The following is a 115,343-nucleotide window of genomic DNA, read 5'->3' as shown; positions in this document are numbered from 1 at the left end:
ATATGATAATAGACTCTATTTATATACCGCTACCGTAAGACCTAAGTTATGGGAGTTAAAACAACGAGTTGGTTATAGTATTTGGCAAGATAAAACGGTGCCGGATATTATTGCAACGGTATTGAATAATGCAAATATTCCCTTTGAAAATCAGCTCATTGAAAAATATCGCACATGGGAATATTGCGCTAAACATAATGAAACTGATTTCGATTTTATTCATCGTCTAATGGAACATGAAGGGATTTATTATTATTTCAAACACGATATGGGAAGCCATACCCTGATTTTGGTAGATACACCACAATCACATGAACCCATGCTGGGATATAAAAACATTAAATATATCAATGCACATCGATCACTAAAAGAACACCTTATTGAACATATCTATAATTGGAATGTCTGTAGCGTTACCATACCAAATAGCTATAGTCTTGATGACTACGATTTCCGCAAACCGAGAGCCAAACTATATACCGCCGCTCAGACTCCAGCCAGTTCCATTGATGACACAGAGATATTCATTTGGCCCGGGCGCTATGTGAAAAGTGAGCAAGGACAGTTTTATGCTCGAGTACGTCAGCAAGCTTCCGAAGCAAAAAGCGAATTGATTGACGGAAAAGGAAATGTATTAGGCATGGCTCCAGGCCATATATTCACCCTATTGCTACCCAATAATATTAAAGGCGATGACCACGGTGACTACTTAATTACAGGCGCACACTACTCTTTCTACGAAACGTCTTACAACTCTAGCTTTATTGATGATTTGGTTGACGACTTATTTGATAACAACCAAGATAAAAATCTCGTTCAATTTGATGCTATTCCTGCCAATACCCCTTGGAAACCTTCGGCGGTAACGCCATGGCCAAAAGTAATGGGGCTTGAAACTGCTGTCGTCACCGGCCCCAAAGATAAGCATATATGGACTGATAAATACGGCCGGATAAAGGTGAAATTCCGATGGGATAAAGACGACAAAAAAGATGATACCCGCTCTTGCTGGATACGCGTAGCAACCCCTTGGGCCGGCTGGCGGTATGGCAGCGTATGTATTCCCCGCGTGGGTGAAGAGGTGATTATCAGTTTTGTCAATGGTGACCCTGATAAACCCTTAGTCATCGGCAGTACTTACAACAATGAAAATATGCCGCCTTGGGAGCTACCGAAACATGAAACCCGTGTTGGCATTATGTCAAACACGAAAGGTGGAAAACATGATCAGGCAAACTATCTCTTTTTAGATGATGAACCTGATAAAGAATTATTTGATCTGCATGCAGAACGGGACATGAATATCTCGGTGGAAAAAGACAAAAAAGTCACTATTGATGGGGATCGTACCACTGAGATAAAAAAACAACAAAAGGATACCGTGCAAGGCAACGCTAATTTCTCTTATAAAACAAACCATGAAACCACCATTGATGGCAAAGACACCTTAACTGTCAAAGATGGTCAGCAAGAAACCATCAAGGGTGGGCGGAAAACAACAATCAATGGAGGAGATACGTACAAACTTACAGGGAATTTAAATGCAAAAATTGATGGAAATTGGGTACAGAACATTACAGGTGTGACAACGATCTCAAGCCCTAGTCTCATCACAATAAAAAGCGATAGCGCTGTAGTCATTGATAGTCCAACTTCTTTATTTTCAACCAAAGTTCTCTCTTGCTCCATAGTGGCATTCAGTATAGACAATGTCGCATCATCACTCTCCACTACGGGTCTTAGTATAAATAGAGTAGGTGTCAATTCCTCGCTCACAGGGGTTTCTTTCGGTCTGACGGGAATGTCCCTGAATAAAACAGGAATAGAACTTGATCAAGCGAACCTAAAATTAGAGCAAGCACAAATTATGATAAAAAAATCAGCTACCAATATCTTAAACAGCATCTTACATATCATCAGCTAATAAATACACCTATCAGGATTTCAATGAAAATCATTAAACCTTCGCGTTTAAGTGTACTTTATCGGCCTTATCGCTGGCTGCAAAAAAATCACCTTGGGATCTCTGTGATGGCACTGGCTGATATGGGTTCGGCTCCACGCTTACGTCCGGAAGCAGAGCTTTGGCAGCTTGCAGAAAATGAATTGAAAACCTGTAATGGCGTTATCGATCTCGCTATGCCTAAATATTGTGCTGAATTTTTGGCTACAGGATATGCCTATACTCACCATCAGGCAGATAAATCCGCCTGTACTGCCCGTATTCAGGTTGGGCAGTTGGCAAAAACGTTGGCCGCTTTCGGTGATCGTTATTGGATTGATGATACACCCTCAAAGCCCCAACCTTTTGACCAAATGCGATTGGATTGGAGCCGGGCTTTTGGTGGCGAAGGCTATGAAGAAAACCCCCACGGTGTCGGGGTCAATCCCGAAAGTCTGGAAAATGGGTTGAACATTCATCGCTTGCCGAATATTGAAACACTGCACAATCGGTTGATGTCACAACGTCGATTGACATCACCGCAGGAAATTCCCATTCCGGCCAGTTTTTGTCCCTTGGATTTCATATGGCCACGTCGTTTTACCCGCATAGGTAAAAAATACGATAAGGAGTGGTTAGAAAACGAATTTCCCGGTTTTTCCCGTGATATTGACTGGCGGTTATTTAATGCAGCTCCAGAGGATCAATGGTGGGAAGACAGTACCACCCTACCAGAACAGGCCGAATGGCGAATTTGGAATATGCATCCAGAAAAACCGATGCAGGAAGGCATCTTACCCTCATGGAATGCCCGTTGCTTTATCAGACGGTTGCGTCTTGATGAAGAGATTTTTGAAGAAATCATTATGCGTAAAACAACAGTGTGGTTCTTCCCCCATTTAGAACAAATGATCCTAATCTGGCATGGAAGCACACAAATAAATGAAGATGATGCCAAAGATGTTTTACAAATGGTTTCAGCATTGGAACTCAATGATAATCCCCGTCCAGAAAGCCATTATCTGCGTGTTCTTGACCAGCGCATGGATAAAGAAAAAGGCGTACTATACACTTTTCGGGAAAAAGACCTCATTCCTGAAGAAATGATTGGCCCTTGGTTAGACACCGAACTTCCAGAAAGTAACTCGCCATTACAGAAAAATCTGCAAAACCGTGAAAAACGCCTGCGTGAACAACAACAGGAACGTTTGGCTGAGTATGGTCAAGATATCAATACGTTGATCCCACATGAAACTGAATCACCCGCTACGCCAAAACTCGAAAAACTCGATGAACTCCCCGAATTTGTCGAAAACATTGAGCAGGAAGCCGATCAGAAACGTACTGAGGCCGAATTGAAACAAGCGGAGATAATTAACAAGGCTAAAGAACAAGGGATTGATGTTGAAAAATCAGACACGGTAGCTCAGGTCAGAGGGCCAGAAAATTTGCATCGAATACGAGACACATTGCATCAGCAGCAAATGAAACTCAATGATAAAGACCTCGCTCAGATGGAACAATCAATACACACAATGTATTTATCGTCAGTACAGGAACAAGCTCCTGCTCTGCGCTTAACAGGCAACCTGTCACAAATTATCCGAAAACGAGTACAAGGAATCATGCGGCAAGGAGGGAATTTCAGTGGCATGGATTTTACCGGCGCTGACTTATCAGGCCTGGATCTACGTGGAGCCAACTTCTCCCGAACGCTATTGGAAAGCGCTTGTTTAAATCATTGCCAACTCGATGATGCAAACTTCAGTGAAGCCATGCTGGCCAGAACAGAAATTTGCCACACTTCATTACGGGCGGCCAAATTAGATAATGCCAGTCTGGCACTGGCTAAATGTGAGCAAAGTGATTTTTCCAACGCAAGCTTTAAGGATACACAGCTGCAAGAAACGCGGTTTAATCATTGTTGCTTTGACAATGTCATATTCACAGACCTGTTCCTGCAAAAAATCTTTATTACACATTGCCATTTCCAATATTCACAATGGAAAGAGTGCACGTTTATCGAACTTGAGCTTCCTACACTCAACTTCAATCACGCCAATTTGCATAAAATCACATTTATAAAATGCAAACTAAAACAAGCGAGTTTTAATCATACAACATTAGAAAGTTGTACATGGGTAGAAACTGAGGCAAATGAAATACGATTTCGTTCCGCCAATCTGTTGACCTGCGCATTTACCATGAACAGTAAGCTTAATCAGGCAGATTTCAGCCATGCCACCTTGACCGAATGTAATTTGCGTCAAATGCCTCTGGTTAAGGCAATATTCTACGCAACCACTTTAAATAACAGTGACCTTAGTGAAGCCAACTGCCAATCAGCTAATATGCAGTATCTGAATGCGATAAAAAGCACATTTACCCGGGCTGATTTTCGCGGTGCCATATTGAACAATGCTAACCTGATGAATACGCTTATGCAGAAATGCAGCTTCACCGGCACAGAATTACAGGGAACCAATCTATTCCGTACTGATATGTCCCAATCAATTACCGACGATTCAACCTCAATAACGCATTCTTATACTAAACGCACCAAAACTTTACCCAAACGGGATAAGAAAGTGATATGACTTTACTAACAGCAGATGAATTAGTCGATAAAATCAAACACGGTGAAATTATTGAAAATATTAACTTACAAAACATGTCACTATCTGGACGTGATTTATCTGGCGGGATCTTTAAAGAAGTCAACTTTTCAGGAACCAATTTTTCTCATACTTCGCTAAAAGAATCTATTTTTACTGAATGCCAGATAGAAGATGCTATTTTCGACTCGGCCCTATTTGAGCAAAGCGTTTTTGAAAAATGCAATCTGGTTCGCACAAGATTTAATAAAATAACACTATTAGATCATATATTTAGCCAATGTGATTTAAAAAAAACGCAGTTTACGGCAACAAAACAAAATAATACTCAATTTTTATCCTGTTCACTACAATCGGCCAATTTCAATCAGAGTCATCTTGATCGTGTCATATTTACTGATTCGTCACTAGAACACACTAAATTAAATCATTGCTACTTTTCTCTGGTCACTTTTTTTCGTCAAGATTTACGGGAAACAGACTTTTCTGCCAGTGAATTTATCAAAGCCGTTTTTTTTGAATGTGATTTGCGTGGACAAAATTATCAAAAACAAAAATTTAAAACATGCCAATTCACAGATAGTCAGCTTCAGACCGTAAATTTTAATCATGCAATATTAACTAACTGCAATTTTAAAGGCACTATTTTACAAGATGCCTTGCTATCGAATGTTAATGCAACACAGGCGTTATTTACCGAAGCCGATTTAACTCGCGCTTGTTGCAAAAACAGTCTGTTTGAACAAGCGATTTTTATCGGTGCATGCCTTGATTCTGCTGATTTTCGACACAGTAAGTTCCCAATGGCAATAATGCACAAATTGCATGCAGTGAATGCACAATTTACAGGCTGTGATATGCCTTATGCCGACCTTTCCTATTCCAATATCAATAACAGTGATTTTCGGGCCGCTCACTTTATGAGAACGCTCTTTCATCGTACTCAACAGATCGGAACATTATTTTCTGGCCACCAAGGAATCTTGGAAAATGACCCTGAGCTATTTGCCGCTGAAGAGTGGAATACGCAACATAATAAGCGCTAGAGCCTAATAGAATCGGCTCTTGATCCGGAGAATAAAAATGACAACACCTTCTTATGCGTTTTCCTCATATAGCCTTACCACCGAGCCATTACAACAAATGACCGGCCAGATCGTGAGTATTCTTCAGGACGGCAGTTTTATGGTGGAGGAAAGCAAAAACAACCGTGGTTGGCATTGCCGACGGGCTGCCAGTTGCCTATTGACCCCAGACATGGGAGATACTGTATTAATTACGCAAATTGATGGCCATCTCTGGATTTTAGCCATACTAGAACGACCAGATCAGCAACATCCCGCTGAAATAAATGTCTCCGGCGATCTGACTATCACTTCCTCAGGCAACTTAAGCATGAACAGCAATGGATTGAATATCACAGCTAACAATGGCAACTGCCATATCAGTGAAATGCAATACAGTGGGGAATCACTATCTGCGTGGGTTTCAATAACGCGTTTGGTTGGCAATCAGTTTGAATCGCTCTGGCAAACAGTCACCCAACTCAGTAACCGCCTATTTCGCCATACAAAGCAAACAGAACAGGTTCATGCCGGACAGCTGGATATGAAAGCCGAAAACTACGCCCGATTGCACGCCCAACATACTATCGTATCTGCAAAATCCATCACTAAAATCGATTCTGAACAAATTCATATCGGCTAAGGAGAAGATGATGTTTGCCAATACTCAAGGGGGGGGAATGGATCTGGCCACACCGGATACATGTCTGACCCCAATGTTCACACCGGTGCCAGTGGTTTATCCCAATATGGCACAAGGCACCACTGCCATTACCAATGCCCTCAATATCCTGTTTATGGGCTGCCCAGCTCATAATTTGGCAACAATTATTCCCATGACTACGGGAGATAATCCAGGCGTCAATCTTGGCGTGGCTTCGGGCACTGTCATGGGACCATCCCATCACATAATGGGAGCCAACTCTGTCTTGATAAAAGGTTCACCCGCAACCCGACTATCGAGTACGACTATGCAGAATTCGACTAATGCCCCGGGTTCCCGCATCGTACCCAGTCAAACAAAAGTTCTTATCAGTGCTGCCTAACATTTTTGACCTCTCGACAAACAAATTAAGTTCAATCGGGTGGTGGATGAAGAAAATATTGCTGTCAATATCAAAACCTTTGCTGGCTGTTCTTCTGCTGACTATTCCTATAGGAACCATGACTGGTTGTTCATCAACGCCAAAATTACCGCCCTATAAATTAATCTTCAATTCTGTATCTGGAGTGAATGATTCAGCTCCATTGAAAATACACGTCATTTTATTGAAATCGAATGAAGAATTTATGTCTGCTGATTTCTTTTCTCTACAAAATAAAGCACAAGATACATTAGGCGACAAATTGGTTAATGAAGATAGATTTTTTATACGCCCTTCTCAGCATACACATTGCTTGGTGGAAAAAAATCTCCCGGAGGCCAACTATATCGGAATTATTGCTGAATACAGACAATTGGACGGTAAAAAATGGCGTATTTCATTTCCCGTTCCCATACCTGAAAAGCCTTCTTTTTACGAATTCTGGCGTTCTTCTCCTGACGAACTGAATGTGTGCGTTAAGGCCACCAATAATGGCTTAAGTCTCATCAAAGAATGTCACTTAAGTTGCGTAGCTGGAGCTGAAAAAAATAATGAATAGAGCAGAAAAAGTTATCTGGACAGAAGGCATGTTTTTACGCCCTCACCACTTCCAGCAAGCTGAAAACTATTTTGAAGCTTATATTCGTGATTGGGGAATATCTCAAAAACCTTACTATTGGGGATTTTTGACGCTTGAATTGGATCAAGAACTTCTGAATCAAGGTAAAGTCAGGCTTTCCTTAGCCAGCGGGATTTTTCCTGACGGAACACCATTTAGTTTCGATGCTGCTCATACACCTACTCCATTACAGGTCACTGAAAATCAAACAAATGCGAATATTGTATTAGCTTTACCGACTTTCCAGAGGGGAAAAGAAGAAGTGATTTTCAGTGAGCAACAAGACTCGCTGGCTCGTTTTGTCAGCTTTGAGGAAAACGTTGATGACTTTAATGCCATGTCAGTTGGCAATGCCACAGTACAATTTGGCAAAATGCGTTTGCGTCTCATGCGGGAATCGGATTTAACACCAGAATGGACGGCATTAAGCATCGCACATGTCGTGAATAAAACAAACGACAATAAACTCCATCTTGACTCACTCTTTATTCCGTCCTTACTCAATTGTCATGCAAGCCCGCAACTAGTCGGTTTTATCAATGATATACAGGGCTTGCTGGAACAACGCCGTCAACAAATAAGCCAGCGTTTGTTACAGATAGGGCGATACAATGATTCTGAAATTATGGATTTTCTCCTGCTGTCACTTCTGAATCGCTATAGCGGTCAAGTGAACCATATCCAGAATTTGTCATTAGTGCATCCGGAACGATTATTCAGCGAATGGCTGCAATTTGCTACCGAATTGGCGACGTTTTCCCCAAAGCGTGTACCAGAAGAGAACTTGCCTCTCTATAAACATGACAATCTGGCTCAATGTTTCAAGCAACTCATGTTCCAACTGCGTCAAGGATTATCAATCATTCTGGAAGAACAGGCGATTCAGGTGCCATTAACGGAATATTCTCATGGCTTGAACATCGCTACATTACCCGATTCCAATATGATACACGCATTCAGCTTTGTTCTGGCAGTCCACGCTAACCTTGCGAATGATGTCTTGATGAGCAATTTTCCTGCCCAGATGAAAATAGCCCCCGTTGGCCGTATCCGTGAATTAGTTCAATTGCAGTTACCCGGTATTCCACTGCGGGCAATGCCGTCTGTTCCCAGACAAATTCCCTGGCATTCAGGCTATGTTTATTTCGAATTGGAAAAAGAAGGTGATTTGTGGAAACAAATGGAGGAATCCAGTGGTTTTGCATTACATCTGGCAGGTGAATTCCCGGGTTTAAACATCGAGTTTTGGGCTATCCGTAATCAGAATAAATCGAGGGGATGAAACCGATGATACAAGACAAGCAGATAGCTGAACCCAAAATACTCTCTGGTGAGGCCAATCATAATCCCTTAGTTTCTGCTGCCAATCCGTTGCTGAATACCATCCCTCAAATCCGGCATTCTATTGTTCATCCTGACCCATCAGGTTTACGGCAGCAGTTGATCAACGAAATCCGGCGTTTTGAAGTCGCATGCCAACATGCCAATTTATCTTATGAAGTGATAATTGGAGCACGCTATTGTTTGTGTACTGCATTAGATGAAGCAGCGGCCCTGACTCCTTGGGGACTCCGCAGTGTGTGGTCTGCAAGCGGATTGCTCGTTACGTTTCACAATGAAACATGGGGGGGAGAAAAATTCTTCCAACTATTGGCTAAATTATCACAAAACCCAAGAGAGCACTTATTTCTATTAGAGCTGATTAACTTCTGTCTCCAACTTGGATTTGAAGGACGCTATCGTGTTATGGATAACGGACGCTCACAGCTAGAGACGGTAAAACAACGTCTGTTTCAGTTAATACGTTCGATCCGTGGTAATTACCCTGTCGAGTTGTCATCAAAAATACAAGCCATCACAATGCCGATTAAATCGTGGCAATTTTCCTTACCGATATGGGCCGTTACAGCGGTATTCGTTTTTTTAGTATGTCTTTTGTATATCGGCTTGAATTGGCGATTGAGTGGCTTAATCAATCCTGTTTTGGCAACAATCTACCAGACTAATATGCCAAATATGGTGGTCAATGATCGCGTATATCCTGTGGTGCCTCCGACTCTAAATCTGCAAAGTATGCTGATAAAGGATACAACCGAGGGCTTATTAAGTGTGACCGATATGACGGATAGAAGTGTGGTTACGTTAAAAGGAGATGTTTTATTCACAACCGGCGCCACTAAGATCAACAGCCGTTATTTGGCTGTCATCAGGGATGTCGCAGAAGCACTGAATCATTTCAATGGTGAAATTCTGGTCACCGGGTATACCGATAATATCTCCATTAGCAGCCGACGGTTTCCGTCTAACTATGCATTATCCTTTGCCAGAGCCAAGTCAGTACAACAAGAACTTCAACGTTATCTTGCTCAGCCAGAACGTGTCAAAACAGAAGGAAAAGGGGCCAATAACCCTTTAGTACCAAATGACACCCCAAGTAATCGGGCCAAAAACAGACGAGTTGAAATCGCACTGTTAGTTTCTCCTGTAAATCAAACGAGGCAAGGAAACTAAAACATTATGAATGTACTCCTTTCTATCATTACTAGTCGATTAATGTGGAGTTTTCTCGGAACAACAGCAATTTCTGCCATTATTTGGTTTATTGGGCCCAATATTTCTGTCGGTAACACCGTACCTTTTGAATCACAAACGATACGCATAGTAACCATTGTTTCTCTGTTCCTACTCTGGATCGCAAGCAAGGTGATCCCCCGACTATACCGCGCATGGATCAATAAAAAAGTGGTCAGTCAACTGAATATCAATCGGGATGAGAAAGAAGAAAAGAAACAAAATGAGCGTCATATCACATTAGCAGAGCGCTTTGCTGATGCAGTAAAGTTATTGAAGAAATTCTATTTTTCTGGTTTGTACAGCAAACGTAAGCCACGCTGGACAAACTTTTTCAATCGCCAATATATATATCAATTACCTTGGTATCTCATTATCGGTGCCCCCAAGTCAGGTAAAACAACAGCATTGGCAAATTCAGGTCAACACTTTCCATTAGCGGATTATCTTAGAACATCCACTTCATACAGTATGCAGGGAATGGATAATTGTAACTGGTGGTTTACCAACAAAGCCGTTTTACTCGATACCTCCGGGCGCTATATCACGCAGGATAGTTTATATGAAAAACAAAATGCCGATGAATGGAAAAGTTTCATCAAACTGCTGAAAAAGTACCGTACCCGCCAGCCTCTCAATGGGATCATTATTGCTATCAGTGTGGAAGATTTACTGAACCCATCAACCGAAGAGCAGGATCAACAAGCTTATATGCTACGTAGACGCTTAGCGGAACTACATGAACAACTCAAAATACGGATACCTATTTACATCATCATCACCAAGACCGACTTGTTAAAAGGATTTACCGCTTATTTTACCCATTTCGACAAAACATCTCGTGAACAAATTTTGGGGTTTAACTTTCCGTGGAACCAAGAGCTTGATTGTAATCTGAATAAAATCCTTGACCACCAATATGACCAGTTACAGCAGCGACTGGATGCTGAGTTACCCTATATTCTCTTAAACGGGCACAATTCACGGCAATGTGCCGAAAGTTATCTGTTTCCACAAGAGTTTGCAGCCCTACGCCTGCGGATAGCACAATATCTTGAAATTGTATTCGCAAAATCAGGATTCGAAATCCCCTGTTACCCACGCGGGCTATATTTCACCAGTGGAATACAAGAAGGGACTCCCTTCGACAAGGTTATGGAGAAATTTAACCATAACTTTCAATTACCCACAGATAACGATAGTGATTTAATGTCATGGGAAACTGATAAAGGGATTATGTCCCCACCTCCTACTGACAGCCAAACTTATTTCCTGAAAAATTTACTGGAAAACATATTTCAGGAAGCAGGACTAGCCAGCCATGATCGTTGGTGGATATACCGTAAGAGTCTGTTGAATGGCCTAGGATACATCGTGTTGGCGGCGATACTGATAGCAACGCTGGATTTATTTTTAATAAGCTATAACAACAACAAAAATTACCTGATAGAAGTACAGGCTAAAATTTCGTCTATTGTGCAGCAACGAGCTGAATTAAAGAAAAACACCGATGATATTTATAGCCGACTTCCTATTTTGAATAATCTGGCCAATTTAGCTAAAAGCCAGAGCTTTTCTTTAGATGATCCGCCCCTGTCTTATCGCATGGGCCTGTACTCTGGTCAGCAAGTCAGTGATGCCAGCCGGACCATGTATCTAAGAGCGCTGCAAACATTACTGCTGCCGCCGATCACCAAGCTAATCACCAGCCAAATGCAGAGTGATAACGGTGATGATATAGAGACAACCTACGACACACTCAAAGCGTATCAAATGTTATATCAGCCCAGATATTATGATGGTAAGTTTCTGCATAGCTGGTTAATGCAGTATCTGAAAACAAATTCAGGTGTCGATACAACTCAAACACAGTTGCAACAAATTGATGATCATCTCAGTCAATTATTAGATAACCACGTTGTCGCATCGCCTTTTATTCGTGATGACTATCTGGTCGAGCAAAAACAGGCGTTAATCAGTAAAATGTCTCCTGCACAACGTGCCTACAACCACTTAAAGCATACTTTGCTCGATGATCCTAATTTAACTCCGGTAAGTTTAGACTCACTTGCCGGACCCGAAGCTGGATTGGCTTTCTCACGCATCAGCGGAGCACCGATAACCAAAGGCATACCGGGAATGTTCACGCCTGCAGGTTATCAAAAAGGGATCAACAAAGATCTCAATACCTCTCTTGCCACTTTGTACTCGCAGGATAACTGGGTACTTGGTGCATATGCGAAAAAACAGACAATTCAAGAAATCGAATCTTTTGTCAGGCAGTTTTATATTAACGACTATCTCTATCAGTGGGATAAATTTATCGCTGATATTCGTTTGAATAATATCGATAATTTGGAACAACGCATCGACACAGCCCGTTTACTGTCTTCTCCGGTTTCACCTATCCGTAACCTTCTGGTTAATATCAGTAATAATGTCACGCTAAGTAAAAGTGACGACAAAACCGCTCAACTCAAGAGTATCGTGAAAAGCAAATCAGATAAATTAACAAAATTAGTGCCCAAACAAATATTGTCGGATAATGATCAACCGGCACCAGAACAATTGCTGGAAGAACATTTTTCACAAATCACTGCATTGGCACAGAATCCGGACGGAAAAAGTAAAACGATACCTTTTGATGAAACGTTGAAAAAAATTGGTGAGTTATATCAGTATTTGGTTTCAGTACAGAACGCCATCAATACCAGTATGCCTTTTCCTCCCAATAAAATTATCACACAGCTACAAGCAGACTCAGAACGCCTGCCGATGCCATTCAGAAGTATGATTTCCTCACTGGCGATTGGAGCCAGCAGTGACACGCAGCTCGAAGATATGAAAAGTGTCGCTAAACAATTCAATGCTGAAATCGGCAATTTTTGCCGGCAATCAATTGCCAATCGCTATCCGTTGATGTCTAAAGCGCGTAATGACATCAAACCAGATGACATGGCACGGATGTTTGCCCCAGAAAAAGGACTAATGGACAGCTTCTTCCAGAAAAATTTAGTGGGTAAAGTCCAGACTACCCGGCCGAAATGGCGATTTATGCCTGGTGTAAATGGCAAGTCTTTGCCGGGAGGAGAAACATTGCTCAAACCTTTCCGGCAGGCTCAGATTATCCGCGATACATTATTCGTCAGCGGAACCCCCACTCCATTATTCCGGGTGATGGTTAGCCCCATCAGCATGGATAACAATGTGTTAAGCATGACCCTAGATGTCGATGGACAGATATTGCAATATAGTCACGGTCCACAACTTTCACAACTCATCAGTTGGCCAGGTCCTGCGGGAACCAATCAGGTTCGCATTCAACTGAACTTAGGTGATGGCACAACAGTGAGTTTATCGACATCCGGCTTCTGGGCACTGAACCGATTGCTGGATCAAGCCAAGCGGACTTGGCGGAGCAAAACAGAAAATTCAACTTATGCTGATGATATGGGAATACGGACAATGTTCACTATCCGGGGTCATATGGTCTTGCTGGAATTTACTCCGACCAGTGTTTTCAATCCTTTTCAACTCCCGGCTTTTTCCTGCCCAACCCTAAAGGGCTTTCAAACCGTATAATCAATCACCTCAATATGAGCTGAATATGGACTGAAAATACCATGAATATTGATACCCTACTCACTCCGATCAGTGCAGAATCTCCCTGTGGGGAAAACCTCGAATACGATGATGAGTTTCTGGCACTAGAGCGAATCTTAATCGAAAAACCAGAACAGCAGTTTGGCGATATCCTCATTCCTGCTACCGCTCCCAATTGGGTAGCAGTGGAAAAAAACGCCATCCATCTGTTAACTCGTTCCAAAGATCTACGCATCATCATAGCGCTTATGCAGGCATGGCTAAATATACGGGGATTATGTGGTTATGCCGATGGCCTGAATTTGCTCCGCCAGACTCTGGAACGTTACTGGGAAGAGGTGTGGCCAAGACTCGAATTTGATGATGAATATGACCCCCTATTTCGCCTGAACACATTAGCAGCCATTGAAGATGGTTCTCCTTGTACAACAAAAGCTCAGGCCGCCATTATCCTGAAAAGTGTCTCGCAGGAGGTGTCATTACAGGAAGCCTGTTCGCTCCTGAATGGCACAATAACAGAAATCAAAGGTTATATCGGTGGACGCAACAGATTATTAAATGAATTGAAACAACAGTCCGATAGCCCGGAGATTATAGCAATCACAACGGCTCGCGATCACCTTATCGCGTTGACTGAAATTACTCATCACAATTTACCTGACAACTACGCACCAGAACTACCAAAATTCTTAAAACAATTGGATACAATCATTGAGCATTGTCCCGTACATAAACCAAAAGCAGATCTGCAGGAAGAGTCTGCCAATATAGAAACACTTGAACCTACATTGTTGCTAAAACATCAAGCTCCTACGGAACAAACAAATTTACCATCATCAACTACAGAAATTTCAGAGAGGATCCCCCCCTCTTCCTGGTACGAATATAAAGTCAATAACCGTGATGAAGCACGCATTTTATTAGAAAAAGCGAAAACTTATTTTCTTCAGCATGAACCCAGCCATCCGGCTCCGATGATGATTGACCGTATTCTGCGGCTGATTGACCGTGATTTTATGAATATCATCTACGACCTTGTGCCAGAAGGATTAAATCAGCTCGACATCATTTTTGGTCACCAAAACAACTCTAACAACCCAGACAATTCTGAATTTAACAGGGATTAATTGTTCCTTGTTTTAATCCGCTTGTTTATTTGCCCACATCTCTATTCCCAATATATTTCGAGCTGTTGCTTGAAAAATAAAGGAGATATTCATTTACCTATCTAGCCAGTAATGGAGAATTTACCATGAAATCCAGCGGACAAAAGTTTATAGCCCGGAATCGTGCACCTCGCGTACAAATTGAATACGATGTCGAGACTTACGGCTCAGAAAAAATGGTTCAATTACCTTTTGTCATGGGCGTTATAGCTGATTTGGCAGGAAAACCAGTAGAAGCCTTACCTGACGTCAATGATCGCAAATTTCTGGAAATCGACGTTGATAACTTTGATGAGCGAATGAACTCAATAAAGCCCCGGATAGCCTTTCAGGTTGAAAATACCTTAATCAATGAAGGTCAAATGAGTATCGATTTAACCTTTGAAAACATGGATGATTTTCAACCCGATGCCATAGCCAGAAAGGTAGAACCCTTGGCCAAATTGATGGAAGCACGTATCCAACTGGCAAATCTGCTCTCTTATATGGATGGTAAAAATGGCGCAGAACAATTGATTTCCGAAATACTACAAAACCCCGCCCTTCTGAAATCATTAGCGGAAGCTCCAAATCCTGAAGATCGTGCTTCAGACGAAAGCACTGAAGATAAGGAGTAATTGATGAGCAACACTGAACAAGAAAATCAGCTTCAGCAAACACAAGCACCGAAAGAATATACCCCTGATGAACTGGGACTATTGCTGAATAAGGAATTTCGTCCGCAAAGTGATGATACTCGCAGTGCTGTTGAAAATGCCGTGAAAACACTGGCACAACAAGCATTAGAAAATACTGTCACTATCTCTGGCGATACCTACCGTACCATTCAATCATTGATTGCTGAAATTGATAACAAGATAACACAACAGATGAATCACATTCTGCACCATAAAGACTTCCAAACGTTGGAAGGGAGTTGGCGTGGTCTGCATTATCTGATCAATAATACCGAAACCGATGAAATGCTGAAAATCCGTGTGATGTGTCTTTCCAAAAAAGAATTGAGCAACACACTAAAACGTTTCAAAGGAGTCAGTTGGGATCAAAGCCCGATTTTCAAAAAGATCTATGAAGCGGAATATGGTCAATTTGGTGGTGAACCGTTTGGTTGTCTGGTTGGAGATTACTATTTTGACCATACGGCACCGGATGTTGCACTTTTGCAACAGATGTCGCAAATCAGTGCAGCCGCACACTGCCCATTTATTGCAGGTGCTGCGCCAAGTGTGATGCAAATGGAATCCTGGCAGGAATTGGCCAACCCCAGAGATCTCACAAAGATTTTCCAGAATACAGAGTATGCACCTTGGCGCAGTCTACGCGAATCAGAAGACATACGTTACATCGGGTTAGCACTACCGCGTTTTCTCTCCCGTTTACCTTATGGTGCTCTTACAAACCCTGTCGATAATTTCAATTTTGAGGAGAATACCGAAGGCCCAACCCACAACAACTACACTTGGTCTAATTCCGCTTATGCTATGGCCGTCAATATTAACCGCTCATTTAAACTCTATGGCTGGTGTACTTCTATCCGTGGTGTGGAATCGGGTGGGATCGTGGAAAACCTGCCTTGCTACACGTTCCCCTCTGATGATGGCGGAGTAGATATGAAATGCCCCACTGAAATTGCCATCAGCGACCGTCGTGAAGCCGAATTGGCAAAAAATGGGTTTATTCCGTTATTACATCGCAAAAACACCGATATGGCGGCCTTTATTGGTGCCCAATCATTGCAAAAACCTGCGGAGTATTACGATCCGGATGCCACCGCGAATGCTAACCTTGCCGCCCGGCTGCCCTATTTATTTGCCTGTTGCCGTTTTGCTCACTACCTAAAGTGTATCGTGCGTGACAAGGTTGGTAGCTTTCAGGAACGTGCTGATATGGAGCGTTGGCTTAATGATTGGATCATCAATTATGTTGACGGTGATCCGGTCAACTCATCACAGGCAACCAAAGCGAGAAAGCCGTTAGCCGCAGCAGAAGTTCAGGTCGAAGATGTAGAAGGCAATCCCGGGTATTATCAAGCTAAATTTTTCCTGCGTCCTCATTATCAGCTGGAAGGTTTGACCGTTTCTCTGCGCTTGGTTTCAAAACTACCATCATTAAAAGGAGCTTAACTTAACACCAAAATCATATTTTCTAAAAAATCACATCGCTAATCTTCAAATAGCAATCTCCACATAGCAATACACGCATATCCCTATACCTAACGCCATCCAATATGCATATTGGATTCAATTGTTTTATATAACGCTATTAAGGTGGAAAATTATGTCTACTGCAGGAATTGATGCATATATTAATTTTTCTGATATTAAAGGCGAGTCCGGTGATGAGTCGTATAAAGATTGGACCGCGGTGAAATCGTTCTCACTCTCAGCCATTAACCAAATTAATCGTGATAATCAAGGTACAGGATTAGGTGCCGGTATAGTCCAGATTTCTGGTCTATCTCTGGATCTCCTGTTTGACAAATCCGCGATAACCTTACGCCAATATATCGTCAAAGGAACACACATTAAGAGCGCGACACTTAATGTGCGTCGGCAAGGTGGTTCACAACAGTCCTGGTATTCATTAGCTTTGACAAATGCTCTGATCGCCGAGTCCACACTGACATTCGGAAATGGCAGCTTCTATTCCACAATTGTTGTTGCCTTTCAAAAACATAAAGAAAGTTATTTTTCTCAAGAGTATGGTACCGGCGCTAAAGGTGCTGAAATCAGCTATGAGTGGGATTCTTACACAAATAAAGGCGGTTGATACACACAAATAACCCACATCAGTATCCTCCCTATTCAGGGAGGATACTTGATTAATAATAGGTATTCATGATGATGCGATTCGCCATTGTTAAAAACTCTGGTACAAGACAGCCACCGCAACTGAATTATGATTTTTCGCCTCCCGGTGGCACTATCGGCCGCAGTACAGATAATAACTGGGTTTTACCCGATGAAAATCAGGTTATTGCCCGGTTGCAGGTTATTGTGTCTATAACTGCTGATGGAGAATGTCGGATTAACAATCAGGGTTCTGCATCTGAAGTTTTGCTGAATATGATTCCGTTGGCACCCGACCGTCAAGTTGACATCCGTGATGGTGATATACTGAATATTGGTGATTATCAAATTCAAGTCATTGATGTCAAAAATAGTTCGCAGCAACAAACAATTTCGCAACAACAGCCAAACACGAGTGAATCGGCAATTCCCAGCGAAGTTTGGAACGATCTTGAGCGGGTTTTCGCAGCACCTGATATCTCATCATCTCCAGAACAACATCAGACAGCACAAGAACTGAGCAATAATAATCCTCTGGTAAAAGGTCATCAGCATAAGGAGCGAAATCCGATTGATCCACTCGCTCAAATAGAGGCAACTACCTCTCTAGAAGCCCTGCAATCACAAGTAACAGACCCCATCACTATGTTCAATTCAGATACGACTTTCCAACAGAAAGGTATATTGGATGATCATACACCCACAACGCTATTGCAGCATGATGAACAACATAGCTTTCAAGATGATGGCAAAAAGGAAGCCGATCCATTGGAATTGTTTTCCGACAAAAACATTAAGACTACACAGCAGACCAAAAATGATGATTTATTGAGCCAGATGTTGGATAACGCCGTACCACTGAACCCAGTGAGTGATACCATAATAGAAGAGATCCGACAGGAAACAGTGAATACACGGGTGAGCTCCTCCATAGAGGACGTCAGGAAAAAAGAAAATGATATCTTCCCCGTCTTTGCCCCTGCTAATTCAGAAAATGAATATTTTGCTGATCAGTCACACATTAATCACCAAGCTAATCGCCCCACTTATAGCAATAATAATGGTAATGGCACTGATGAACATCTTGCGGTTGATCCGGGAACCAAACACCCTCATGCCTTTTTCAATCATCAAACCGAGAAGGAAAAATTGGAAGGAAAACTACTGGCGGCCTTACTGGATGGCATGGGGCTAAAAGATATTCATAGGCTGCAATTTGATGAACAAAATATCTATCAGATAGGCTTATTAATCCGCCAATTAACTCAGGGGATCGTCATACTCAACGCCGCACATTCTCAACTGAAACGCGAAGCAAATATAGATATACCCCAGATCCTAAATGGCACCAATAATCCATTTAAAATTTTACCCTCTGGTCAGTCTGTTTTAGCACTGATGTTGGGTGGTCATATACCCGGATTCATGTCACCTGAGCAGGCAACCCGCGACATCTTGACCGAATTACAGGCACATCAATTGGGCATGATTGCGGGAGTTCGAGCCATTGCGACAGATATATTACAATTATTCCATCCTACTTTTCTTGAACAGAAAGCGCGGGAGGAAGGTTATTTTTCGCGTTTATCTTTATTATCAACGAATAAAACCTCAATGTGGGATTACCTCACCAGGTATTACCAAAAAACAGCCCATGAATTTGAGCAACACTCTGCCCTGTTTGGCGAAAACTTCCGACAAGCCTATGAAGCAGAAGTTAATCGGTATAAAAAATCTCAAAATTGAACAAAAAAATTTCACTTACCTCAGCAATATTTTTATTTCTTCCCTTCACTATCATGACAATCAGTAGGTAACCCATGAACAATAATATACCTTTACTGCATAGCGGTTATCATAGTCGAAGTCACGCTACCCGCATCACAGCCAGAGACAGAATGCTGCCTTCTTTACTGGATAGGCTCACAGATAATGAACCTGATAAGAAACAAGAGGCAGTCAACAACTACATGCTATCTCACAGTGCATTACGACAAAGTGTTCTGAGGGATTTACAGTGGTTACTCAATAACATCAATGGAGAATCTGAGCAAAATTTTGCACCATTCCCGGAAATTCGCCGTTCTGTTTATAACTTTGGATTGTCTCCCTTGGCGGGTAAATGCATGTCTGACATTGAATGGGAAGATATCCAACATAAAATCATTGCGGCTATTCACATATTCGAACCACGTATTATTCATGATGAACTTGAAGTGAGTTGTGTTTCCACTACCCATTCGTTGACTGAGTACAACACTTTATCTTTAGAAATAAAGGGATTTTTGTGGTGCGTTCCATGGCCACTTGAATTCCTGTTTCACAGCGATATCGATCTGGAAAACGGTTATTTCACCATAAGAGAAGCCGGATAAAGTTGAGATTAAAGAAGACATAAGAGGGGCTATGGATAATAAACTGCTTGAGTATTATAACCGTGAATTAGTGTATTTACGTGAAATGGGAAAAGAGTTTGCCGAACGCTATCCTAAAGTCGCTAATCGCTTGGGAATGCACGGTATTGATGTTGTCGACCCCTATGTTGAACGCCTTATGGAAGGCTTTGCTTTCCTGACTTCCCGCATTCAATTAAAAATGGATGCTGAATTTCCACGTTTTTCCGAGCAATTACTGGAGATGTTATACCCTAATTATCTGTCTCCGACACCATCAATGGCGATCGTCGAACTCCAGCCGGATACCAGCAAGGGCGATATCAGCCACGGTTTTTTAGTACCACGTGGCACAACCATGCACAGTCAGACGTTAAAAAAAGAGGGTATCACTTTCCATTATACAACAACGCAAGATGTGACCTTACAACCCTTGCACCTGCGACACATTGAACTTGGCCGAATCCCCGCAAATATTCCACTGATGACATTAGACTTACATCATTATGGTGCCGTCAGTGCTCTGCGCATTCGTCTTAAATGCGAGGGAAAGTTCTTCCTCAATGAACTGAATCTCAACAAACTGATATTTTTCCTTTCAGGGCCGGATATTCAATCCCAACAATTGTTGGAACTGATTATGGACCATTCGGTTGGCATAGTATGCCAGACTCTTGGTGATGTCCCCCAATATCAGATCTTGCCCGATATCTCCCCTCATCATGAGGGATTTGATGATAATCAGGCATTATTACCTAACGATCCACGTAATTTCAGTGGCTATCGACAACTCCAAGAATATTTTGCTTTTCCGGCTCGTTTTCAATTCTTCAGTATCAGTGGCATGGGTTCTCTACTAAAACAGACCAAAGAAGAGAATGAATTTGAACTGATCCTGCTTTTGGATAAAGCCGATACTGATCTAGAACGGTTGGTGGATAAGTCTTACTTAGCCTTAAATAGTACCCCCGTAATTAATTTGTTCCCTAAAGTGACCGAGCGTGTCACTGTGGAAGAAAGTACCAATGAATACCATTTGGTTGTCGATAATATTCACCCGTTGAATTACGAAATTTTTTCGGTACAACGTCTGCACGGCGCAGATATCAAACGCAAAGAAACGCAAATATTCAGGCCATTCTGGTCAACTTTCAGTGATGATAAGGGCAATTACGGCGCTTACTTTTCTTTGCGGCGTGAGCCCCGTATTTTATCTGAATATGCCCACCATTACGGAACCCGCAGCAGTTATATCGGCACTGAGACGTTTATTTCGATTGTTGATGAACAACATTCCCCCTGGCCGAATGAACTCAAATTCCTGACCGCTGATGTTATGTGTACCAACCGTGATTTATCTGCGGTGCTACGCCAACAAGATCTCGACAACTTTGTCATGTTGGATTCCATCCCCATTAACCAGATTGTATTTCTCAAACGACCAACCATTCCTCGCCCGGCTTTAACTCAGGGTTCAGCCTCGTGGAAATTAATTAGCCAACTTCAACTTAATTATTTGAATTTCATGGATAAAGATGACGAACAAGGCACTCAGGCATTACGGCAATTGCTGAGTTTATATGCCAACCTTGCAGAACCTGCCGTGATTCGTCAGATTAATGGCATTCGTCATTGTTCATTAAAAACGATTTATCGACGGGTTCCTGAACCCGGCCCGATTGTTTTCGCCCGTGGTGTCAGCATCAGGTTAGAAGTGAATGAACAGGAGTTTGCGGGAACCAGCCCTTGGCTATTGGGTAGCGTACTGGAAAAACTCTTCTCACATCTGGTCACCATGAATTCTTTCACTGAAATGACACTGTACAGCCAGCAGCGGGGCAATATCGGTTTTTGGCCTGCCCGCATGGGAAACAATAAATTGATCTAAAAAAAAATGAGTATGACGCAAAAAATATCTATTTCAGAAAAATCTATTTCAAAAACAGCTATTGCCATCCTTCGTACATGTCGTTTGCCCGATGATTTTTGGCAGAAACTCACGCAAGCACCATGGCAATTCGATTTATTTCAGACCTTACGCCGTATAGATGCCCAATCCGGGGCAGATTATAAGCTTGGCTCTGCCCCATTGCCGAAACACGAACTCTTGCGGCTAGGACAAACACCTTCCCTGATTTTCGCACCATCCACTATTTCTGAATTCAAACAGCGGGAAAATTCAAAACTGTATGACATGTTGATTTATAGTTTTGGTTTGTTCGGCCCCAATGGGCCATTGCCGCTACATATAACCGAATATGCCTATGCACGACAATATAATCATCAAGACCCTACCCTGAGTGCATTTACTAATTTATTTCATCATCGGCTAACACTGTTGTTTTATCGGGCTTGGGCTGATACCAAACCCACCATATCACTCGACCGTCAGGATAACCAACGCTTTTGCCATTATCTCTCCTGTCTGGTCGGCATGGGATTACCTGCCCAACAAAATCCAGACACGATTAGTGACCACGCTCGTTATTCACTCTCTGGCCATTTATCCCGCCAAGGACATAGCGCAGAAGGGTTGGAAAAAATACTGTTTTGTTATTTCAATATCCCGCTAAAAATTATGCAAAATATTTCTCAGTGGCTAAAAATCGAAGTCCGGGATCAGGCGCAATTAAAAGCAGGACGCAATATACCCCGCTTGGGGCAATCTGCCTTTTTGGGCATTGCACTATACGATATTCAACATAAATTTCGCATTGAATTGGGGCCGTTAAGAATAGCTGAATATAAGATGTTCTTACCGGGTAGGTCTAAATCACAACAGTTGCGTGAATGGGTTAGTCAATATTTAGGGATTGAATATGCGTGGGACGTCCGATTAATTCTCCATCAGTCAGATGTAAAAGGAATTCATCTATCAGAACCAACAAAGTTAGGACTAAACAGTTGGCTTGGCAAAATTGAACAACCAAGCCATAGAGGGGATTTAATCTATACCCCAGAGAGTTAGTCTCTTCTTAGACAGCCCACCACAAACACAATCACTGTCAACGAACGTATCGCGGATTATACTCTATGTCAGAAATCAGTCGTTCCGCACTCTTTGGTAAACTCAATCGTATTTTGTTCACCTCGTTGGAAAGTGCCACAACCTTTTGTAAGTTACGCAGTAACCCTTATGTCGAATTAGTTCATTGGCTGCATCAGCTCATGCAGCAGCAAAACAGTGATCTACAGCAAATTATCCGCTATTTTACATTGGACGAATCGACTCTAACTAAAGATATTCTTGCCGCACTAGATTGCCTGCCACGTGGTGCCAGTGCTATCTCAGATCTTTCAGAGCATATTGATAATGCTGTAGAGCGAGCTTGGATATACGGATCACTAAAATTTGGTGTCGATGAAATCCGTAGTGCACATCTAGTGATAGGCATCCTGAAAACCTTCAATTTACGCAATGCGTTCAAATCCATTTCCCCCCAGTTTAACCTCATTAATGCGGATACTCTGCTCGATAATCTCAATGAGATATGCAGCGATAGCGATGAGGCTCAAGTGACAACGTCACAGTCTGCGACAAATTCAGCCCTACAACAATCCGCTTTACATCAGTCCGCCTTACACCAATACGGACAAGAACTGACTGCCCGTGCCCGCAATGGTGAAATTGATTCTGTCTCTGGGCGTGATGAAGAAATTCGTCAAATTGTTGATATTCTCATGCGCCGCCGTCAAAACAATCCATTACTGGCGGGTGAAGCAGGCGTCGGTAAAACTGCAGTCATTGAAGGGCTGGCATTGAGGATTGTGGCCGGAGAGGTTCCCCCACCTTTGCGCAATGTCCGGCTTTGGTTGTTGGACATAGGCATGTTACAGGCCGGTGCAGGCGTCAAAGGTGAATTTGAATCTCGTTTACGCAAAGTGATTGATGAAGTGCAATCCAGCCCAATCCCGATCATTCTGTTCATTGATGAAATCCACACCTTGATTGGCGCCGGTGGACAGCAAGGAACCGGAGATGCTGCTAATCTGTTAAAACCTGCGTTGGCGCGCGGTCAATTACGTACTCTTGGTGCCACTACTTGGTCTGAATACAAGAAGTATATTGAAAAAGATCCTGCCCTAACCCGCCGTTTTCAAGTTGTTCAGGTTCATGAGCCTGATGAAACCAAGGCACTACTCATGCTACGCAGTCTGGTTAATGCACTGGAACACCACCACCATGTGCTTGTGCTGGATGAAGCAGTTGAAGCGGCTGTACGTCTTTCTCATCGCTATATCCCTGCTCGCCAATTACCGGACAAGGCGGTAGCCTTGCTGGATACGGCTTGTGCCAGAGTCGCGGTCAGCCAGCATGCAGAACCACCACAACTGGAAAATTGTCGTCACCACATAGATGCATTAAATATTGAACTGGAGATTAACGAACGGGAATCCAAGGTAGGCATTGGTGATAAACAACGTTCAGAAGCCATTCTCAGCGAAATATCAACGCTGGAAGAACAGAGAATTCAGTTGCAAGAACGTTGGGAACAAGAGCTTTTTTTGATCGATAAAATCATTAAACTGCGAACCCAATTGCACGAAGAGCAATATGATGATGCCGAAGAAACTCACACCGAATTGTCAGAGTTACAACAACAACTGAAAGCCTTACAAGGAGAGGCCCCCCTTATCTTTGCTGCCGTAGACAGCAATGTTGTGTCTTCGGTTGTTTCCGATTGGACGGGCATCCCTCTCAACCGCATGGTAAAAGATGAAATAGATGCAGTGTTACAGTTAGCTGACACACTCAGTCAACGGGTCATCGGTCAGTATCATGGATTAGAATTGATCGCAAAACGGGTACGCACTTCCCGCGCTAAACTGGATGATCCCAATAAGCCCGTCGGGGTTTTCATGTTGTGTGGCCCGTCTGGCGTGGGTAAAACGGAAACTGCTCTCGCTCTCGCAGAGACTCTATATGGCGGGGAGCAAAACCTGATCACTATCAATATGAGTGAATTTCAAGAAGCACACACGGTATCCACCTTGAAAGGCGCGCCACCTGGCTATGTTGGCTATGGTGAAGGAGGAGTACTGACTGAAGCTGTCCGACGCCGTCCCTACAGCGTGGTGTTGTTGGATGAAATAGAAAAAGCCCACTCAGATGTCCATGAAATTTTCTTTCAAGTCTTCGACAAAGGCTGGATGGAAGATGGTGAAGGACGCCATATTGATTTTCGGAATACTATTATCATCCTGACATCCAATGTGGGTGCCGAATTGGTCAGTTCACTCTGTATGCAACAGGGCACTCTCCCTGAGCCTGAAAAACTCAGCAGCGCATTGCGCAAACCATTATTGAATGTGTTTCCTGCGGCCTTGTTAGGGCGATTGCAGATCGTTCCTTACTATCCATTGAGTGATGAAGTGATGACAAATATCGTGCTTCTGCAATTACGGAGAATTCAGAAACGCTTATTAGAGAATCATGATATTACAGCTTCATTCGATGATGACATGGTGCAACATATAGTCAGTAGATGTACAGAACTTGAATCTGGTGGGCGCATGGTCGATGCTATCCTGACAAATACTCTGCTGCCGCAAATCAGCCAACAATTGCTTTTTGCCAGTACCCGTGATGAGCAATACCATCAGCTAAAGGTATCCCTTGCGCAAGGAGAATTCCAATTCGAATTTACAACCAAATTTAATAAACCAGCCAAAAGCGTACTATTTTAAGTGTTACTATCTTAAGTAGTACGCTTTTTTTGAGCGATGATTATATGTTATTAACCAAGACGAGCTTCTGTTAAATCATCGATCATAGTGCTCTGCATACTGTGCCAGATAATTCCACTCTCTTTACCATAATTACGTACACAATCCATGATCTTGTCATAGGATTGTTCCCGACATAGTGAACCCAATTGCTGATAGAAATTCAATGCCAATTTACGTGCTTCAGGACTGGAGAAATAGTAGCGGCCAACGCGGGTATACAACCCTCTTAATCCATTGATAATCAAGCCATAGATTGGGTTTCCTGATGCAAAAGCCAAACCACGGAAAATATCATAATCCACAGAGCTAAAAGACTCGGCTGAATCTTGCACCTTTTCTTTTTCCGCCAGAACTTCCAGTGATTTTTCAGGATTGTGTCTGAAAGCAGTACGAATAAAGATGGCTGCAATATTCGTTCGCACTGCCAATAAGTTATCAATTAACTGGGGAACACGGTCATGATCAAGACGAGCCAGCGTTTCCAGAATATTAAGACCGGATGTTTCCCAGAAGTTATTGACCTTTGTTGGTTTACCATGTTGAATAGTTAACCAGCCATCACGGGCAAGGCGCTGCAACACTTCACGCAAAGTCGTACGGGTGACACCGATCAATTCAGATAATTCACGTTCTGCTGGCAGTATGGAACCGGGTGGAAAGCGATTATTCCAAATACTTTCAATGATATACTCTTCCGCGAAACTCGCAGGACTTTGAGCCTTAATTACCATAATTTTAATTATTCCAAAGCAGTTTTCTTGGCTAATAATAGCTGCTGATCATACCAGAATGTGCTTGTCCGATATAGTTACATGGTAAATAAACCACGAAAGAGTGAAAGGGCTCATAAAAAATGCAATCATTCTCAGATTAATTATGTGCTTACCCTTAAATTACTATCGTGTTGAGCGTACTATGGCTGTCTAGATTTGTTCCACATATCTACAAAGAGGAATATTAATAATAATGGAAATCAGTATCCGACGTGCAGTGGCGAAAAACTTTCTCGGCAATTCGCCGGATTGGTACAAATTGGCTATCATTGTTTTTCTTATCATCAATCCATTGGTCTACTTCTTTGTCAGCCCTTTTGTTGCTGGCTGGATGCTCGTTATTGAGTTTATCTTCACACTGGCAATGGCATTAAAATGTTATCCTTTGCAACCCGGCGGATTACTCGCCATTGAAGCCGCCATTATCGGGATGACTTCACCAAAACAAATAGGCCATGAAATTGCTAACAACTTGGAAGTCATCTTACTTCTGATTTTCATGGTTGCAGGCATTTATTTCATGAAACAGTTGCTGTTGTTTGTTTTCACTAAACTACTGTTAAACATTCGTTCCAAAAAAATGCTGGCTCTGGCGTTCTGTCTGGCAAGTGCTTTTTTATCCGCATTCTTAGATGCCCTGACTGTGATTGCAGTGGTAATCAGTGTTTCGGTAGGATTTTACGCCATCTATCACCAATTCGTTTCTCAGAATGGTAGTTCTGACCTGAATGATGACAAATACATCGATAGTGAAGATAAAAAACAGACACTGGAACAATTTCGGGCATTTTTGCGCAGCTTGATGATGCACGCAGGTGTCGGTACGGCTCTGGGCGGCGTAATGACCATGGTGGGAGAGCCACAAAACCTGATTATTGCTAAGCACGTTGGCTGGGACTTCATCACTTTCTTCATTCGTATGTCACCAGTCACCCTTCCTGTATTTGTTTGCGGCCTGATAGTTTGTTTGCTGGTCGAACATTTTAAACTGTTCGGTTATGGTGCTGAATTGCCTGAGCGTGTTCGTTCTGTTTTGGAAAATTACGCTCAAAAAACCAGTGAAGAACGCACCCGTCAGGAAAAAGCCCAACTTGTTGTTCAGGCATTGATCGGTATTTGGCTGATTGCTGCGTTGGCCTTTCATTTGGCCGAAGTGGGTTTGATTGGCCTATCCGTAATTATTCTGGCCACTGCATTTTGTGGCATCACCGAAGAACATGCATTGGGTAAAGCATTTGAAGAAGCCCTTCCATTCACTGCACTGTTAACCGTATTTTTCTCTGTGGTTGCCGTGATTGTTGACCAACAACTGTTTACGCCATTTATTCAATTCGTTTTGCAATCATCGCCGGCTTCTCAGCTTTCTTTATTCTACCTGTTTAATGGCTTGCTCTCTGCTGTCTCTGATAATGTATTCGTCGGCACAGTGTACATTAATGAAGCAATGACAGCCTTGAAAAGCGGTCTTATTTCACAACAACAGTATGAGTTTTTGGCCGTTGCCATCAACACAGGAACCAACTTGCCATCGGTAGCAACACCAAACGGACAGGCTGCTTTTTTGTTCCTGCTGACATCAGCCCTGTCCCCGCTAATCCGCCTTTCTTATGGCCGGATGGTGATAATGGCATTGCCTTATACCATTGTAATGACACTCGTGGGTTTGTTATGTGTCGAATTTTGGCTTGTGCCAACCACTGAGTTTTTGGTTAAACTCGGTTTAATCGTTCCGTTGTAATTGTTAAAACAACGTTATTGTTGTACCCAGCCGGATAGTATGTACCTATACTATCCGGCATTTTTTTGGCGTTATACTAAAAAATCGCATAGTTTACGTTAATTATATTTTTTTATGGCCGACGAAACGGCACAATAAGCCAATTGTTTATATTGAAAAGATGGGAATAAATGCAAATGTTTCAGTCTATAAAACAGAGTTCTCAAGGGCGAGGTGCATGGTTATTAATGTTATTAACCGCTCTTATCCTAGAAGCAACGGCACTCTATTTTCAACATGTGATGAAGTTACAACCTTGTGTGATGTGCATTTATGAGCGTGTTGCCCTGTTTGGTATTTTAGGAGCTGCACTTCTGGGTACCATTGCGCCTAAAACACCCTTGCGATGGCTGGCGATCCTGCTATGGATTTACAGCGCAGGGAAAGGATTACAACTGGCATGGGATCATACCATGATACAGTTATACCCTTCGCCATTTCAGACCTGTGATTTCTTTGTCCGCTTTCCATCTTGGTTGCCGTTAGATGAATACCTGCCTTCAGTATTCCGGGCGCTTGGTGATTGTTCGATGAAACAATGGTCATTTTTGGCTTTAGACATGCCACAGTGGCTGATTGGCATTTTTGCCGCTTATCTGGTGGTAGGCGTGCTGGTACTGATGAGTCAGGTTTTTCGGATTCGAAATAAGTACTAAAGGCACCCAGAATAAAAACAGCCCTTTTTATTGATTGAGACAATTTTCAGGGCTGTTTGATTTGATCTGTATTTTTAAATGTTTGTAATATCAATAAACATAGATTCATCAATGTTAGTTGATGATACTACTGCTTCAGTAAAGGCATATTCTTCTCTTTGACCCTCACGAGACAGCGGCAAATTGACAAAGTCGAAAAGCGTTGTATCTGCTAATTGGCTTGGACTCACATTCTGAAGGGATTTGAAAATACTGTCCACTCTACCCGGTGATTTTTTATCCCAATCGGCTAACATAGATTTGATCGCCTGCCGCTGTAGATTTTCCTGAGAGCCACATAGATTACAGGGGATGATTGGAAATTCTTTGTATTCCGCGTAATCGATAAGATCTTTTTCTCGGCAATAGGTCAACGGCCTGATGACTACGTTGCGTCCATCATCAGATCGTAATTTTGGCGGCATCGCTTTCATTCGTGCGCCATGGAACATATTAAGAAACAGAGTTTCAACAATGTCATCCAGATGATGTCCAAGCGCAATTTTTGTTGCACCAATTTTTTCAGCAAAAGAATAAAGTGTTCCACGGCGAAGCCTTGAACATAATCCACAGGTGGTTTTACCCTCCGGTACCTTTTCTTTCACCACTGAATACGTGTCTTTGTCGACGATATAGTATGGAATATCGAGGCTTTCAAAATATTGGGGTAAAATGTGCTCAGGAAAACCAGGCTGTTTCTGGTCAAGGTTCACTGCGACGACTTTGAACTGTATTGGCGCAACCTTTTGCAGATTCAATAGGATATCCAACATCGCAAATGAATCTTTACCGCCACTGATACATGCCATTACAACATCATTTTCTTCAATCATATTGTAATCAATAATGGCATTACCAACATTCCTTCTCAGGCGTTTCTGGAGCTTGTTGAATTCAAGTGTCTCTCTTCTCGTATCTTTTTGATTCATCGCGACTTCTCACATTGTCGATTATATCGACGATAGATTTCCTATATGGATTCTTTGCGGGGACAGGATTATACGGATTTTTCTTTTTGTTTGAAACAAGTCTGCAAATAACAGGTTGCAACCCGGTATAGGATGGTGTCCTGAGTGGTTGTTTATACACCGCCGCCCCCCGGATTTGCCTTGGCTGGAGTTGCTGGTAGACGAACCACTATAGCGCAAAAATCGCCCAGCACATTGGACGTCGAAATAAAAAACAGCCGATGCTAATGTTAGCATCGGCATAATCATGGTCAATTATTCTGTATGAAGCTCAATATGAGAAAAACTACAATTATGGAGCACAACGTTCATCGCTCAACGTTGCATTCACCTGCGACAGTTATAGTGCCTCAATTGTAAGGCTTAGTTATTGATATATCTCAAACTCAACGGCACTATTTTGCTATAGCCATTTTTTCTTACAGTAATTTACTTTTCTTACAGCCATTTGGTTCGCCTCAGCCACCACGCGAAAATACCGATCAATATAGATAGCAACAAGCTGAACAAACCGAACCCAAACGAGTATTCATTACCCGGTATTCCCCCCAAATTGACGCCAAATAACCCGGTCAGGAACGAGCTTGGCAAGAATATCATTGCCATCAGAGACATAATATAAGTACGACGATTCATGGCATCAGCCATCATGGACGTAATTTCATCCGCAAGGACTGCGGTGCGGGCGATGCAGCCATCAAGATCATCCAACCCTCTCCCCAAACGATCAGCAATTTCCTGCATTAAACGACGCTCTTCATCGCTCATCCAGGGTAACCGTTCACTAGCCAGCCGGATGAAAACATCACGCTGTGGTGACATGTACCGACGCAGGACAATTAACTGTTTACGCAGCAATACCAGTTCCCCACGACCGGGAACTTTCTGCTCCAAAATATCGTCCTCAAGTTCAATCAAGTTATCATGCAACTCTTCAATAAAGTCATTCACTTCATCAGTAATGGCATCCGCTATTTCAGTCAGCCAATGGCCGGTGCTTTTAGCACCAATGCCGTTATGTAAATCTGCCTGAACTTGGTCGATAGAATGAATTTTCCGGTGGCGACTGGAGATAATGATTTTGTCATTAATATAGATGCGGAACGAAACCAAGTGATCAGGGCGTGCATTGTCATTACGGTTCACTGACCTTAAGGTAATCAAAGTGCTTTCACCGGTACGCAATACCTTTGGACGAATACTTTCCCCCAATAACCCCTCCTTTATAGGAGATGATAATAAAGGGGTATTCATTATCCATTGATAGCTGTCCTGATTTTTATAATCAAGATGTTGCCAAAATGGCTGCTTTATTGTGGCCGATGAATCGTCTTCAAATACCGTAAGACCGCCCTCACCATTCAACTGGCAGGCATAAATTGCATTTGAGCCTTTAAATACCGCGCCATAGATCGTTTCCACATCCACTCCTTTTTTGTACTTGGTTTAATGCTTCTTGATGATATACATGGTATGGCTATAGGCAACATCTTCAGGATTGGTGATCGGGTATCCTTTTAGCCACGGTTTAATCAATCGGCCATTGGTATATTGATAAATCGGGACAATCGGTGCTTGCTCAGCAATCATTTTTTCTGCCTGATTGTAATCGCGATTTCTGGCTACCTCATCAGTTTCAAGACTGGCAGATTTGAGTAGCGCGTCATAGTCAGTATTGTAGAATTTCGCAATATTGCCGCTGTGTGTAGAGGCCAAAAGGGACAGAAAACTTGATGGTTCGTTATAGTCTCCCGTCCAAGATGCTCTCACTACATCGAAATTACCGGTATTACGGTTATCAACGTAAGTTTTCCATTCCTGATTGACTAATTTGACTTCCACGCCCAATTTCTTTTTCCACTCTGAGCTGATGGCAATGGCTATTCTCTGATTGTTTTCCAAGCTATTATAAAGAAAAGATATTTTAAGCGGATGTCTCGGTCCATATCCGGCTTCTTTCAATAGTGCTCTCGCTTGATCATCCAACTCTTGTTGAGTCAGGGTTTCCTGTCTGCTTCTCTCCGGTTGGAATCCTGCTGTCACATCAGGAGTAAAATGCCATGCAGGTTTTTCTCCTGTTCCGACTATTTTTTCCGCAATCAATCTCTTATCTATCGTCATAGAAAGCGCTTGTCTAATCCGAATATCATTCGTGGGTGCCCGCTGTGTATTGAAAGCATAGTAGTATGTTCCTAATTGATCCGGTGTGAAGACTTGCCCCGGCAGATCCCGCAACAATTTCTGGTACATGTTTTTAGGGAAAGATTCCGTAATATCCACATCTCCGGCTAAGTAACGCTTGGTTGCATGAGACTCCTGATTAATGGGCATAAAGGTCACTTTTTTCAGTACCGTATTTTTGTGATCCCAATAATACGGATTTGGCGTCAGGATAATCTTTTCGTTCACCACGCGCCCCGAGAGCATAAATGCCCCATTACCAATCAAATACCCCACTCGGGTCCACTCGTTACCGTATTTTTCAACACTCATTTTGTTGACCGGATAAAGGCTAAAGTTGGTTGTCATACTGGGGAAATAAGGGACAGGCCGATTCAGGGTCACTTTCAATGTATAAGGATCGATGGCTTTCACACCCAATTCTTCTGGTGGTAATTTTCCATCAATAATTTCCTGGGCATTCTGAATGCCTGATAAAGCCGCAAACCACGAAAAAGAGGAAGCATTTGCAGGATTAACTAATCTCTGCCAGCTATAAACAAAATCAGATGCTGTGACGCTGTCACCATTAGACCAACGAGCATCCTGACGTAGTGTAAAAATCCATGTTTTGTTATCTGTCGTCTTCCAATCAATAGCAACCCCCGGAGTGGCCTGACCGTGGGCATCTTGATTAACCAAACCCTCAAACAAATCACGCAGTACTTGTGCCTCTGTTAAACCGAAAGATTTTATCGGGTCTAGTGATGCAGGTTCATCTTTCAACTGGCGAACCAATTCCTGATGGGGATCGAGTTGAGTTTCAACAGGAACATGAGCGGCGGAAGCGGAAAAAGAAAGAGAAAGTCCGGTCATCAACAGTACAGAGGGAAGTAGCGTAAAACTATGCATAAATTTTGCCTTATCAGTCTAATTATTATCTTAAAAATAAATTATATACCCAATAGATTCCAAGTTGCAGTGCGGTAGCTAGAGAGCGAACCCTCAGTCACATAACTGACGATATAACTGAAACTAACTATATAACTAAAATGAGTGAGTACAGCTAACACAGCGATAATTGGAAAAATGAAGGATATAAGACATTGTTTAATAAAGTAAGTTAGAGTATTTAATTAATATTACATCTATTTTTGTGGGCAAGATCGCACTATTCCTTTACACTGACAGCGCAGCTTTACTTTATAGAAGGATAAAATCATGACACAAACAGTCAAGTTTCAAGGTAGCGATATCACCGTCAACGGCGATTTTCCACAAGCAGGCCAGACAGCAAAAGAGTTCACGCTAGTCGCTAAAGATCTCGCTGATGTAACACTGAGCCAATACGTAGGGAAACGTAAAATACTGAATATCTTTCCAAGCATTGATACCGGTGTTTGTGCCACATCTGTCCGTACATTCAATCAACTCGCCAGTGAGCTGAACAACACCGTTGTATTGTGTATTTCAGCAGATTTGCCTTTTGCACAGTCTCGTTTCTGTGGTTCTGAAGGGTTGTCTAATGTTGTGACTCTTTCTACGCTCCGTGGTGGAGAATTTCATAAAGATTATGGCGTAGCAATAAACGAAGGCCCATTGGGTGGATTGACCGCACGCGCTGTTGTTATTCTGGACGAAAATAACCACGTTGTTTATAGCCAGCTGGTCGATGAAATCACCAATGAACCTGACTATGACAGTGCTTTATCTGCACTCAAATAATTTTTTAAAATTAAAAAGATAATACTGTTTTTGCTTTTCTATCCAGCAAACTAATTGTTTTATAAAATTATTTTCTGGCGACAATGAGTTAATCTTTGTCGTCAGATCCTGCTTCTTCCCTCCTCATCCCAAAATTCATCCCTATTAATTTGATCTCTTTAAATATTTAACAATTACTGCTTTAAGCATTTTTGTGACATGGATTTTGTTTTCACAAAAAAAATATCACTTATTTTATAATTAGAATGTAGGATAATTGCACTTATAAATATTTTAATGCGATTAATAACTATAGTCATCAAATGACTCCATTAAGAGACTTAGTAGCTGGCCCTTCTTTGGTAAGGTTCGTGCGGTAGCTTTCAATAAAAAGGAGCTCCAAATGGAAAGAACCATTATTGCACATTCTTCATTAGGCGATGATGCTCTGCTTTTTAAGTCATTAAAAGGAGAGGAAAAACTCTCAACCATTTATAGTTTTGAAGTCGAACTTTTCAGTAAAAAGAAAGATATTGATGTCAAAGAATTAAGAAACAAACTGATATCAATCGAGATAAAAAATTCAATAAATACAGCGGAAGAACCACGTTATCTCAGTGGACTTATTCGTGAAGCGATCATTTGTGATTATTATGATACTTATTTCTATTTGTATAAAGTTATCATTCAGCCAGCTTTATACATTCTAACCCTCAACAAAGATTTCAAAATCTGGCAAAAAAAAACGGTTCCAGAAATTATTAAAGATGTTCTGGATAAACATAAAGTAAAGTTTAAGAATGAACTAAACTCAAAATATCAGCCATTAGAATACTGCACACAATATAAAGAAACTGACTTCGATTTTTTGAGTCGCATTATGGAACGTGAAGGAATTTATTACTATTTTCAACATAGTAATAGTGATCATATACTTATATTAGCTGATTCTCCTCAATCCCATTCTGCTCTGCCCGAATATGAGACCTTTGAATATTATCCAAATCATTTTCCGCCATTGATTAAAAACAAAAATTATCTATTTGATTGGACGGTAAGTTATTCAATTACACCAAAACTCTATACAATGAATGACTATGATTTTCTTAAACCTAATGCACAATTAAAAGAAACACAGCAAAATCCAGACCCTACTGTACCTAAAACAGAATTATTTGAATGGCCCGGAAATTATACCGAAAATACTCAAGGGCAATTTTATGTTCGGGTACTACAGCAATCTTCTACCGCGCAAGGTCATTATATAAAAGCAAAAACCGGAGGATCCGGCATTGCTCCAGGCTACACCTTTACCTTATCAAAAGCATTACGGGATAAAGATAACGGTGAATATCTTATTGTCAGCGCGAATTATGAATTCCACGAATCTGCTTATGTCTCGGGGAGGACGTCTTCCCCTGACGAAAAAAGAAGAACCATTAAATTTACAGCTATCCCATCCAAAGTGAACTGGCGAGCACCTCGCATAACACCGTGGCCAATTGCAGGAACTGAACGGGCTACCGTTGTCGGGGCAAGCGGAAAAACCATCTGGACAGACGAACATGGTCGGGTAAAACTCAAATTTCACTGGGATCGAAGCGATACAAAAGACGATAAAAGTTCCTGCTGGGTAAGAGTATCTAATAATTGGTCTGGCGCTAAATTTGGGGCTATACAAGTTCCACGAATTGGAGAAGAAGTTATCGTTAGTTTTATCAATAACAACCCAGATGAACCGCTCGTTGTGGGACGTAATTTTAACAAAAATAATATGCCCCCCTGGGGATTGCCTGAAGAAGCGACCAAAACGGGTATCATGTCACGCAGTATCGAGGGAGGAAAAGATAATGCCAGCTACTTGTTTATGGATGATGCCCAAGGCAAAGAGTCCTTTGAAATACATGCAGAAAAAGACATGAAGATCTCAGTGGAGAATGATCAAACAGTAAAAATTGAAGGTTCACGTACTACAGAAATAGATAAAAAACAGCAGGATACAGTAGCTCAGGACGCCACATTCCTCTACAAGGCAAAACGTGAAACAACCGTAGAAGGCGAAGAAACAGCCACATTCAAGAATAAACAGAAAACGACTGTTAGCAATGGTAAAGAACTCTCAGTCACTGGCGGATATAAAGCAAGTATCATTGGCAATAAATCAGAAAAGGTCAGTGGAAGTTATAAGTTGAACATTACTGGCAATAAAAATGAATCAATCACAGGAATGGCCGAAATCAGCGCCAATAAATTAACCCTAAAATCCACCACTACCTTAGATACTAAAGGCACGCTGATGGTTACCATATCTGCCCCACTTATCCAGTTGGGTTAACCAAGAAGATTTAATTAGGGCTTTTCAATGAAAATCATTAAACCTCTGCGCTTAAGTATGCTTCATCGCCCTTATCGTTGGCAGCAAAAGAATTATCTTGGGGTATCCATTATGGCATTAGCCGATATGAGTGCATCCCCCCGCCTGCGACCAGAGCCAGAGCTCTGGCAGCTTGCAGAGACTGAATTGAAAACCTGTAATGGCATCATCGATCTTGGATTACCCAAATCCTGCGCTGAATTTCTCGCTACGGGTTATGTCTATACCCATCATCAGACAGATAAAACCACCTGTTCGGCACGAATTCAGGTGGGACAATTGGATAAAACATTAATTGCTTTCGGTGATCGCCATTGGATTGATGATACCCCCTCCAAGCCACAAGAATTTGAACAAATGCGATTGGATTGGAGCCGTGCATTCGGCGGGCAAAACTATGATGAGAATCCGCACGGAATCGGTTTCACGCCAGAGATACAAGAGAATGGCATGGCGATCCACCGCTTACCTAATATTGAAACTTTACATAGGCGACTATTATCGCCACGGGATACGCCCAATCCTGCAAATTTTTGTCCATTGGATTTCATGTGGCCTCGCCGTTTTACTCGCATAGGTAAAAAATACGATAAGGCGTGGCTAGTAAACGAATTTCCCGGTTTTTCCCAAGATATCGACTGGCGACTCTTTAATGCTGCCCCTCGCGACCAATGGTGGGAACAATATAAGGCACTGCCAGAAAAAGCAACATGGCGTATCTGGAATATGCATCCTGAAAAACCCGTGCAAGAAGGCATTCTACCAGCATGGCAAGCCCGTTGTTTTATCAAACGATTACGTATTGATGAGAACGTTTTCGAAGAGATAATGATGCGCAATACAACCGTCTGGTTCTTTCCCCACTTGGAACAAATACTCCTGATCTGGCACGGTTGTGCGCAAATTAATGAAGATGATGCCAGCGATGTTTTGCAAATGCTCTCCGCAATGGAGCTGATTAGTGTTCCACGTACTGAAAATCATTATCTTCAGATACTCAACCAGCGTATGGATAAAGAAAAAGGCGCATTGTACGCCTTTCGGGAAAAGGATCTGATCTCAGAAGAGATTATTGGCCCGTGGGTGGATACAGAACAACCAGAAAATGGCAGTTTCTTGAGTGAAAATTTGCAAAATCGTGAAAAACGACTGCGGGAGCAACAACGGGAGCGCATGGAAAAATATGGAAGAGATATTAGCATGTTAATTCCTCTCACGACTCAGTCGCCTTCTAATCCGAAACCGGATGAATTGCCAGAATTTGTGAGCAAAATAGAACAGGATGCGACCCAAAGATACGTTGAAACCAAGCAACAACAAGCAAAAATCCAGGCAAGAGCCAAAGCGCAAGGCATTAACGTCGAACAAACAGCGGCAGAAAATAAGTTCAAAGAATCCCAAAATTTCCACCAGATACGGGATATATTGCACCAGCAGCAACAACAAATGGGCATAAGCGATGAAAAGCTGGCACAAATTGAGCAATCGCTGCACAAAATGTATCTCGCCTCTGCACAGTCACAAGGCCCTGCCCTGCGTTTAACGGGCAATCTGTCGCAGATAGTTCGCAAGCAGGCACAACGGATTATGCAGAAAGGCGGTGATTTCCGTGGTATAGATTTTACGGGAACCGATTTCTCCGGCATGGATTTGCGAGGAGCCAACTTTTCTCAGGCCTTACTGGAAAGCGCCTGTTTCAATGACGCTCAACTAGATGGTGCAGATTTCAGCGAAGCAATACTGGCCAGAGCCGAAATCTGTCATGCCTCTCTGCATGGTGTAAAACTCGATAATGCCAGTCTGGCGCAAGCGAAGTGTGAACAAAGCGATTTTTCTGCTACAAGTTTTAAAGAAACTCAATTGCAGGAAACATTGTTTGATCATTGTCGATTTAACAATGCCAACTTCACGGATTTATTTCTGCAAGAAACATTTATCACGCACTGCCGCTTTCAACATTCAAGATGGCAAGACTGTACCTTTTTGGAAATGATATTGCCTTCTCTGAAATTCAATTATGCAATTTTAAATAAAGTTTCCTTTATCAAATGCCAACTAGAGCAAGCTGTTTTTGATAATGCAACGCTTGATGGTTGTTCATGGGTCGAAACTGTCGCAAAAGCCATTAGTTTTCGTTCTGCCAAGCTACTGGCCTGTGTATTTACCATGGGAAGTGATCTTAATCAGGCTGATTTTAGCTGTGCCACATTGATAGAATGCAACTTACGCCAGACACCACTGATTCAATCTATCTTTCAGGCTGCAACGCTAAATAATAGCGATTTAAGCGAAGCGAATTGTCAATTGGCCAATATGCAATATTTGAATACCACCAAAAGCATATTCACCAGAACAGACTTTCGGGAAGCACAGTTGAATAATGCTAATCTGCTAGGGGCGTTTATGCAAAAATGCAGCTTTGACGGGGCTGATTTACGGGAAGCCAATTTGTTTCGCGCCGATATGTCCCAGTCAACCATTGATGATGCCACCATGATCGATAGTGCCTATACGCACAGTACGAAAACGTTACCTAAACGCGATCAGGAAGTGATATGAGGACACTCACGACTGATGAACTTATTACTAAAATCCAGCAAGGTGATGTCATTGAACAGGTTGATTTACATGGGGTATCACTGGTTGGACAAAATTTGTCTGGAGTAAGATTCAGGGAAGTTGATTTTTCAAAAGCCGATTTTTCCCATTCCATTCTAAAAGAAGCAACCTTTACTGAGTGCCTGCTCGAAGAAAGCCTTTTTCACTCAGTGAAATGTGAACAAATTCTATTTGAACAGTGCAACATGGTTCGCGCCCTATTCAATAAAAGCACGCTTAACGATAGCATATTCAGTCAATGTGTCTTGAAAAAAACCCAATTTAAAATAACAAAACAAAATAGTATCGAATTTTTATCCTGTAACCTGCAATACGCTAATTTTATTAATAATGAACTTGAGCGATTAACCTTTATCAACTCGTTACTGGATAATGTAACACTACATAATAATCATTTTTTTCTGGTCACTTTTTTTCGCCAAGACTTACGGAAAGTAGATTGTTATGCCAACGAGTTCATTAAGACAGTTTTTTTTGAATGTGACCAACGCGGTCAAAATTACCAAAAGCAACAATTTCAGGCATGCCTGTTCACAGATAATCAACTCGAAGCCGTCAATTTTAACCATGCCAAATTAACAAATTGCAACTTCAAGGGAGCTGAATTACAAAACGCGCAGTTATCGAATGTTGATGCTACTCAGGCATTATTTATCAACGCCAATTTAACGCAGGCATGTTGTCATAATAGTTTATTTAATCAGGTAATTTTTATTGGAGCTTGTCTTGAACAGGCAGATTTCCAGCATAGCCAACTACAACAAGCCATCATGCATAAAGTTCGTGCAGTAAGTGTACGATTTGCTGAGTGTGACATGACCTATGCTGACCTTTCTTATTCCAATATCAACAAAAGTGATTTTCGCACAGCGCGGTTTATGCGAACCCTTTTTCATCGTACTCAACAAGTTGGAACGTTATTCTCTGACCATCAGGGCATGTTGGAAAATGATCCTGAGTTATTCGCTGCTGAAGAGTGGAGTACACAACAACGCCAACGTAAGCTTTAATCTGGAGAATCAATATGACGGAATCTACCTATGCTCTTTCTTCATATGCTCTTACCCCGGAACCACTACAACAAATTTCAGGTCAAGTCATTAATATTCTTCAGGATGGCAGTTTAATAGTCAAAAGTGAAAAGCGGGGTTGGCATTGCCGACAGGCGGCCAGTTGTCTGCTGAAACCTGAAATGGGAGACACGGTATTGCTCACAAATGTCGATGAACAGATCTGGATATTGGCTATCTTAGAGCGAGCAGAACAACAAAACCCGGCAGAAATTAATGTACCCGGTGATTTGTCCATTACTTCTCAGGGTAATTTGAATCTGAACAGCAACGGGCTTAATATCACAGCCGACAATGGAAGTTGCCATATCAATGAAATGCAATATAGCGGAGAATCCCTATCCGCTTGGGTTTCCATTACTCGGATCGTCGGCAACCAATTTGAATCTGTTTGGCAAACCGTCACACAATTGAGTAATCGCTTATTTCGCTATACAACACAAACAGAGCAAGTTCACGCAGGGCAATTAGATATGCAAGCTGAAAGCTATGTGCGGCTACATGCCCAAAATACCGTAGTTTCCGCCAAAGCTATCACCAAAATAGATGCCAAACAGATCCACATCGGATAGAGGAAAACAGTATGTTCGCCAATACCCAAACAAATGGTATGGATATAGCTTTTCCAGATGTCTGTTTGACTCCGAACCCTCTGGTAGGCATCCCAACGCCCATGGTTTATCCCAATACGGCGCAAGGTTCTTGTGGTATCTGCACTAGTACCATTAACATTCTCTTTGTGGGCAGTCCAGCTCATAACATTTCGACAATGGTTGCCATGACGAATGGTGATAACCCAGGTATCAATTTTGGCATAGCTTCAGGTACTGTAATGGGGGCATCACGTCATACACTTGGTGCCAATAGTGTTCTGATTAAAGGTTCTCCAGCAACCCATATGTCAAGTCTTACTATGCAGAACTCAACCAATGCCATAGGGTTACGCATCAAACCCAGCCAAACGAAAGTGGATATTTCCGGAGCCTGAACCGCCTTGGCACCTTGATATATTTATCAACAGAATAAAAATTTGTTCATTGCAATCTAACGGAAGATGGGAGAAATCATGGTTAATTAAGGAGAAACCACCCATGAAAACCCGCCTTTCAACGAAAATAAAAATGAGAAGGATAGTTTCGATAAACGGATTAAATTTAATCATCAAATGGCTTAGCGTGATATTACTGTTTCTCTCCTTGGGAATATTCACGGGATGTTCATTTTCGCCAGAGCCAATAGAAAGAAAATCACTATCTTATAAATTGATTTTTAATGCGTTAAATAACGTGAATGACGCCGCACCACTGAAATTACACATTGTTTTTCTGACATCAAATACAGAATTCATGTCTGCTGATTTTTTTTCATTACAAGATAATGAACAGACAACTTTGGGCAATAAACTAGTTAATGACTATCCATTTTTTTTATTCCCTTACCAAAACAAATATTTTTTCGGGGAAAAGGCACCTCCAGAAACCCGTTATATTGGTATTTTTGCTGAATATAAACAACTTAATGGGAAGAAATGGCGCATCTCAATGCCAGTCTCCTTGCCTGAGCCACCTGCTTTTTACGCGTTTTGGGCCTCATCTCCAGATGAGTTAAATATATGCATTCAAATCACCGCCAATGGTTTAAATTTCATCAATAAATGTAACTAGAGTTATGCCGTAAAATAAGGGATTGCATGAGTCGATCAGAAAAAGTTATCTGGACAGAAGGCATGTTTTTACGCCCTCATCACTTTCAACAATCTGAAAACTACTTGGAAGCCTATATTCGTGATTGGGGAATGGCACAGACACCATATTATTGGGGTTTTTTGACTCTGGAATTGAATCAAGCACTCCTCGGGCAAGGCAAGCTCATGATTTCATCAGCCAGCGGGGTTTTTCCTGATGGAACACCATTCAATTTTACTGAAGCCCAGGCTCCTGCACCAATAGAAATTGCGGAAAATCAAACAGGAGAAAATGTCGTATTGGCACTGCCAATCTCCCGGGGAGGACGAGAAGAGGTTATTTTCAGTGAAAGAAAAGATTCTATGGCGCGGTTCATCAGCTTTGAATCTGAAGTCAATGATTTTAATACTATGGCCGTTGGACGCGCCACGTTGCAATTTGGACAGATGCGGCTACGGTTGATGCTGGAATCAGACCTGACACCAGAATGGACTACATTGAAAGTTGTACATGTCGTGAACAGAACTCGTGATAATAAATTGCATCTCAATTCACAATTCATTCCTCCCCTACTCAATTGTCATGCACATCCACAAGTTGCCAGTTTCATTATTGATTTACAGGGCTTGCTGGAACAACGCAGCCAACTAATCAGCCAACGCCTATTACAATCGGGACGACGCAACGATTCAGAAACCATGGATTTTCTTCTATTGTCACTGATAAATCGTTATATCGGCCAAGTCAGTCACATAGGCAATATACCCTTACTGCATCCAGAGCGGCTGTTCAGTGAGTGGCTGCAATTTGCGACCGAATTAGCCAGTTTTTCTCAAACACGAATACCAGACGAAAATCTCCCTATTTATGATCATGACAATTTGATGATTGGTTTTAATCACCTCATGTTCCTATTGCGCCAAGGGTTGTCAATTATTCTGGAAGAACAAGCAATTCAATTGCCGCTGACCGAATATTCTCATGGATTGAATGTCGCCACTTTGCCTGACGCCAGTATGTTAAATACATTCAGCTTCGTCTTGGCCGTCTATGCGGATGTTTCTAAAGAAACGCTAATCAACCATTTTCCAGCACAGATGAAAATTGCCCCGGTTGGTCGTATACGTGAACTGGTTCAATTACAGTTACCCGGCATTTCATTATGCGCAATGCCATCTGTCCCCAGACAGATCCCTTGGCATTCAGGTTATTTATATTTCGAACTAGAAAAAGACGGTGAAATGTGGAAGCAAATGGAAAAATCAGGAGGGTTTGCGTTACATCTGGCCGGTGATTTTCCTGGTCTGAGCCTGGAATTTTGGGCTATCCGTAATTGGTCAAACCAGAGGGAACGGTTCATATGACGCAGAAAAAAAAAATAAATAAGTGCACCGTGCTTTCTGGTGACACCCGAGATAATCCATTAGTTGCTGCCGCAAACCCCTTGTTGAATAGCATTCCACAAATCCGCCATTCTACAGATCATTCAAACCCAATAATTTTACGCCAAAAATTGATTGATGAAATGCGAAGCTTTGAAGTGAAATGTCAACAGGCCAAACTCTCTTACGAAGTGATCATTGGTGCACGTTACTGTCTGTGCACCGCCCTGGACGAAGCAGCAGCACTGACCTCATGGGGGAGCCGCAGAGTTTGGTCTGGCAGTGGGTTGCTGGTCACTTTTCACAATGAAACGTGGGGGGGAGAAAAATTCTTCCAACTGTTGGGAAAATTATCCCTTAATCCCAAAGAAAATTTGTTTCTGCTGGAACTCATTAACTTTTGTCTCCAACTTGGGTTTGAAGGACGCTATCGCATCATGGATAACGGGCGTACCCAACTTGAAACTGTGAAACAACGCCTATGCCAGTTGATTCACTCAGTCCGTGGTCATTATCCCCCAGAGATGTCACTGACGTTACAGAACATCACAATACCCAGTAAATCCTGGCGTTCTCCTCTCCCTATATGGATTTGTGCAATAGTGATCAGTTTTTTGGTTTGCATACTGTACATTGGGCTGAATTGGAGACTGGGTTATATATCCAGCAATCTATTGACAACAATCTATCAAACCAGTTTTTCCAATGTGTTAACCGATGATTGGGAGATCCCTCCTTCCATACCCCCAACCTTGAATCTGAAATATCTCTTGAGAAATGAAAGTGCGGAAGGATTGATAAATGTAGAAGATTTTCCTAATAAGAGTATTGTCACTTTGAAAGGTGATGGGTTATTCAAAACAGGATCTACCCTAATTAAAAACCGTTACCGAAACGCTATCAAGCATATTGCCAAAGTAATGAATAATATGAGTGGTAATATTCTGATTATTGGTTATACCGATGATATTCCCATTAATAATACTAGCTTTTCATCTAATTATTCATTATCACTGGCCAGAGCTAAATCAGTAAAAAGAGAATTTCAGAATTATATTGATAGACCAGAACGTATCAGAGCAGAAGGAAAAGGAGAAAGTAATCCTTTATTACCAAACGATAATCTAAATAATCGCGCTAAAAATAGGCGAGTAGAAATCACACTGTTAGTTTCTCCTGTAAATCAGATGGAGTGAGAAAACTGAAACATGTTGAATACCATTTTTTTTATTATTACTAACCGGTTAATGTGGAGCTTCTTAGGAATAACAGGCATTTCCTCTATTATCTGGTTTATTGGTCCCATGCTTTCTATTGGCAACACGACACCTTTTAGGTCAAGCATAGTACGAATAGTTATTATTGCCTTATTATTCCTTTTCTGGTTTTTAATTCAATTCATGTCCAAACTGTATCAGATATGGTTAAATAAAAAACAATCCAACCAACAGGCCAAGGAAGAAAACAACAATAAGAATAAAAGCACACAATCACAATTTGAACAATCACAACCCGTACAACCACAATATGCAACCATACTGTCAAATCGCTTTTCTGATGCTTCACGGCTACTGAAAAATGCTTATATTTCGGGGCTGAATACCAAATATAAACCAAACTGGAAGTACTTTCTCAGTCGTCAGTATTTATATCAATCACCATGGTATGTCGTTATAGGAGCACCTCATTCAGGCAAAACCACTGCTTTAGCTAATTCCGGCCTAAACTTTCCATTGGCAGACTATTTTGAGAAATCTGCCCAATACCGTATGCAAGAAATGGATAACTGTCACTGGTGGTTTACTAAAGATGCGGTTCTGCTGGATACCTCTGGTAGATACACAATACAAAGCACCCAACACGAACAAAATACCTATGAATGGAATTACTTTATTCATCTATTAAAAAAGTATCGTGCACGCCAACCACTCAATGGTGTCATTATTACCATTAGTGTAGAAGATCTACTAAACCCATCAGAGGAAAAACGTGATCAACAAGCTTATATGTTACGCCGGCGTTTATCAGAACTAAATGAGCAACTCAAAATCCGGTTTCCAATTTATATCATCGTCACTAAGACAGATTTATTGAAAGGCTTTAATTCTTATTTTTCCCATTTTAATAAAGCACAACGCGAACAAATTTGGGGGTTTAACTTCCCCTGGGATAAAGTTAACTACGATATACACGAATTCTTTGGACAGCAATGTAGTTTGTTACAAAAGCGATTAGATGCAGCCTTACCCGATATTTTGCTGAATCAACACGCTCCCCGAGACTATGCCGAAAGCTACCTGTTTCCACAAGAATTCGCTGCCCTGCGCCCACTGCTTGCTCAGTATATTGAAATCGCATTTGCTAACTCAGGATTTGAAGCTCCCTGTACGCCACGAGGACTTTATTTCACCAGTGGAACACAGGAAGGTGTACCATTTGACAAGGTGATGGAGAAATTCAACTGTGATTTTCAATTACCGACAGACAATGATAGTAGTTTACTTGCGTGGAAAAATGATAAAGTATCAGAAAATAATAAAAATCCTTTACACAATCCACCCACTAATCAATCTTATTTTCTGAAAAATTTAATGGAAAATATTTTTCAGGAGTCGGAGCTAGCTAATTATAATCGTTGGTGGATTTATCGCAACAATCTACTTAATGGATTGGGATATATTACTCTGGCTGTAATCCTGATATTCACAATGACTTTGTTTTTTATCAGCTACAGAAATAATAAAAGTTACCTGACGGAAGTACAAGATAAATTACCCTCTATTCTGCACCAAGGTAATCAATTAAACAAAAATCCCAATGACATTAATGTATATGCTTTGCTACCTATTTTGAATAACCTTGAAGCTTTAGGGCGAAGTAAGAACTTTTCTCCTGCTGATCCGCCATTATCCTACCAAATGGGATTGTACTGTGGTGAATTAGTCAATAATGCAAGTTTGTCACTATACACAAAAACGCTAAAAACATTACTGCTACCACAAGTGGCTCAGCTAATAGCTTCTGAGATGCGCAATGACCACGATAATAATAACAATATCATTTACAATACATTGAAAGCTTACCAAATGTTATACCTACCTAAACATTATGACGGTAAATTTTTACATAATTGGGTGATGCAATATTTGGTAGCACATTTACAACCCAATATCCACCAAGCCCAATTAGACCAAATTGACAGACATCTCGGTCAACTATTAGATAATCAAGTAGTCACTTCCCCCTATGTGCGCAATAACCAACTGGTGGAACAAAAGCAAGCATTACTCAGTAGCACTCCACTAGAAGATCGCATCTATAACCAGTTGAAATTAAAATTACTGAGCAAAAATAATTTGCCCTACGTAAGTTTGGTCACCCTTGCAGGCCCCCAAGCTGAACTGGCGTTCTCACACTTCAATGGCGGTTCGATAAACCAAGGTGTTCAGGGAATGTTCACGCCAGTTGGTTATCGAACGGGGATTATCAAGAGTCTCCCTTCACTTATTCAGACTATGTACAATCAAGATGACTGGGTTCTTGGTTCATATAAAAGAAAACAAAATATTAACGAGATCGCGTTTTCCGTGCGGTATTTTTATATCAATGATTATATTCAATCGTGGGATAAATTTTTGAATGATATCCATCTGAACAATACCGACAACATAGAACAACGCGCTAATATGGCGAATCTACTTTCGTCAAAATCTTCTCCTTTGCGTAATTTACTGATCAATATCAGTAAAAATGTCACTCTAGAAAAATTAAACACTGTGGAAACTGATAAAGTCGGCAGTATTGTCAGCAATAAATCTGATTCATTAGCAAAGTTAGCATCCAATAAATTACTATCAAATAATAACCGACTCACACCAGAACAAGCACTAGAAGATCACTTTCAACAAATTATTTCACTGACAAAAAGCGCCGATGGGCAAAATAAAAAAATCCCTTTTGATAATACTCTCGCTCAAATCAAAGAATTAAGTGAACATCTGAATTCTGTACAAAATGCTATCAATATGGGGATCCCTACTCCAGAAAATAAAATTATTATGCAACTACAGACCTCATCAGAATATCTCCCTGCGCCATTCAATAACATGATTTACTCATTGGCAGTTGGTGCGAATAGTGATACACAACTTAGTGATATAAAGAATATCAGTAAGCACCTCAAAGCGGAACTTGGCGGTTTTTGCACTAGCGCAATTTCCAATCGTTACCCTCTCACCCGTAACGCACATAAAGATATCAGACCCGATGATATGACACGGATGTTTGCTCCCGGAATAGGAGTAATGGATCGCTTTTTCCAACAAAATCTTGTTGGGAAAGTCGATACTTCACACTCCAATTGGCGCTTTATGCAAGAGATGGATGGAGAAACACTTTCGAAAAGTAAAAACCTGCTTCAATCGTTCAAACAGGCTCAGACCATTCGTGATACCTTTTTTACTACCGGAATCCCCACGCCTTCATTCCGTGTTACGGTTAGCCAACCCAAAATGGATAACGATATTTTAAGCATGGTACTGGATGTAGACGGTCAACGATTTGAATATAGCCATGGCCCACAAAAGTCAAAATTGATCAATTGGCCCGGCACCAGCGGAACAAACCGAGTTCATCTCCAATTAAATTTAGCAGATGGTACAACTGCTGATTTAATCACCGATGGCCCATGGGCCCTAAATCGCCTTTTAGATAAAGCAACCCCCGCCGATCAGGAAAAAAAATACCTTAAGATAGAGCGTGGCCGGCGGGTTACATTCAACATAGATGGTCACTTTGTTTCATTAGAATTTACCCCTAATAGTATTTTTAGTCCGTTTGAATTACCCAACTTCACCTGTCCTAAATTAATCAGTTCATAAAAATAGACCGCGCCCTAATCATCAATATGAGCAAAAATTTACTATGAATATCGATGTATTACTCGAACCCATCAGTGCCGAATTACCCTGCGGAGAGAATTTGGAATATGACGCCGAATTTATAGCACTAGAATATTCTTTGCTCGGGAAAGCAGAACAGCAATTTGGGGATGTTACTATTCCAGAAGAACCCCCGGACTGGATACAGGTGGAAAAACAATCCATTACCTTATTAAGCCGTACCAAAGATCTGCGTATCATCATTGCGCTAACACAATCATGGTTGGAAATACAGGGCTTATGTGGTTATGCGGATGGTCTGGATTTACTCAAGCAAACATTGGAACGCTATTGGGAGGAAGTCTGGCCAACACTAGAATTTGAAGGCGAATATGATCCCTTATTTCGTCTTAACGTATTCGCTGCTATTGAGGATGGTTCGCCGTTTATGTTGCAAGCGCAACATTCCACTCTGCTGAAAAATCCTTCGAAAGAATTGTCTCTGTATGAAGTATATTCCTTGCTGGATGGTTCCATAAATGAAATTAGTGGCTATACGGGAGGACGCACCCGATTGCTGGATGAATTGAAACAACAGGCCAGTGTCCCAGAAATTGCAGCACTAATAAAAATTAGAGACAGCATTCTCGCAATCCTCAACATTATTCGTCAAAAATTATCAGCCGGCCAAGTTCCTGAGTTATCCAAATTTTTAAAACACTTGAATGACGTGATCAAATTTTGCCCTTCACCTCAACCAACTATAGATATCTCTGAAGAGTCATCCAATCAGGATGAACCTGAAACCCCACCATCTATGGTACAAGCAAAATTATCATCAGCCATGACGTCGACAAATATGACATTTATTCATTGGCACGATGTTGAAATCAACAATCGTGATGAGGCTCGAATATTATTAGAAAAAGCCAAAAGTTATTTTGTTCAGCATGAACCCAGCCATCCAGCTCCTATGATGATTGATCGCATTCAGCGGTTAATTGATCGTGACTTTATTGACATTGTTTATGATCTTGCCCCTGAGGGATTAAACCGACTCGAAGTTATTTTTGGTCGCTCCGGTAATATCGACTCTGATTCAGATAATTTTAATTAGAATTAACTGAATATTGTCTTATTTCCTTTTTCCTCATTCTTATTAGCTGTTATTTCTTATTAATATTTATTATTAATCGTTCTTATTAATTTAGTTATTTAGCCAGCAATGGAGAACTTGTCATGAAATCCAGTGGACAAAAGTTTATTGGTCGAAATCGACCTCCGCGCGTACAGATTGAATATGATGTCGAGCTTTACGGCTCAGAACAAAAAGTTCAACTGCCGTTTGTTATGGGAGTAATGGCTGATTTGGCAGGTAAACCCATAGAAGAATTGCCTGACGTTAATGATCGAAATTTCATGGAAATTGATATTGATAACTTTGATGATCGGATGAAATCAATCAAACCCCGGATTGTTTTTCAGGTTGATAACACTCTGGCAGATGACGAAAAACTAAATATCGAATTAACATTTGAAAGAATGGAGGATTTCCAACCTGATGCCATTGCCAAAAAAGTACAACCTATGGCTCAACTACTGGAAGCGCGAACCCAACTGATAAACTTATTATCTTATATGGACGGTAAAAGCGGTGCAGAACAACTGATTACCGATATTCTGCAAAACCCAGCCCTGATGAAATCACTGGCTGAAGCCCCAAAACCCGCAGCCGAACACAGTGCCACTGAAACAAAAAGTACCACTGAAGAAGGGATTGAGGATAAGGAGTAATTAATGGCTACTACTGAACAAGAAGTCGAACTTCAGCAAGAACAAGCCCCTAAGGAGTATACTCCTGATGAGCTGAGTGTATTACTGAACAAAGAATTTCGTCCGCAGAATGATCAGGCACGCAGCGCAGTTGAAGAAGCGGTGACCACACTGGCACAGCAGGCGCTGGAAAATGCCGTCACTGTCTCTGGTGACACCTACCGTACCATTCAAACCCTGATTGCCGAAATTGATAACAAGCTATCAAAGCAAATTAATCATATTTTACACCATAACGAATTTCAGTCTCTGGAGGGCGCTTGGCGTGGTCTGCATTATCTGGTCAATAATACAGAAACCGATGAGATGCTTAAAATCCGTGTAATGTGCATTACCAAAAAAGAGTTGCACAATACGTTGAAACGTTTCAGAGGGGTTAGCTGGGATCAAAGTCCTATTTTCAAAAAAATCTATGAAACAGAATATGGTCAATTTGGGGGTGAGCCTTATGGTTGCCTGATTGGGGATTATTATTTCGATCATACTGCACCTGATGTTGAGCTTTTACGTCAAATAGCACAAATAAGCGCAGCAGCACATTGCCCATTTATTTCAGGTGCCGCTCCAGGTGTTCTACAAATGGAATCCTGGCAAGAGTTGTCCAATCCACGCGATCTGACCAAAATTTTCCAAAATACGGAATATGCCCCTTGGTGCGGTTTGCGTGAATCGGAAGATGTGCGTTATTTAGGATTGGTGCTACCCCGTTTTCTTTCTCGTCTGCCTTATGGCAACAAGACCAACCCTGTAGATGCTTTCAATTTTGAGGAAGATACCGAAGGTCCTACTCATAGTAACTACACTTGGGCCAATGCTGCTTATGCAATGGGCGTTAATATTAATCGCTCTTTTAAACAGTATGGCTGGTGTACTTCTATCCGCGGCGTAGAATCCGGAGGGATCGTGGAAAATTTACCTTGTTATACTTTCCCATCCGATGATGGAGGAGTTGATATGAAATGCCCCACAGAGATCGCCATTAGTGATCGCCGTGAAGCAGAATTAGCAAAAAATGGGTTTATTCCATTATTGCATCGCAAAAACACCGATATGGCAGCCTTTATTGGCGCCCAATCATTGCAAAAACCCGCGGAATATTACGATCCTGATGCTACCGCCAACGCTAATCTTTCAGCACGGCTCCCCTATTTATTTGCCTGCTGCCGTTTTGCTCATTACCTGAAATGTATTGTGCGTGACAAGATTGGGACTTTTCAGGAACGTGCTGATATGGAGAACTGGCTGAATAACTGGATAATAAACTACGTTGATGGTGACCCGATCAACTCATCGCAGGGAGTCAAGGCACGAAAACCCTTGGCAAATGCAGAAGTTCAGGTAACAGAATTAGAAGATAACCCTGGATATTATCACGCTAAATTTTTCCTGCGTCCTCACTATCAATTAGAAGGCTTGACTGTTTCTTTACGCTTAGTATCAAAATTACCTTCATTAAAAAAATCTTAACTTTTAATTTCAGAATCAATGTTCCCATTCAGAATATTTTGTTTTTATCTGTGATCTCTCATCAACATATAACTTTTTTACATTAAAAAATATATCACTCAATTATTTTTAATAAGTTATTGAGTATTTCCCTATTAATAAGATTTGAGGTGTAAATATTATGTCCGAAATGTACACTTTCGTGAAGTTTGACGATATTGAGGGTGAATCTAAAACTAAAGGTTATGAGGGTTGGATAGGTGTTCTCTATCTTAGCCGTATTATAACGAATGTCCCTCTTATTTCACAGGAAACCGGAAGCTGGTCTGGTGGTAAAGGTCAAATATCCGATTTCACTCTTCATCTTAATTATGATAAATCCATCACTGCTATAGAACAATACTGCTTAAAAGGCAAACATATTCCGAAAACAGAAATACATATGCTCCACACAACTGGTAATGATGTTCCCACACTATGGAGTAAATATGTGCTTACTAATACTTTTATTACAGCAGTCAATAGTGGCAGCCCCTCTGATAGTGTTATACAGGTTATTATAAAACCCCAAAAAATTGATTTCTCCTATTCTCCTGTAGATTATACAGGCAAACCAGCAGCCTCAGTTACCTGGATATGGGATGCCCAAACAAAAGAAATCCAATAATCTTACCTATACAAGTGATACCAGTAACCTCCCCCATAGGGGGAGGTTATCTCCCACCAACAATAGGCCTCAGGATTATGCAATTCACCATTGTTAAAAACATCGGTACAAACAGACCGCCACAGCTCAGTTTCAACTTCACATCCCCAGGCGGTACGATCGGATGCAGCACAGAGAATGACTGGATTTTGCCTGATGAAGAGCAGGCCATAGCCAGTTTACAAGCATCTGTATCCATTTCTGCCACTGGTGAGTGCTGTATGATCAATCGTGGTGCTGCCTCTGAGATTTTGCTGAATGCAATACCTATGGCACCTGATCGTCAGGTTGAAGTTCGTGATGGAGATGTGCTGAATATTGGCGATTATCAAATACAAGTGATTAATATCAGCCAAAGTTCACCACCTTTAGCAACAACTCGTGTCCTCAATACTGTTCTCAGCACTAATCCCAGCCCTGCACAGTCTTCATCCAGCAATACAGAAACAAATAAGGAGATCCCCAATGAGGTCTGGGACGGATTGGAAAACTCTTTCACTATGCCCAAAACAATACCACCCAAAACGACATCCGAAGTGACGTCAATTCAAAATTCTCAACAGACACCTCATGAATTGAATGACAATAATCCACTCATAAAGCCTCAACAACATCAAGAACGTAATCCCATTGATCCACTAGGACAAATGGAAACCACAATCGATCTTCATGCCTTGCAGTACCGTGCCACTGATCCGGTGACAATGTTTCATTCAGAAAACAATGCTCAGGAAGATATTCTGAATAACTGTACTCCCGGCACGTTATTAGAGTGGAATAATCAGAATGGTAACCGAGGTGACAAGCGGGGAGTTGACCCACTGCTACTATTTGCCGATAAGCATGCACAATATATTCAAAATGATGACCCTTTGCACTTGATGCTGGATAATGCTGAACCATTGACATCCCCGAACGATTTAACTATGTCTAAACAACAAAAAACACTCAATCAGGATAAGGATCTATCATCTTATTTAACTTCGGCTTCGGCATCCCCTTCACAGCCACTCTTCAATACGGAAGAAACAACCAAAAACCTAACAAAATATCTTTCTGAAGAAATAAAAGAAGATACGTTTTCCCCGACTTCATCCAGTTCACATACTGATCAGAATCATGAGCAAAACTTAGTTAATCACCAATACGGGGCCAACAATCCACTACTTTCTGATATTAATAACAGTAACCGTCTTGATATTGCTCCCAAAACATATGTATCCCATTCTCCTGTGCCTCCCCAAACCAAAGGAGAAAAATTAGAGGGTAACCTACTGGCAGCCTTATTGGACGGAATGGGACTCAAGCATATTCAAAGACCACTATTTGATGAACATGCAATGTATCAGTTGGGCAAATTACTTTGTCAATTAACCCAAGGCATTATGGCACTCAATGCTTCCCGCAATCAGCTAAAACACAAAGCTAATGCTGACATAACTCAAATCTTGATAGATACCAACAATCCATTTAAGCTTTTACCTTCCGGCCAAGCCGTGCTGATTCAAATGTTTGGTGACCATATGCCGGGTTTTATGTCACCAGAGCAGGCAACATATGATGTTTTAATCGATTTGCAAGCACATCAATTAGGCATGATTGCAGGGTTACGTGCCATTACTACAGATATTTTACAAACGTTCGCACCCTCGGTTATTGAGCAAAGAGTATGTGAGAAAGAGGGTGTTCCTCATCTCCCTTTATCATCAACTCACAAAGCTTCTTTATGGGATTACCTCACCCACAATTATCAGAAAACTGTCAATGAACTTGAACAAGGTTATGCACCGCTTGGTGAAAACTTCCGACAAGCTTATGAGACAGAAATCAACCGATATAAAGATTCTCAAAATAAAGCAAAAAACTAAAAAGAATTGAAACATCCCCCTGCAATCATTTCGTCGCCTCAATCAATACTTCCCATAATCACAATATCCATAAGGTGACCGATGAATGACAATATAACTTTGCTACATGGCGGCTATCGCTCTCGGAAGCCCCCTGCACGCATCACAGCCAGAGATAGAATGCAACCTTCTTTGCTTGACAGGCTCACGGATAACGAACCTGACAAGAAAAAAGAAACGGTCAACAGCCACCTATTGTCACACAGTGCTCTGCGAAAAAATGTCATGCGAGATTTGCAGTGGCTACTGAACAGCATTAATAGGGAATTCAACCAAGATATTTCCTCTTTTCCAGAAATACGCCGCTCCACTTATAATTTTGGCCTGACGCCATTAGCCGGTAAGAATATATCTGATATTGAATGGAGTGATATCCAAAGTAAGGTCATTGAGGCTATTCACATTTTTGAACCACGCATTATTCCCGATGAACTCCAGGTAAACTGCATTTCCGATATGAAATCACTGTTACTCTATAATGTATTATCCATTGAGATAAAAGGGTTTTTATGGTGTATACCTTGGCCGATTGAGTTTTTGTTCCTAAGTGATATTGATCTGGAAAATGGTTATTTCGCTATGAAAAATGCTGGATAAAACAGGTGAGGACATGAACAACAAATTGTTGGAATATTACAACCGTGAGCTGGTGTATTTGCGTGAAATGGGCAAAGAGTTTGCTGAGCGCTACCCCAAAGTTGCCAATCGTCTGGGAATGCATGGTATTGATGTTGCCGACCCCTATGTTGAACGCCTGATGGAAGGCTTTGCTTTTCTGACTTCCCGTATCCAGTTAAAAATGGATGCCGAATTCCCCCGCTTTTCCCAGTACTTACTGGAGATGTTATATCCAAACTATCTGGCTCCCACTCCCTCAATGGCGATCACTGAACTTCAGCCAGATATCAGTAAGGGAGACATCAGCCACGGTTTTTTAGTACCACGCGGTACTATTATGCTCTGTCAATCGCTGAAGAAAGAGGGGATAACTTTCCAATACGCGACTTCACAAGACGTCGTTTTACAACCACTCAGTTTGCAATCCTTTGAGCTTGGCAAAATCCCCGCTAACATTCCGCTTATGGGATTAAATCTTCACCAATATGGTGCTGTCAGTGCATTACGGATCCGACTTTCCTGTAATGGAAAATTTTTCCTCAACGATTTACATTTGGACAAACTCACATTCTTCCTTTCTGGACCCGATATTCAATCCCATAAATTGCTGGAACTGATGATGGAGCATTCAGTGGGTATGATATGTCATACCGAGGGTATGACACCACAATATCAAGTATTACCTGATATCACCCCTTATCATGAGGGATTCAATGATGAGCAGGCACTTTTGCCTAATGATCCACGTAATTTCAGTGGGTATCGCCAAATCCAAGAGTATTTTGCTTTTCCGGCACGTTTCCGGTTTTTCAGTATTCAGGGTATGCGATCTTTATTGAAGAGTTCTCAAAAAGAGAATGAATTTGAACTGATCTTACTTTTAGACAAAATCGATAAAGAGTTGGAGAGTCTGGTAGATAACTCTTATCTGGCATTGAACTGTACTCCCGTGATTAATTTGTTCCCCAAAATCACCGAATATGTCACCGTTGATGAAAGTACCAATGAATATCATTTGGTCGTGGATAACATCCGCCCACTGGATTACGAAATTTTTTCTGTCCAACGCTTACACGGTATCGATACACAGCACAAAGAAGAACGTATATTCCGTCCTTTCTGGTCAACTAACAGCAATGATCAGGGAAATTACGGCGCGTATTTTTCTCTGCGCCGTGACACTCGGATTTTATCTGAGCAGGCTCATCACTATGGAACCCGTACCGGCTATATCGGTACAGAAACATTCGTTTCCATTGTCGATGAACATCAATCACCATGGCCTAATGAACTCAAATACTTAAGTGCCGACGTCTTATGTACTAATCGTGACTTACCGGCAATATTGCGACAACAAGACATCGACAGTTTTTCCATGCTGGATTCCATTCCTATCAGCAAAATTGATTTTCTTAAAATGCCAACTATCCCACACCCGGCTTTAGCTGAAGGTTCAGTATCATGGGAATTAATTAGCCAACTCAACCTTAACTGTACGAATTTCATGGATAGAAATAAGGAAGAAGGAACTCAGGCACTACGGCAATTATTAAATCTCTATGCCAATCTCGCTGAACCTGCTGTGAAACGTCAAATCAATGGGATACGCCACTGCTCATTAGAGACAATCTGTTGTCGGGTTCCTGAACCCGGCCCAATCGTTTTTGCCCGTGGCATCAGTATTAAGTTGGAAGTCGATGAACAGGAATTTGCTGGCACCAGCCCATGGCTGCTGGGCAGTGTATTAGCGAAATTATTCTCACGTCTGGTAACGATGAACTCATTTATTGAAATGACACTGTACAGCCAACAACGTGGGAAAATTGGCTTTTGGCCTGCTCAGATGGGAAACAAGAAATTAATATAAGAATGGATATAAAAGGCACATATGAGTATGAAAACAGATGTCGTTGCCATTCATCGTGTATGTCGCTTACCAGAGGGTTTCTGGCAACAACTCACTCAAACACCATGGCGATTCGATTTATTCCAGACTCTGCGTCGTCTTGATGCTCAACTCGGGGAGTATTATAGGCTGGGAACGGCTCTATTGCCGAGGTATGAACCTCTACGCTTGGGACAAAAAGCGTCAATGGTATTCGCACCCTCTACGATTTCAGAAGCCTATAAGCGGGAAAATTCTCAGTTATATGAAATTCTTATTTACAGTTTCGGGTTATTTGGCCCCAATGGACCGTTGCCACTGCATCTAACCGAATATACCTACTCAAGGAAATATAATTATCGCGATCCCACTTTGAGTGCGTTTGCTAATTTATTTCATCATCGATTGATACTTCTATTCTACCGTGCCTGGGCTAATGCTCAGCCCACTACGTCATTGGATCGGCCGGATAATCAGCGATTCTGCCATTATTTAGCCTGTCTGAACGGCGTGGGATTGCCTGCTCAGATGAATTTCGAAATTCCCCATAAACATGCCCGTTACGCCCTGTCTGGCCATTTTTCCCGTCAAGGCCATGGAGCAGAAGGATTAGAAAAAATTCTGATCTTTTATTTCAATATATCGGTGAAAATTACCCAGAATATTCCACAATGGCTAAAAATCGAAAAGCAAAACCAAATGCGATTAACCGCAGGGCGTCATATGCCTCGTTTAGGCAAGTCCGTTTTTTTAGGGACAGCGGTATACGATATTCAAAATAAATTCCGCATTGAACTGGGGCCATTAACATGGGAAGAATATAACATGTTCCTACCGAATCAACCGAAATCAAAACAATTACGTGATTGGGTTTATCAGTATTTGGGGATTGAGTACGCATGGGATATCAGACTAATACTGGATAAATCAGCCATAAATGAAATGCGTCTGTCAGAAACAGTAAAATTGGGTATGAATAGCTGGCTTGGGAAGACGACAAGACCAACTCATTACGATGACTTCATTTACCACTATAAATTAGCTTAAAACGAATTCAAATCCTCCACAAACGCTATTGCCAAAATCTAAATCATCCCCATAAACACAACTATCGCGGGTTATATTTATGTCAGAAATCAGCCGTTCTGTGCTCTTTGGTAAACTCAATCGTGTATTATTTACTTCACTGGAAAATGCCACAACATTCTGCAAATTACGCAGCAATCCTTATGTTGAGCTAGTGCATTGGCTACATCAGCTTATGCAGTTACAAGATAGTGATTTACAATTGATTATCCGCCATTTTGCTCTGGATGAACCCAGCCTGACAAAAGATATTATTGAAGCACTGGATCGCCTGCCCCGTGGTGCCAGCACAATTTCTGATCTCTCGGAACATATTGATAACGCCGTAGAGCGTGCTTGGGTATATGGTTCACTGAAATTTGGCGTTGATAAGATCCGCAGTGCGCATTTGCTGATTGGCATATTAAAAACGTTCAATCTGCGTAATGCGCTGAAAGCGGTTTCTCAACAGTTTGAACGGATAAATGCCGATGTTCTGCTCGATAATTTTAACGCTATTTGCGATAGCAGCAAAGAAGCCCAAGAAAATACAGTTCCCTCATCCAACGAGCAGGTAACATCACAACAAACAACAGCTCATAGTGCTTTACAGCAATACGGACAAGAACTGACCGAACGTGCCCGCCATGGCGATATTGACCCCGTATCAGGGCGCGATGAGGAGATCCGCCAGATTATCGATATTCTGATGCGTCGCCGCCAAAATAATCCCTTGCTAACAGGAGAAGCAGGCGTCGGCAAAACGGCCGTCATTGAAGGACTGGCATTGCGGATTGTAGCAGGTGAAGTTCCCCCTCCTTTGCAAAACGTTCAACTCTGGTTATTAGATATTGGTATGTTACAAGCCGGGGCGGGTGTCAGAGGCGAATTTGAATCCCGCTTACGTAAAGTGATTAACGAAGTACAATCAAGCCCAATCCCCATCATTCTGTTTATTGATGAAATTCATACGCTGATAGGTGCAGGGGGGCAACAGGGAACTGGAGATGCTGCCAATTTATTAAAACCTGCCTTGGCAAGAGGGCAATTACGTACTCTTGGAGCAACCACTTGGTCAGAATACAAAAAATATATCGAAAAAGATCCGGCTCTCACGCGCCGTTTTCAAGTCGTTCAAGTCCATGAGCCAGATGAAACCAAAGCGCTGCTGATGCTGCGCAGCCTGGTCAATACTCTGGAAAAACATCACCATGTCCTTTTACTGGATGAAGCTGTCGAAGCTGCAGTGCGCCTCTCTCACCGCTATATTCCTGCCCGCCAATTACCTGATAAAGCAGTGGCTTTACTAGATACCGCTTGCGCCAGAGTTGCTATTAGCCAACATGCAGAACCTCCCCAACTGGAAAATTGTCGTCATCAAATTGACGCCTTGAAGGTCGAACTGGAAATTGCCGAACGAGAGGCTAAAGTCGGCTTCGGCGATCAGCAACGGTCAGAAAATATTCTCAATAAACTCTCCATATTGGAAGAAGAGAAAAATCAGTTGGAAACTCGCTGGCAACAAGAACTCGCTCTGATTGATAAAATTATTCATTTGCGGCTCCAACTTAATGAACAACAGCACGATGATAGCAACACACTCCATATAAAGTTGGCAGAATTGCAACAGCAACTGCAAGCTGCACAGGGAAAAACGCCGCTTATCTTTGCCGCAGTCGATGGTAATGTTGTTTCCGCCGTCGTATCAGACTGGACAGGTATCCCTCTCAGTCGTATGGTAAAAGACGAAATTGATGCAATATTGCAGTTGGCTGATACCCTCAACCAACGTGTCATTGGTCAGTACCATGCTTTGGAACTCATTGCGAAACGAGTACGCACTTCCCGCGCCAAATTAGATGATCCTAATAAACCTGTTGGTGTATTCATGCTGTGTGGCCCCTCCGGTGTTGGTAAGACCGAAACAGCTCTGGCACTGGCAGAAACACTTTATGGTGGTGAACAAAATCTAATCACTATTAATATGAGTGAATTTCAGGAAGCACACACAGTATCCACGTTAAAAGGGGCTCCACCAGGATACGTTGGTTATGGTGAAGGTGGCGTATTGACCGAAGCTGTCCGCCGGCGCCCCTACAGTGTGGTATTACTAGATGAAATTGAAAAAGCTCATCCAGATGTTCATGAGATTTTCTTTCAGGTTTTTGATAAAGGTTGGATGGAAGATGGTGAAGGTCGTCACATTGATTTCCGTAACACCATTATTATCCTGACATCCAACGTTGGAGCCGACTTGGTCAGCTCGCTATGTGTGCAACAAAATCTCATTTCTGATCCGGAAAAACTTAGTACTGAACTGCGGAAACCGTTATTAAAGGTATTTCCTGCCGCCTTACTGGGACGTTTATTGGTTATTCCTTACTATCCATTAAGTGATGAAGTAATGACAAATATCGTTCATCTACAATTGGATAGAATTAAAAAACGCTTATTTGAAAATCACGGTATTACAGCCACATTCGATGATACTATGATTGAACATATCGTCAGCCGATGTACAGAAATCGAATCTGGAGGCCGCATGGTGGATGCTATCTTGACCAATACGCTGCTGCCACAAATCAGTCAACATCTGCTTTCTGCAAGCGCTAATGATCAACAATACCATCAGTTAGCAGTTTCTTTAGAACAAGGTGAATTCCAATTTCAATTCACAAATTAAGTTTATGTTCAGGAGACCGTCCAACATGCTAAATTCTCCGAATAAACGTGCCAACAGTGATCATCCTCCCTTCTACTCACTTCCCATTGGGTACTGTTTCAATGAATTTGAAATTGAAAAAATCATTGGCAGCGGGGGATTCGGCATTGTATATCGTGCTTGGGATCACCGATTGAAACGAACTATTGCTATCAAGGAATATATGCCCTCCTCACTGGTGACACGAAACCAAAACTGGGAGTTGACACTAAGTAGGGAAAGTTTCAAAAAAAGGTTTCAAATTGGGCTGAATAGCTTTCTGCGCGAAGCCCATTTAATGACTTGCTTCGATCATCCATGCTTACCTCATTTCCTTCGGCTCTGGCAAAAAAACCACACTGTTTATATTGCAACGGAGTTTTACAACGGAATAACACTGAAGGCATTGCAGACAACACAACCGGAAATGATAAGTCAGCGCTGGCTCTGTAATATTTTGCCTCCTTTACTTGATGCCATCAATACACTCCATAAGGCAGGTTATCTACACTGTGATATTTCTTTGGGTAATATTTTGATTCAAGAAGATGGCGTGCCCGTCTTACTCGATTTAGGCTCAACAAGGAAAATAACAGAGCGATTGGCTGATGAAATTGAGGTCACGATAAGACCCGGTTTTACCCCCGTTGAACAATACTCTGCCAATGAAAAAGGACAACAAGGCGCTTGGACTGATATCTATGCGCTGGGTGCGACACTTTATACTTTGATTGTTGGCACACCACCACCCGTCAGTATTGTGCGTAATATTGAAGATAATTACCAACCTTTGAGTCAACTTCGTCCTGCGGGTTATTCAAGCGTATTTCTGAGTGCAATCGACTATATGTTGGCTATTCAACCATCAAGGCGCCTAATCACTATTGCGGAATTGGAAACACTGACAAAATCCTTAATGATCACATCATCACTGGCTTCGGCAGTATCTGGCTCACTGTCAAATATACTGACAACCTGCATTCCTCCGATGGATTAAAACTGTCACCACATTATTGTGAATGAATAAACATGATGATATACACAGTATATTCAGCCAGAGATTATCTCTGGCTGAATATTTTCCCAGTCTGCACACACTAAATCCTCTCCATAACCTACCACTAAATAGCCTCTAACCCTGACTGATTCGAAACCAGCCATACACCTTGCTATGTAAGACGTTGACCTGATTGAATCGTATACACTGGCTGTCAGCAAAAACCTGTCTCCTGCCCACAGCCAGTATTATTCACTTAATAATTGGGATAAAGGTTAACCCTGAAAGGACGGTAATAAGCTTGCTGCCTATTCGTCATCTTCGTGCTCAACGAGGTGTTTTTTACCACTCAACCCATATTCACGTAATTTATTAGCGATTGCGGTGTGAGAAACACCCAGTCGTTTTGCCAGCTTACGTGTACTCGGATAGTGGCGATAAAGGCGCGTCAATACAGAACGTTCGAAGCGCTTGCTGATGTCATCCAAAGAACCCACCAGAATATCTTCACTAAATGTCACTTCTGTTTCTAATTCAGGCAGTTGGATATCCTGCGGAGACAATTTGTTACTTTCAAGTTGAGTCAATGCGTGATAGATAGCATTCCGCAGTTGTCTGACATTACCCGGCCAGTGATAACCACACAAAAATTGTTCCAGATCATGAGAAAATTTCGGTTTTTCCAACCCCTGTTCTGCTGCAAAACGCGTCACAAAATAATCTGTCAGTGGCATAATATCTGCCTGACGCTCCCGTAAAGGAGGTAATGTGATAGTCAAGACATTCAGCCGATAGTAGAGATCTTCACGAAACTCCCCTTTCTGTACTAACTCAATTAAATTCTTCTGAGTTGCGCAGATGATCCGAACACTAACCTTTACTTCATTGTCTTCACCAACGCGACGGAATGTTCCATCATTCAAAAAGCGAAGCAATTTGATTTGCATCTGTGGCGACATTTCACCGATTTCATCTAATAAAACCGTACCGCCATTCGCTTGTTCAAAGAATCCTTTTTTACCTTCTAACGCATTCGGATAGGCTCCCGCCGCATAACCAAATAGCTCACTTTCTACAACGTCGTCCGGCATAGAAGCACAATTTAGCCCAAGGAAAGGCTGTTCTCCCCTTGCACTTCGCAGGTGACAAGCTTTGGCAAATTCGTCTTTTCCTGTTCCCGTTTCACCAATGAGCAACAAAGGTGCGTCAAGCATCGCCATTTTACGTGCCTGCTCAACGACATGAACCATTTTAGGGCTGTCGGCAATAATGTGTTCAAAGGCTCCATCATCATTGACAGTCAGTTTTTGAAGTGGTGATTTAACCCGTGACACAGACAGACGAGCAGCAGAACGCAGCATAATCACAGCCCCGACACATCTGACGACTTGATTTTCATCCGTTAGCTGCATGGGAATCAGATCCATCTCATACTCCAACCCTTTGATGGATAAATGTGTCGAATGAGGTTGGTGATGTTCACTTTCAAGCCAACGGAGAAAATTATAATGGCTAATCAGATAGCCGATATTTTTTTGACGAGCCTTTTCTTCACTCAGACCAAACAATGCCAAAGCAGCGGGATTGGCAAGTTCGATATTGCCTTTCATATCAATGGAAAAAATAGGTTCAGGAACCGAACTCAGTAGTGTCCACATCGCCCTGTTTTCTTTCTCTGACGGCATAAAAGCAACCGTCCTGACGTCAATCACACCACTAATGCGGCGTATTTCCGCCATCAATAAACGAAAAGTGTTGAAATCAATTTGAGTAAAATTAAGGTAAATACGACGAGCAGGAGAAATCTCAATTCCTTTCAGGTCAATATTTCGTAAAACCAGTAAATCAAGTAACTCGCGAGTTAACCCAATTCGATCCTGACAAGTAACTTCCAATCGCATTTATTCCGACCTTATTTACACAATGTTCATAACCGTCTGAAATGTTACCTGTTACTGTACGATAGATGAAGCCTTTGTCAGTAAAAGTTGACGATAAAGTAAGGTGTCATTCCAAATTGACAGTAGCCAATATTTAGCTACTGTACTGTTTTATTTATCTTTTTGTGTGCTTTTCGTTTTAACCGATAACGTATTTTTTTTAAGCTGAGTCAGTAATTGGTGACGGAAATCGCCCAGTTTCGGTTTATCTCCGTCAATCCATGGCAAAGGACGACACAGTTCCATTGCCTTAATGCCCAGACGCGCCGTCAGCAGCCCTGCACCAATCCCTTGTGCGGCACGGGCTGAAAGCCGGGCTGCAATATCCTGTGACAGCCAGTCCATACCGACTTCTCTGATTAATTCAGACGCTCCCGCAAAGGCAATATTCAACAATACGAGCCGAAACAAACGAATACGACTAAAATAACCTAATTCAATACCGTAAAGTGTCGCAATACGATTAATAAGTCGAATATTCCGCCATGCAATAAAAGCCATATCTACAATAGCCAACGGGCTGACAGCAATCATCAAAGCAGATTCCGCAGCAGAACGGCTAATCTCTTTCTTGGCCTGTGCATCTACAACAGGCTGAACCAATTGGCTGTATAACATGACAATTTCACGATCATTGTGCGTTTCATGTACTACCGCCTGCCAACGCTGCAAGGCTGGATGCTGTTGCCCGATTCCGGCTTGTTCTGCGATTTTTTCACAAAATTGACGCCCCTGACCAATGCCGTGACTTTGTAATAGTGTTCTCGCGATATCTCGTTCTTCCGTGCGTTGGCGTAAATGGTAAAGACGCCGCCATTCTCTTATCACCGTGCCTATACCCGCAAAAACAATCATGCTACCAGCAGCGGCGACTCCCAGTGCGATCCAATCGTGCTGCTGCCACGATTGGTATATCCACTGTATAAATTGTGCAATGACGCTGATACCTAACAACAATATTGCGCCGGAAAAAGTTTTTCGCCAAAAGCTGCGCTTTGGTTTCAGTGCTGCTTTCACTGCACCTTCAAACTCCCCTTCCTGCTCCTCAGCTTCCAGCTCTGGCATAGCCGGATAGAATTCCTTTTCCTGTCCATTGAATTCTTTTTTCGATTTTAGTGACGGCTCTGATGATGTTTGCACAAGGTCATCAAAATCAATTCTCGGTTTCAAGGGATCGGTCATGTTAATTTGTCTCTCAATAAAAACTCCATCGCACTATCCATGCGGATATGGGGTAACGGTGTGTCAGCATTGATTGGTCGTGGCCGGAATGACTCAAAATTGAACCCTTGTTTTTGCCAGAATTCACTATTCGGCAAACGCTGTGGTACTTCTCCCGGAAAAAATGTCAGCAATTTATCATCTGATTGGCGATTGCCCTTGATAGCTGGGATTTTTTCACCATCATGGATCACAATGCCACTTTCTGTTGCCTGCACAGATGCAAGCCCCACACAATCCATGCTGATCCCTTCAAATGCCGCGTTTTGCCACGCTTCCTGAACTAATTGCTGTAAAAGAGAGACAAGGTTAGCATGTTGATCCGTAGTAATATGATCAGCCTTGCTGGCAGCAAACATTAACTTATCAATGCAGGGAGAAAATAAACGACGAAACAAAGTTCGTTTACCATAGTGAAAACTCTGCATAAGTTGAGTTAATGCGAGTCGCATATCGTTAAACGCTTGTGGCCCGCTGTTCAAAGGCTGTAAACAATCCACCAGAACAATTTGCCGATCAAAACGGAGAAAATGTTCTTTATAGAACCCTTTGACGATGTGATCACAATAATAGGCAAAACGTTCACGCAACATGCCAATGTTGGTATGTTTATCCGCCTTGGCTAATTGAAGTTCCCCGATATGGTCGATAATCGGCCACGGGAAAAATTGTAGTGCGGGGGCGCCTGCTAAATCCCCCGGTAAGACGAAACGCCCCGGTTGAATAAAATGCAGCCCCTGCTGTTTGCACTGATGTAGATAGTCCGTATAAGCCTGAGATATTTTGGCCAGCAGATTTTCATCCGCAGGTGCCAGTGGGTCACATTGTTTACATAATTCCAGCCACGATTTGGCCCAATTCGCTCTTTCTCCTTTCAGCAACCCATTCATATGCCGTGACCATGCCAGATAATTTTGTTCCAGCATAGGTAAATCAAGTAACCATTCACCTGGATAATCGACGATCTCCAGATTAAGGGTGGAAGTTTCTTTAAGATAACGAAATAGGGAACCTTCAGAGCGATAACGTAGCGCCAAGCGAATCTCACTGACTCCACGCGTGGGTACTGGCCAATAAGGAGGAGTATCGTGTAATGCTGCGATATTCTCATCATAAGCAAAACGAGGAATACCAAAATCTCGCTGCGGTACTCGTTTCACGCCAAGTAAGCGTCCATCACGCACAGCAGAAAATAGTGGCAATCTGGCTCCGTTGTGAATATGAAGCAATTGGTTCACTAACGAAGTAATAAATGCGGTTTTTCCACTGCGGCTTAATCCTGTCACCGCCAGCCGCAAATGGCGGTCCATTCCACGATTCACGAGAGCGGTCAGTTCGTTTTGCAACCGTTTCATGTTTCTCCTAAATGAGATACCGTGACTTTTGTTTAATCCGGCCTGTAACTTAATCTGACCTGTAACACCGACAGCATAATTTTGGCATTATCCCCACTGCTACTGGCCAGATCCTGAATAGTAAACTTATGGCTTATCGTTGTTCACTGCCTAGAGCTGGCGAAAACGGCTGTGCACATTGTAAGTTTCAGAAGTTATATAGCGTTCCATCTTACGCAGATGCGCTTCACTCACCTTCAGTTGATAATCGACTTCATCCAACATTTTCTTTGTCGATGGCTCTCTATTTCTTCCTTCTGATAAATATCCCGCTGGCGCAGGATCCATGACAAAGGTCAAAATAATGTAAGCCAATACCGTTATGCCAAATAACCCAAAGAATAACGATAGTACTGTAACGGTGCGGATAAGAGGAATGGGCACGTTAAAATAATTTGCTAGCCCGGCACAAACCCCCTTAACCATCCCCTGCTCTGGCAGACGGTAAAGTTTCCGGTTGTATGTGTTCGACATTATGACTGTCTCCAGTTTGGATGCTCTGCATCAAGAATGTCTTCCAGTGTTTTGATCCTTTCCTGCATACGTCGTGCATTCTCTGTCAATTGTTCCAAACGTTCGATTTCACTGTTCCCTAGCTGCCCCCGGTTGGCGTTCTGGTTGCTATAATGCAACCACAACCAGATTGGTAAAACAAAAAGTACGAAGAGGGTCAGCGGGATCCCAAGAAATATATAACTCATTCTCTTTCCTTAGCTATGCATAACAGAAGTTGTACATGACATATCATCATGCATTACAAATACCATTACCATTATTGTGAATCTTTGATATTCATTTTAGCTTTTAGGGCCGCAAGTTGCTCACTGATTTCATCATCTGCTTTCAATTCTGCAAATTGTTGTTCGAGTGATTTTTGTTTCCCCAACCCCACGACTTCTGCTTCTGCTTCCATATGGTCGATCCGACGCTCAAACTGTTCAAAACGCGCCATTGCCTCATCAATTTTACCGCTATCCAACTGACGTCGCACTTCACGAGAAGATGCCGCAGCCTGATGACGCAGAGTCAAAGATTGTTGTCTCGCACGTGCTTCTGTCAATTTGTTTTCCAGTTCGGTGACTTCCCCTTTAATACGCTCAAGGGTTTCATCCAAAATAGAGAGCTCGTTTGTTAACATCTCAACCAAACTGCTGACTTTTTGTTTTTCAATCAACGCTGCGCGAGCCAAATCTTCCTTATCTTTGCTCAGAGCCAACTCAGCTTTTTCCTGCCAGCTATCGATTTGGCTTTCACCCGCGCTGATACGACGCAGAAGCTGTTTTTTCTCGGCCAAAGTGCGGGCAGAAGTTGAGCGAATTTCCACAAGTGTATCTTCCATTTCCTGAATCATTAAGCGGATCATTTTTTGTGGATCTTCAGCTTTATCCAGCAGAGAAGAAATATTAGCGTTCACGATATCAGCAAAGCGAGAAAAAATACCCATAGTCATAGACCTCTTTCATTAGAATGTATGTATGTTATGTCTGTGTACGATTAAAACGAATACAAGATACACGGTAAGACACTTAATTAAATACAAGATACATGCCAACTTTTACAACCTTCTTATCCAATTGAAATAACTCAATTAATTTATATTTGACTTTTTATCGCAATGGTTTAATGTGGTTAAATTTACCAACTATTGGCGAAAAATACCATGTCTCAGTTCACGGATAACCTATTAGGAGAAGCAAACTGTTTTATTGAAATTTTGGAACAAGTCTCTGCGCTGGCAAAATTGAATAAACCCGCTTTAGTTTTGGGGGAACGAGGAACGGGCAAGGAGCTTATTGCTCGCCGTTTGCACTATCTTTCTCCACGTTGGCAAGGCCCTTTCATTTCGCTAAACTGTGCAACGCTTAATGAAAATTTGCTTGATTCAGAATTATTTGGCCATGAAGCCGGAGCATTCACAGGTGCGCATTCGAAGCATCAAGGTCGTTTCGAACGTGCTGATGGCGGAACACTATTTCTCGACGAATTAGCCACAGCCCCCATGCAGGTACAAGAGAAACTACTGCGCGTCATTGAATACGGATATCTGGAGCGCGTAGGGGGTAATCAGTCGTTACAAGTGGATGTTCGTTTGATCTGTGCAACTAACGAAGACCTTCCCGCTCTGGCTGCTTGTGGGAAATTCAGGGCTGATTTACTCGACAGGCTTGCATTTGATGTGGTTCAAATCCCCCCGCTACGTCAACGGAAACAAGATATTATGCTACTGGCACAGCACTTTGCGATTCAGATGTGTCGTGAATTGAACTTGCCATTTTTCCCCGGATTTACCGACGAAGCTAAACAACAATTACTTTCTTATCACTGGCCCGGCAATGTGCGTGAATTAAAGAACGTAATAGAGCGCTCCATTTATCGGCACGGAGATAATGAAAGCGAGTTAAATACTATTATTATCAATCCGTTTACATCATCACAGATGGATGCTGCAGAACCTGCTATCTCATTATCCAGTAATGGTGAAATATCTACTGACGGTGAAATGACCAATTACTCCCTTCCCAAACTACCTCTCAATTTAAGACAATGGCAAAATGACAACGAAAAGATTTTGATTATGCAGGCATTGACAGAAAGCCAATTCAGTCAGAGAAAAGCAGCTGACAGGCTCAATTTGACTTACCACCAGCTACGTGGGTTAATTAAAAAACACCATATCAATAGCCATGTGGATGATTAATAGATAAAAAAATAGCCAGCACCCGAGCTGGCTAATAAAAATACTGGAAGCAATGTGAGCAATGTCGTGCCTTTCATTGGATTACCTATTTGATATCGCATACCGACTTGATATCGCATAGTGTCTCCCCCGATAGCACGATTCAAATGATAATACTTCTCAATGCGATTTGTAAAGTGTTTTATTGAGAATTTTTCTCATCGTCAATTCTGAGTGTTGATTTTGAGCAAAAAGCGTTAATTAAGTTACAATGGCCAAACTCTTTTTTATGAATGACGTTTTATATGCGCTATTTGACTTACTGGATCATATTCTTGCTTTCAACTCCCGTTCTGGCGGAAAACAAAGCGACTCCAGAACCCATTGAGACTATTCCAGCACCGAGTAAAATTATTTCAGAACCGATGAAAACCAAGCTAAGTTCTAAACCGGACAGCACATCGGAGAATTTGTCCCACCTTTCGACCGACTTACGGCAAAATGGCTTTATTTATTGCGTTAATGGCAATCTGAATACGTTTAATCCACAAATGACCATCAGTGGCTTGACGGTGGATACGCTTGCAGCACAGATTTACAATCGTCTACTGGGTGTTGATCCTTTCACCTATCGTTTGATTCCTGAATTGGCGTCTCACTGGGAAGTACGGGACAATGGAGCAACTTATCGCTTTTATTTGCGCCATAATGTCGCTTTTCAATCAACCGCCTGGTTTACCCCAACCCGAAACATGAATGCAGATGATGTCGTTTTCAGCTTCCGTCGTGTCTTCGATAAAACGCACTACTATCATGATGTCAATGGTGGTCACTATCCTTATTTTGATAGTTTGCAATTTGGTGATTCAGTACAGGACATTCGCAAGATCGATAAATACACCGTTGAATTCCGCCTTAAAGCACCAGATGCCTCCTTTATCTGGCATCTGGCAACTTATTACGCCCCTGTACTGTCTCATGAATATGCTCAAAAACTGCACCAAATAAATCGACAAGAACAAATAGATTGGAAACCTGTCGGAACAGGGCCATTCATGCTGGAAGATTATCAGGTGGAACAATTTGTTAGGCTCGTTCGCCATGATAAATACTGGAAAGGTAAACCACGCATGGAACAAGTTGTTGTAGATACTGGTGCCGGTGGCACAGGCAGAATTTCCAAACTCCTCACGGGCGAATGTGATGTGCTGGCCTATCCCGATGCCAACCAATGGAATATGTTGCATGATGATCCAAACCTGCGCCAGACATTGCGCTCAGGCATGAATATCGCCTATCTTGCATTTAATACAAGTAAACCACCACTCAATCAGTTGAAAGTTCGTCAGGCCATTGCTTATGCCATCAATAACCCGCGACTAATGAAATCCATTTATTATGGTACGGCTGAAACAGCCGCATCCATCTTACCCCGTGCTTCATGGGCATATGATAATCGTGCCGAAATTACCGAATACAATCCTGAAAAATCCCGCAACATGTTAAGTGAACTGGGGTTAAATGGATTGGAGTTAACATTATGGGTTCCGACTGCGTCACAATCCTATAATCCAAGTCCTCTTAAAATGGCAGAACTCATTCAGGCAGATTTAGCTCAAGTCGGAATTAAAATGTCTATCCGCCCCGTCGAAGGGCGTTTTCAGGAAACTCAATTGATGGACAAAACACATGATATGACACTTGCTGGCTGGTCTACAGATAGTAACGATCCTGACAGCTTTTTCCGTCCATTACTGAGTTGTGCTGCCATCGCGTCCCAAACAAATCTGAGTCGATGGTGCGACTTTGCTTTTGATGATGCCCTGCATCAGGCGCTGTTAAATCAGCAACTTGCATCACGCATCAAAAATTATCATAACGCACAAGAAATTCTCGCGCAGCAATTACCTGTATTACCATTAGCTTATTCAATGCGCTTACAGATATTTCGATATAACATTAAGGGATTAGTATTAAGCCCGTTTGGTAACAGCTCCTTTGCCGGAGTGTACCGCGAACAGGAAACCTCTCCCCCCGCTGAAAATAAAAAGGGAAGCAAATGATTATTTATATCCTGCGTCGTTTGTTGCTCTTGATTGTGACTCTGTTTTTGCTTTCATTAATCAGTTTCAGTTTGATGTATTTCACACCACATGGTCCCTTAAGTGGTGCATCACTGGTAGATGCCTATGTGTTCTATTTCCACAGCTTGCTCCAATGGGATTTTGGCATTTCCAGCATTAATGGCGAACGGATTATTGAGCAACTGTACAAAGTCTTCCCAGCAACTATGGAACTTTGCATACTCTCTTTTTCTATGGCGTTATTAGTTGGCATCCCTCTTGGGATCATCGCGGGTGTCTGGCGTAACAAAAAAGTGGATATTATTATCAGCTCGTTTGCTCTGTGCGGTTTTTCTATCCCTGTTTTCTGGTTGGCTCTATTGCTAACGCTTTTATTTTCTCTTCACTTAGGATGGCTGCCCGTTTCAGGGCGATTTGACTTACTCTACCGAATGGAGCCGGTGACAGGCTCAGCATTGATTGACGCTTGGTTGTCAAAAGCACCTTATCGCAATGAGATGATCATCAGTGTTATTTTGCATATGATCCTACCGGTGATTACTCTGGCCGTCGCTCCTATGACAGAAGTCATACGTTTAATGCGCAATAGTGCAGAAGAAGTATCAACTGCAAATTATATAAAATCAGCAGCAACACGTGGTTTGTCTCGTCTGACAATCATACGCCGACATCTATTGCATAATGCTTTGCCCCCTATTATTCCCAAGCTGGGATTACAGTTTTCAACCATGCTTACATTAGCTATGGTGACAGAACAGGTATTTAACTGGCCCGGATTAGGGCGTTGGCTTATCAGTGCTATTCGTCAGCAAGATTATTCAGCGATCTCAGCGGGCGTTATGGTGATAGGTGCTCTGGTTATTTCAGTCAATGTACTGACCGATATTATAGGAGCAATGGCTAATCCCCTGAAGCATAAGGAATGGTATGCCCTTAGATAACTTTTACCGAGAAAAGAAAATGCCTTCGCCATTAAAAGTTATCTGGCGACTTTTCTATTCTGACATATTGGCGATGACGGGCCTTTATGGTGTGCTGGTTTTAATTGCATTAAGCTTATTTGGAGACCAACTCGCCCCTTATCGGCTTGATCAACAATTTATCCACCAGCTTTTGCCTCCGTCATGGTCACATCACGGTAATGTTGCCTTTTTCCTTGGAACCGATGACCTTGGGCGTGATATTTTCAGCCGCCTGCTGATTGGTACTTCTTCCACATTCGGAGCCGCATTAGTTGTAACCACAGCGGCTGCTATTGTCGGATTAATCATCGGTGGCCTTGCCGGAATAACTCAGGGATTAAGATCGGCTGTCCTGAACCATATTCTTGATGCCCTACTCTCTATTCCTTCACTGCTGTTGGCAATTATTGTGGTTGCTTTTGTTGGAGCCAGCTTGCAACATGCCATGATTGCGGTTTCGCTATCGTTACTGCCTCGGATTGTGCGTACAATTTATACTTCAGTGCATGATGAGCTGGATAAAGAGTACGTTATCGCAGCGCGTCTGGATGGTGCTTCAAATTATCATATTTTGCGCTATGCCGTTTTTCCTAATATCACTGCGGTAATAGTCAGTGAATTAACCCGTACGCTCTCTATCGCTATCCTTGATATCGCTGCATTGGGGTTTCTCGATCTTGGCGCACAATTGCCATCTCCCGAATGGGGTGCCATGTTGGGCAATTCATTGGAATTGATCTATGCGGCACCTTGGACCGTTATGTTGCCCGGTGCCGCAATTATGTTCAGTGTCCTACTGGTTAACTTACTGGGTGACGGCCTCCACCGCGCCATTAACGCAGGAGTCGAATGATGCCATTGCTCGATATTCGAAACCTCACCATCGAATTCATAACGGCAGAAGGCCCCGTCAAAGCCGTTGACCGAATGAGTATTTCGCTGACAGAAGGTGAAATTCTGGGATTAGCAGGTGAATCAGGTTCAGGTAAAAGCCTGATTGCCAAAGCGATATGTGGAATTACAAAAGATAATCTTAACGTTACCGCTGATCGTTTTCGCTTTAACGACATTGATTTATTGCGCCTGACGCCAAGACAGCGTCGTAAAGTGATTGGCCATAATATATCAATGATTTTTCAAGAGCCGCAATCATGTCTTGATCCATCAGAAAATATTGGTAGGCAACTTATTCAGTCTATTCCGGGATGGACATATAAAGGCCGTTGGTGGCAACGATTGAATTGGCGAAAACGCCGTGCCATTGAACTGCTGCATCGTGTTGGCATCAAAGACCACAATGACATCATGCGTAGTTACCCTTATGAATTGACAGAAGGTGAATGTCAAAAAGTGATGATTGCCATTGCTCTTGCTAATCAACCGCGATTGTTGATTGCAGATGAACCGACCAACGCAATGGAGCCAACAACACAAGCGCAGATATTTCGTTTACTATCGAGCTTAAATCAGAACAACAACATGACAATCTTGTTAATCAGTCATGATCTGCAAATGATGAGTAAATTAGTCAAACGTATCAATGTGCTATATTGCGGTCAGACTGTCGAATGCGCAACTCCCGATGAACTGCTGGTAGCTCCGCACCATCCCTATACTCAGGCGCTGATCCGATCAATTCCTGATTTTGGTAGCCCTCTGCCCCATAAAAGCCGTCTGAATACACTGCCAGGAGTGATTCCCTCACTGGAACATTTGCCCATTGGATGTCGTCTGGGACCTCGCTGCCCCTATGCCCAACGAACCTGTATCGAAACGCCACGGTTACGAGTGATTAAAAACCATTCTTTCGCCTGCCACTTTCCCTTGAACATGGAGGAACAATAAGTGGTTGAGACATTATTGGAAGTCAAAAATTTGACCAAAACTTTCCGTTATCGTACCGGATTGTTTCGCAGTCACCATCTTGACGCCGTAAAACCTGTGAGCTTCAATTTGCAACCTAAAAAAACACTGGCAATTATTGGTGCAAATGGCTCCGGCAAATCCACGCTGGCAAGAATGCTATCTGGCGTTATTGAGCCAACTTCGGGTGAAATCCTGATTAATCAGCACAAACTGGCTTACGGAGATTACAGCTATCGCAGTCAACGAATTCGCATGATTTTTCAGGATCCGAGCACTTCACTGAACCCTCGTCAGCGTATTGGTCAGATCCTGGATATGCCCCTAATCCTGAATACGGAGCTGTCTCCTACTGAGCGGGAAAAACGAATCAACCAAACATTGCGTCAGGTTGGATTATTGCCAGATCATGCTAATTATTATCCACACATGCTCGCTTCAGGACAGAAACAACGTGTTGCGCTGGCGCGGGCTCTGATATTGCAGCCACAAATTATTGTTGCCGATGAGGCATTAGCTTCCCTTGATATGTCACTACGTTCCCAAATCATCAATCTGATGTTGGAATTACAGGAACAACATAGTATTGCCTATATCTATGTAACCCAGCATCTTGGGATGATGAAACACATCAGTGATCAAGTTCTGGTAATGCATCAAGGGGAAGTTGTCGAACGTGGTAATACAGCGGAGGTATTGGCTTCTCCACTGCATGAAATTACACGTAAATTGATAGCCAGCCATTTTGGTGAAGCACTCTCCACTGAAGCATGGCGGCAAGATATCACTTAAGATTTTAACCAATAAATTGTAAGTTGAATTGAGGCAGTAAGGGAACAAAAAGGCAATTTGAAAGATAGAGAGTGTATTTTATTCACTGATCGGAACAGCAAGGGAAACTCACCACATTTCTCTTGGTCGTGGTAGAATCATCTCCGTTTATTAACAATAAATACCATTGTCATGCTGAGTATATTATTTTTATTACTCCTGAATATTGGTGTTTGACTACAAAGAACAATAAGGATACTGCTATGGGTTTCATGACCGGCAAGCGCATTCTCATTACTGGCGTCGCCAGCAAACTGTCTATCGCTTATGGAATTGCCAAGGCAATGCACGAACAAGGTGCAGAATTGGCTTTTACCTACCAAAATGACAAATTGAAACCTCGTGTCGAAGAGTTTGCTGCATCATTGAATTCTAATATCGTGCTGCCATGTGACGTGGCCGAAGATGAAAGCATTGATGCACTGTTTGTTGAGTTGGGCAAAGTGTGGCCTAAATTCGACGGATTCGTTCACTCTATCGGTTATGCTCCTGCTGAACAGCTTGATGGCGATTATGTTAATGCCGTCAGCCGTGAAGGCTTCAAAATTGCACATGACATCAGCGCATATAGCTTCGTTGCAATGGCAAAAGCATGTCGTAACATGCTGAATCCTAACTCTGCATTGCTAACCCTGAGTTATCTGGGTGCAGAGCGTGCAATCCCTAACTACAATGTGATGGGATTAGCAAAAGCCTCTCTGGAAGCAAATGTGCGTTATATGGCAAATGCAATGGGTGCTGAAGGCATTCGTGTTAACGGTATTTCCGCAGGCCCAATCCGTACCCTGGCTGCATCAGGTATCAAGGATTTCCGTAAAATGCTGGCACACTGTGAAGCCGTTACTCCTATCCGTCGCACTGTAACAACAGAAGATGTCGGTAACGCTGCTGCATTCCTGTGTTCTAATCTGTCTGGTGGCATTACTGGCGAGATTCTACACGTTGATGGTGGTTTCAGCATTGCAGCTATGAATGAGTTAGAATTAAAATAATAATTCACTCATATCCTAAGATAATCTCCACATTACGGTGGGGGTTATCTCTCTTCTATCCTCTGCATCAATTCTTCCTTCACACACTCCGATTATTTGACTACTTTTGAATTGAAAGATCATTCAGGTAGATACTACACACAAACTATCACTAGTTAATGTAGAATCATAAAATGTATCCATAGTGTAAAACTTCAAATAATGTTCTTGCGTTCTATTGCATCCCTGTATTAAAAAATCTTGATTAAGGAGCAACGAATGAAACTGTACTATACGCCGGGTGCTTGCTCACTCTCCCCGCACATTATTCTCCGTGAAACCGGACTGGACTTTAGCCTAACAAAAGTAGATTTAAAAAGTAAACTCACTGAAAATGGCGATGATTTCCTTAAAATTAACCCCAAAGGACAAGTTCCAGCACTCATGCTCGACAATAATGTCATTCTCACAGAAGGTCTGGCTGTTGTTCTATATCTTGCCGATCAGAAATTAGATAGGAATTTAGTGGCCCCTGCCGGATCGCTGGAACGTTATCATCAAATTGAATGGCTGAATTATATTGCCAGCGAAATACATCAAAATTTCGGGGTATTTTCACCTACATCGGCAGCACCAGAAAGTTATCGTTCTACTATTCGAAGCAAGTTACTCACAAAATTTACTTATCTTGATAGTATCTTAGCAAAACGTGAATATATTGCCGGTGATCATTTTACAGTGGCAGATGCTTATCTATTTACAACCTGCGGCTGGACTCCTCGGATAAATTTGGACTTATCCCAATTAAGTTATTTGAATGCCTATATACAAAAAATTAAGCAACGCCCGCATGTTCACGATGCTTTAAAAACAGAAGGAATAATTTAGTCATAGAAGAGAGTGCTTCCGGTATTCTGACTCAATGACCCAACACATTGATTAAGGCTACCGGAAGCATAATTTGAATAATAATTTTCAGCGTCAGTCTATTTGTACAGCATGGAATTGGTGCTCTGGAGTGACCATTTTATCTTGAGCAGCAACGAGCTGTAATTCAAATTCCCCACGCCTTTGAGTTTCCAGCATGATTTCATAGACGGCGGCTGTAATATGCTCTAGCGCAAATTGCAATTCAGCATTGGTCAAAGATTGACTCTTCAATAGATTAACAAGGAACAAGCCACTGGTTAAATCACCGACACCAACAGGCTGGCGTTCACCTGTATCAATCAATGGACGGTTGATATGCCAGCTATGTTCTTTAGTTACCAGAAGCATTTCAAAGCAATCTGTTCGATAGCCTGCACGACTGAGATGTTTAACTAACACAATCTTAGGGCCTTTTTCACATAACTCACGAGCGGCGGATATCGCTTGTTCTACATTTTCAATTTTCCGCGTAGTCAGTGTTTCAAGTTCCAATAAGTTAGGTGCAATAATATCACTGGCCGGTAATGCCTTTTCACAGAGAAATTCAGCAACTCCGGGTGCGACGATGCATCCTTTTTCTGGGTGTCCCATGACAGGATCACAAAAATACCAAGCATCAGGATTAGCTAGCTTAACCTACTTCACTATATCAAGAATATAATTTCCCTGCTCAGCAGAGCCAATATAACCACTCAATACTGCATGGCAGGATGCTAATTTATCAATTTCACCAATACCCTGCACAATTTCAGCCAAATGCTCTGGAGGCATTACACACCCTCGCCATTGAGGATATTGGGTATGGTTAGAAAACTGAACCGTATTTAATGGCCATACGTTCACCCCCATACGATTCATTGGAAAAACAGCCGTGCTGTTCCCCGCATGACCAAAGACTACATGAGACTGAATTGAAAGAACATTTTTCATGATAATGCCTAGTTTATTATTTTTAGAACCATGAGTAGTTTATAAGAATATCAGATACTTTAAGGGCAACATTAATGTTGCCCTTAATACTTAGTGACACCTTTATGGATTATTTCCAGTTGATCAGGCAATAATGTTTTTTGCCACGGCGTAATAAAGTATAACGTCCAAACAAACGATCACTGTCCGCAAATACATACATAGGCTCAGACTGTTTCTCACCATTGACGGAAACTGCGTTTGAGTTGATCATGGTACGAGCCTGTCCACGGGAAGGAACAAATTCCGCAGTAACAAGTGATTGTTGCAAATCATCTCCATTTTCAAGTTCAATCGCTGGCATGCCATCTTGAGCCAATTGCGCAAGATCATCTTCGGTCAAATCAGCAACTGCACCAGAGAATAAACTCTCAGTGATCCGCTTAGCGGCAACAAGACCTGCATCTCCATGCACCAGCTTAGTGACTTGCTCTGCTAATACATATTGGGCACGTGGAGCTTTACCGCTATTTTTATCTTCTTCTTCCAACGCATTGATCTCTTCAATGCTCATGAAAGTAAAGAATTTCAGGAAACGGTAAACATCTGCATCAGCAGTGTTAATCCAGAACTGGTAGAATTTGTATGGGCTAGTTTTTTTCGGGTCTAGCCAAACTGCTCCACCTTCTGTTTTACCGAATTTAGTACCATCAGATTTAGTAATCAAAGGTACAGTCATACCAAATACTTGTTTCTGGTGTAAGCGACGCGTCAAATCGATGCCTGAAGTAATGTTGCCCCATTGATCTGAACCACCAATCTGCAATTCAACACCATATTTTCCATTCAGGTTAGCAAAGTCATATGATTGCAATAGGTTATAAGAAAATTCAGTATACGAAATACCAACATCATCACGGTTCAGACGCTGTTTCACCGCTTCTTTGTTGATCATCTGGTTAACGGAAAAATGCTTACCAATATCACGTAGGAAAGTAAGCACATCCATTTCACCAAACCATTCATAGTTATTGGCTAATTCCGCACCATTTTCACCATCAAAATTAAGGAATGGTGAAACTTGTTTACGAATTTTCTCCACCCACTCTGTAACAGTTTCTTCTGTGTTTAATTTGCGCTCAGTTGCTTTAAAGCTTGGATCGCCAATCAAACCTGTCGCACCACCAACCAACGCAATAGGCTTATGCCCAGCAAGTTGGAATCGTTTTAAACACAGCAAGGGAACCAGATGACCCAAATGCAAGCTGTCAGCGGTAGGATCGAAGCCACAATAGAGAGAAACCGGACCTTGCGCCAGTCTCTCAGCTAACGCCTCTTCATCCGTTACCTGGGCAATAAGGCCCCGCTCTTGCAGTTGTTTAATCAGGTTGTTGCTAGACATCAATGACTCCATCAGTTTGTATTCTTTATTTATATGAGAAACTCGTTATAAATCGCGAGCTATAGCATAAAACGCCAGTAATATAAGTGCCAGTATTAAAAACAGTAATTAGTGCTGTTGTAGCCAGTACTATTATTGTAATCAATACCGTTAAGGTGCCAGACGATCAATATGCCATTCATCACCTTCACGCTGGTACAAAAAGCGATCATGAAGACGATGTGAACCACCCTGCCAAAATTCTACTGAATCAAATTCGACTCGGAATCCTCCCCAGAAATTAGGCAAAGGGACTTCACCATTTTGGAATTTCTGTTTTAACTCTAAAAACTTACCTTCCAAAATTCCTCTGGCAGAAATCCGTGAAGATTGCTGAGAAGCCCAAGCTGCAATTTGGCTATCTCTCGGACGGCTATGGAAATATTTCACTACTTCAATAGGCGATAATTGTTCCGCCTTACCGAGAAAACTAACCTGCCTTTCCAGTTGATACCATGGAAAATGGAGGCTGATCCGCTTATTCTGAGCCAAATGTTTAGCCTTACGACTACCAAGATTGGTATAAAAAACTAAGCTGCGAGCATCAAAGTGTTTTAATAGAACAATGCGCTGATAGGGCTGACCATGCTCATCAACTGTGGCAATACACATTGCTGTCGGATCGCTCAGTCTGGCTTCACAAGCCTGTTTAAACCAACGTTCAAAAAGTTCAATCGGTTCTTTAGTAAGATCTTTTCGTCTTAATCCACCGCGTATATATTCGCGACGTAATTCTGCGATAGCTGTTTCATTATGTTCTGACATTTCTAACTCTCGATTTCCTAATGAGTATTAGATATTATTATCTGACTACAGGGTAAATTGCGCCTAAAATCGTTTCCCTGTCTGCACCCGTCACTGATGGTAAATTTCCTGACAAGCCTGACATAGTACGGAATGCCAACCACGCAAATGCCAGCGCTTCCATGTCATCACCGCTCAATCCATATTTATCTGTCGTCGCCACTTCAGCATTCGGCAATAAAGCAGATAACCGACTCATAACGAGCGGATTTCGTGCTCCACCGCCACAAACCAGAAGGCGATCACATCCACCACTCAGTATCACCTGCTGAGAGATGCTCACAGCGGTTAATTCAGCCAACGTTGCCTGAACATCCACAGGTTCAACGTTAGGATAATCAGCTAACTGTTTTTCCAGCCATGTCATATTAAAGTATTCACGCCCCGTACTTTTCGGTGCTGTGCGCGCAAGATAAGGATCAGAAAGCATTTTCTGAAGTAAAGGTTCGTTGACGGTTCCTTCACTGGCCCACAGTGCATCTTTGTCGTAAGGTAATTGTTTATGCCGCCATATCCAGGCATCCATCAACATATTACCAGGCCCAGTATCATACCCTTTCACGGCAGTATCAGGCAGAAGCGCTGAAATATTTGCAATCCCACCAATATTCAGAATAATACGCCGTTCTGCCGGATGACCCAATACTGCCATATGGAATGCGGGTACCAAAGGTGCTCCCTGACCACCATAAGCCATATCACGTCGTCTGAAATCACCTACCGTTGTAATATTGGTAAGAGCGGCGACACGGTTATTGTCACCAATTTGCATGGTGAAAGGTTTCTTACCATCTGGCTCATGCCAAACCGTCTGCCCATGACACCCAATTGCAGTAATATCGTTAGCAGTCAGCCCAGCTTTATCCAGCAACCCTTGTACAGACTCCGCAAAAAGAGTGCCAAGTTCATAGTCTAATCTTCCTACTATTGATAATGTCGTTTGCTGTCCCTGACAGATAGAAAGTAATTCTTGCTTGATCTCTTGCGGGAAAGGATGATTATAACTTACTTCCTGTTTAACAACTTTATCACTAATCGTTGCTAGAATAACATCAACGCCATCCATACTAGTGCCAGACATTACACCAATATAACACCCTGATTTCATAAATATTCCCCTACTTAAAGAATGGATTACATTTAGCAAGTGGATTAAATTTGATAATGAATAAACTATAAAGCACATCCATTTGGACTATATATGTTTAATAGCCAATATCAGAGATAAAATCTGAGTTTTGGAGAGACCTTCACAAAACATGCTAGACTTTTGGTCAGGAATTATTCCTTTCTAAGTTCATATTAGGTATTTATTATATATGTTGATATGAGTCATTAGTGGCTGACCAATGTATCCGCTCTGCTACTAACGCTTTGCTACTAACAATAAATAGTAGCCGAATGCTTGGTTGTAGATTTACTATCAAGCTTCCCCATCGGGCATTAAAATTAGGAGTGACTATGTTCAAACGTTTCCTGGTTGGTGCAGTTGTAGTAACCACTCTATCTGGTTGTGCAGACATGGGAGCACTTTCTAGCGATACTTATACTATTGACCAAGCCAAACGTGCTCAAGCTGTGACCTATGGCACTATCTTGTCTGTACGTCCCGTCACTATCAAAGGTAATCAAGAAGGTAGTTCCAATATGTTGGGTCTTATTGGTGGGGCCGTCTTGGGAGGGCTGTTGGGTAATACAGTCGGCGGTGGTACAGGCCAACGACTTGCTACAGCCGCAGGAGCTATTGCTGGCGGAATGGCTGGTACAGGAATCGAAAGCGCTATCGACAAGACGAAAGGTGTTGAGTTAGAAATTCGTAAAGATAACGGGCAGCATGTCATCGTAATACAAAAATTGGATCAAGTCCAATTCAGCAGAGGCCAACGTGTCAAAATCGCTGATAGTGGGAGATCTCTAACTGTATCGCCACTCTGAAATACGGAATAACACAAAACTAAAAAATCGCGGGTACCAGATCTGGACCGCGATTTTCTTACTACGATTAATTCCTATATTACCTGTTTATGTAATTGGCTAATATTTTTTTCGATTTTCTTTATTACAGAAGCAAGTAGAATTAACTCATCATGAGTAATTCCCTCCAAGATTTCTTTCCTTGTCGAATCAATAACACTATCTACCTCTCTGATAAAGGTTTCCGATTCTCCGGTTAATTTGATTCTTTTTGCTCGTCGATCATTAGCACATGTATGTCGTGTAATCAGTTTCTTTTCTTCTAATTGATCCAGAGTTCTCACCAAAGATGGTTGCTCAATACCAATAGCTTTCGCGAGCTGTATCTGTGACTGTTCTGGTGGCAGCTGACTAATATTGTATAGAGTAACCCAATGTGTCTGAGTTAATTTCAGCGGTTTCAAACGATGATCAATTAAAGCGCGCCAAACACGGACTAAACGTGCCAGATCTGATCCCAATGTCAATTCCAATTACCCCTCCTTATAATTAGAGACTCATATAACATCAATGAACTATCCAATCAGTTTATTCATATGAATAATGGATACGCACCCTATATCATGCTTACATTAGCAGAATCAAAAATTTCGCTAATTACCTAATTAGTGTCGCGTTGGCTTGTTACTCAAAGTTGACATCTTCGTCGCCCTAAAGAGCGAAGTTTTACGGAGCACCGAATAGAATCGCGCATTAATCCACCAACGATATAAACTTTATAAAATAATCCTCAAACTAAACTATTGTAATTTTAAATATCAACAAAAAAAATACAAACCCCCAAAATATATACATTTCCACTCGGTTAAAGTTCTATAAGAATAACCGCCATCCAAATACTAATCTATATATTTTTACATTAATATCATTTTTCTCTTACAGACAGGGCCGCAATAATAATAAATAACATAAAAAACAATAAGATAAAAAATAGTTCTTTTATTGTTCAATAAATAATTCTTTGATAAGAAATCTTTAATTAAACATCTTATTAGGTCAAGTGAAATGATACTTTTAAATGACATATGTCAAATAAATAGGTAAAAATATAAAAAATATATCATTTATTACTGGTAGTACTTCGTGTTTTTACGGTAATCATAAATTATTATTCATATAAATAACATTTTTTCACCAATTTAGCATAAAATTAAAATAAATCGGGCTGTTCTGGAATAATATCTTCATCATTACCTTTTATTTTTAATGTTCTCAGATGTCTTTGATGACATAAACGCAATATTTTTCTTTTTTCACTATTTGATAATTTCATCCACATAAATCGTTCTTCTCGACTTCGATAACATCCTCGGCAAAAACCACGAACATCCGATTCACAAATCCCTTGGCAAGGGTTTGGAATAACAAAAAATTCTAATTGTTCAGCCATCTAAACCTCCTGCACTGAGACGATAAAATCTTATCTTCTTTCCCCTATAAAGAGGAAACTACCAACGCAAATCAGTATAAGTGTCTAACATAAAAATTTAAATTAAAATAGTAACCAATTGAAATTAAATAGATGAAAGGACAAATTGAATTATTTTATCTATACAAGTTATAGTACTCAGGTATATACAATTATGTGAGCAACGTTTCACAATAAGACTATAAATATCAAGAGGTAATCATGCGCTTACTCCATACTATGATCCGTGTTGGCAACATGCAACGCTCGATTGATTTCTACACTCAGGTGATGGGAATGCGTTTACTTCGCACCAGTGAAAACTCAGAGTATAAGTATTCCCTCGCTTTTGTTGGCTATGGCGATGAAAGTAAAGGTGCCGTCATCGAGCTAACCTACAATTGGGGTGTTGAAAACTACGAAATGGGAACCGCATTTGGGCATATCGCTTTGGGTGTTGATGATGTCGCAGCGACTTGTGAACGCATAAAATTCGCTGGTGGAAATGTGATCCGTGAAGCAGGGCCTGTCAAAGGTGGAACAACTGTCATTGCGTTTGTTGAAGACCCTGATGGATATAAAATCGAACTCATCGAAAACACAAGTGCCAGCAGTGCATTAGGCAATTAATTATTCACACACATGCAAAGGGCATATCTTATTGCCCTTCATTCTCTTCATTGGATAAGCATTACTTCTGCAAGACATGCCAAATTTTGTCATAATACTCCTTAACCCAGAGTTAAAAACAAAATCCTGAAGTTTAAGAACAAAATCAGATGCCTAATAAAAATGATCAAAACATGCTAAGCGGACGCTTTCGTGGTTACTATCCCGTTGTCATTGATGTCGAAACAGGAGGATTTAATGCACGTACCGACGCTTTACTTGAAATTGCTGCAATTACTTTAAAAATGAATGAAGAAGGTTGGTTGACCCCTGCCGATACATTGCATTTTCATATTGACCCATTCGAAGGGGCTAATCTAGACCCTGCGGCTCTGGCATTCACGGGTATTGATCCAACAAATCCTCTGAGGGGAGCAGTCAGTGAATACACCGCATTACATGCTATTTTCAAAATGATCCGCAAGGGTATGAAAGATACTAACTGTAACCGTGCGATTATGGTCGCCCATAATGCTAATTTTGATCATAATTTTGTGATGGCAGCTGCAGAACGTGCCAGTTTGAAACGCAATCCCTTTCACCCATTCGCCACTTTTGATACAGCCGCACTCAGTGGGTTAGTTCTTGGTCAAACCATTCTCGCTAAAGCTTGTATCACCGCGGGAATGCCGTTTGATAGCAATCAAGCACATAGCGCACTTTATGATACCGACCGGACAGCTTTGCTTTTCTGCGAACTCGTCAATCGCTGGAAACGGCTCGGTGGCTGGCCTTTACCTTCTGCTGAAACGGATGACAACCCCTAAAATTTCAAACCCCATACCTGCTAAGGGGTATGGGGCAACGAAGAACATTCATCATATTGATGAATTACTCACCTTCTTCCTGTTCGCGATACTTATCAGCAGTCTCTTTGATCAGCGTTTGTAATTCACCGCGCTGGTACATTTCAATAAGAATGTCACATCCTCCCACCAGCTCGCCATCTATCCAAAGCTGAGGAAATGTCGGCCAGTTTGCATATTTAGGCAATTCTGCGCGAATATCGGGATTTTGCAGAATATCTACGTAAGCAAAACGTTCACCACAAGCAGATAAAGCCTGAACTGCCTGAGCGGAGAAGCCACAACTTGGCAATTTTGGGGAACCTTTCATATACAGCAGAATTGGGTTTTCTTTAATTTGGCGCTCGATTTTCTCAATAGTTGTCATTTTTACTTCCTTAAACCACAGGTGCTGTTTACCAGCATCAGAAAAGATTGATTTAGAATACCACTTTCTACCGCAAATTTTCTACCGTGAACTTTCTGCTACAAACTAGTTGTCATGATTTGCAGAAATCGCCATTTGATATTTTTCACCCCAATTAACTACAACTTGTCCATCTTACAGTTCAGTTCTACGTCAGATCGCAGCAAAATAGCATCTTTTTCCCTGTTATTTCACAGAAAAGTTGTTAAGATAATTATCAAAACAGTAACATAATAAAAAGCTTGAATTTGCTGTGCTCATGATTACTACTCAAATCATGATTTGCATAGCCAAAAACCCGATATAAAAAAGGAGCATGCAATGTCTTTTGAATTACCAGCATTACCTTATGCCAAAGATGCCCTAGAACCACACATTTCAGCAGAAACTTTGGAATATCACTACGGCAAACACCACAACGCCTACGTTGTAAACCTGAATAACCTGATCAAAGAAACCGAATTTGCCGATAAATCACTGGAAGAAATCATCAAAACATCTGAAAGTGGCATCTTCAATAACGCAGCACAAGTCTGGAACCATACTTTTTACTGGCATAGCTTGTCACCAAATGGCGGCGGTGAACCAACCGGAAAAGTAGCAGATGCAATCAACAGCGCTTTCGGTTCTTTTACTGAATTTAAACAGCAATTTACTGATGCAGCTCTGAAAAACTTTGGTTCTGGCTGGACATGGCTGGTCAAAAAAACTGACGGTAGCCTAGCTATCGTAAATACTTCTAACGCAGCAACCCCATTGACTGGCGAAGATAAACCAGTACTGACTGTTGATGTTTGGGAACACGCATATTACATCGATTACCGTAATGCCCGTCCTCAATATCTGGAGCACTTCTGGGCTCTGGTCAACTGGAAATTTGTTGAAGAAAATCTGGCTTAATAGATAAATTCTCTCGCCAGATAAAAATAGCAAGGGCGGATTCTCTAGCATCCATAGAATCATGAATGCCGGAGAATCTGCCCTTAAAATAGGCGACATTACACCTAAAAATGCTTTTTAGATCTTGATCAGATTAGGCAAAGACTTCCAAAAAAAACAATCATTATCAATGCGCTACCGGCAGCCATTAACCCCAGCTTCAGATCTGTATCCATAGAACATCCTCAATGTGAAAATTAAGACACTCCAACACCATAAATCTTAAGTCGCTTTTCCAACTTATTATCTAAAACTGTACCGTGGTATTTAATCTATATACTTTATAATAGCATCGATTATTACTTTCACTTTTGAGCTAGATCAGACAAAATCCAAGGTTTATCGCTAACTTGTTGCCAACCATCACACTATATATAAATATGTTGGCAAACGATTAACAAATATCTATATCCAAGAGACTTCAAGTTGTAACGTGGTGGCAGATAAATGCAGTCAATCCAGTGCAGCTTGAAAAATGAAGGGTATATAAACATAGACCATAAGGTCAGGAGTCCTTTTTATCATGGCAACGATTAAAGATGTGGCTAAACGCGCTGGCGTTTCGACCACAACCGTATCCCATGTTATTAATAAAACCCGCTTCGTCGCCGAAGATACAAAGGCCGCAGTTTGGGCTGCGATTAAAGAACTGAGCTATTCTCCGAGTGCAGTTGCGCGTAGTTTGAAAGTTAACCACACCAAATCTATCGGACTACTGGCAACTTCATGTGAAGCCCCTTATTTTGCTGAAATCATCGAATCTGTTGAAAATAGCTGCTACAGCAAAGGCTATACTTTGATCCTATGTAATTCACACAATGATATTGACAAACAAAAAGCCTACCTTGCAATGCTGGCCCAAAAGCGTGTAGACGGCTTACTTGTCATGTGCTCAGAGTACCCAGAACAATTATTGAGTATGCTGGAAGGGTATCGCAATATTCCCATGGTAGTCATGGATTGGGGTGAATCCAGAGGGGATTTTACCGATGCGATTGTCGATAACGCCTTCCATGGTGGCTATTTGGCTGGTCGCTATCTTATTGAACGCGGTCATCGTGACATTGCTGCCATTCCTGGTTCATTAGCGAGAAATACCGGGGGTGGACGTCACCAAGGCTTTATCAAAGCACTAAAAGAGGCCAACATCGCCATTCGGGATGAGTGGATTGTCCAAGGTGATTTTGAACCTGAGTCCGGCTATCAAGCCATGTATAAGATCCTGAATCAGAAACAACGTCCAACGGCTGTCTTTTGCGGTGGAGATGTTATGGCTATGGGAGCAATCTGCGCTGCTGATGAATTGGGATTACGTGTTCCACAAGATATTTCCATCATCGGTTATGACAACATTCGTAACGCTCGCTATTTTACTCCAGCATTGACAACCATCCACCAACCTAAAGAACGTCTGGGGCAAATGGCTTTTTCTATGCTACTGGACAGAATCGTCAACAAACGTGAAGATGCACAGACTATTGAAGTCCACCCGCGCCTCGTTGAACGACGTTCTGTCGCGGATGGGCCTTTCATCGATTATCGCCGTTAACGATTAATCGTCTTGCAGCCATTCTGCATTAAGCGTTTCGCTATCCCCAAGATAATCAAGCAACCAACTTAATGCTGGTGAATGGCTTTTTTGCGACCATGTTAAGCAGCATGGGCTATCAGGTAATGGTTGTTCAAGTTCGAGTGCAGTCAGTTTCCCTTTGCGGATTAACGGCAATGCACGGTGCTTGGGCACCATTCCTACACATAACCCATCCATCAGGCAATTCAGCCCAATATCCCAATCAGGAACGATCAATCGTCGCTGATTATCCAAAGCCCATGTGTTACGCTTAGGCAAACTGCGCGAAGTATCTTCAAGACATAAGCTGGAATATGAACGCATTTGATCGTCATTCAATTTTCCCGATATCGCTACCAGCTCATGTTCGGGACTTACTACACATAACCAAGGCATGAATCCCATATCCCTGAAACTATAACGCTCACCAACAGGAGAAGCCCGCGTCGCACCAATAGCAACATCCACCCGTTCATCTACCATGGCATCCCATACCCCATTAAAAACTTCAGGATAAACAAATAATTCAATATCAGGAAAATGACGATAAAAATCCAAAATTAATCGAAGTGTTCGCTCAGGTTTTACCACCTGATCAACCGCAATACTTAACTGCCCCCTCCAACCATTGGCAACTTGCTGACATTGATGACGAGTGTGATTCATTTTTTTGATAACAATACGCGATTCCTTAACAAAAATAGCGCCGGCCTCGGTTAACTCAACATCACGATGACGTCGTTCAAATAAAGGTACAGCCAGCCATTCTTCGAGTTGTTTTACCGTATAACTGACAGCAGAGGGGACACGATGAAGCTCTGATGCAGCCGCACTGAAACTTCCCGTTCTGGCAACTGCATCAACAACTTCCAGAGAGTATTCAGACCACATATATCTTCCTTTCAATTTTTTTCACAGCATGATGCAAATATTACCGTTTCACAAATAAAAATAATGCCATATAGAATAAACCAAGTATTTCCTTATCCATTACCACACCAAGTTACTAAGAAAATGACAACAAATAAAAATTCCACCCTATTCATGTTTTATCTTGCCGGCCTGAGTATGCTCGGTTATTTGGCCATTGATATGTATTTACCTGCTTTTGACGCGATGAAAGCAGAACTAGGTACATCAGAAGGCGCCATTAGTGCGAGTCTTAGTATCTTTCTTGCTGGTTTTGCCGTTGCCCAGCTTTTATGGGGACTATTGTCTGACCGCATAGGAAGAAAACCTGTCCTTATTATCGGATTATCTTTATTTTCCATTAGCTGTTTAGGGATCCTTTGGATAACTGATTCCACTCAACTACTAATCCTGAGGTTTATTCAGGCAGTTGGAGTCTGCTCCGCAGCAGTGACTTGGCAAGCTTTGGTTGTCGATAGATATGACACAGAACGAACAAAACGCGTTTTTGCCATGATTATGCCTCTGGTCGCTCTTTCCCCTGCCCTCGCACCTTTATTGGGAGCATGGTTACTGTCACATACTAGCTGGAGAGTTATTTTTCTTGTTTTAATGGCAGTGACGCTTTTACTTTTGATACCCACATTTCTCCTGAACAATAAACATAAATCGATCGATGCTAATACCGATCAACAGTCGATTTCTTTCTTTACATTACTAGCATCCCCCGTTTTTAGCGGAAACGTATTAATTTATGCTTCTTGCAGTGCTGGTTTTTTTGCTTGGCTAACGGGCTCACCAATAATTTTGAACGAAATGGGGTATGATCCGACCGATATCGGTCTAAGTTATATTCCTCAAACTCTGGTATTTATGATCGGCGGGTACGGCTGTCGGATCTTATTGGAAAAAGTGAAAAGTGAAACGATATTTCCATTTTTGCTGATAGGTTATGCTATTAGCATGGCAGCTATTTATTTGCTTTCTATATTCAGTACCCCTTCATTTATGGCTATTCTGATTCCATTTTGTTTTATGGCGGCAATGAATGGCGCGTCCTACCCAATTGCCGTGTCAAATGCACTCTCTGTTTATCCTAAAAACAGTGGTAAGGCTGCTGCATTGCAAAATGCTCTGCAATTGGGCCTTTGTTTTGTCGCAAGTATGATTGTCTCCATCTTTATGAAATTTCCTCTTGTATCTACTACAACAGTTATGGTTTCTACTGTTGTTCCAATGGCCTTAGGCTATTGGTTACAAAAGAAAAACACTCAAAAAAGCACAGATTACACATTAAATATTCGCTCAAAAAAATAATAAATAAGAACATTATTATCTAAAGGTTACATCATATGTGGCCTTTAGATGATTGTTTAAATGTTATTTAACTCATATACTCATACAGATTCATTATTCTAAAAATTCGGAATTTGAGGTTTTCAAGGGCATAGAAGCCCTATTTAAATTCAGGATGAATAAAAACTGTATCATTTAGTTATAATTTATATATTTTTCTAAACAAGCCCTCGTGGTTTTAAATAAAGATAACATCAGCTAAAAAGTGACACCTCAAAATTCCATCACACAAATGTTGGAGAGTATATGAGTTCATCTTTTGTTGAAAGTCAAAAAACAATAACTAATTCTTGGCATAGAATTGCTCATGAATTGCTTCAAGATGCTGATATTGAAATCAACGGCAAACGTCCTTTCGATATCCAAATCAAAAACCCTGACTTTTACAAGCGAGTATTAAAAGAAGGTTCTTTGGGACTGGGTGAAAGTTATATGGATGGCTGGTGGGAATGTGAGCGACTTGATATTTTCTTCCATAAAGTATTACGTGCTGGTTTAGAGCATCGTATTCCCAAAAGTACTAAAGATATTTTGCAGATATTCATATCTCGTATATTTAATCTACAAACGCCTAAACGTGCATGGATTGTTGGTGAAGAACACTATGATTTAGGTAACGATCTTTTTACCCGAATGCTTGACCCACATATGCAATATTCCTGCGGCTACTGGAAAAACGCCAATACATTGGAAGAAGCCCAATCCCATAAGCTCCATCTAATTTGCGAAAAACTACAACTATCACCGGGTATGACATTATTAGATATCGGCTGTGGATGGGGTGGACTGGCAGCCTATGCTGCGGAAAATTACGGTGTATCTGTCACGGGGTTAACAATTTCCGCAGAACAGCAGAAATACGCCCAAGAGCGCTGCAAAGATCTTGACGTCAAAATTATCCTTGAAGATTATCGCAACCTGAATCTCCAATTTGATCGCATTGTTTCCGTCGGTATGTTTGAACACGTTGGCCCTAAAAATTATGCTCATTATTTCAGTATAGTGAAAAAGAATCTGAAACCAGATGGTTTATTCCTTCTTCATACTATCGGCTCCAATCGGGATAAACTGGGCGTCGATTCATGGATTAGCAAATATATTTTCCCTAATGGCTGCTTACCATCAATTGGAAAAATTGCCAAAGCGAGTAATGGAAAGTTTGTCATGGAAGATTGGCACAACTTTGGCGCAGATTATGACCGGACGCTCATGGCATGGTATGAGCGATTTATTACAAGCTGGCACGAAATAGAACATAACTACAGTCCGCGATTCAAACGGATGTTCAGTTATTATTTGAATGCCTGTGCAGGTGCATTCCGAGCAAGAGACATTCAGCTATGGCAGATCATATTCAGCCAACAAGGCGTTGAAAACGGGTTAAGAGTCCCCAGATAGAGAATTTCTCTCTGAATGACATTCAAAAAGCTACAGAAATAAGATTTCTGTAGCTTTGGTGTTCTATTTAAATTGGTTGCGACAAACCCTTTAACACAACTTAAAGGTATTTTTATTGTTCTTCAACCTGTGTCTGCGACAGTAATCTTTCTTGCTCTTTCTGTGCCATGATTCGTTCAACGGTATCTACGATCACTTGAGTCTGCGGATCAATTTCAATATTGACCTTTTCTCCAAGGCGTTTTTTACCCAACGTTGTACGTTCCAGTGTTTCTGGGATCAAATGAACACAAAAACGATTATTCACTACATCCCCAATTGTCAGACTAATTCCATCAATACCAATAAAGCCTTTATGCAGGATATAACGCATCAATTGTTTGTCGTGAATTCGAAACCAGATTTCATGATTATTTTCTGAAGTAAATATCTTGGCAATTTCAGCAGTTGTAATAACATGACCGGACATCAAATGGCCGCCGATTTCATCACCAAATTTAGCCGCCCTTTCCAGATTGACTAGGTCACCTACATTAAGTTTACCGAGATTGGTCAGACGCAGCGTTTCTTTCATTAAATCAAAGCTAATCAAATCGCCGTCTATTTTAGTTACAGTCAAGCAACAACCATTGTGGGAAACTGAAGCCCCTGTTTCAATTCCGGGTGATAATTCAGCCGGAAATTTAACAATGTGGGTCCGAAAATTCATTTTCTCGTCAATGGCAACAATCGGTGCTTTTCCCTGAACAATACCTGTAAACATGGGAACCTCTTTAATCATTTTTGCATAATAAGTTAGTTTAACCCACTCATCGCTTTTAAACACGTTTTCTGTTGAGTATAGCGCTTATTATTGAGTATAGACCCGATAGAGTTCAAGTTGCATTGAGGCGGCACGTGAGCTGATCTTCAGGAGCATAGATTACCCTATGTTTATAACTAAACTATGTGACTATGGTGAATGAACGAAGCCAACAAAGAAGTGGAATAATTGGCTTAATAAAATGAGTTCTATACAATGACCGAGCTTTTAGGCGATACATTTTCCACTAATGTCGTTTGCTCGCAGAAATACTTCTTATTTTCCAGTTAATTTTTAATCAAAAAGGTGTAGTACGTGCAGAAATATTTAAATGAAGCGCGTAGTTTGCTCGCTTTAGGGATCCCCGTCGTCATCGCACAATTTTCACAAACTGCGATGGGGTTCGTCGATACAGTCATGGCTGGTAAAGCTAGTGCTGTTGAAATGTCAGCGGTTGCTGTTGGTACATCAATCTGGCTGCCAATTATTCTGTTTGGTCAGGGTTTATTGTTAGCTTTAACGCCAATTGTGGCACACATGAATGGCTCCAGCCAAAGAAAAAATATTGCAGGTCAGATCCAACAGGGTTTTTGGCTTGCTGCGTTCCTTTCTGTCTTAATCATTACAATATTGTATAACAGTCGGTTTATTATAGAAGCACAGCATAATGTCGATCCTGTTTTAGCACAAAAAGCAACGGATTTTATCCATGCTATTATGTGGGGAGCGCCCGGTTATTTGTTCTATCAGGTTTTACGCGGTCAATGTGAAGGATTATCGAAAACCAAGCCAGGAATGGTCATCGGTATTATGGGGTTATTGGTCAATATTCCCGTTAACTATATTTTCATTTACGGCAAATTTGGTGCTCCAGAGTTGGGTGGTGTAGGCTGTGGTGTAGCAACCGCAACAGTCTATTGGGTCATGTTCCTGCTGCTGCTTGCATATGTGAAACACTCTCCTTCCCAAAAAGATATTCATACATTTGATAATTTTACAGCGCCTAAATGGGGGACCCAAAAACGTATTATATTGCTTGGGTTACCTATCGCGCTGGCAATGTTCTTTGAGGTTACACTATTCGCTGTTGTGTCACTGTTGGTCTCTCCGCTTGGTGTTGTAGCCGTCGCAGGGCATCAAATATCACTCAATTTCAGCTCCATGATGTTTATGTTCCCACTGTCACTGGGCATCGCTGCAACCATCCGCGTAGGCCATAACCTTGGGCAGAAATCAACTGAAGGAGCTAAAATAGCAGCTTACACCAGTCTTGCTGTTGGTTTAATCATTGCCTGTTTAACCGCTACTTTCACAATATTATTCCGCGAGCGGATCGCATTTATGTACAACGATAATATTGAAGTTGTCATTCTTGCCTCTCACTTGATGCTATTTGCGGCTATTTACCAACTTTCTGATACCGTCCAAGTTATTGGATCCGGAGTATTGCGTGGGTATAAAGATACACGTTCTATCTTCTTTATCACCTTCATTGCCTATTGGATTTTAGGGTTACCTAGTGGCTATATTCTGGCACTAACTGATTATGTCACTAAACCGATGGGACCACAGGGCTTCTGGATTGGTTTTATTATCGGTTTAACCGCAGCCGCGATCATGATGGGCTATCGAATTTTGTGGACACAAAAACAGTCAGTCCATTCTGTCCTGAAACGATCCACTCGATGACATTGTATATTTAGTTATCAACTTAAGGGGAAAAGCTGCAAATTCATGCTAAAAGATGTAAATGCGAGCAGTCAAACAAGAATTTGCATTTTTTCCCTTGCCAGAAGGCTTAGTGCCCGTTAATATTCTTTCCCGTTGTCAGCCATGATGATTTAGATTGCGTCCGTAGCTCAGTTGGTTAGAGCACCACCTTGACATGGTGGGGGTCGGTGGTTCGAGTCCACTCGGACGCACCAAAATCAGGTTGAAAATATTTTTTTTCAAAAATATAGAACATTATGTGCGTCCGTAGCTCAGTTGGTTAGAGCACCACCTTGACATGGTGGGGGTCGGTGGTTCGAGTCCACTCGGACGCACCATATCTTAATATATTCCTCTAATTATCTTAAAATCACTTTTCCCCTGTTCCTTTTTGTTGCTTTATCTTACTTGTATAAACCTATTGTTACTTAATCCATTTCGCTTATTAAAAATTCAATTACATCCCGTTTGCACAACAACCCTATGATTTTTTTAACATCGCTCTAATTATTTTGTCCTTTCCTGATGTAAATCTGTTCGAGAACCATTTTTTTGATTCATTTCACAGAAATTAGTCTCTATAATACGCTTCTGTCATAAGTTGAATGGTTTCAGCCAATTGGTTTACCGAGTCCAGAAAAAATTACAGATGATTAATCGATCCAAGTCCACATGTCTAAACATGTTTGACTTCATACTAAACAAATCATTCGACGCGTTCTGCTACCCGTTTTCTATTATGTTGCGTAACTTATAACACCAGATGATGCTGGCATAAATGTCAATGGTTGGCGATTCACTCTTTTAATCCATTAAAACCAGTAGATAGATTGTCATGAAAAAAACCAAAATTGTTTGTACTATCGGGCCGAAAACAGAATCCGAAGAAAAATTAACTGAGCTGCTCAATGCCGGCATGAATGTAATGCGCCTAAATTTCTCTCACGGTGACTACGAAGAACACGGTCAACGCATTAAGAATATTCGCGCAGTCACAGCGAAAACAGGCAAAAAATCAGCAATTCTACTGGATACTAAAGGTCCTGAAATCCGCACCATGAAATTGGAAGATGGCAATGACGTCTCCCTAACTGCGGGCCAGACTTTCATCTTTACAACAGATAAATCCGTCATTGGCAATCAAGATCGTGTCGCTGTGACTTATGCTGGTCTGCCAGAAGATCTCACACCAGGCAACACAATATTAGTTGATGATGGTTTGATCGCAATGACAGTCAAAGATATCACCGCAACTGAAGTCATTTGTGAAGTATTGAACAACGGTGATTTGGGCGAAAACAAAGGCGTTAACTTGCCAAACGTTTCTATCAACCTACCTGCATTAGCAGAAAAAGACAAACAAGACCTCATTTTCGGTTGCGAGCAAGGCGTAGATTTCATCGCTGCCTCTTTCATACGTAAGCGCTCCGATGTACTGGAAATCCGTGAACATTTGAAAGCTCACGGCGGCGAACATATCCAAATCATTTCCAAAATCGAAAATCAGGAAGGTCTGAATAACTTCGACGAAATTTTGGAAGCTTCAGACGGTATCATGGTTGCCCGCGGTGATCTGGGCGTTGAGATCCCAGTAGAAGAAGTCATCTTCGCTCAAAAAATGATGATAGAAAAATGTAATTTAGCTCGTAAAGTTGTTATCACTGCAACTCAAATGCTGGATTCTATGATCAAAAACCCACGCCCTACTCGCGCTGAAGCAGGTGACGTTGCCAATGCTATTTTAGATGGTACTGACGCAGTGATGCTTTCTGGTGAAAGTGCGAAAGGGAAATATCCAGTTGAAGCAGTATCCATCATGGCAACCATCTGTGAACGTACAGATCGCGTCATGACCAGCCGGATTGAAAATACCAAAACCCAGAAACTGCGTGTTACCGAAGCAGTCAGCCGTGGTGCTGTTGAAATTGCAGAAAAATTGGAAGCGCCACTGATCGTTGTAGCAACTTATGGCGGCAAATCAGCAAGATCTATCCGCAAATATTTCCCTAACGCACCGATTCTTGCTTTGACCACAAATGAAATCACTGCCCGCCAATTACTGTTGGTTAAAGGTGTTTCAACTCAAATTGTCAAAGAAATCGCCTCTACAGATGATTTTTACCGCATTGGTAAAGAAGCTGCTCTGGCAAGTGGGATGGCGAATAAAGGTGATATCGTTGTCATGGTATCCGGTGCACTGGTACCAAGTGGTACAACAAACACCTCCTCTGTTCACGTGCTTTAAGACTTCGTGATTTTGAATAGCTCTGCTGCCTAAAATTGGGCAGCACTGTCAATCATGAATCAGGCTCATATTTGCCTTACATCAAATTGGGCCTTTTTATATTGTTGGCTGTGTCCCCAGAGATTCATTCACTCGCCTACTCAAGGTAAAAGAATATAGAAATAATTCTCATTAGTTTATTGATAATTATTCAATTACTTCTCTACCGTAAAATAGACAATTAGTGCTCTCGCTGATAACGCTAAAAAATAAAAGTGGAATATACATCACCTAGCAGTTATGTTTGTTATGCTTGCCTTACTTAAATCACCCATACCTCTATCGTTTTATTGTCACTATTCAAAAATTATTAGCTTATATTTAGATAAAGATCAGTAGAATTTTTTTCGTAGCAAAAATTTATTCTCTTTCTAAAATAGTTTGTGTAATACTTAGATAGCTACTTGGAGATTAACTTAATCTAGAGGGTATTGTAATGAATCGTACTAAAGTACTACTTGGTGCAGTAATTCTGGCTTCTACTATGTTAGCGGGTTGTTCGAGCGCGACTAAAGTTGAACAGCTTGCCTCTCAGGTTCAAACTCTGGGTTCTAAAGTTGACCAGCTGAGCAATGACCTTAGTTCTGTTCGCTCTGATGTGCAATCAGCTAAAGACGAAGCAGCTCGTGCAAATCAACGCCTTAATAACCAAGTTAAGTCGTACAAGAAATAAACTTGGTGCAAATAACAAAAATGGCGTACATTTGTACGCCATTTTATCTCTAAGACATCCGCTACTACACCTGACTTAAACCAAAATTCTGCCTTTTTCTCTATTATTAGGGAGTTAGTTTTCGGTTTGATAAACCGGTTTCGGTTGATGAAGTGGAGAAAATTTAACCAATTTAATTTCAGGATAGATTGCTTCTCGATTTTCAACAGGCTTCGAAATGTCTAGTTCCTTTAGCTTGCTTGAAACTTGATCTTTATTTACCAGCTCTGGAATTCCTGAACGGTGTATAATTGCTTGTTCGATGAGAGCCTCATCCGTCTGACGATTATCAATGAATTTCATCAAACCTTCAGAGCGCTGAATTGGCATGCTTTGTGGATCATCTGTCTCTTTTTTAGAAAGTGGCTGATGAACTTCGATATAACGTTTACCGTCTGGCTCGACTGCATATTTCACTGGTTCATTGATGATTTGAACTCGCGTTCCTCGCGGAACAGAGCGGAACAAAGCCTCAATGTCATCAGGCCGCAAGCGAATACATCCCGAACTGACACGCATTCCAATGCCAAAATTCGCATTGGTACCATGAATCAAGTATTCGCCCCGTCCAGCCGCCAAGCGTAAGGCAAAGTCTCCCATTGGATTTTCAGGGCCAGCAGGCATCACGGCAGGCAAAATGATTCCCCGACTAGCATAATCTTTGCGAATATTGGCGGTTGGGGTCCATGTCGGATTTTTGATCAACTGACTGACTGACGTTGTCATTGTTGGTGTATCGCGCCCAAGCTGACCTATCCCAATAGGATACACAATGACATGATTTGCCCCTGTGGGAAAATAATAGAGTCTTAGCTCAGCCAAATTGATAATGATACCCTGACGAGGTGTATCCGGCAGCAGCATCTGTGACGGAATAACCAGTTCAGTACCAGCCTTCGGTAAATATGGATCGACACCAGGATTGGCCTCCAACATTGCTAATAAACCTATTTGGTATTTAGCTGCAATGGACTCCAACGAAAGCCCATCATCAGGTACAATATAGATGGATCTTTCACCAATAAGGCGACTGCTAACAGGTGGCAATGGGTATTCGACAGAATGGGCAATATTAGCCAATCCACTTAACGATAATATCCCAATCAAGAACACGCCGATAAAAGTTAAAAATCGCTTCATACATGCTTCCTGAAATGATACATAAGTGCTGGTGGTTAATTAATAGACTATTTTACGAGACTATTCTATCCCATTCACGGCATTCAAAGAGTAATTCTAACTATCTTCAATTCCAAATACCTTCAACGCCAAACACGAATTTTCGTTCCCGTCAGTCCAAAATGCTGACGGGAACGAAAACACAATAAGAAGACTTGATAGGATAACGCTAAGATAAAACAGCCGTCGTCAGGCGAGATGTACAGCATAATTGTTGTTGTTCATTACAGACATCAATCTGCCAAACCTGATGTGACTGGCCAAGATGGACAGGTTTACAAATCCCTTTCACTACGCCTTCACGAACGGACTTAAGATGGTTTGCATTAATTTCCAGACCCACCACCTTTTGTTCGCCTTCTGAACAGAGATACCCTGCAAACGAGCCGAGTGTCTCAGCCAATACCACGGATGCTCCACCATGCAGTATACCAAATGGCTGTTTAGTCCGTTGATCGACTGGCATTACTCCTTCAATAAAATCATCACCAAGCTGGGTAATCTCGATCCCTAAATACCCCACTATACACTCACTATTCATTTGATTAAGCATATTCACGTCTATATTACGCTTCCAAATCACGGCATTATCTCCAATAAGGCTTGCAATGGATGTTTAAGTTGCTTTCCTTCTATACGTTTCACCTGACTTCGACACGAATACCCTGTGCTCAGACAATGCTCCAGAGTCCTATTTTTCATCGCCGGCGCCCATGAAAGGCTATAGATACCAACCGAGTTCTCCAGATTTTTCTTTTCATGGCCATATGTCCCCGCCATGCCACAACATCCCACACTGACATTATTCAATTGATGACCAAAATGACGGAAGATATCGCCCCACTGTTTACCGCTATTAGGAAGAGCAGTGACTTCGGTACAGTGTCCCAATAAATGCCACTCATGACGGGATATTGAACCATCAAGTTTATCTTGTGCCACTCTCTCCGGCAGGATACTGATTAACCACTCATGAACTAATTGGACTTGAAAATTTCCCCTTTGTTCACCAAGAATATCGTTGTATTCATCTCGATAACAAAGCACTAAAGCTGGATCGACGCCTACCATAGGAATATTCAGGCGGGCCACTCGATTAAGAAAATCGGCCGTTTTCCCCGCTGTATTGGCAAACCGACTCAAGAACCCTTTGACATGTTGAGCTTTCCCATTGGGTGAAAATGGCAGCAAAACGGGTTTATACCCTAACTTTTCCGCTAATTGCACAAAATCAGCGACGACCTTCGCATCGTGATAACTTGTGAATGGATCTTGAACAATTAACACATGCTGATCACGCTGAAATGGAGATAGTGTTTCCAACTGTTCTAATGTCATCCTTGTTGCATAATGCCCTGAAAGCTGCTGTTGTAATGTTGGATGGGAAAGTAACGGCAAATCAACCATGCCGATGGTATGCCGGCTGATTTTTTGTACCCAGGGTTGTTTCAAGAAAAAATTAAATACCCGGGGCGCTTTTGCCATCAACGGTGTACTATGCTCAACATTAGCAACGATATGATCACGTAACGGACGCAGATAACGGCTGTAATAAAGAGCCAGAAAACGTGAGCGGAATGATGGCACATCAATCTTGATCGGGCATTGTGTTGAACAAGCTTTGCAAGCTAAGCAGCCTGACATCGCCTCTTTCACTTCATGTGAGAAATCATATTCGCCTTTCCATGCCTGCCAACTATGCCGGGTTTTTTCAATCAATCCCCGCAAACTGGGGCGTGCCTGCTGTAATCCTTGTTCTAATAACTTAGGCTCAACTCCCTGTTCCGTCAAAAGTCGTAACCATTCCCTGACAAGGGTAGCTCTGCCTTTAGGAGAATGTATGCGATGTTGACTAATTTTCATGGAGGGACACATTGGGCTTTTGACATCAAAATTGAAGCACAAGCCATTGCCATTACATTCCATTGCACCACGGAATGCGGTTCTCACATTAACCGGAATTGTACGGTCATACGTTCCACGTTTAGCCGCATCGACTTTCATCATCGGCGCATCAATTCCAATCGGTGGGCAAATTTTTCCTGGGTTCAATCGATTAAGTGGATCAAAAGCTGCTTTTATTCGGCGCAGTTCGTCATATAGGGTTTTGCCAAAAAAAGCGGGGCTATATTCTGCCCGAAATCCCTTACCATGTTCACCCCATAGCAAACCGCCATACTTAGCCGTCAAATGCACTATCTCATCGGAAATTTTCTTCATCAAAATTTCCTGTTGAGGATCACACATATCCAATGCAGGGCGCACATGCAAAACACCGGCATCTACATGCCCGAACATGCCGTAATTAAGTTTATGCCCATCCAAAAGCTGGCGAAATTCAGCGATATAATCAGCAAGGTATTGGGGAGGAACACAAGTATCTTCAACAAATGGAATAGGTTTGGCAGAACCTTTGCTATTACCAAGCAAACCAACCGACTTTTTCCGCATGGCATAAATACGTTCGATATCTACTAAATCATGGCAGATCTGATAACCAATGATGCCCGCCTGATTTTTTGCCATCAATCCATCAAGGCGCAAGCAGAGATCATTAAGCTGCTGATCGATTTTCTGCTCATTATTGCCACTAAACTCAACAATATTAAGCCCTTGCATATCTTTATTTGGTACATCAGTAATCAATTCTTTCACTGAATGCCAGATGATATCTTCACGCGCTAGATTCAGTACCTTAGAATCCACCGTTTCAACTGAAAGTGCTTTGGCTTCGACCATAAAAGGGGCATTGCGCAGAGCAGAATCAAAAGAGTCATATTTGACATTCACTAACCGCCTAACTTTTGGCAGCGGTGTAATGTCCAGAGTAGCCTCTGTAATAAAGGCTAATGTACCTTCAGAGCCCGTTAAAATGCGCGTGAGGTTAAACGTCTGCATATCGTCACTGAACACATGACGCAAGTCGTACCCTGTCAAAAACCGATTAAGTTTAGGAAATTTCTCAATAATTAACTTCCGTTGTTCCCGGCAGCGTTCCAACACGGTTTTATAGACATGTCCAATGATGTTCTCTTCCTGAGCAATCGATTCCGCCAATACCGTGCTCATAGGTCGGGTGTCGAACATTTCCCCTCCTAATAAAACGGCACGCACACCCAATACATGATCTGAAGTCTTACCATATAACAATGATCCCTGACCGGAAGCATCTGTATTTATCATTCCACCCAATGTGGCGCGGTTACTGGTTGAGAGTTCTGGAGAGAAAAAATAACCGAAAGGTTTAAGATATTGGTTAAGTTGATCTTTAATCACACCAGCTTCGACTTTAACCCATCCTTGTTCTAGATTAATTTCCAAAATACGGTTCATGTAGCGGGACATATCCACCACAATTCCATTGTTAAGGGATTGGCCATTCGTACCGGTTCCACCACCACGAGGAGTAAATGTTAGAGTTTGAAAACACTCTTCACCTGCTATCCTTGTTAGCAGTACAACATCGGCACTGGAACGCGGAAACACAACCGCTTGTGGCAATAGCTGATAAATACTATTATCTGTCGCCATCGTCAGCCTATCGGCGTAACTACTGGCTGTGTCTCCTGTAAAGCCGGCTTCTTTCAGTGCAGTCAAATATTCCTGTGCCAGTTCACTGACATGGGGGGCTTGTGATATACGTGGGATCATTGGCTAGTGCCCCTTTTTCTAAATAAGTATCCACATTGCTTTATTTATATACTATCTTGGATAGCGTAACTCAGACAATTTCCTGAGCAAGCAGGCTTTTAACCATATCACAATATTTACCTATTTTGAGCAACCTATGAAACAACGTTATATTTAATTACTATTGTTACTGCCTACAGTATTTTCAATTGCTACGAGAAATTATTTCATGGAAAAATCGCAATCACACCAAGACTTACCCAAGCTGTTATTCGCACTGTTTTTCATTTTATTGCTCATTACAACCAGCTTTTGGGTCTTAAGTCCCTTTGTTTTAGGATTTATTTGGTCAGGCATGGTCGTTATTGCAACCTGGCCGTTATTGGAAAAATTGCAACGTCGATTGTGGGGAAAGCGCTGGATCGCTGTTTCCATCATGACATTACTATTAGTCTTATTATTTGTTATTCCCATTTCGTTGCTTGTTACTAGCTTAGTAGAAAACAGTGCACCACTAATAGAATGGGCAAAATCCCCATCTGCTCTTCAACTACCACAATTGGAGTGGCTCAACCAGATGCCCGTCGTTGGTAATGATTTATATCTCAAATGGCAAGAACTGATTGCGGATGGTAGTAACATGCTTCTTAGCAAAATCCAGCCTTATATCGGTAAAGCAGCGACATGGTTTTTTGCTCAAGCTGCCAATGCAGGCCGTTTCCTTTTCCATCTGGCACTCATGGTGATGTTCAGTGTGTTACTTTATTGGAAAGGTGAACAGGTCATGCTCAGTATCCGCCATTTTGCCATTCGATTAGCAGACAAACGTGGTGATGCCGTAGTTATACTGGCTGCGCAATCTATCCGTGCAGTAGCCCTTGGGGTAGTTGTCACCGCGTTAGTTCAGGCCATCGCAGGTGGAATTGGGCTGGCAATCGCAGGCATTCCTTATGCAATGGTATTAACAGTATTGATGTTTGTATGCTGTGTTGCTCAGCTTGGGCCTTTACTTGTCCTTATACCATCCATCGCATGGCTTTATTGGACAGGAGAAACAACATGGGGAACCATTCTGGTGGTTTGGAGCCTAGTTCTGACTACAATGGATGGTGTTCTTCGCCCTTTCCTTATCCGCCTTGGCGCTGATTTGCCCATGGTTTTAATTCTTACAGGCGTAATCGGCGGCATACTTTCACTGGGCTTAATCGGATTATTTATCGGTCCTGTCGTACTGGCTGTTTCCTACCGCTTGCTGTTGGCATGGATGAATGAAGTTCCTTTACCTGGAAGCAAGATGGAAGATACAAAAAAATATTTTGAAGAAAAACATGTAAAATAATCAAATAACTGCGCGGAAATATTATTTTTTCGCGCAATTATCAAACTGGTGAATATATAATTTGGCTTCATTGAAAATATAATTTCATTTCTAAAAAGAAATACTTCCAAGGGAATTGTTGCAAAAAAGTTATATTTATAAGATTTCTTTTCTCAGGTTCTATTTATTAAGAGGATTCTTAATGAATAAACTCATTTATTAAATTAGTATTCCTTCTATCGAAACAAATGTTTCCCAGTTAATTGCTATCTCAGTCTATATACGCCATAGACTGAGACCAATGAAGGAATACATATATTGCTGTGTGTAGTCTTTGCCTGTCAGCCCATGATAGGCTTTTTTTTTAGTTGTTATTTCATTTTTTGTTTATTGCTAATTATCATATTAAAAATAGACTATGTTACATAGAATATAAAAGCCCACTAGTATTCTAACAGGCTTTTAATTCAATTCTTAATTACCTGGTGCTAATTATTGCCAGCCAGAGAAATCCACGTTTTAACTACTGTATCAGGATTAAGCGATAAGCTGTCAATTCCTTCTTTCATTAACCATTCAGCAAAATCTTCATGATCCGAAGGGCCTTGTCCACAAATACCGACATATTTCCCCTGACGTTTAGCTGATTGGATTGCCATCGAAAGTAATTTCTTAACAGCATCATTACGTTCATCAAACAGCTCAGATACTACGCCAGAATCACGATCCAATCCCAAAGCCAGCTGCGTCATATCATTGGAGCCAATTGAAAATCCGTCAAAATGTTCAAGGAATTGATCTGCCAATAACGCATTTGATGGAATCTCACACATCATGATGACTTTCAGATCATTTTCACCTCGCTTCAAGCCTTGCGATGCCAGCTCTGCCACCACAGCTTCAGCCTGAACCACAGTGCGAACAAAAGGCACCATCACTTCAACGTTGGTTAATCCCATCACATTACGTACTCGTTTGACCGCTTCACATTCCAGAGCGAAGCACTGGCGGAAACTATCAGAAACATAGCGGCCAGCCCCACGGAAACCTAACATTGGGTTTTCTTCGTGTGGTTCGTACATATCCCCACCGACTAAGTTCGCATATTCATTGGATTTGAAATCTGACAGGCGAACAATCACACGCTTCGGCCAGAATGCTGCTGCTAACGTTGCGATGCCTTCAGTCAATCGTCCAACATAAAACTCAACAGGATCATCATAACCAACCATCAGTGAATTAATCTGTTCCTGCAATGCTGGAGACTGTTGGGAGAATTCGAGTAAAGCGCGGGGATGTACACCAATCATTCGATTAATGATAAATTCCAAACGAGCCAACCCCACACCTTCATTTGGTAAACACGCAAAATCAAATGCACGATCAGGATTGCCCACATTCATCATGATTTTTACATCTAATTTTGGTAGTTCATCAACTTGGGAGCTTTGGACGACAAAATCCAATTTATTTTGGTAAACGAAACCGGTATCACCTTCCGAACAGGAAACAGTAACCTGTTGCCCCTCTTTCAAGCGTTCAGTAGCATCTCCACAACCAACAACCGCAGGGATACCAAGCTCACGGGCAATAATAGCTGCATGGCAGGTGCGTCCACCACGGTTAGTGACAATTGCCGCCGCTTTTTTCATGATAGGTTCCCAATCCGGATCGGTCATGTCAGTGACCAATACGTCCCCTACTTGAATACGATCCATTTCACCCAGGTCATGAATAACCTTAACAGTTCCAACACCGATACGATGCCCAATTGCCCGGCCTTCCACCAACACATTACCCTGTTCGTTAAGTTGGTAGCGTTCCATGACCTGCTTATTTGAACGAACCGTTTCAGGGCGAGCCTGTACAATATAAAGTTTGCCATTGTGTCCATCTTTGGCCCATTCAATATCCATCGGGCGACCATAATGTTTTTCAATCAATACGGCCTGTCTTGCCAACGCTTCCACTTCACTGTCATTCAAAGAAAAACGATTGCTCAGTTGACTTGATACATCTTCCGTACATACTTGTTTTCCATGCTCTTTACTATCAGCATAAACCATTCGTATTTTTTTAGAGCCAAGATTACGACGCACTATCGCCGGACGGTTATTAGCCAAAGTAGGTTTATGGACATAGAATTCGTCAGGGTTCACTGCCCCTTGCACAACCATCTCACCCAAACCATAGGCCGATGTAATGAACACAACCTGTTCAAAACCTGATTCAGTATCAATCGTGAACATCACGCCAGATGATGCCAGATCAGAGCGTACCATGCGCTGCACACCCGCAGACAGAGCAACACCGCGATGGTCATACCCCTGATGGACTCGGTAAGAGATAGCCCGATCATTGAAAAGTGACGCAAAGACATGCTTGATAGCAACCATCACACTATCAATACCCTGCACATTTAAGAAAGTTTCCTGCTGTCCAGCAAAAGAGGCGTCGGGCATATCTTCAGCAGTTGCGGAAGAACGTACTGCAAATGAAGCACTAGGTTCGCCTTCAGACAATTGCAGATAAGCTTCACGAATATCTTTTTCGAGTTGAGCCGTAAATGGTGTATCAATTACCCACTGACGAATTTGTGCACCAGCCTTGGCCAATTGATTAACATCATCAACATTGGTTTCATCCAGCAACTGATAAATATGCTGGTTCACACCACTTTGTTCCAGAAAATCATTAAATGCTTGTGCAGTCGTTGCAAAACCATTCGGAACAGACACACCAAGTTCGGCCAGATTGGTAATCATCTCGCCAAGAGAAGCATTTTTACCACCGACTCGGTCAACGTCATTCATACCTAATTGGTTATACCAGAGCACATTACTTGGAGTGAGGCCATTATTGGACATTGGAAACAATCCTTTCTTATATTCGTAAGTACAAATCGGAAAAATTAAGGCTATTTTTCACAGCAGAAAATAGCCTAGCACATTGTCTTGCCAGTTATAGAAAGGTGAATCGATCCACCCAACAATATTATTTTTTTGCGAGTATAATCGAAAAGTGGATTGTACAGATGATTACTTTATACAAACGATTCAGCCAGCGATCCGAAAAGCCTGGTTAATCCAACCAAACCATAAAAGAAAAAAACAATGATAGAAACTCACACCTTCCCAACATCGGAAAATGAAAAATTGGAACGTAGTGTATTTTTTATTTCCGACGGTACAGCAATCACAGCAGAAGTATTGGGTCACGCAGTGTTATCCCAATTTCCAATTACCATTACCTCCTATACCCTTCCTTTCGTGTCAACTCAAACGAGGGCTGAAGAAATTAGGGATCAAATAAATATGATTTATCAGCAAACGCAACTCAAACCACTGGTTTTTTATTCCATTATTTCGAATGAAATTAAAAATATTATTACCCAAAGTGATGGTTTCTGTCAGGATATTGTTCAAACACTAGTTGCTCCAATACAACAAGAAATCGGTTTAGAGCCAAAACCTGAATTACACCGAACCCATGGTTTATCTAAAAAAAATCTGAATCAATATGATGCCCGCATTGCGGCCATTGATTACGCCCTTGCTCATGATGATGGCATTTCATTACGCAATCTCGACCAAGCCCAAGTCATTATTCTAGGTGTATCCCGTTGTGGCAAAACACCTACCAGCCTCTACCTTGCAATGCAATTCGGTATTCAGGCAGCAAACTATCCTTTCACCGCAGATGATATGGATAACCTACAACTCCCCGCCAGTTTAAAACACTTCCAGCATAAATTATTCGGCCTGACTATCAGTCCGGAAAGACTTGCGGCTATCAGGGAAGAAAGACGCGAAAATAGCCGTTATGCTTCATTACGCCAGTGTCGAGTTGAACTTGCCGAAGTTGAAGCATTATTCCGTAAAAATAAGATTAATTATTTAAATACCACTAATTACTCTGTAGAAGAGATTTCTACCAAAATTATTGACAGTATGGGGTTAAAACGCCGGATGTTTTGATCTTAAAAGACCGAAATATATCATAATAGTTAACGAAATTTTCTCGTGAAAATATCATTATTGTGTATTGAATTTGCTGAAAGTTGAGTTATTGTGATTCCAGTCATTCCAGACCCTGTTTCAATGTGAAGTAGAATTCGAGAAAGTATATGTACAAAACAGATGAGTTAAGAACCCACCGCATTGATAGCCTGATCACACCTCAAACACTTACCGAGCAGTACCCTATATCAGAAGAGACTTTGCGAAATGTGACAATGTCACGAAAACGTATTGAGTCCATACTGACAGGTAATGACCAACGTTTGCTGGTCATTATTGGGCCCTGCTCCATTCATGATGTTGATGCCGCCCTTGATTATGCCTCCCGCTTGCGTACGCTGCGCGAAAAATACCAGCACAGTCTGGAAATTGTAATGCGAACCTATTTTGAGAAACCCAGAACAGTTGTTGGCTGGAAAGGATTGATTTCAGATCCCACGCTGGATGGCTCCTGTCAGGTCAATAGAGGGATGTCACTTGCCCGTAAGGTGTTAATTGATATCAACGAATTGGGTATCCCTACCGCCACGGAATTTCTGGACATGGTCACCGGTCAATACATTGCTGATTTAATTAGCTGGGGAGCTATTGGTGCCAGAACCACGGAAAGCCAAATACATCGAGAAATGGCTTCTGCTCTGTCATGCCCGGTTGGATTTAAAAATGGGACTGATGGCAATATTCTTATTGCTATTGATGCCATACGTGCTGCACGTGCCAAACACATGTTCCTGTCCCCTGACAAAAATGGTCAGATGACCATTTATCAAACCAGTGGGAATCCTTATGGGCATATTATTATGCGTGGCGGAAAACAGCCGAATTACAGCGCTGAAGATATTGCAACAACCTGCCATAAATTGCGCGAATTTCACTTACCTGAACGTCTGATCGTGGATTGCAGCCACGGTAATTGCCAAAAAGTTCATCGGCGTCAATTAGATATAGCAAGAGATATTGGCGCACAAATTCAGTCTGGCTCAACAGCCATTGCTGGCGTTATGGCTGAAAGCTTTTTGGTCGAAGGTACACAGAAAGTGATTCAGGGAGAACCGTTAACCTACGGACAATCCATTACTGACCCATGTCTGAGCTGGCAAGATACGGAACAATTTATTAGTATCCTTGCCGATGCCGTTCAAAATCGTTCCTAAATCCTTTCCTTATTCTGGCTCCTATGTCTTTTTACTGCTGGAGCCAGTTAATAAAAATAATTTAAAATCAAATAATTACAATTAAATCTCAGTCATAAAAAAAATAGCTTGAAGTTAATCACTATAGAAACGATAATTATTCTCAATATTAGAATAATTATTGTTCAAGATTGATTATGGAAAAATTAGCGTATTATCAACGTTGCTACACTAATCTCCTGCAACAGCAGATTCTTCCTGAGTTTTCCCCATTACATTCAACCAAACCCAGCAAGTTTATTCTGACACATAGACACTCTGGCAGATCCACCTGCTGAATATCAGTAAGGTGTTCAGCTATTTTTGTTCATAAAAACATGGAGATTGGCCTGCATGACCCTAATTAAATCGCCAAGCCTAAAATTGTCTGCATTAAGTGTAATGGTCTTTGCGAGTTTATCTTCTGCAAATGCAACAATAGTAGATTCCAAAACAGTGCGCTCCCAAAAAGATAAACCATCCAAAGATACGATAACTGTTTACGCGACTGGTAATGAACGTGACAGTTTCGAGGCGCCGATGATGGTGACGGTCATTGAAGGTAATTCAGCCAGCAGTAAAGTTGCAGGTAATGCAAATGATTTACTGCGCAACGTACCAGGAATTGAAATTGCAGGTTCAGGACGTGCCAATGGGCAGGATATCTCGATGAGAGGCTACTCTCAAAAAGGGGTGTTGACCCTTGTCGACGGTGTTCGACAAGGAACGGATACCGGGCATCTCAATGGCATATTCCTTGACCCAGCCTTAATTAAACAAATTGAAATCGTTCGTGGCCCATCCGCTCTATTATATGGTAGTGGTGCTTTGGGAGGCGTTATTGCTTACCAAACAGTGGATGCCGCTGATTTATTAGAAGCAGGTAAGAATACTGGTTTTCGCATTTTCAGCCGTGCGGGGTCAGGTGACCATAGTCTGGGATTTGGTGGAGCTGCATTCGGCAAAACGGATCAATTTGACGGTTTATTTGCATTCGGTACCCGAGATGCCGGCAATATCCGTTATGGCAATGGTATGAAAGGTTATAACGATGAAACCATTGGCAATATGCTGGCAAAAGGCACATGGAAGATAAGTGACAGTCAGAAACTGAGCGGTGATTTACGCTATTACCGTAATGAGGCACATGAGCCAAAAAATCCACAGTTACCCAATGAAGATGATGGTAATCAACGGGCAGATCGCACTACAGCACAACGTGATGCTCAACTGACTTATCAATTAAACCCATCACAATATAACTGGTTAAATGCCAGAGCAGATGTCTATTACTCAGATATCAACATTAATGCCAAAACCAAAGAAAAAGGTTTTGAAGGTCGAAAACAAGAAACTTACGGCATAAAATTAGAAAACCGTTCCCATTTGGGAGCAAATACTTTTGCCTCACATCAAGTCACCTATGGTGGTGAAACCTATAAACAGAAGCAAAAACCAAGCGGTAATACAGAAAGTTTCCCTAACGCCGATATTCGTTTTGCATCTGGTTGGATCCAAGATGAAATGACCCTGCGCTATTTGCCAATTTCATTCATTATTGGCTCACGCTATGACAATTACAAAGCCTCGAATAAAAAACATAGCGATATCAACGCCGATAAATGGTCATCAAAAGGCGCCATCAGCATTACCCCGACTGATTGGTCAATGCTGTTTGCCTCCTATTCTCAGGCATTCCGTGCACCAACCATTGGTGAAATGTATAACGATTCGAAACATTTTTATATCCCACCAAATCCAGAGAAGGGACGCCCTGCAATCACTAATCATTGGAAACCCAATCCCAATTTGCGTCCTGAAAGCAATGAGACGCTGGAATATGGCTTCGGGCTGCGTTTTGATGAGCTCTTCACCAATAATGATGGTCTGAAATTTAAGGCAAGCTATTTCGATACCAAAGCGAAGGATTACATCTCTTCTATCGTAATAATGCCTAGTATGAGATATACAACATCAATCAATATCCCTGAAGCTAAAATCTGGGGTTGGGATGTTTCAATGACATATGATTCTGACTGGTTCTCTTGGGATCTCGCTTACAATCGTACAACGGGTAAGAACGAAAAAACCGGAGAATCGATAGAAGAGCTTAGCCCGGATACCCTGACAAGCAAATTAGATATTCCATTAGCCAGAACAGGTTTTTCCATTGGATGGGTTGGTAAATTTACTCAGCATACTGATTTCCGCGAAAAGAATGGCAAGAAAAGAGCCACTCAATACTCAGGTTATGGCGTCAATGATTTTTATGTCAGTTATCACAACGATGGCACATTAAAAGGATTAAGTACCTCTATCGTTCTGGGTAACGTTTTTGATAAAGAATATTATTCATCACAGGGTGCACTACAAAATGGCCGTAACGCCAAGCTGTTTGTCAGCTACCAGTGGTAAATAGCAACAGACCATATTATTAATTTTACAATTAAATTAATTTTTAAACGAAGTTTTTTAAGGAGCTAGCAACTGTGAATCAGTCACTTTATGAGCGTTATCAACAAGCCAAAGCAGAAAAAAAAGCTAAGTATGCACGTGACCTGGCCGCTTACCTCAATGTCAGCGAAGGAGAGCTATTGCATAGCCGAGTAGGTATTGACGCAAAACGTTTGAGTGTTGATGCTCCTACTCTTCTTCAAGAACTGGTATCTGTTGGCGAAACCAAGGCAATTACCCGTAATGATTTTGCCGTTCACGAACATATTGGCTGCTATGAAAATACCAAATTCAGCCCACATGTTGGTTTGATCCTCAACCCCCGTGAGCTTGACCTGCGCCTATTCTTCGAGCACTGGACTAGTATTTTCTCTTTGATTGAGCCAGCCAAAAATGGTGTGCGTCACAGCATCCAATTCTTTGATCGTCAAGGCGATGCGTTGCATAAAGTCTATACCACCAGCAATACTGATATGACAGCATGGGAAGCCCTGATTGAAAAATATCACACCACTGAAAACCCAGCACTGACAATTCAGCCGGAAGAAGTGCCTGAACATGCAGAAGTCACTGAACAATTGCAAATGCAATTAGATGAAGAATGGCGTGCTATGACTGACGTTCATCAATTCTTCATTATGATGAAACGTCATAATCTGAACCGTCAGCAAATTTTCAACGCAGTGAAAGATGATTTGGCATACCGTGTAGACAACTCAGCACTGACTCAACTTGTTGAAACTGCTTACAAAGATCAGAATGAGATCATGGTTTTTGTCGGAAACCGAGGTTGTGTTCAGATTTTCACGGGTAAATTGGAGCGTTTGGTGCCTTATCAAGAAGAGAACTCCGCTCAAAAATGGCTCAACATTTTCAACCACAATTTCACTCTGCACTTGATTGAAAGTGCTATCGCAGAAAGCTGGATCACCCACAAACCAATAACTGATGGTTTTGTTACCAGCCTTGAATTATTTGATGCCAATGGCAACCAAATTGCACAATTATACGGCCAACGTACCGAAGGTACTCCTGAACAGGCGAAATGGCGCGAACAAGTTGCCGCTCTGCCTAAACTGCAACCAGAACAGGAAACTTGTGTAGCATGAAAAAGTGGCTTCTAACATTTATGCTTGCCATCTCTTTCAATGCGTTCTCTGCTGAACGTATTGTAACTATTGGTGGTGATGTGTCTGAAATTATTTTTGCACTTGGTGAAGGGCAGAACGTTGTCGCAAGGGACAGTACCAGCCAAAATCCCAAGGCATTACTCTCTTTGCCTGATGTAGGGTATATGAGAATGCTCAATGCAGAAGGGATTTTATCCATGCACCCAACATTGGTGATCGCAAGTGAATTGGCTCAGCCTTCTCTCGTACTCAAGCAAGTCGAAGACTCTGGTGTAAAAGTCATTAAAGTGACCAGCACAGCCTCGTTAGAAGCCGTTCCTGAAAAAATCATGACCGTCGCTAAGGCGGTCAATCAGGAAAAACGTGGTGAAGAGTTGGTTGCACAATTTCACCAACAACTGGCAGATATCTCCACGTCAAAAATTTCCACCAAAGTAATTTTTGTCATGAGCCACGGCGGTATCATGCCTATGGCAGCAGGTCAGCAAACCGCAGCCGATCAAATTATCCGTGCTATTGGTGCCACGAATGCGATGCAGAATATTCAAGGATATCGCCCGTTATCTCAAGAGGGTGTGATCGCCAGTAAGCCGAACTTACTGCTGATCAGTACAGAAGGGATGAAGACGTTGGGTAGTATGGATAAAGTCTGGCAGCTTCCCGGATTAAGTTTCACACCAGCCGGTAAGCAAAAGCAGGTTGTTGTTGTTGATGAAATGGGTCTGCTAGGATTTGGTATTCAAACGCCAGCCGTCATGAAAAAAATCCGTGAGGCAGCGGAGAAAGTTCAATGAGTCGCTCCCAATCCCCCAGCCTCGGCTTAATGATACTTGGTTTATTGCTGTTCTTTTTAGCTATCAGCTCAGCCAATATGGGGGCATTGCCACTTTCCTTTAAAACCCTGTGGGAATCCTCGCTGGATGACCCACAGTGGCAGATTTGGTTAAATATTCGGTTACCGCGTATTCTATTGGCGATCCTCGTTGGAGGCGCGCTGGCTGTATCGGGTGCCGTGATGCAGGGATTATTCCGTAACCCTCTCGCTGACCCCGGATTATTGGGGATCAGCAGTGGGGCAGCACTGATGGTAGCAATGGTTATTGTTGTGCCTGCCAGTATTCTGCCTTTCACCCTGCCTGCCAGCATCACGTTATACGGTCATATTATTGCAGCCTTTATCGGCAGCCTATTGGTTTCATTCCTGATATTTTCTCTTAATAAATATAGCCACGGTAACCTGTCAAAACTACTGTTGGCAGGTATCGCCATCAATGTGCTATGTATGTCATTTATTGGTATATTGAGTTATGTCAGTAACGATCAGCAATTGCGTCAATTTAACTTGTGGATGATGGGTTCACTGAGTCAAATTGAATGGCCAACCCTCATTATCGCCGCATCACTGATTATCCCTACTTGTATACTGGCATTTAGTCAGTCGCGGAAACTCAATTTGCTGCAATTGGGGGATGAAGAAGCCCACTACTTAGGACTCAATGTCCAACGCACTAAATATCAATTATTGCTGCTAAGTACTTTATTGATCGGATGCGCTGTTGCTTTGACAGGCGTTATCGGTTTTATCGGTTTGGTTATCCCACATCTTGCCAGACTACGGTTTGGTGGCGACCATACTTGGTTACTACCGACATCCTCTCTAGGTGGTGCATGTCTTTTATTAACAGCCGACACATTGGCCAGAACATTGGTTTCTCCCGCCGAAATACCTGTAGGGCTTATCACTGGCCTGATCGGTGCTCCCTATTTTTTATGGCTAATTCTTAAGCCATCAGGAGGCCGTTTATAATGAAACCTATCATGTCAGATAATTTACTTGAAGCTAGAAATCTAAACTATTTCATCGGACAGCGGCAGATAATCAAGGATGTCTCACTTTCCATGCACAAGGGGGAAGTTATTGCGATTATTGGCCCAAACGGAGCAGGAAAATCAACCCTGTTACGGTTATTAACAGGCTATATTCCTCCCTATTCAGGAGAATGCTTGTTGAAAGGCGTTCCAATTTCTCGCTGGCCGACGCAACAACTTGCCCGCGTTCGTGCAGTAATGCGGCAATATAGTTCTCTCTCGTTCCCTTTTAGTGTGGAAGAGGTCATTGCAATGGGTCGTGTACCTCATGAAAATGCCCACAAGAAAATCGCCATTGATAACGTTATTACTTTGACTGAATGTGAAGAATTACGATACAGAAATTATCAGCAACTATCAGGTGGGGAACAACAACGAGTGCAGTTGGCAAGAGTTTTGGCTCAGCTTTGGCATCCAGAACCCACTGAATCCTGTCTATTTTTGGATGAACCGACCTCCGCATTGGATCTTTATCATCAACAACATACATTACGATTGGTTCACCGCCTGACACGCCAGTCCCCCCTCACCGTTTGCTGTGTACTGCATGATTTAAATCTAGCCGCACTTTATGCTGATAAAATTATTTTGTTACATAAGGGGAAATTAGTGGCTTCTGGTGCGCCACAGGATGTATTGCGTGATGATATTCTCAAACAATGGTACCAAGCAGACTTAGGCGTTACACAGCACCCTGAAACTCACCAGCCGCAGATCTATCTTCGACAGTAAAAATCTCACTTTGTTGGCTGTAAATTGAAATCAAATTTCAATTTACAGCACTGAATTTATTGTTTTGGAATGAACCACTATGTTAGTGAATCCTCTAAGATACCATTATGTAAGTAATTCACATCCAAAAATAGTAAACCAGTAACCCCGGCAACCACCAAAGCATATAAAATAAAAAAACATTTTTTAGTCAAATAATTCAAGTGATAGCGTATTAAAACCCTATAAATAGTCAATAATTCTGAAATAATATCATTGGCGCTGAAAATTGATGAACATCTGGTGCGATCAATTATTTAATAAGAGAAAAAACAAATAATGTCTGATAATTATTAATCTTAAACCGCACATTTTGCGTATACGATAAAAAAGAAATTCTTAAAATGACTCACACAATAACGGAAGTTACTATTTATCGATATTTATCAGTAAAAGACCCATCCATATGGGAGGTAACGTATGTCAGAAAGTGTTATCAACGATATTGTCAGATGGTTAGAAAGCCAGCTTCAAAGAACTGAGAGTATCAAAATAGATGCTATTGCCTATAAAAGTGGCTATTCAAAATGGCATTTACAGCGAATCTTTAAAGAGTTAAAAGGCTGTACACTGGGGCAATATGTGCGTCAACGTCGCCTCCATGAAGCAGCTAAGTCTTTGCGTGAAGATAATTTGCCAATTCTTGATATTGCGCTGCAATATGGTTTTAGTTCTCAGGCTACATTTACCCGGATATTTAAAAAGTATTTTAATACCACACCAGCTAAATTCAGAGAGAATAGGCAGTTATCTGAATTCAAGACTTTCTTACATTGCTACGAAAAATAGAATAAGTGCGGAATAAGAAATACCATCTTATATTTATAATAAGTTTCTCCTTTATGGTCAACTTCCCTATTGTTGACCATTTTTTTACACTTCCGAAACTTTATAATCATTTCAATTCACTAACAAACCAGTGATAAAATTGCTGCAACTCTGCATCCAAAGCGGGATATTGTTCACTGATTTGCTGAACCACTTGCCCAACTGTCTTTGGTTGATACAGCACTCCTACCAGTTTTTCAGCTAATAGTTCGAATGGAGCAGGCTCTAGGCTATCAGTAAACACCTGGCAACGGCTGATCACACCATGTTCAATATGTAGCTCAATTCCACCCCAACGGAACCGTGTATCCAGTGTATGACTGAAGGCGGGTGCCTGACCAAAGTTCCATTCCCAACTACTTTGTTTAGCAAAAATATCATTAAAACCCGGTAAATCTGGCAAAGCCTGCGGTGAAATTATTTCCGCCTCAACTGTCTCACCAAAATATTCAAAAAATACATCAATAATACCCTGACAAATCTTTTCATGTGTAATATCAGGCAATAATTCGGATAGGTTCGTCACTCTGGAACGAACTGAAGTAATGCCCTTCGCCTGTAATTTTTTAAGATCAGGATTGAGATAATTAGCAAGACGGTTCAAATCTGCATTAATCAGCAAAGTGCCGTGATGAAATCCTCTGTCTTTCGTTTCTTTATACGCAGAGCCAGAAATCTTACGTTCTCCTTCTGGAGAAGGTAAAACCAAATCATTGCGGCCGGAAGCCATCGCATGAATACCGGACTTTTTTAACCCTTCCAGAATAATTTGTGTGGAAACAGTTTTATTATATTCAGGTTTACCCGCCATAAAGGTGAAACATGTATTACCCAAATCATGAAATACCGCTCCACCACCACTGCTACGCCGAGCCAGTTTTATGCCATCTTGTTCCATCTGTCGAGTATTACACTCTTTCCAGGGATTCTGAGCTCGCCCAATAACAACGGTATTCGCATTACGCCATAAAAATAAAACGTGTTGATTTGGAGGCATCTGTCGAAAAATACACTCTTCAACCGCAAGATTAAACCAAGGATCGTAGGAATCTGACAACAGTAGACGTAATGTAGACATATTTAACTCCGGCAAAGAAAAATAGTGCCTTAAGATATCATAAAGCGCTACCGGAATAATGGGATTAAGAGGGGAATCATATTCTACGAGCTTGCCAGAAGAC

General features: G+C 41.7%; 91 protein-coding genes, 2 tRNA genes and 1 pseudogene (2 of these 94 cut by a window edge). 69 read left to right on the top strand and 25 right to left on the bottom strand.

Going from position 1 to position 115,343, the window contains the following annotated elements; translation table 11 throughout:
* The 18 genes from Xhom_RS20640 to tssH (Xhom_RS20555) form a co-directional block, all read left to right on the top strand.
* Nucleotides 1-1,924, top strand: partial view of a type VI secretion system Vgr family protein gene (locus tag Xhom_RS20640; RefSeq protein ID WP_069315969.1) — the 3' portion only. 245 nt of this gene lie to the left of the window's left edge; 1,924 of the gene's 2,169 nt are visible here — the last part of the coding sequence; its start codon lies off the left edge, out of view; it ends in the stop codon at nt 1,922-1,924.
* A gap of 23 nt (nt 1,925-1,947) precedes the next feature.
* Nucleotides 1,948-4,539 carry a DUF2169 domain-containing protein gene (locus tag Xhom_RS20635; protein ID WP_069315970.1) on the top strand — a complete coding sequence of 864 codons (2,592 nt, stop codon included), beginning with the start codon at nt 1,948-1,950 and terminating at the stop codon, nt 4,537-4,539.
* Nucleotides 4,536-5,603: a pentapeptide repeat-containing protein gene (locus Xhom_RS20630; RefSeq protein WP_069315971.1), complete on the top strand. Its 1,068-nt coding sequence runs from the start codon at nt 4,536-4,538 to the stop codon at nt 5,601-5,603. Before Xhom_RS20635 ends, Xhom_RS20630 begins: the two co-directional genes overlap by 4 nt.
* 37 nt (nt 5,604-5,640) lie before the next feature.
* Nucleotides 5,641-6,264 (top strand): DUF3540 domain-containing protein, encoded by a 624-nt coding sequence (locus tag Xhom_RS20625; RefSeq protein WP_069315972.1) that lies wholly within the window; start codon nt 5,641-5,643, stop codon nt 6,262-6,264.
* Nucleotides 6,265-6,274: 10 nt separating this feature from the next.
* The gene (locus Xhom_RS20620; RefSeq protein ID WP_069315973.1) at nt 6,275-6,667 is read left to right on the top strand and encodes a DUF4150 domain-containing protein; all 393 of its coding nucleotides are present in this window, start codon (nt 6,275-6,277) and stop codon (nt 6,665-6,667) included.
* Between the two features lie 46 nt (nt 6,668-6,713).
* A complete protein-coding gene (gene tssJ, locus Xhom_RS20615) occupies nt 6,714-7,265 on the top strand; it encodes a type VI secretion system lipoprotein TssJ (RefSeq protein WP_069315974.1) in 552 nt (183 codons plus the stop codon).
* Nucleotides 7,258-8,607, top strand: coding sequence for a type VI secretion system baseplate subunit TssK (gene tssK, locus Xhom_RS20610; protein ID WP_069315975.1), 1,350 nt, complete (start codon nt 7,258-7,260; stop codon nt 8,605-8,607). Before tssJ (Xhom_RS20615) ends, tssK (Xhom_RS20610) begins: the two co-directional genes overlap by 8 nt.
* A 5-nt stretch (nt 8,608-8,612) precedes the next feature.
* Nucleotides 8,613-9,836, top strand: coding sequence for a DotU family type VI secretion system protein (locus Xhom_RS20605; RefSeq protein ID WP_069315976.1), 1,224 nt, complete (start codon nt 8,613-8,615; stop codon nt 9,834-9,836).
* 3 nt (nt 9,837-9,839) lie between these two features.
* A complete protein-coding gene (gene tssM, locus Xhom_RS20600; RefSeq protein ID WP_069315977.1) occupies nt 9,840-13,478 on the top strand; it encodes a type VI secretion system membrane subunit TssM in 3,639 nt (1,212 codons plus the stop codon).
* Between the two features lie 41 nt (nt 13,479-13,519).
* The gene (tssA, locus tag Xhom_RS20595; protein WP_069315978.1) at nt 13,520-14,626 is read left to right on the top strand and encodes a type VI secretion system protein TssA; all 1,107 of its coding nucleotides are present in this window, start codon (nt 13,520-13,522) and stop codon (nt 14,624-14,626) included.
* A 125-nt stretch (nt 14,627-14,751) separates the two neighbouring features.
* Nucleotides 14,752-15,282: a type VI secretion system contractile sheath small subunit gene (gene tssB / locus Xhom_RS20590; protein WP_069315979.1), complete on the top strand. Its 531-nt coding sequence runs from the start codon at nt 14,752-14,754 to the stop codon at nt 15,280-15,282.
* Nucleotides 15,283-15,285: 3 nt separating this feature from the next.
* On the top strand, nt 15,286-16,788 hold the full coding sequence (gene tssC, locus Xhom_RS20585) for a type VI secretion system contractile sheath large subunit (protein ID WP_069315980.1): 1,503 nt from the start codon (nt 15,286-15,288) through the stop codon (nt 16,786-16,788).
* A gap of 154 nt (nt 16,789-16,942) precedes the next feature.
* Nucleotides 16,943-17,434 (top strand): Hcp family type VI secretion system effector, encoded by a 492-nt coding sequence (locus tag Xhom_RS20580; RefSeq protein ID WP_069315981.1) that lies wholly within the window; start codon nt 16,943-16,945, stop codon nt 17,432-17,434.
* A 68-nt stretch (nt 17,435-17,502) separates the two neighbouring features.
* Nucleotides 17,503-19,200 carry a type VI secretion system-associated FHA domain protein gene (locus Xhom_RS37645; RefSeq protein ID WP_232326299.1) on the top strand — a complete coding sequence of 566 codons (1,698 nt, stop codon included), beginning with the start codon at nt 17,503-17,505 and terminating at the stop codon, nt 19,198-19,200.
* A gap of 74 nt (nt 19,201-19,274) precedes the next feature.
* On the top strand, nt 19,275-19,829 hold the full coding sequence (gene tssE, locus Xhom_RS20570; RefSeq protein ID WP_069315982.1) for a type VI secretion system baseplate subunit TssE: 555 nt from the start codon (nt 19,275-19,277) through the stop codon (nt 19,827-19,829).
* 31 nt (nt 19,830-19,860) lie between these two features.
* Nucleotides 19,861-21,735 carry a type VI secretion system baseplate subunit TssF gene (gene tssF, locus Xhom_RS20565; RefSeq protein WP_069315983.1) on the top strand — a complete coding sequence of 625 codons (1,875 nt, stop codon included), beginning with the start codon at nt 19,861-19,863 and terminating at the stop codon, nt 21,733-21,735.
* A gap of 12 nt (nt 21,736-21,747) precedes the next feature.
* Nucleotides 21,748-22,815 (top strand): type VI secretion system baseplate subunit TssG, encoded by a 1,068-nt coding sequence (tssG, locus tag Xhom_RS20560; RefSeq protein WP_198148773.1) that lies wholly within the window; start codon nt 21,748-21,750, stop codon nt 22,813-22,815.
* A 65-nt stretch (nt 22,816-22,880) separates the two neighbouring features.
* Entirely contained in the window at nt 22,881-25,535 is a 2,655-nt protein-coding gene (gene tssH / locus Xhom_RS20555; protein WP_069315984.1) for a type VI secretion system ATPase TssH, read from the top strand.
* A gap of 50 nt (nt 25,536-25,585) precedes the next feature.
* Here the strand turns inward: tssH (Xhom_RS20555) and fadR are convergent, their stop codons facing one another.
* Nucleotides 25,586-26,308, bottom strand: coding sequence for a fatty acid metabolism transcriptional regulator FadR (gene fadR, locus Xhom_RS20550; protein WP_069315985.1), 723 nt, complete (start codon nt 26,306-26,308; stop codon nt 25,586-25,588).
* A gap of 235 nt (nt 26,309-26,543) precedes the next feature.
* Here fadR and nhaB point away from each other — a divergent pair, with 235 nt between their 5' ends.
* Together nhaB and dsbB are read left to right on the top strand one after the other, a co-directional pair.
* On the top strand, nt 26,544-28,088 hold the full coding sequence (gene nhaB / locus Xhom_RS20545; protein WP_069315986.1) for a sodium/proton antiporter NhaB: 1,545 nt from the start codon (nt 26,544-26,546) through the stop codon (nt 28,086-28,088).
* 176 nt (nt 28,089-28,264) lie between these two features.
* Nucleotides 28,265-28,783 (top strand): disulfide bond formation protein DsbB, encoded by a 519-nt coding sequence (gene dsbB, locus Xhom_RS20540; RefSeq protein WP_069318434.1) that lies wholly within the window; start codon nt 28,265-28,267, stop codon nt 28,781-28,783.
* A gap of 74 nt (nt 28,784-28,857) precedes the next feature.
* Here dsbB and ttcA read toward each other — a convergent pair whose 3' ends face one another.
* The 3 genes from ttcA to Xhom_RS20525 form a co-directional block, all read right to left on the bottom strand.
* Complete coding sequence (gene ttcA, locus Xhom_RS20535; RefSeq protein WP_069315987.1) at nt 28,858-29,751, bottom strand: tRNA 2-thiocytidine(32) synthetase TtcA; 894 nt, start codon at nt 29,749-29,751, stop codon at nt 28,858-28,860.
* A gap of 477 nt (nt 29,752-30,228) precedes the next feature.
* Entirely contained in the window at nt 30,229-31,212 is a 984-nt protein-coding gene (gene zntB / locus Xhom_RS20530) for a zinc transporter ZntB (protein WP_069315988.1), read from the bottom strand.
* Nucleotides 31,213-31,236: 24 nt separating this feature from the next.
* Nucleotides 31,237-32,862: a peptide ABC transporter substrate-binding protein gene (locus Xhom_RS20525; RefSeq protein ID WP_069315989.1), complete on the bottom strand. Its 1,626-nt coding sequence runs from the start codon at nt 32,860-32,862 to the stop codon at nt 31,237-31,239.
* A 309-nt stretch (nt 32,863-33,171) separates the two neighbouring features.
* Between Xhom_RS20525 and tpx the strand changes: the two genes are divergently transcribed.
* The 20 genes from tpx (at nt 33,172) to Xhom_RS20425 (ending at nt 60,822) form a co-directional block, all read left to right on the top strand.
* Entirely contained in the window at nt 33,172-33,675 is a 504-nt protein-coding gene (gene tpx, locus Xhom_RS20520) for a thiol peroxidase (RefSeq protein WP_069315990.1), read from the top strand.
* Between the two features lie 382 nt (nt 33,676-34,057).
* On the top strand, nt 34,058-35,989 hold the full coding sequence (locus tag Xhom_RS20515; RefSeq protein WP_069315991.1) for a type VI secretion system Vgr family protein: 1,932 nt from the start codon (nt 34,058-34,060) through the stop codon (nt 35,987-35,989).
* A gap of 27 nt (nt 35,990-36,016) precedes the next feature.
* Nucleotides 36,017-38,587 (top strand): DUF2169 family type VI secretion system accessory protein, encoded by a 2,571-nt coding sequence (locus tag Xhom_RS20510; RefSeq protein WP_069315992.1) that lies wholly within the window; start codon nt 36,017-36,019, stop codon nt 38,585-38,587.
* A complete protein-coding gene (locus tag Xhom_RS20505) occupies nt 38,584-39,657 on the top strand; it encodes a pentapeptide repeat-containing protein (RefSeq protein ID WP_069315993.1) in 1,074 nt (357 codons plus the stop codon). The genes Xhom_RS20510 and Xhom_RS20505 overlap by 4 nt, the downstream gene beginning before the upstream one ends.
* 14 nt (nt 39,658-39,671) lie before the next feature.
* Nucleotides 39,672-40,289, top strand: coding sequence for a DUF3540 domain-containing protein (locus Xhom_RS20500; RefSeq protein ID WP_069315994.1), 618 nt, complete (start codon nt 39,672-39,674; stop codon nt 40,287-40,289).
* A gap of 11 nt (nt 40,290-40,300) precedes the next feature.
* The gene (locus Xhom_RS20495) at nt 40,301-40,705 is read left to right on the top strand and encodes a DUF4150 domain-containing protein (protein WP_069315995.1); all 405 of its coding nucleotides are present in this window, start codon (nt 40,301-40,303) and stop codon (nt 40,703-40,705) included.
* Between the two features lie 103 nt (nt 40,706-40,808).
* Entirely contained in the window at nt 40,809-41,381 is a 573-nt protein-coding gene (tssJ, locus tag Xhom_RS20490; RefSeq protein WP_232326303.1) for a type VI secretion system lipoprotein TssJ, read from the top strand.
* A 26-nt stretch (nt 41,382-41,407) separates the two neighbouring features.
* Nucleotides 41,408-42,766, top strand: a complete 1,359-nt coding sequence (gene tssK / locus Xhom_RS20485) for a type VI secretion system baseplate subunit TssK (protein WP_069315996.1) — start codon at nt 41,408-41,410, stop codon at nt 42,764-42,766.
* On the top strand, nt 42,763-43,980 hold the full coding sequence (locus Xhom_RS20480; protein WP_069315997.1) for a DotU family type VI secretion system protein: 1,218 nt from the start codon (nt 42,763-42,765) through the stop codon (nt 43,978-43,980). The genes tssK (Xhom_RS20485) and Xhom_RS20480 overlap by 4 nt, the downstream gene beginning before the upstream one ends.
* Before the next feature lie 12 nt (nt 43,981-43,992).
* Complete coding sequence (tssM, locus tag Xhom_RS20475) at nt 43,993-47,664, top strand: type VI secretion system membrane subunit TssM (protein ID WP_069315998.1); 3,672 nt, start codon at nt 43,993-43,995, stop codon at nt 47,662-47,664.
* A 43-nt stretch (nt 47,665-47,707) separates the two neighbouring features.
* Nucleotides 47,708-48,781, top strand: a complete 1,074-nt coding sequence (tssA, locus tag Xhom_RS20470) for a type VI secretion system protein TssA (protein WP_069315999.1) — start codon at nt 47,708-47,710, stop codon at nt 48,779-48,781.
* Nucleotides 48,782-48,903: 122 nt separating this feature from the next.
* Nucleotides 48,904-49,458 carry a type VI secretion system contractile sheath small subunit gene (gene tssB / locus Xhom_RS20465; RefSeq protein ID WP_069316000.1) on the top strand — a complete coding sequence of 185 codons (555 nt, stop codon included), beginning with the start codon at nt 48,904-48,906 and terminating at the stop codon, nt 49,456-49,458.
* A gap of 3 nt (nt 49,459-49,461) precedes the next feature.
* Nucleotides 49,462-50,964, top strand: a complete 1,503-nt coding sequence (gene tssC, locus Xhom_RS20460; protein WP_069316001.1) for a type VI secretion system contractile sheath large subunit — start codon at nt 49,462-49,464, stop codon at nt 50,962-50,964.
* Between the two features lie 160 nt (nt 50,965-51,124).
* Nucleotides 51,125-51,610, top strand: coding sequence for a type VI secretion system tube protein Hcp (locus Xhom_RS20455; protein ID WP_069316002.1), 486 nt, complete (start codon nt 51,125-51,127; stop codon nt 51,608-51,610).
* Nucleotides 51,611-51,687: 77 nt separating this feature from the next.
* Nucleotides 51,688-53,517: a type VI secretion system-associated FHA domain protein gene (locus Xhom_RS20450; protein ID WP_069316003.1), complete on the top strand. Its 1,830-nt coding sequence runs from the start codon at nt 51,688-51,690 to the stop codon at nt 53,515-53,517.
* An 81-nt stretch (nt 53,518-53,598) separates the two neighbouring features.
* On the top strand, nt 53,599-54,153 hold the full coding sequence (locus tag Xhom_RS20445; protein ID WP_069316004.1) for a type VI secretion system baseplate subunit TssE: 555 nt from the start codon (nt 53,599-53,601) through the stop codon (nt 54,151-54,153).
* A gap of 13 nt (nt 54,154-54,166) precedes the next feature.
* A complete protein-coding gene (gene tssF / locus Xhom_RS20440) occupies nt 54,167-56,041 on the top strand; it encodes a type VI secretion system baseplate subunit TssF (RefSeq protein ID WP_069318436.1) in 1,875 nt (624 codons plus the stop codon).
* 21 nt (nt 56,042-56,062) lie between these two features.
* Nucleotides 56,063-57,106, top strand: a complete 1,044-nt coding sequence (tssG, locus tag Xhom_RS20435) for a type VI secretion system baseplate subunit TssG (RefSeq protein WP_069316005.1) — start codon at nt 56,063-56,065, stop codon at nt 57,104-57,106.
* A 79-nt stretch (nt 57,107-57,185) separates the two neighbouring features.
* Complete coding sequence (gene tssH / locus Xhom_RS20430; protein WP_069316006.1) at nt 57,186-59,807, top strand: type VI secretion system ATPase TssH; 2,622 nt, start codon at nt 57,186-57,188, stop codon at nt 59,805-59,807.
* Between the two features lie 25 nt (nt 59,808-59,832).
* Nucleotides 59,833-60,822 carry a serine/threonine protein kinase gene (locus Xhom_RS20425; protein ID WP_069316007.1) on the top strand — a complete coding sequence of 330 codons (990 nt, stop codon included), beginning with the start codon at nt 59,833-59,835 and terminating at the stop codon, nt 60,820-60,822.
* Between the two features lie 308 nt (nt 60,823-61,130).
* Here the strand turns inward: Xhom_RS20425 and tyrR are convergent, their stop codons facing one another.
* The 6 genes from tyrR to pspA all read right to left on the bottom strand — a co-directional run bounded on the left by tyrR (nt 61,131) and on the right by pspA (nt 66,821).
* Nucleotides 61,131-62,723: a transcriptional regulator TyrR gene (gene tyrR, locus Xhom_RS20420; RefSeq protein WP_069316008.1), complete on the bottom strand. Its 1,593-nt coding sequence runs from the start codon at nt 62,721-62,723 to the stop codon at nt 61,131-61,133.
* A gap of 150 nt (nt 62,724-62,873) precedes the next feature.
* Nucleotides 62,874-63,944: a YcjF family protein gene (locus Xhom_RS20415; RefSeq protein ID WP_069316009.1), complete on the bottom strand. Its 1,071-nt coding sequence runs from the start codon at nt 63,942-63,944 to the stop codon at nt 62,874-62,876.
* Nucleotides 63,941-65,338 carry a YcjX family GTP-binding protein gene (locus tag Xhom_RS20410; RefSeq protein ID WP_069316010.1) on the bottom strand — a complete coding sequence of 466 codons (1,398 nt, stop codon included), beginning with the start codon at nt 65,336-65,338 and terminating at the stop codon, nt 63,941-63,943. The genes Xhom_RS20415 and Xhom_RS20410 overlap by 4 nt, the downstream gene beginning before the upstream one ends.
* 150 nt (nt 65,339-65,488) lie before the next feature.
* Entirely contained in the window at nt 65,489-65,851 is a 363-nt protein-coding gene (gene pspC / locus Xhom_RS20405) for an envelope stress response membrane protein PspC (RefSeq protein ID WP_069316011.1), read from the bottom strand.
* Nucleotides 65,851-66,078, bottom strand: coding sequence for an envelope stress response membrane protein PspB (gene pspB / locus Xhom_RS20400; RefSeq protein WP_069316012.1), 228 nt, complete (start codon nt 66,076-66,078; stop codon nt 65,851-65,853). The genes pspC and pspB overlap by 1 nt, the downstream gene beginning before the upstream one ends.
* 71 nt (nt 66,079-66,149) lie before the next feature.
* On the bottom strand, nt 66,150-66,821 hold the full coding sequence (gene pspA, locus Xhom_RS20395; RefSeq protein WP_069316013.1) for a phage shock protein PspA: 672 nt from the start codon (nt 66,819-66,821) through the stop codon (nt 66,150-66,152).
* Between the two features lie 216 nt (nt 66,822-67,037).
* On the opposite strand from pspA, the gene pspF reads away from it, so the two are divergent.
* From pspF to gstA, 8 genes are all read left to right on the top strand, one after another.
* Nucleotides 67,038-68,075, top strand: a complete 1,038-nt coding sequence (gene pspF, locus Xhom_RS20390) for a phage shock protein operon transcriptional activator (RefSeq protein WP_069316014.1) — start codon at nt 67,038-67,040, stop codon at nt 68,073-68,075.
* Nucleotides 68,076-68,359: 284 nt separating this feature from the next.
* Complete coding sequence (gene sapA, locus Xhom_RS20385) at nt 68,360-70,117, top strand: ABC transporter substrate-binding protein SapA (RefSeq protein ID WP_069316015.1); 1,758 nt, start codon at nt 68,360-68,362, stop codon at nt 70,115-70,117.
* Nucleotides 70,114-71,079 (top strand): putrescine export ABC transporter permease SapB, encoded by a 966-nt coding sequence (gene sapB / locus Xhom_RS20380; protein ID WP_069316016.1) that lies wholly within the window; start codon nt 70,114-70,116, stop codon nt 71,077-71,079. Before sapA ends, sapB begins: the two co-directional genes overlap by 4 nt.
* Complete coding sequence (sapC, locus tag Xhom_RS20375; RefSeq protein WP_069316017.1) at nt 71,066-71,953, top strand: putrescine export ABC transporter permease SapC; 888 nt, start codon at nt 71,066-71,068, stop codon at nt 71,951-71,953. The genes sapB and sapC overlap by 14 nt, the downstream gene beginning before the upstream one ends.
* The gene (gene sapD / locus Xhom_RS20370) at nt 71,953-72,945 is read left to right on the top strand and encodes a putrescine export ABC transporter ATP-binding protein SapD (RefSeq protein ID WP_069316018.1); all 993 of its coding nucleotides are present in this window, start codon (nt 71,953-71,955) and stop codon (nt 72,943-72,945) included. The genes sapC and sapD overlap by 1 nt, the downstream gene beginning before the upstream one ends.
* Nucleotides 72,946-73,755, top strand: a complete 810-nt coding sequence (gene sapF / locus Xhom_RS20365; protein WP_069316019.1) for a putrescine export ABC transporter ATP-binding protein SapF — start codon at nt 72,946-72,948, stop codon at nt 73,753-73,755.
* A 242-nt stretch (nt 73,756-73,997) separates the two neighbouring features.
* Complete coding sequence (gene fabI / locus Xhom_RS20360) at nt 73,998-74,786, top strand: enoyl-ACP reductase FabI (protein ID WP_069316020.1); 789 nt, start codon at nt 73,998-74,000, stop codon at nt 74,784-74,786.
* A gap of 258 nt (nt 74,787-75,044) precedes the next feature.
* A complete protein-coding gene (gstA, locus tag Xhom_RS20355; protein ID WP_069316021.1) occupies nt 75,045-75,653 on the top strand; it encodes a glutathione transferase GstA in 609 nt (202 codons plus the stop codon).
* Between the two features lie 93 nt (nt 75,654-75,746).
* On the opposite strand, the pseudogene pdxY reads toward gstA, so the two are convergent.
* The 4 genes and pseudogenes from pdxY to anmK all read right to left on the bottom strand — a co-directional run bounded on the left by pdxY (nt 75,747) and on the right by anmK (nt 79,957).
* Nucleotides 75,747-76,625: pseudogene (gene pdxY / locus Xhom_RS20350) on the bottom strand (pyridoxal kinase PdxY).
* Nucleotides 76,626-76,734: 109 nt separating this feature from the next.
* Complete coding sequence (gene tyrS / locus Xhom_RS20345) at nt 76,735-78,006, bottom strand: tyrosine--tRNA ligase (protein WP_069316022.1); 1,272 nt, start codon at nt 78,004-78,006, stop codon at nt 76,735-76,737.
* Between the two features lie 150 nt (nt 78,007-78,156).
* Entirely contained in the window at nt 78,157-78,810 is a 654-nt protein-coding gene (pdxH, locus tag Xhom_RS20340) for a pyridoxamine 5'-phosphate oxidase (protein ID WP_069316023.1), read from the bottom strand.
* A gap of 37 nt (nt 78,811-78,847) precedes the next feature.
* Complete coding sequence (gene anmK / locus Xhom_RS20335) at nt 78,848-79,957, bottom strand: anhydro-N-acetylmuramic acid kinase (protein ID WP_069316024.1); 1,110 nt, start codon at nt 79,955-79,957, stop codon at nt 78,848-78,850.
* A gap of 353 nt (nt 79,958-80,310) precedes the next feature.
* On the opposite strand from anmK, the gene Xhom_RS20330 reads away from it, so the two are divergent.
* On the top strand, nt 80,311-80,784 hold the full coding sequence (locus tag Xhom_RS20330) for an outer membrane lipoprotein (protein ID WP_069316025.1): 474 nt from the start codon (nt 80,311-80,313) through the stop codon (nt 80,782-80,784).
* Nucleotides 80,785-80,858: 74 nt separating this feature from the next.
* Here the strand turns inward: Xhom_RS20330 and slyA are convergent, their stop codons facing one another.
* Together slyA and Xhom_RS20320 are read right to left on the bottom strand one after the other, a co-directional pair.
* A complete protein-coding gene (slyA, locus tag Xhom_RS20325) occupies nt 80,859-81,296 on the bottom strand; it encodes a transcriptional regulator SlyA (protein WP_069316026.1) in 438 nt (145 codons plus the stop codon).
* Nucleotides 81,297-81,973: 677 nt separating this feature from the next.
* Nucleotides 81,974-82,213, bottom strand: coding sequence for a DUF1289 domain-containing protein (locus tag Xhom_RS20320; RefSeq protein WP_069316027.1), 240 nt, complete (start codon nt 82,211-82,213; stop codon nt 81,974-81,976).
* A gap of 240 nt (nt 82,214-82,453) precedes the next feature.
* Between Xhom_RS20320 and gloA the strand changes: the two genes are divergently transcribed.
* Both gloA and rnt read left to right on the top strand, forming a co-directional pair.
* On the top strand, nt 82,454-82,861 hold the full coding sequence (gloA, locus tag Xhom_RS20315) for a lactoylglutathione lyase (RefSeq protein ID WP_069316028.1): 408 nt from the start codon (nt 82,454-82,456) through the stop codon (nt 82,859-82,861).
* 149 nt (nt 82,862-83,010) lie between these two features.
* The gene (gene rnt / locus Xhom_RS20310; protein WP_069316029.1) at nt 83,011-83,667 is read left to right on the top strand and encodes a ribonuclease T; all 657 of its coding nucleotides are present in this window, start codon (nt 83,011-83,013) and stop codon (nt 83,665-83,667) included.
* Nucleotides 83,668-83,731: 64 nt separating this feature from the next.
* On the opposite strand, the gene Xhom_RS20305 is transcribed toward rnt, so the two are convergent.
* The gene (locus tag Xhom_RS20305) at nt 83,732-84,073 is read right to left on the bottom strand and encodes a Grx4 family monothiol glutaredoxin (RefSeq protein WP_069316030.1); all 342 of its coding nucleotides are present in this window, start codon (nt 84,071-84,073) and stop codon (nt 83,732-83,734) included.
* Nucleotides 84,074-84,433: 360 nt separating this feature from the next.
* On the opposite strand from Xhom_RS20305, the gene sodB reads away from it, so the two are divergent.
* Nucleotides 84,434-85,012, top strand: a complete 579-nt coding sequence (sodB, locus tag Xhom_RS20300; RefSeq protein WP_069316031.1) for a superoxide dismutase [Fe] — start codon at nt 84,434-84,436, stop codon at nt 85,010-85,012.
* Nucleotides 85,013-85,574: 562 nt separating this feature from the next.
* Nucleotides 85,575-86,600: an HTH-type transcriptional repressor PurR gene (gene purR / locus Xhom_RS20295; RefSeq protein ID WP_069316032.1), complete on the top strand. Its 1,026-nt coding sequence runs from the start codon at nt 85,575-85,577 to the stop codon at nt 86,598-86,600.
* A 3-nt stretch (nt 86,601-86,603) separates the two neighbouring features.
* On the opposite strand, the gene punR is transcribed toward purR, so the two are convergent.
* Entirely contained in the window at nt 86,604-87,512 is a 909-nt protein-coding gene (punR, locus tag Xhom_RS20290; protein WP_069316033.1) for a DNA-binding transcriptional activator PunR, read from the bottom strand.
* A gap of 123 nt (nt 87,513-87,635) precedes the next feature.
* Here punR and punC point away from each other — a divergent pair, with 123 nt between their 5' ends.
* A complete protein-coding gene (gene punC, locus Xhom_RS20285) occupies nt 87,636-88,847 on the top strand; it encodes a purine nucleoside transporter PunC (protein WP_069316034.1) in 1,212 nt (403 codons plus the stop codon).
* A gap of 285 nt (nt 88,848-89,132) precedes the next feature.
* On the top strand, nt 89,133-90,284 hold the full coding sequence (gene cfa, locus Xhom_RS20280; RefSeq protein WP_069316035.1) for a cyclopropane fatty acyl phospholipid synthase: 1,152 nt from the start codon (nt 89,133-89,135) through the stop codon (nt 90,282-90,284).
* Nucleotides 90,285-90,396: 112 nt separating this feature from the next.
* Here cfa and Xhom_RS20275 read toward each other — a convergent pair whose 3' ends face one another.
* Nucleotides 90,397-91,047 (bottom strand): riboflavin synthase, encoded by a 651-nt coding sequence (locus Xhom_RS20275; RefSeq protein WP_069316036.1) that lies wholly within the window; start codon nt 91,045-91,047, stop codon nt 90,397-90,399.
* 354 nt (nt 91,048-91,401) lie between these two features.
* Here Xhom_RS20275 and Xhom_RS20270 point away from each other — a divergent pair, with 354 nt between their 5' ends.
* The 5 genes from Xhom_RS20270 to Xhom_RS20250 all read left to right on the top strand — a co-directional run bounded on the left by Xhom_RS20270 (nt 91,402) and on the right by Xhom_RS20250 (nt 95,753).
* Nucleotides 91,402-92,775, top strand: coding sequence for an MATE family efflux transporter (locus Xhom_RS20270; RefSeq protein ID WP_069316037.1), 1,374 nt, complete (start codon nt 91,402-91,404; stop codon nt 92,773-92,775).
* A gap of 159 nt (nt 92,776-92,934) precedes the next feature.
* Nucleotides 92,935-93,011: transfer RNA gene (locus tag Xhom_RS20265), tRNA-Val, on the top strand.
* 46 nt (nt 93,012-93,057) lie between these two features.
* Nucleotides 93,058-93,134, top strand: a tRNA-Val gene (locus tag Xhom_RS20260).
* Between the two features lie 497 nt (nt 93,135-93,631).
* Nucleotides 93,632-95,041: a pyruvate kinase PykF gene (gene pykF / locus Xhom_RS20255; RefSeq protein ID WP_069316038.1), complete on the top strand. Its 1,410-nt coding sequence runs from the start codon at nt 93,632-93,634 to the stop codon at nt 95,039-95,041.
* A 475-nt stretch (nt 95,042-95,516) separates the two neighbouring features.
* Complete coding sequence (locus Xhom_RS20250; RefSeq protein WP_069316039.1) at nt 95,517-95,753, top strand: major outer membrane lipoprotein; 237 nt, start codon at nt 95,517-95,519, stop codon at nt 95,751-95,753.
* Nucleotides 95,754-95,867: 114 nt separating this feature from the next.
* On the opposite strand, the gene Xhom_RS20245 is transcribed toward Xhom_RS20250, so the two are convergent.
* The 3 genes from Xhom_RS20245 to ydiJ all read right to left on the bottom strand — a co-directional run bounded on the left by Xhom_RS20245 (nt 95,868) and on the right by ydiJ (nt 100,622).
* Nucleotides 95,868-96,932, bottom strand: coding sequence for a L,D-transpeptidase family protein (locus Xhom_RS20245; protein ID WP_069316040.1), 1,065 nt, complete (start codon nt 96,930-96,932; stop codon nt 95,868-95,870).
* 208 nt (nt 96,933-97,140) lie between these two features.
* Nucleotides 97,141-97,554 (bottom strand): hotdog fold thioesterase, encoded by a 414-nt coding sequence (locus tag Xhom_RS20240; RefSeq protein ID WP_069316041.1) that lies wholly within the window; start codon nt 97,552-97,554, stop codon nt 97,141-97,143.
* On the bottom strand, nt 97,551-100,622 hold the full coding sequence (gene ydiJ, locus Xhom_RS20235) for a D-2-hydroxyglutarate dehydrogenase YdiJ (protein ID WP_069316042.1): 3,072 nt from the start codon (nt 100,620-100,622) through the stop codon (nt 97,551-97,553). The genes Xhom_RS20240 and ydiJ overlap by 4 nt, the downstream gene beginning before the upstream one ends.
* Before the next feature lie 208 nt (nt 100,623-100,830).
* Between ydiJ and ydiK the strand changes: the two genes are divergently transcribed.
* A complete protein-coding gene (gene ydiK, locus Xhom_RS20230) occupies nt 100,831-101,940 on the top strand; it encodes an AI-2E family transporter YdiK (RefSeq protein ID WP_069316043.1) in 1,110 nt (369 codons plus the stop codon).
* Between the two features lie 467 nt (nt 101,941-102,407).
* On the opposite strand, the gene ppsA is transcribed toward ydiK, so the two are convergent.
* The gene (gene ppsA, locus Xhom_RS20225) at nt 102,408-104,786 is read right to left on the bottom strand and encodes a phosphoenolpyruvate synthase (protein ID WP_069316044.1); all 2,379 of its coding nucleotides are present in this window, start codon (nt 104,784-104,786) and stop codon (nt 102,408-102,410) included.
* A gap of 288 nt (nt 104,787-105,074) precedes the next feature.
* On the opposite strand from ppsA, the gene ppsR reads away from it, so the two are divergent.
* The 8 genes from ppsR (at nt 105,075) to Xhom_RS20185 (ending at nt 114,123) form a co-directional block, all read left to right on the top strand.
* Nucleotides 105,075-105,896, top strand: coding sequence for a posphoenolpyruvate synthetase regulatory kinase/phosphorylase PpsR (ppsR, locus tag Xhom_RS20220; RefSeq protein ID WP_099139835.1), 822 nt, complete (start codon nt 105,075-105,077; stop codon nt 105,894-105,896).
* A 149-nt stretch (nt 105,897-106,045) separates the two neighbouring features.
* Nucleotides 106,046-107,092, top strand: a complete 1,047-nt coding sequence (locus Xhom_RS20215; RefSeq protein WP_069316046.1) for a 3-deoxy-7-phosphoheptulonate synthase — start codon at nt 106,046-106,048, stop codon at nt 107,090-107,092.
* A gap of 372 nt (nt 107,093-107,464) precedes the next feature.
* Nucleotides 107,465-109,525: a TonB-dependent hemoglobin/transferrin/lactoferrin family receptor gene (locus tag Xhom_RS20210; RefSeq protein ID WP_069316047.1), complete on the top strand. Its 2,061-nt coding sequence runs from the start codon at nt 107,465-107,467 to the stop codon at nt 109,523-109,525.
* Between the two features lie 74 nt (nt 109,526-109,599).
* Nucleotides 109,600-110,673 carry a hemin-degrading factor gene (locus tag Xhom_RS20205; RefSeq protein WP_069316048.1) on the top strand — a complete coding sequence of 358 codons (1,074 nt, stop codon included), beginning with the start codon at nt 109,600-109,602 and terminating at the stop codon, nt 110,671-110,673.
* Nucleotides 110,670-111,488 (top strand): heme/hemin ABC transporter substrate-binding protein, encoded by an 819-nt coding sequence (locus tag Xhom_RS20200; RefSeq protein WP_069316049.1) that lies wholly within the window; start codon nt 110,670-110,672, stop codon nt 111,486-111,488. The genes Xhom_RS20205 and Xhom_RS20200 overlap by 4 nt, the downstream gene beginning before the upstream one ends.
* Nucleotides 111,485-112,501 carry a FecCD family ABC transporter permease gene (locus tag Xhom_RS20195; RefSeq protein WP_069316050.1) on the top strand — a complete coding sequence of 339 codons (1,017 nt, stop codon included), beginning with the start codon at nt 111,485-111,487 and terminating at the stop codon, nt 112,499-112,501. Before Xhom_RS20200 ends, Xhom_RS20195 begins: the two co-directional genes overlap by 4 nt.
* Nucleotides 112,501-113,295, top strand: coding sequence for a heme ABC transporter ATP-binding protein (locus Xhom_RS20190; RefSeq protein WP_069316051.1), 795 nt, complete (start codon nt 112,501-112,503; stop codon nt 113,293-113,295). The genes Xhom_RS20195 and Xhom_RS20190 overlap by 1 nt, the downstream gene beginning before the upstream one ends.
* Nucleotides 113,296-113,754: 459 nt before the next feature.
* Nucleotides 113,755-114,123, top strand: a complete 369-nt coding sequence (locus tag Xhom_RS20185; RefSeq protein ID WP_069316052.1) for a helix-turn-helix domain-containing protein — start codon at nt 113,755-113,757, stop codon at nt 114,121-114,123.
* A gap of 106 nt (nt 114,124-114,229) precedes the next feature.
* Here the strand turns inward: Xhom_RS20185 and Xhom_RS20180 are convergent, their stop codons facing one another.
* Both Xhom_RS20180 and Xhom_RS20175 read right to left on the bottom strand, forming a co-directional pair.
* Nucleotides 114,230-115,240 carry a lipoate--protein ligase gene (locus tag Xhom_RS20180; RefSeq protein WP_069316053.1) on the bottom strand — a complete coding sequence of 337 codons (1,011 nt, stop codon included), beginning with the start codon at nt 115,238-115,240 and terminating at the stop codon, nt 114,230-114,232.
* A 76-nt stretch (nt 115,241-115,316) separates the two neighbouring features.
* Nucleotides 115,317-115,343, bottom strand: partial view of a C40 family peptidase gene (locus Xhom_RS20175; protein WP_069316054.1) — the 3' portion only. The gene runs 459 nt beyond the window's last position; only the last 27 of its 486 coding nucleotides appear in the window; its start codon lies beyond the right edge, outside the window; the stop codon is at nt 115,317-115,319.

The organism is Xenorhabdus hominickii, assembly GCF_002632725.1.
In the GTDB taxonomy this organism is placed as follows: Bacteria; Pseudomonadota; Gammaproteobacteria; order Enterobacterales; family Enterobacteriaceae; genus Xenorhabdus; species Xenorhabdus hominickii.
Note: the sequence above shows the minus strand (reverse complement) of the source record. Positions and strands in the feature narration are given on the sequence as shown.

Excerpts from the sequence above, each read along its gene's own strand:
- ydiK (WP_069316043.1), top strand. The coding sequence starts at position 100,831 with ATGGAAAAATCGCAATCACACCAAGACTTACCCAAGCTGTTATTCGCA.
- gstA (WP_069316021.1), top strand. The coding sequence starts at position 75,045 with ATGAAACTGTACTATACGCCGGGTGCTTGCTCACTCTCCCCGCACATT.
- Xhom_RS20510 (WP_069315992.1), top strand. The coding sequence starts at position 36,017 with ATGAAAATCATTAAACCTCTGCGCTTAAGTATGCTTCATCGCCCTTAT.
- tssF (WP_069315983.1), top strand. The coding sequence starts at position 19,861 with ATGGATAATAAACTGCTTGAGTATTATAACCGTGAATTAGTGTATTTA.
- Xhom_RS20515 (WP_069315991.1), top strand. The coding sequence starts at position 34,058 with ATGGAAAGAACCATTATTGCACATTCTTCATTAGGCGATGATGCTCTG.
- tssH (WP_069315984.1), top strand. The coding sequence starts at position 22,881 with ATGTCAGAAATCAGTCGTTCCGCACTCTTTGGTAAACTCAATCGTATT.
- Xhom_RS20410 (WP_069316010.1), bottom strand. The coding sequence starts at position 65,338 with ATGAAACGGTTGCAAAACGAACTGACCGCTCTCGTGAATCGTGGAATG.
- ydiJ (WP_069316042.1), bottom strand. The coding sequence starts at position 100,622 with ATGATCCCACGTATATCACAAGCCCCCCATGTCAGTGAACTGGCACAG.
- rnt (WP_069316029.1), top strand. The coding sequence starts at position 83,011 with ATGCCTAATAAAAATGATCAAAACATGCTAAGCGGACGCTTTCGTGGT.
- Xhom_RS20505 (WP_069315993.1), top strand. The coding sequence starts at position 38,584 with ATGAGGACACTCACGACTGATGAACTTATTACTAAAATCCAGCAAGGT.
- sapC (WP_069316017.1), top strand. The coding sequence starts at position 71,066 with ATGCCCTTAGATAACTTTTACCGAGAAAAGAAAATGCCTTCGCCATTA.
- sapB (WP_069316016.1), top strand. The coding sequence starts at position 70,114 with ATGATTATTTATATCCTGCGTCGTTTGTTGCTCTTGATTGTGACTCTG.
- tssK (WP_069315996.1), top strand. The coding sequence starts at position 41,408 with ATGAGTCGATCAGAAAAAGTTATCTGGACAGAAGGCATGTTTTTACGC.
- Xhom_RS20275 (WP_069316036.1), bottom strand. The coding sequence starts at position 91,047 with ATGTTTACAGGTATTGTTCAGGGAAAAGCACCGATTGTTGCCATTGAC.
- Xhom_RS20580 (WP_069315981.1), top strand. The coding sequence starts at position 16,943 with ATGTCTACTGCAGGAATTGATGCATATATTAATTTTTCTGATATTAAA.
- Xhom_RS20625 (WP_069315972.1), top strand. The coding sequence starts at position 5,641 with ATGACAACACCTTCTTATGCGTTTTCCTCATATAGCCTTACCACCGAG.
- Xhom_RS20320 (WP_069316027.1), bottom strand. The coding sequence starts at position 82,213 with ATGGCTGAACAATTAGAATTTTTTGTTATTCCAAACCCTTGCCAAGGG.
- sodB (WP_069316031.1), top strand. The coding sequence starts at position 84,434 with ATGTCTTTTGAATTACCAGCATTACCTTATGCCAAAGATGCCCTAGAA.
- Xhom_RS20525 (WP_069315989.1), bottom strand. The coding sequence starts at position 32,862 with ATGCATAGTTTTACGCTACTTCCCTCTGTACTGTTGATGACCGGACTT.
- tssB (WP_069315979.1), top strand. The coding sequence starts at position 14,752 with ATGAAATCCAGCGGACAAAAGTTTATAGCCCGGAATCGTGCACCTCGC.
- Xhom_RS20185 (WP_069316052.1), top strand. The coding sequence starts at position 113,755 with ATGTCAGAAAGTGTTATCAACGATATTGTCAGATGGTTAGAAAGCCAG.
- Xhom_RS20180 (WP_069316053.1), bottom strand. The coding sequence starts at position 115,240 with ATGTCTACATTACGTCTACTGTTGTCAGATTCCTACGATCCTTGGTTT.
- tssF (WP_069318436.1), top strand. The coding sequence starts at position 54,167 with ATGAACAACAAATTGTTGGAATATTACAACCGTGAGCTGGTGTATTTG.
- Xhom_RS20445 (WP_069316004.1), top strand. The coding sequence starts at position 53,599 with ATGAATGACAATATAACTTTGCTACATGGCGGCTATCGCTCTCGGAAG.
- Xhom_RS20495 (WP_069315995.1), top strand. The coding sequence starts at position 40,301 with ATGTTCGCCAATACCCAAACAAATGGTATGGATATAGCTTTTCCAGAT.
- tssB (WP_069316000.1), top strand. The coding sequence starts at position 48,904 with ATGAAATCCAGTGGACAAAAGTTTATTGGTCGAAATCGACCTCCGCGC.
- tssM (WP_069315998.1), top strand. The coding sequence starts at position 43,993 with ATGTTGAATACCATTTTTTTTATTATTACTAACCGGTTAATGTGGAGC.
- tpx (WP_069315990.1), top strand. The coding sequence starts at position 33,172 with ATGACACAAACAGTCAAGTTTCAAGGTAGCGATATCACCGTCAACGGC.
- Xhom_RS20620 (WP_069315973.1), top strand. The coding sequence starts at position 6,275 with ATGTTTGCCAATACTCAAGGGGGGGGAATGGATCTGGCCACACCGGAT.
- ttcA (WP_069315987.1), bottom strand. The coding sequence starts at position 29,751 with ATGAATCAAAAAGATACGAGAAGAGAGACACTTGAATTCAACAAGCTC.
- pdxH (WP_069316023.1), bottom strand. The coding sequence starts at position 78,810 with ATGTCAGAACATAATGAAACAGCTATCGCAGAATTACGTCGCGAATAT.
- punR (WP_069316033.1), bottom strand. The coding sequence starts at position 87,512 with ATGTGGTCTGAATACTCTCTGGAAGTTGTTGATGCAGTTGCCAGAACG.
- pspF (WP_069316014.1), top strand. The coding sequence starts at position 67,038 with ATGTCTCAGTTCACGGATAACCTATTAGGAGAAGCAAACTGTTTTATT.
- Xhom_RS20630 (WP_069315971.1), top strand. The coding sequence starts at position 4,536 with ATGACTTTACTAACAGCAGATGAATTAGTCGATAAAATCAAACACGGT.
- tssK (WP_069315975.1), top strand. The coding sequence starts at position 7,258 with ATGAATAGAGCAGAAAAAGTTATCTGGACAGAAGGCATGTTTTTACGC.
- ppsA (WP_069316044.1), bottom strand. The coding sequence starts at position 104,786 with ATGTCCAATAATGGCCTCACTCCAAGTAATGTGCTCTGGTATAACCAA.
- Xhom_RS37645 (WP_232326299.1), top strand. The coding sequence starts at position 17,503 with ATGATGATGCGATTCGCCATTGTTAAAAACTCTGGTACAAGACAGCCA.
- Xhom_RS20415 (WP_069316009.1), bottom strand. The coding sequence starts at position 63,944 with ATGACCGATCCCTTGAAACCGAGAATTGATTTTGATGACCTTGTGCAA.
- tssG (WP_069316005.1), top strand. The coding sequence starts at position 56,063 with ATGAGTATGAAAACAGATGTCGTTGCCATTCATCGTGTATGTCGCTTA.
- tssH (WP_069316006.1), top strand. The coding sequence starts at position 57,186 with ATGTCAGAAATCAGCCGTTCTGTGCTCTTTGGTAAACTCAATCGTGTA.
- tssC (WP_069316001.1), top strand. The coding sequence starts at position 49,462 with ATGGCTACTACTGAACAAGAAGTCGAACTTCAGCAAGAACAAGCCCCT.
- Xhom_RS20250 (WP_069316039.1), top strand. The coding sequence starts at position 95,517 with ATGAATCGTACTAAAGTACTACTTGGTGCAGTAATTCTGGCTTCTACT.
- Xhom_RS20330 (WP_069316025.1), top strand. The coding sequence starts at position 80,311 with ATGTTCAAACGTTTCCTGGTTGGTGCAGTTGTAGTAACCACTCTATCT.
- tssJ (WP_232326303.1), top strand. The coding sequence starts at position 40,809 with ATGAAAACCCGCCTTTCAACGAAAATAAAAATGAGAAGGATAGTTTCG.
- sapA (WP_069316015.1), top strand. The coding sequence starts at position 68,360 with ATGCGCTATTTGACTTACTGGATCATATTCTTGCTTTCAACTCCCGTT.
- fabI (WP_069316020.1), top strand. The coding sequence starts at position 73,998 with ATGGGTTTCATGACCGGCAAGCGCATTCTCATTACTGGCGTCGCCAGC.
- Xhom_RS20305 (WP_069316030.1), bottom strand. The coding sequence starts at position 84,073 with ATGACAACTATTGAGAAAATCGAGCGCCAAATTAAAGAAAACCCAATT.
- punC (WP_069316034.1), top strand. The coding sequence starts at position 87,636 with ATGACAACAAATAAAAATTCCACCCTATTCATGTTTTATCTTGCCGGC.
- fadR (WP_069315985.1), bottom strand. The coding sequence starts at position 26,308 with ATGGTAATTAAGGCTCAAAGTCCTGCGAGTTTCGCGGAAGAGTATATC.
- tssA (WP_069315978.1), top strand. The coding sequence starts at position 13,520 with ATGAATATTGATACCCTACTCACTCCGATCAGTGCAGAATCTCCCTGT.
- sapD (WP_069316018.1), top strand. The coding sequence starts at position 71,953 with ATGCCATTGCTCGATATTCGAAACCTCACCATCGAATTCATAACGGCA.
- pykF (WP_069316038.1), top strand. The coding sequence starts at position 93,632 with ATGAAAAAAACCAAAATTGTTTGTACTATCGGGCCGAAAACAGAATCC.
- Xhom_RS20195 (WP_069316050.1), top strand. The coding sequence starts at position 111,485 with ATGAGTCGCTCCCAATCCCCCAGCCTCGGCTTAATGATACTTGGTTTA.
- tssA (WP_069315999.1), top strand. The coding sequence starts at position 47,708 with ATGAATATCGATGTATTACTCGAACCCATCAGTGCCGAATTACCCTGC.
- tyrS (WP_069316022.1), bottom strand. The coding sequence starts at position 78,006 with ATGTCTAGCAACAACCTGATTAAACAACTGCAAGAGCGGGGCCTTATT.
- Xhom_RS20635 (WP_069315970.1), top strand. The coding sequence starts at position 1,948 with ATGAAAATCATTAAACCTTCGCGTTTAAGTGTACTTTATCGGCCTTAT.
- Xhom_RS20500 (WP_069315994.1), top strand. The coding sequence starts at position 39,672 with ATGACGGAATCTACCTATGCTCTTTCTTCATATGCTCTTACCCCGGAA.
- Xhom_RS20425 (WP_069316007.1), top strand. The coding sequence starts at position 59,833 with ATGCTAAATTCTCCGAATAAACGTGCCAACAGTGATCATCCTCCCTTC.
- Xhom_RS20215 (WP_069316046.1), top strand. The coding sequence starts at position 106,046 with ATGTACAAAACAGATGAGTTAAGAACCCACCGCATTGATAGCCTGATC.
- tssC (WP_069315980.1), top strand. The coding sequence starts at position 15,286 with ATGAGCAACACTGAACAAGAAAATCAGCTTCAGCAAACACAAGCACCG.
- nhaB (WP_069315986.1), top strand. The coding sequence starts at position 26,544 with ATGGAAATCAGTATCCGACGTGCAGTGGCGAAAAACTTTCTCGGCAAT.
- Xhom_RS20455 (WP_069316002.1), top strand. The coding sequence starts at position 51,125 with ATGTCCGAAATGTACACTTTCGTGAAGTTTGACGATATTGAGGGTGAA.
- Xhom_RS20210 (WP_069316047.1), top strand. The coding sequence starts at position 107,465 with ATGACCCTAATTAAATCGCCAAGCCTAAAATTGTCTGCATTAAGTGTA.
- cfa (WP_069316035.1), top strand. The coding sequence starts at position 89,133 with ATGAGTTCATCTTTTGTTGAAAGTCAAAAAACAATAACTAATTCTTGG.
- anmK (WP_069316024.1), bottom strand. The coding sequence starts at position 79,957 with ATGAAATCAGGGTGTTATATTGGTGTAATGTCTGGCACTAGTATGGAT.
- tssG (WP_198148773.1), top strand. The coding sequence starts at position 21,748 with ATGACGCAAAAAATATCTATTTCAGAAAAATCTATTTCAAAAACAGCT.
- purR (WP_069316032.1), top strand. The coding sequence starts at position 85,575 with ATGGCAACGATTAAAGATGTGGCTAAACGCGCTGGCGTTTCGACCACA.
- pspB (WP_069316012.1), bottom strand. The coding sequence starts at position 66,078 with ATGAGTTATATATTTCTTGGGATCCCGCTGACCCTCTTCGTACTTTTT.
- tssE (WP_069315982.1), top strand. The coding sequence starts at position 19,275 with ATGAACAATAATATACCTTTACTGCATAGCGGTTATCATAGTCGAAGT.
- Xhom_RS20190 (WP_069316051.1), top strand. The coding sequence starts at position 112,501 with ATGAAACCTATCATGTCAGATAATTTACTTGAAGCTAGAAATCTAAAC.
- Xhom_RS20200 (WP_069316049.1), top strand. The coding sequence starts at position 110,670 with ATGAAAAAGTGGCTTCTAACATTTATGCTTGCCATCTCTTTCAATGCG.
- tssJ (WP_069315974.1), top strand. The coding sequence starts at position 6,714 with ATGAAGAAAATATTGCTGTCAATATCAAAACCTTTGCTGGCTGTTCTT.
- pspA (WP_069316013.1), bottom strand. The coding sequence starts at position 66,821 with ATGGGTATTTTTTCTCGCTTTGCTGATATCGTGAACGCTAATATTTCT.
- Xhom_RS20605 (WP_069315976.1), top strand. The coding sequence starts at position 8,613 with ATGATACAAGACAAGCAGATAGCTGAACCCAAAATACTCTCTGGTGAG.
- tyrR (WP_069316008.1), bottom strand. The coding sequence starts at position 62,723 with ATGCGATTGGAAGTTACTTGTCAGGATCGAATTGGGTTAACTCGCGAG.
- Xhom_RS20480 (WP_069315997.1), top strand. The coding sequence starts at position 42,763 with ATGACGCAGAAAAAAAAAATAAATAAGTGCACCGTGCTTTCTGGTGAC.
- dsbB (WP_069318434.1), top strand. The coding sequence starts at position 28,265 with ATGTTTCAGTCTATAAAACAGAGTTCTCAAGGGCGAGGTGCATGGTTA.
- Xhom_RS20245 (WP_069316040.1), bottom strand. The coding sequence starts at position 96,932 with ATGAAGCGATTTTTAACTTTTATCGGCGTGTTCTTGATTGGGATATTA.
- pspC (WP_069316011.1), bottom strand. The coding sequence starts at position 65,851 with ATGTCGAACACATACAACCGGAAACTTTACCGTCTGCCAGAGCAGGGG.
- gloA (WP_069316028.1), top strand. The coding sequence starts at position 82,454 with ATGCGCTTACTCCATACTATGATCCGTGTTGGCAACATGCAACGCTCG.
- Xhom_RS20450 (WP_069316003.1), top strand. The coding sequence starts at position 51,688 with ATGCAATTCACCATTGTTAAAAACATCGGTACAAACAGACCGCCACAG.